We start from the raw sequence: 84,287 nt of genomic DNA on the forward strand, positions 1-84,287 counted from the left end.
CTTCGTCATATTGCTGCTGTTTTTGCCCTTTACGTGGCGGCATAAGAAAATCCCCTCCGGTCAACAGTGTTGATCTCATCATACCATGAGGTCTTTTTTCACTGTCTACCATGAGGGGATAATACCAGACAAAGCAGCGGCGCAAGGGCTTTTGTTCACGCTTTTTTTTGGTCAGCGATCAGCGGCGAGGCAGAGAAGTCCGAGGACCAGGTACTTGTTCTTGCTGTTGGCAATAGCCGGGTTGTTCATCGTAAGGCCTCCTTGATAGCGTTTTCATTGTTGGGTGGGCAAAAGGCGGGACATGACCGTCTCAGGCGACAGGGGAGCGCGTTCCTCCTTTCTGAAAACTATTTTTAGACACTTTATAGACGTTTTTTTGAAAATAACTTTACGCCATCGTTTTGTTTATTGCAAGTCTTTTCGAAATATTTTCAAAGGAGCGTAAATCTCCTATAATGACAAAAGAGTGAAAGGAGGAATCTTGATGATCCGTTTGGGTGCGATCATTGCCCAGCACTCTTTGAAAGAATTGGTATCCGTGCCCATGCGCCTCCAGGACAGTTGCGAGTTGGTCATGCTGCCGTATCATCGCCTGCATGAAACGACGAACCTCTACCGGAAAAACCAGCAGCATGTCGACGGCTTTGTCCTGACCGAGCTTGCGTATGCGTACCTCATGCAAGAATGGGGCAGCTTCCCGATCCCGACATATACCCTCCAGATCAGCGAGCAGGAATTTTATAAAAAGCTGTTCCAGCTTAGCCTGCGCAATCGCGACCTGGATTTTTCCAGAGTGTATATTGATTTTGTTTTTGCGCAAAACAACTTCCTTGGCTTGAAAGAAGTCGTCGGAGCGGACTCGATGCCGTACACGCTCTCACCGGTGGAAGTGAACGACCAGATTTACGAAGCGGTACTGGATGAGCATTTGCGGCTGTGGCAGGCGGGCAAGATCGACTTTTCGATGACGAGGATGAGCAACATCGTGCAGGCGCTGACCGATCGCGGAGTGCCGCATCTGTACGTGTTTCCTTCGCCGGAGTCGGTTGCCGCGCAGTTTGAGCAGATGGCAACGGAGCTTTCCGCGATCAAGCTGGCGGAGAGCCGGATCGCGATCGGACATATTACGATTGGAAACGTCGAGACACAAAAGGAGAGCCTCAACGAGTGGGAGCTGCGGCAAATGCTGCTGCACAAATCGCTGCTGGAGTTCAGCACCGAGAAAAAAGTGCCGTTCATCATCCAGAAATCCGCGTCGAGCTTCGAAATCATCAGCTCGTTCAAAGACTTGAAGCTCTTGACGGACAACCTCACTCATTGTCTTTTGCTCACCTATCTGGAAAAGACGCTGCCGTGTCCGGTGCACATCGGCTGGGGAGTGGGCAACAGCATGTACAAGGCGAGGATGAATGCCCAATCGGCGAACAGCATGTCGGCAGCAGGCAAAACTTCCGGCACGTACGTCGTGACGGACAGCGACCAGGTCATCGGGCCGCTCGGCGAGGAGACGTGCCTGCAATACCGCAACCAGATCACCGACTACATCCAGCGCTGGAGCGAAGAGACGGACTTGTCGACGTTGCAGTTGCAAAAAATTTTGGCCGTGCTCGCCAAAACGGAGAGCAACGAGCTGACGGCGGACGAGCTGGCGTACCATCTGGGACTTACGGTGCGCAGCGCCAACCGCATCCTGAATCGGCTGGAGGAAAAAGGCGTCGCGAAAATTTTGTACAAAAAGCAGGAGAAGCTGCGGGGGCGTCCGACGAAGATTTACCAGATTCAACTGCCAGCGAATACAGACGGCCAAACTGTTTGAGTGTTCAACAATTGGTAGCAAATTCGTCACGATTCGGTCACAGATTCCCAGATTTTGGACAGCTACTTTCCAGTAAGATGGAAGTGTAGAATCAAGTAGAAAGAAGGGGTCATTGTGAACAAGAAGTGGACTCTGTTGGTTTCGGCAGTTGCCTTCTCGGCGATGCTGATGACAGCATGCGGCGGCGAAAAAGAGCAGGCGGCGAATAGCAATTCTACTACAGAGGCTCCAGCAACGGCGACTACTGGCAACGCGATCAACATCGAAGCTAGCAACTGGAAGTTTAACCAGGACACCTATGAAGTAAAAGCAGGCGAAGAGTTTACGATTAACTTCAAGTCGACCGAAGGCTTTCACGGAATCGGGATTGAAGGTTTGGACGTAGATATTCAAAAAGACGGCAGCAAAACGTTGAAAGTCGATCAGCCTGGTGAATATAAAATTTTCTGCAATGTCATCTGCGGGCCGGATCACGGTAAAATGCTCGCGACACTGGTAGTCAAATAAACACGGAACCAAACACTCTGGCTTGCTTTTCGCGGGTCAGGGTGTTTTCTTTTTTTCGCGGGGACATGGGGCATACTACACAGGTAGCACAGCATGATACAACAAGGGAGGGTCCCTCATGTCCAAGCACAACAACAAAGACAAGCGCCCGACAGAAGCGTCGGCAGGCTCGCGCAGCACGCCGCCCAAGACCGGAGAAAATACGGGCCACAATTTGCGCAAGGAAGACAAATAGAAGACCAGACAACCAAAAGCCCCCGTTTGCGCGGAGGGCTTTTTCGTGCGTAGAAGTAGGGTGAGGACTTTGCCATAAGCCCAAAAAGCGTGGCGGGGCCAGGTGTTCTCGCGTGAAAAAGCTAGAAAATGCCGCACAGCGACCAGCTTGCAAAAAGCGCAGTACCGGGCCGCATTGTGACAACGCTGCGAAACGAAAGAGCAGCGACATCGAAGTTCCGCGGCATGAAGGCAACGGTTGACCACCTGTGACCGTCTTGCGCCTCGAAAGAGCAGCGACACCCCCTCTGCTCAGCCCGGACAACACATGTTTTCCGCGCTTTTTGCACAAGGTAAGGAGGAAATGTTTTCAAGCCGGTTTTCGCGAATGGAGATGACATCCTTGGAAAAAAAGAAATATTACGTCACGCTGCAGGCCGGGACGACGGTTGCCGAGATCCGTGATGAAAAAGGCTCCGCCACTTACGATTTTGAAATCGAGGCGACAGATGTGGAAGTCGGGATGATGCGTGACCTGTTCAACAACTGTATGCACGGCGACTTCATGATGTGGATGCATGGACATACGCTCTGGTCCGACATGCCGGACCGGGACAACGACGAGTACGATGACAACTTGCGGGATATTTATCGGCTGATTTACGAGCACGGTACGGAAAAGACGCGGCATGATCTGGAGCAGATGGGATTGGTGAAGCTGTTTGGCCTGAACAGGGCAGGGCTGCGGCCTTTATAGACGGGCAGCGAAAAGAAATTACACATTTTTACATAATTCCACGACAATCCTGCCACAACTGATGGAAAAACTGACGACTAGCAAGGCGAAAAACCAAATACCCCTTGGCGCAACGCAATGCCAAGCCAAGGATGAGCGAAAAGGAGAGAGCAGCATGAACAAGTGGAAAAACAGCATGGTGATTGCAACGATTGCGATGGGGCTGGCCCTGCCGAGCTTCGCACAGGCGGCGGAGCCGGGGCTGCCCGACACAGAGATGACGCCAGCGAGCCGGATGGCGCACGACCATGGCGAGCATGGGCAGATGCACAAAAAAATGCGCCACGGCATGCATGGCAGCGTTCATCAGAAGATGTACATGCTGCTTTTGGCAGAAAAATACACCCCGGACAGCGTGGCCCAGTGGCAAGAGGTGTTCAAGGAGCGGGAGCGGCTGATGAGCGAGTTTGCCGCCCTGCGCGAAGACCCGAAATGGAAGGCGAAGCGCGAGGAGCGCAGGCAGCTCGTCAGCAAGCTGAACGAGCAGGTGAAAAAAGGCGAAATCACCAACGAGCAAATGGAGCAGCAGCTCGCCCAGTGGAAGGAGAAAAACATGGCGATGCCGGGCGCGAAGGAAGATCGCGACGCCAGGAAAGCCCGGATGGAAAAAATGCGCATGACGCACGAAGCCTTTCACGCCGCGATTGAATCGGGAGATGCGGCGAAAATCAAAGAGGTGCTGCCGCAAATGCTGGAACAAATGAAAGCAAAAAATGCGCTCTTGGCCAAAAAGCTGGAGCAAAGGAAAAAGTAGGCAGGAGAAAAGAAAAAGGCGTGCGAACCGGATGAGGGTTCGAGCACGCCTGTTTTTGTTGCGGGGCCAGTTCGGGCAACGTCAAAGTGTCGTCTTTCGGCTGGGTACGGCAACGAAAAGGAGCTGAAACGGCATCCCGCCGCCAAGCAGGAAAGCCAATTGCGGCGACAGCAGCGGCTAATCATGCAACAGCAGCAGCCGATTACGGCGACAGCAGCGGTTAATAGTCATGACAACAGCAGTCAATTACGGCGACAGCACCAGCTAGCCACTCACGACAGCACCAGCCAATACCCCCAACTCCAGCAGTTACTCCAGCTTCAGCATATTCGGTTCCACAGCCTTCGCCATCCAATGCTGATCCGTTTGCACGTGATTTTTGCGCACGAACTTCGCCGCGCTGTATTTGAAATCGGCGTAGGCAAACGAAGAGGTGAGCCGCACGACGTACCCTTCCTGCTCGCCGCCAAACACGGATTGCCGCGTGTAGCACGCCTTCACCTTTTCCTCGTCCCACGGGCCGCGGTAGAGGACAGGCGGCGTTTTCAGACCCAGCAGCTCCGCCCACTCGACGGTATCGTCCCAACCGAGGCAGACGTTCTGGTCATCCCAGACGGAGAACAGGTAGAAGTAGCTCGTCAGCTCCGCGTACCCAATCGAATGTTTGGCAAACACATTTTCCCCGCAGATGCGGTAGCCGGGGGGAAGCAGGTGGGCGATCGAGCCGTGAAGCATTTTGACCCAATGGCGGGAAGGGTGGTCGCGGCTGTCAATCGAGCGGGCGTGCATATAGTCGCGGTACAGGCTGGTGTTTTCTCCGTCCAGCTTTTCCGTCACGACGATTTCTTTGCCGACAAAGTGAGAGGTATCGCGCAAAATCCGATCGTCGTCGGTTTTGCTTCTGGACCAGGGCAGATGAAAGGTGCGCGGATACTTTCGGTAAAAGGTCGTCTGCTTATTTTCCATAGTGATCCGCCTCTTTGAAAAAGTACAGCTTCGTCAGCAGGTCCGCTCCTGCCAGATGGTAAATCTCCGAAGCGCCTTCGTCGCCGCCGTAGGCAATTTTCATGTGCATCTCGATCAGCGCGACAGCCTGGAAGACGAACGCGTCGGCGAAGCCCAGCTCCTTTAAAAAATGCGCGGCGATTTGGCTGGAGACGTACTCGTGCCCGTAGTAGCTATAGTGGCCTTTCGCTTCCTTGAACACTTTTGTGTACAATTTTCCCACGTCATGAAACAGCGCGACGATTTGCAGCAGCAGCTTGTCGTCCTCTTCGTAAAAGGTGTTGACGTACTCGAGGACGTGGTACGTGTGCCGGCAGAGCGTGTGCTGATGATGCGGGTTGTCTTGCGGAAAATCTTTCATTTGCTGAAAAAACGAGACCTTGCCCAAGGCAGCGAACAGCTCGTCGTAGGCAGGCTCGCTTTGCAGCAAGGCGGTAAAAGCTTCTTTGGTCATGCCGTAAGCAGCAGGCTCGTGCACCAGATGAACCGTGGAAAAGCCTTCCCGGTGCAGCGGGAAATGCAGGTTTTTGCGGTACTTTTCCAGCACGCTTGCGTCCAGCTTTCTTTTTCGCGCCTGATTTCGTTGCAGGCAGACGTCAAACGGCGTATTCAAGTAGTAGCATTCCGCGATCGCTGGCGCAAAACGCTCCAGAACCGCTATCCGCTTGTCCCGATCGACATTCGTCGCGTCGAAGACAACGTCGCTTCCCGCAGCAAACGCCTGCCCGATACGGGCGTAAACAGCCTGAAAGACGAGCGGATTTTTGCGCCGCTTCGCTTCGTCGCCAAACAGCTCCAGCCGAACGGCATCCGTGGAGACGAGCACTGCCCGTTCCTTTTTCGCGATCTGCTCTGCCGCACGGGTTTTGCCGCTGCCGGGAATGCCGACCATCATGATTAATTTGTTCATAAAAAGACGCTCCCCTCAAAGGTGATGCCAGGTGACAGGTGCAGGGGGTCGACTGTTTGCGCATTACATGTTGATTCCGTCCTTTAACAAATAATTCCTTATATTATAGCGTGAATTTGGCAAAAGGGAAGAAAAAAATGGGAGAGGGAGCGAGGCAGGAAAAACATCCCGTATCCGTAAGCGGACGGGACGGGATGCTTGCGTGTTTTTCGTTTACTCGTAAAATAGCTTGTCGGGTGTCCATTCCTGCACAGCTACGGTTTGTTCGGCCTGGCAAAAGCTGCACCAGCCTGTGTGCAGGCACTGGTGGTTGCGGCGATCCGGATAGCCGTTGTCCAGCTTGGCGTCGTCGATTTCCCGATAAGGGCTGTAATCGCCGTAGTAGTCGTACAGGCGTCCGGCGTCTGCGAGCAGGGTGCCGCAGCGTTGGCAAGCTTGCGAGAGAGAAGCCAATCCATTGCAAACCGGGCAGAGGTGGTCCATGGTTTTTCCCTCCAGAACATAGGCGCATGCGTATCGCTTTGCTTTTTCTACTGTGTGTCAGAACGCCGTCAGCTATGCGTACACCCGCACGCTTGGCTCGTAGCCGTAACGAAAAAAATCCTTGCGCCGCAACAGCACAGGCAGCACAAGGACGGGGTGATTGTAAAAAAGCAAAGCAGTGTGACCGCCTGCGCGCGGCAAGACGGCCATAACGGTTTGGGACGATCAAGACTTGAAGTTGTCCATGCTGGAGGAATGCCCCGGCTGCAATTTGGCGTCCGGATTGAAGTAGGCCACCGCGTTGTTGACAGCGGTAGGAGCCTCGCCGAAGCCGACGGCAATCAGCTTGACTTTGCCCGGATAGGTGGCGATGTCGCCTGCAGCGAAAATGCCAGGAATGTTCGACTCCATGCGGGAATTGACGACGATCGAGCCTTTTTCCAGCTCAAGCCCCCAGTTTTTGATCGGGCCGAGCGAGGAGATAAAGCCGAAGTTGACGATGACGGCGTCGACTTCCAGATCGCGCTCTTCTTTCGTGGTGCAGTTCGTGAGGGTAATCCGTTCGATTTTTTCTTCGCCGTGAAGGGCGGATATTTCAAAAGGCGTCGTGACGTTTACTTTGGACGCCATGAGCATTTCTACACTGTGCTCATGGGCGCGGAACTTGTCTCTGCGGTGGATGAGGTGGACTTCTTTCGCGATCGGTTCGAGCATCAAAGACCAGTCGAGAGCGGAGTCTCCGCCGCCAACGACGGCGACGCGCTGTCCTTTGAAGGAGTTCAGGTCGGTGACAAAATAGTGCAGATTGGATTTTTCAAATTTGACGGCATCCGGATGTTCCAGTCTGCGGGGTTCGAACGCGCCCACGCCGGCTGTGATGATGACAGACTTGGAGTAGTGTACGCCTTTGTCCGTAGTGATTTCAAATACATCGTCCGCTTTTTTCTCTACGTTTTCCACTTTCTCTTCCAGGCAAACGGTTTGCTGAAAACGCGAAATCTGCTCCTTCAGATTATTGATTAAATCTTGCGCCAAAACCTTCGGGAACCCGGCTACATCGTAAATGTATTTTTCCGGATAGAGAGCAGACAGTTGCCCGCCAAGCTGGGGCATGCTCTCAATGATTTTCACACTTGCCTGCCGCATGCCGCCGTAAAAAGCGGTGAACAAACCGGCAGGACCTCCACCAATGATCGTAATGTCGTAGATTTGCTCGTCCTTTTGCAGAAAATTCAATCGAAAGCACCTCCGAATAGTCGAAAAACGAACTCCCCACCCATTATAACCCAACAAATGAAAGAAAAAAAAGCAGGGAAAATTCGGCTTCTTGGGCAAAAAACCCTTGCAAATCACGGTAGCACCCGATAAGATGAGGGTGACTGTAAAGAAATTGTCACATTTGTTGTTTGCAAGTTTGTGCTTTTTTTCACAGGTTGGATTTTAGGACATAACAGGCAATCATTTTCGATACGTCATTTTTTATTCGTTGGGGCATCTTAGTACGTAACAGCCTACGTGAAATTTCGCACAAACTTCCTCTGGTTACCATTAACAATGAATGGAAGGGATACCGATGAGTACACCCAAAATCCTCATTCTTGGCGCAGGATACGGCGGTTTGCTGACCACGTTGCAGCTTCAAAAAAAGCTGAATTACAACGAGGCGGAAATTACGCTCGTAAACAAGCACAACTATCATTACATCACGACCTGGCTGCACGAGCCGGCTGCGGGCACGGCTTCTGCTGACCATGCGCGCGTCAATCTGGAAAAGCTTTTGAATCAGGACAAAGTGCAGTTTGTCAAAGGCACGGTCCAGTCGATCCAGCCGGAAGAACAGAGCGTCACGCTGGAAAGCGGCGACGTGCTGACGTACGATTACCTCGTGATCGGGCTTGGCAGCGAGCCGGAGACGTTTGGCATCGAAGGGCTGAAAGAGCACGCCTTCAGCATTCGCAGCATCAACGCCGTCCGCCATATTCGCGAGCATATCGAGTACATGTTTTCCAAATATAAAAACGAGCCGCACCGCACTGACTATCTGACTTTCGTGGTCGGGGGCGCTGGCTTTACGGGAATCGAATTTTGCGGAGAGTTGGGCGATCGCCTGCCTGAGCTGTGCCAGGAGTTTGACGTGGACCCTGAGCTGGTCAAGGTGTATTGCATCGAAGCGGCGCCATCTGCGCTGCCGGGCTTCGATCCCGAGCTGGTTCAGTACGCGATGGACGTGCTGGAGCGCAAAGGCATCGAGTTCAAAATCGGCACCCCGATCAAGCAGTGCACGCCGGATGGAGTGCTTTTGGCGACCGGGGAAGAGATCAAATCGAAAACGGTGGTCTGGGCAGCGGGTGTTCGCGGCAACAGCATCGTGGAAAAAGCGGGCTTCGAGGTCATGCGCGGCCGCGTCAAGGTAGACGAATACTTGCGTGCGCCTGGCTATGAAAATGTGTTTGTCGTCGGCGACTGCGCCCTCATTTTCAACGAGGAAGGACGTCCGTATCCGCCGACAGCGCAAATCGCCGTGCAGGAAGGCGAGACGCTCGGAGAAAACCTCGCCGCGCTCATTCGCGGAGAGCTTCCGCAAAAGTTCGTCCCGCATCTGCAAGGCACGCTGGCCTCTCTCGGCAAAGGCGAAGGAATCGGCCAGGTCGGCTCGAAAAAGCTGTTTGGCAGCACAGCAGCGATGATGAAAAAGGCAAGCGACCTGCGCTACCTGTACAAAATCGGCGGCGTCGGCCTTGCGCTGAAAAAGGTGAAGCTGTAAGCGATGCGTCACGCGAGCATTCAAGTCAGAGGGCTGATGACCCGCGACGAAATGGAGCGGTACAATGCGTTGATGGAAGTGGGCGCTTTTTTGGAAGAGCAAGGGCGGCACGACCTGGCATGGCATGTACAGCGTGAGGTAGATATTCTCATCCTGCCTGCCATCGATCGGCTCAAGGAAAAGGGCCGGGAGAGGGATCGGGAAAATCTGCGCTACATGATTGACAATGGGCTTCTGGATGACGACGACGATTGATCTGGTACCCCCGGCGAGCGATTGCCGGGGGTTTCGTGTACAATCAAAAGTGGGACAGAAAGCTTGGAAGAGAAAGGAAGCGAGCAGCATGCGCGAAGGAAAAGTGTGGCTGGGAGCCTGCGGGATCGTCATCCGCGGGGAAGAAGCGCTGGTAGTCAAAAAAGCGTACAGCGGGCTGAAGGGACAATGGTCGTTTCCGGCGGGGTTCGTGCAGGAGGGCGAGACGGTCGACGAGGCAGCGGCGCGCGAGGTTTTGGAAGAAACGGGTGTCAAGGCTGTCGTGCGGCAGATCGCGGGCATCCGCTCGGGCGTCATTCGCGAGTCGATCAGCGACAACATGGTCGTTTTCTGGATGGATTACGTGAGCGGCGAGCCTCGTCCACAGGAGGGCGAAATTGTGGAGGCGCGATTTTTGCCGATTCGCGAGCTGATGGATGACCCGCTTTCTTCTACATACTTGAAAATTATTTTGCCTGGCTATATAAGACGGGAGGAAGGCATGGAGGGGCAATCCTATGAGATTGATCCCGTCTTTCAGTACACCTCCTATAAAATCTTCAAGCAAGGCTGAGAATAGGAAAGCTAAACCGCGATGTTTCCGCTTACATCGCGGTTTTTTCTGCGATATCGGAGAAAAACTGTGTTGTGAAGAACGGTTCTGTTCTGCTATAGTTAGATACATCAAAATAATCTGAAAATACATGCAATTAATAACGGAGCATGTATGGAGAAAGGGGAGCTCATCATGAGACATAACCAAGAACAATGCCCGTACTGCCATGGCCAAGGGTATTTCCAACTGCTCCTGGGTGGCACGGAAAATTGCCCGAACTGTGATGGCGCAGGAAAAGACGTTCATCAGGAAGCAGTATCCACGAACAAATAGCACACACCGTTGTTGCATAGAGCAAGAGCCGTCAGGGGATGATGCCCGGCGGTTCTTTTCGTCTGCGCTCGCGGCGGTTGTTCGTATTGACCTGTATCTGCCATTTTTGCTACACTAAAAGGCGAAAACAGCCCGTCCTCCTTTGATTTGCCGACCGAAAAAAGGCAAAGCCGGAGACGATGGCAGGAGGTCTTGCGGTCGATGAGCTTATTGCAATTTATGGTTTCCATCGTTTTGTTCACCGTGCTCGGTTTTGGCATTGGGTTTATTTTAAACATGATTTTGAAAACGACATGGCTTCCTGTCGTGATCGGAGTCGGCGTGGTCGTAGGGGCGCTGATCTATCAAAAGATCGTTCCCGGCGTCTGGGATGCCGTGATTCTCGGCTGCGGAATGGCAGGGACTGTCGGCAGCGGCTGGACGATTTCCACCCTGCGCAAAAAAGGATACCGGATGTTTTAGCGGATGCAAGACAGGCCTTGTTTGAGGGCCTGTTTTTCTTTTGCCATGAAGAAACATACTGAATCTTTCTGAAACAATCCAAAATTTGTGTATAGTTTTCTCCTCTTCGGGACATGACTAGAACCGAGAGGAGGTTTACCAAGAAATGAATGGGAAGCAGTTCGTAAGTATCCTCGCGCTGTTCATCCTGGTCTTGACGGCGTTTGCAAGGGATGGATACGGCTACAACGTGGTAGGAGACCACAATCTCCAATCCACCTTCGGAATCAAGGAAATCAAAGAGGGGCAACGGGTCGTCAAAAAACGGACAGTATCGGCCAGTTCACTCACTCAAGTCATTGATAAAGCGGATGTAGTTCTCGATCAATACCCAAAAGTTCGCGTCGTCGCGACCGGCTACTACGCCGGGTTCGAGTCGACCGGAAAAAACCCTTCCGACCCGTCCTACGGGATTACGTACTCGGGCGTGAAGGTTCGCCGGGACGACTATTCGACGATTGCCGCCGACTTGCGCATTTTCCCGCTGGGAACGATCCTGTACATACCAGGCTACGGATACGGGGTTGTGGCGGACAAGGGCGGAGCGATTCGCGGACACAAGATCGACCTGTACTTCGAGACGAAGCAAGACGTATTCAACCAATGGGGCAAAAAATCAGTCGATGTATATATCGTCAGACGCGGGGAAGGAAAGCTGACCGAGGCTTTTCTCAACAACCTGAACCAAAAGGGCATCGCCGCGATGGCGGAAGTAGCCAACTAGATGCCCGGACCAAAACAACTGCATAACGAAAGCGAAGACAAAAAATACCGCAACGGCGGTAGGAAAGCAAACAGAAAAAAACGTTCAAGGCGATGGCTTTGAACGTTTTTTGGCTTGGCTGGCAAGTACGCGGATTGGCGGCGCAGCCTTGGCTTATGTATGAATCAGCTTGACGAGCTGCTCCAGCCCGTCGAGAATGCGGGGAGACGGACGGCAGTACAGCCCTTCCTCCAGCAAGTGAACCTGGCCCTGGCGAATCGCTGTCATGTCGCTCCACTCCGGGCGGCTCGTGATCGTTTCCGGCTTGATGCGCCGAAGCTCGATCCCGCACCAGACGACGCATATATGGTCAGGGTCGCGCTCCTGCACCATCTCCCGCGTCGCCTTCACGTTGGCGACGGGAAAGTCGGCGAACACATTGACGGCCCCGGCGATCTCGCTCACGTCTGTCAGCCAGTTTTCCCGGCCCGGGGTGTAGATCGGGTTGGGCCACCATTCCCAGTACAGCTTAGGGCGGCGGGAAAAGGCAGCGGTCTGTTGTCGGATGCTTTCTATTCTTTCGTCAAAGGAAGCCGCAAGCTGCTCGGCTTGCTTGTGAAAGCCTGTCGCTTCGCCGACCAGCCTGATGTCAGCGGCGATTTCGCCGATTCGCGACGGATTCAGCACGATATGCGGGATTCCTCGCTCCCGCAGCGCCTCCACATTTTTTTCCATGCCGGGGACGCTCAGCGAGGCGACGACCAGATCAGGCTGGAGCGCAACTACCCGCTCCATGTCGATGGAGAGGTCGGGGCCGACGCGGGGCAAGTGCTGCCATTCGGGAGGCCAGTCGGAGTGATCGTCCAGCCCCACTACGTGCTCATGCAGACCTAAATAATAGAGGATTTCCGTATTGCTCGGACAGATGGAAACGATACGCATGTGAATCCCCCCTGTGGAAACGTCCTAAAAAAACGGCTGCACCAACAATGCGATCATGACGCCGAGCCATCCGCCAATCAGCACCTCGATCGGCTGATGGCCGAGCAGCTCTTTCAGCTTCTTCGCTTTTTCCTGGTTCGGGCGCACTTTTAACGATTTCATGCCTTCCAGAAGGTGGTTAAATTCGTCCACGAGCTTGTTTAAGACAACGGCTTGCATACCGGCATGACGGCGAACGCCTGCGGCATCGAACATGACGATCACGCCGAGAATGGCGGAGATAGCAAACATGTTGCTGGAAAAGCCTTCCCGCAGCCCAACAGCGGTCGACAGTGCGGTCACGGCAGAGGAGTGGGAGCTGGGCATACCGCCAGTGCTGAGCAACAGCGACCATTGCCATGTTTTCGTTGCAAAAAAATGGAGGGGAATTTTGATAAATTGGGCGATTCCTATGGCAATTAGTGCAGCCCATAAGGGGAAGTTTTCGAGAATATCCGCCACGGAAAATCCATTCCTTTCTACTGTACGCTTCTCTTGATTATTGTAACAGAAGGGCGTTGTCTTAATCCGTGAAGTTTTCGTTTGGATTTTAAGCGTTGCCAATCTGTGGTACCATAAGGAAAGCTCCTGGTTGGAAGGTCAGCCATATACGTGCAGGCGCTTCTTCGCGAGGCAGCTTTTTTGGAAAAAAGCAGGTGTGAAACGGAGGCGTGCATCCATGGAGTATCCCGCGCAGTATTTGCAGTTCATTGAAAAGTTCAATGAAGGGGAGTACTACGAATGCCACGATCTGCTGGAAGACATCTGGATGGAGGACAAATCCGATAAGTTTTTGCAAGGATTGCTGCAACTATCAGTCGGACTGTACCATCTCGAATACGGCAATTTGAAAGGCGCTCGCTGGATGTTTGGCAATGCGCGGAAGTATTTGTCCCGCTACGGACCCGTGCATTGGGGGCTAGACGTAGAGGAAGTGCTTCGTTACATAGAGAAGTGCGAGGCTGTATTGCCGGATCAGGATGCCATTCCGTACGCAGAGGCGAAAGCCATGACGTTTCCATCCTTGCGCTTGTATGTAGACACATCGTGTTAAAAACACAAATGTGCCCATAATTGTATCCTATCACAGCGAAAGAGGGAAGAGTATATGGAAGTAACCGTAGAAAAACGCTCGCAGCTCGTGAGCTACGCATGCGACGAGCTGGTCGTGCCGCTTTGGAAAGGGGAGCAGCTTTCCCAGGTGTACCCGGAGCTGGAAGCGGCTTTTGCCGGAAGCCTCAGCGGTTTGCAGCAAGAAGGAGAGATTACGGGCGAAGCAAAAGAGGTAACGGTGATCCATGGTTTGAACCGGATCGCCGCGAGAAAATTGCTCATCGTCGGCATGGGCGAGCCGGCCAAGTTTGACTTTGTCGCAGCGCGCAATGCGTGGGGACGGGCAGCAAAAACGGTCGCTTCCAAAGGCAAAGCGAAAATCGTCGCGATTGACCTGCCGACAACCGAGCACATGAGCGCGGAGCGTCTGTCCCAGGCCGTGACGGAAGCGTTCGGACTGGCTGAATACAACTACGAAGGCTACCGCCAAAAAGCGAAGCGGGAGTTTCCGCCCATCGCAACCGTGCGGATTCTGGCTGCCGATGACGCCGCAAGCGCCGTGCAAACAGGCGTGCTGCGCGGCAGTGCGCTCGTTTCCGGCACCAACCTGGCGCGCACGCTCGTGAACGAGCCTGCCAACTACTTGACGCCGCGCGCCTTGAAAGATGCGGCAGTCGCCGTAGCGGAGCGCTACGGAATGACGGTGGAGGTGCTGGATAAAGCGAAGCTGGAAGAGCTGGGCATGGGCGGCGTCCTCAGCGTCGCAAAAGGCAGCGAGCTTGCGCCGTACGTGGTAGCGGTCAAATATCAGGGCAGAGAGACATGGGACGACGTCATCGGCCTGATCGGCAAAGGCGTGACATTCGATACAGGCGGCATCTCCATCAAGCCGGTAGCGGGCATGGAAGACATGAAGTCGGATATGGGCGGCGCGGCTGCGATGATCGGCGCACTGGAAGCGCTGGGCCAAATGAAGCCGAAGGTCAACGTGCTCGCCGTCATCGGAACGGTGGAAAACATGCCATCCGGCACGGCATTCCGCCCTGGCGACGTGATTACGACCATGAGCGGAAAAACGGTCGAGATCATCACGACAGATGCGGAAGGCCGCCTCGTTTTGGCTGACTGCATCACGTATGCAAAAGAGCAGGGCGTGTCGTGCATCGTCGACGCCGCTACGTTGACAGGTGGCATCGTCGTCGCTCTCGGACATTACTGCTCCGGGGCAATGACGAACAACCAGGCGCTCATGAACGAGCTGCTTGGCGCAGCAGACACCGCTGGCGAGCGTCTGTGGCAGTTGCCTATGTTTGAAGAGTACCGCAGCCTGAACAAGAGCCGTTTTGCCGACCTGAAAAACTCGGGCGGGCGCTATGGTCACGGCATCATCGGCGGCGTGTTCCTGCAGGAATTCGTCGGCGATACGCCATGGGTGCATCTGGACATCGCCGGTACGGCGTACACCGCTACAGCAGGCGATATGCAGCCTCCTGGCGGCACAGGCGTCATGACCCGCACGATTGCCGAGTTTGTCGCAGGCCGCAGCCAATCCTAAACCGAAAAAGAGAAGGAGTGTTTTGACATGAGCCAAAATCCTAGCAACGAAACCCGTCGTCAACTGCTTGAGGAAGCGAAGACTATCGCCGTGGTAGGACTGTCCAACAAACCGGACCGCACCAGCTACATGGTGGCGCAGGCCATGCAAAATGCCGGCTACCGCATCATCCCGGTCAACCCTGTCATCGCCGGAGAAACCGTTCTGGGCGAAAAAGCCGTCGCCAGCCTGCAAGAGCTGGATCAGCAGGTGGACATCGTGAACGTGTTCCGCAAAAGCGAGGACATTTTGCCTGTCGCCCAGGATGCGCTGAAAATGAAGCACAAGCCAAAGGTGTTCTGGATGCAGCAAGGAATCGCCAACGAAGAGGCGGCGAGCCTTGTCCGCGCGGAAGACATCGAGGTTGTGCAAGATTTGTGCATCAAGGTAGACCACGCGCTGCTGCGTGTGGGGAAATAAGTGTTAGTGGTGGAGTTGTGGAGCTTTGGAAAGGACCCTCGCTGTTTGGCGGGGGTTTTTTTGTTGGCGGCACTTGCAAAAAAGCAGCAACTCGTCTCGGTAGCTGCGTACGATGTGAATGAAACTCATCGAAAAAATAAAGAGGCGGTCTCCCGCCCCTGTAAACCTCAATCAATCCCATGCGAACCTTTGTTCTTTCCAAGGATCACCATACATATGGTATCCATTTTTCTCCCAAAAACCTTGCTTGTCCTTCTCCAAAAACTCGACACCGCGCACCCACTTTGCGCTTTTCCAGAAGTAGAGGTGCGGGAGGACGAAACGCAGCGGCCAGCCGTGTTCAGGTGTCAGGTCCTCGCCATTGTGCTTGGTGGCGAACAGATTGCCGGCTTTCATGAAGTCGGCCAGCGGCATGTTCACCGTCCAGCCGTGCTCGGCGTGCAGCATGACATACTTCGCTTCCGGCTTGACTCTTACCAGCTTCAGCACTTCTTCCACCGGGATGCCTTCCCATTTGTTGTCCAGCTTGCTCCAACCCGTCACGCAATGAATGTCGTTCGTGACTTCGCTTTTTGGCAGAGCCATCATTTGCTCATAGGTGAGCGTGACTTCTTCCTCGACGAGTCCGAACAGGCGGAAGCTCCACTCGGTAGCGAGGTCCGTATATTCGGGAACCTCTCCATAGTGCAATACCGGAAAGCCTGTCGTCTGCTTTTGGTTAGGGGGAATGCGGTCGCGCTTTGTATCTGTCGGTTGGTTGATAAACATAGCTCCACTCCTCGCTGTTCATATCCGCTTGTCCTTCTTTTCTTATCATATCCAGCAAAAGCAATCGCGTGCAAGAAAAACAGCGGCGGAAGTGCAGTTGCAGTCTATGCTATTGTCGTACGCGAACGCCAGAAGCGATACGAGCCGACGGGGTCACGCTGGAGACGACGTCTCTGCTTATTGTCATATACACGAAACGCCAGGGGTGGCGGCGAGCTCATCCGTTTTTGTCTCACTTGTTATTTTTTTCGAAATAAACCCAAAGATAATAGGTTGCCCAAAAAAGGAGTATGACAAGCAGGGTCAGCGGCTTTTGCCTTGGCGGTAAATAAATCGCCAGCAGCACAGCCGTTACCAAAAAGGGAACGACTAGAATCCAATATTTTTTATCACGGAACGTTGACATCAATATCCCTCGCACACAAGTATCTCTTTTTTTGATTATTTTCCCACAATATGTAAAGGTGCGAGCGAGTTCGTCTGCATATTGGTTTATTCGCTAGCAAGGACGGATGTGCAAAAAGAAAATAGGAGAGAACAGCGCCTCTCCTACTCCCATACCTACCTATGCTCAAACAGGTCGATTGCGCCGAGAACGACGTGCCCGAGTCCGAAGCCTACAATGGTGTTTGCAAGCGTCTTGTTCACCTGGTCGTTGTGTTTCAGCGCATAGCCGGTCGCTAAGCGTCACCATTGGCATATGTCTTCGTCGTGTACTGAAATCCTTGGTCGGAGTGCAGGATCGCTTCCCGCTTGCCCAGTTGCTTCACCGTAGCCAGCACAAGGTTGAGATCGTTGCGCTCAGATACTTCCCAAGCGATCGTCTCGTTATTGTGCAGATCGAGCACCACAGACAGATACAGGAATCCATCGACGAGGCGAATGTAGGGAATATCGGTGACCAATTTCCTTCCGGCCTCCTGTGCTTTCCATAATCATCGGGTAGCTCCATTGCTCCTCTACCCGCAGCCGTACAGCTTCCCTCTTTGTTCCTTCGTCATACCGCTGCTGCTTTTGCCCTTTATGTGGTGGCATAAAAAATCCCCTCCGGTCAACAGTGTTCCTCTCATGATACCATGAGGGCTTTTCTCGCTGTCTACCGTAAGGGGATAATACCAAATGCGAGGGCCTTTTTTGTATGCTTGCGTAAGCAGAAGCGAATTAATGCGAAGGAATAGCAGAGACGGAGCTTGAGAACCCGAAAATATTTAGGAAAAAATCCCCAGAACTTTTTTGTATGCCAAAACGTCATAACAGGTGAATATAATAAACGTCGTGAGCCGATAGTGCTCAAACGATTATCAAAGGATGTTTAGCTATCGGTGTTCCATGGGCCAGAAAGGGAACTGTTGGGATAACGCTCCAATGGAGAGCTTTTGGGCAAAGCCAAGCAATAATGGCTTAATGGTAAGCTTTTCAAAATACGCAAATGAAGTGCGTACGGCAGTGTTTTGACATATTGAATCCTGCTATCACCGCAAAAAATGATACGCAGTAAAGAGCCATATGATGTCTGAAGAGATTGTGACACAATCAAAAAATAAACAGGAGTGTGAAATATGAAAAAAATATTATTGGTTTGTATCATGATAATGTCGATGCTAGCATCGGCTTGTGGAAATGTTGAAATGACATCAAATCCAAATACTTCTAGTGAGCCTAAACCTGAAGCGGATGAGTCTATTATTCCAAAAAATACCACTGAATATTGTACTGTAGAACGTATAAATTTGGATAGTGAAACCGAAAAATATTTCTATGGAACGTGGAAAGTTGAGAAGCTTTTAGGATTTGCAAATTCATGGAATGATGCTTCTGAATATCCAACAGGGCAAAAATTTATTGGAGATGAAATTATAATCAAAAAAGACTTTTTTTCATCAAAAGGACTTAAAAACTATAAGAAATATCAATATGAACTAAAAAATCCATTATATGAGATTACAGCGACATGCTATAACTCTCTCTCTTTTTATAGATTATATAAAATAGATATCCCAGACTTAAATGAAAATGATGTAGTAAAAGCAGTAGGTATAAGTGACCCTTCTACAGAACTTAGAATACCTGCAGGTTTAAGTTTTTTGGTTGTTAATAACGATAGGCTTATCTTGTTATCAGAGGCAACTATTTTCGAGCTTAAAAAAATTACTGATTAAATGAATGAAGGTTATGGAACAAGTTCTGTGCTAATCGAACAGAAAATGCCTGTGAATTCATTTTTTAAACAAGAAAGGTCAGCCTAAAGGCTGATCTTTCTTGTTTATGTCGTAAAACGATTAAACTATAGTGTATATACTGGATATTTGTGAGTATATGGCATGCCTTTACAAAATAAAGTTGCTTCTTCATTTCTTCTTTTTTGTAAAGTTCTATCATATGAAAATGCTTTGCTGACTAATTTTGAACAAGTATCACTTTGAGCTGGTGTAAGTGGGCCAATAAAAGGAAATATAAACGCATATTTAAGCATAGCTACTACATCTGGGGTTTCTAGCACCCCAGAACCTCCATTATAAGTGAGCGAAACAAGTGCATCAAACTGCGATTGTGTAAATTGACAACCTGTAGGAAGTTTTAAATCATTTACTGCCTTTACAGCCTTTGCGGTATCATCAGCAAAAAAAGAATTTGCCTTAGACTGAGAGATTGGTGAAGTATAACCTAGATTTAAAGACTTTGATAAAGCATCAGCTTCTGCTTGGGATAGAAGAGAATCATTTGGATTCCCTGTTGTATTTTTTTTGTATACTTTCGTGTCTGTTATCAAGTGTCCCCATCCAACTGTTGGATACCCTTTAGGATCTCCATAAAATTTCAAGGAAAATCCCTCATGTTTTTTGATAAGGTTTGCTCCATCTGTGCCTAAAGAAAATTTTGACATAATAAAACTCCTTTGTATTGTTAGTAGCGACTATTTTGAGCGCTCAATTCATCGCCTTCACCCTTGTAGGTAAAAAAACAAAGTAAACTACAACCGCCTCTTAGAAATTTTTTGCTTTTTGGAAAAAGCCTCAATCACTCGAAAGCCTTTGCACTCAAACGAACGAATTTTTAACAGATAAAAATCTATAATTTTTAGGGATCAAATAACAACAAAAAAAGAATCCGATACAAGATCGGATTCCGAGACTTACGATAAAGTACAGATGCTGGGTCATAGGAATCACCTCCTTCTGCACCTAAACGTAGCAGTGGATCGGTTACACTAAGTTGGACAGAAAAAATAAGGGCTTGTAGAATAAACCTATTAAACTAAGGAGCGGATCTCTACAAAGCCCAAACAACAACGACGTACGTTTGCATCCGAATTCAAAAAACAAATGGTGCAGCTCTATGAAAATGGGAAACCCAGAGCGGCGATTGTGGAGGAATATGACCTCACCGCCTCGGCTTTAGACCGATGGATCAATCATCCGGAACAATCGTGATAAAATACTCGGTATCATCAATGTGCGACGTCCTGCAAATCGCAAGAAGTACGTTCTACTATGAAGCGAAAGAATCACCAAAAGAAGACGAGATCACCGAAGCGATTATGGAGATTTTCCACAAAAACCGCAAAGCTTATGGTACTCGCAAACTCAAATTCAAGTTTCAAGAGCGCGGCTTGGTCGCTACCAGACGTCGAATTGGCCGAATCATGAAAGAGCAGGGGCTGGTCTCCACCTACACCATAGCTCAGTATAAGCCCAATAAAACGGCTTGCAATGAAGCGACGACGAAGAATGTCCTGGATCGTGAGTTTGAGCAAACGGAATCCAAACGCTTCGTCGTTAGTGATCTGACAGTGGTTTCATACGGATCGTGGCAGTGAGTTTAAAAATGAAAAGATGGATGAGCTTCTGGAGACCTTTGAAATCGGTCGATCTCTCAGCATGAAAGGCTGTCCTTATGACAACGCCGTGGCTGAAGCCACTTACAAAATCATGAAAACGGAGTTCATCAACCAGATGAGCTTCCAAAGCCTTCGTCATCTGGAATTGGAGCTATACGATTACGTCAACTGGTTTAACAAGCATCGGATTCACGGAACGCTGGCATACTTGACACCTGTTCAGTATCGCCAGACAGCCCTTAAAAAATAAAACCGGGTTACTAATCCTTTGCAGGGGAGAAGCAAGGAAAGACGTTCTTCTGGGATTGAATATATCTCGCTATAGCCCCCTGTAGTTAAAGAGAAAAAACGATGATCTTTGTTCGGTCGCACTACATATAGGCAGACCGGTCAAAGATAGTCGTTTTTCTGTTTTTTTCAGCCCTTTCGCAATAATTCATATAATACAAATCGGAAAAGTGTGCTAAAATTCAAAATAACACACAAACGATCTGAAAGGGAGTGCTGAGCATGCCAGTAGAAACATTCAAAGCCACCGCCCATTTGCAGGAAGGAATGGTCGTCAAGGCGCGTTCCAGAAATTTTGAGGTCACTGTCGATGAGCCGAAAAGCCTTGGCGGAACGGATACCGCGATGAATCCTGTCGAGCTGGTGCTGTCCGCGCTGGGCGCGTGCCAGTCGATTGTGGCTCGCGTGTATGCGAAAAAGTTTGGGGTTCATCTCGACGATTTTTGGGTGGAGGTCGAAGGCGATCTGGATACGGATGGCTTCATGAACAAATCCGACGTGCGCCGTGGGTATTCCGAGATTCGCTACACCTTTCACATCAAGACCGATGCCGCCAAAGAGCAGGTGGAAGCCTTCATTCAGTTTTTGGAGCGGACATGCCCGGTGGGCGACACGATTGCCAATCCGGTCAACCTCAAGCTAAACGGAATTGTCATAGAAGACGTCTCCGGCAGCAAGCTCAGCTAACTTTCCGTGGCCCAGGAAAAAGAAAAGAGGCAGAACAAGCTCTGCCTCTTTTTCTCTGAGAAAAACTCAGTAAGCCACGGAAGAATAGGTTAGCTTGTAGAGGCGCCTGTAAATTTCGGGCTGCCCCCCCCCGAACGGATCTTCACAGCACAGTAAAACTGTTTCAAAAGGTTTTTCTCCCAGGTAATCCGCAATACTCGCGAATCGGCATGGGCAGCTTGCCGCCGTGCGCGACCGTTTTTTGCGCCAGTTCCTCGAATCGACGTTCCGGTCTTGCACAGCGAGCAGCGAGGCGAAAAAAGCGGCGGTCAGTCGAGTGTTGACTGAGAACGGACTCACTGATGCAACGACTGCTCCGCTTGAACCTCCATCTGCCTCTGCTTCCGTCTCGACCAGATCAGCACCGGGACGAGCAGCAGGGAGAGGAAGCCGCCGCCAAGCGAGAGCGTCGCGTAGCTGGCGCCGGAGACGACCATGCCGGAAAGCGCTCCGCCCGATGCGCCAGCCAGGGCGATCAGGACGTCGACGGTTCCTTGGGTTTTGGCCCGGGTAGCGGGGTGGGTTGCGTCCACGATCAGGGCGGTACCGCTGATGAGGCCAAAATTCCAGCCCAGCCCCAGCAAGGCAAGGGCAACGATGAGCAGCAGCATGGAATCGGCCGGGGCAAGTGCAGCCAGGAGGCCAGCCGCAAGCAAGGTGACACCGGAGGCAAAGGCCATGGCTGTGCGGCCGATTTTGTCCACGAGAACGCCGGTCAGCAGCGAGGGAAGGTACATGGCTCCGATGTGAATGCCGATCACGAGGCCGACCTCGCTCAAGCCGTGCCCGTGGTGCTTCATATGGATGGGCGTCATGGTCATGATCGCGACCATGACGATCTGGGTCAAAATCATGATGGTCGCGCCGACGATGATGCCGCGACTGTCGGCGGCAGGCAGGCTTCCCGGGATGTCCGCAGAGGCTTTCTGTTCCTCTGCTTGCGCTTCGGCGATGGCTTTGGCGACCTGCAGCGGGTCCGGGCGGAGCAGGAATAAAAAGACCAGCCCGGCACAGAGGAAAGCCGCAGCGCCCAAAATAAACGGCCCGGCCAGTGGCGGCACGCCAATCGAGCTGGCGAAGTGGCCCATCGTTTCCACCAGATTCGGTCCGGCTACAGCGCCGAAGGTCGTGGAGACGAGCGCGATGCTGACGGCGGTCGCGCGCTGCCGGGGCTGGGCCAAATCGGTTCCGGCGTAGCGGGCTTGCAGATTGGTGGCCGTTCCGGCGCCATATACGAGCAGCGAGGCAAACAGCAACCAGATATGCTGTGTCACCGCAGCGAGAATGACTCCGACTGCGCCGATGCCTCCTGCGAGGAACCCTGCTGCCAGCCCGAAGCGGCGGCCGAACCGTTGCGAGAGTCGGCCGACAAACAGCGCTGCCAAGGCGGAGCCAAGCGTGAGCAACGCGGCGGGAATGCCTGCGAGACTGTCTGTTCCGAGCATCTCCTGGGCGAGCAGAGCGCCGACGGTGACGCCTGCCGCAAGTCCCGCCCCTCCGAAAATTTGCGAGATGACGACGATGGCCAGCGTTCGTTTATAAAGCTTTTGCTGCTTTTGGGGTGAATCGATGTAACATCGGAAGTGGGCTTGTTGATTTTGGCTGGCCAGCCAATTATGATTAGGTGGGTGTGACATGAAATCCCCTCTTTTTCACGGTTTGTTGGGTCGAATAGTTCGCAATAGGCTGAATGGGATGAATCTTATCTCCAAATTTTAGAAAAGTCAATCTGGATGGACGATCTGAAGGAGGGACAGGCATGGCCGATTGGTGGGGGCGTCCGAAGCTGAACATCGCAAAGACCAAAAGCGAATGGATCTGGGACATTTTGGGAGCGGTCTTTTACATCGGGGGAATCGTTTCTCTCCTGTTGCTGTGGGGCGATCTTCCTGACAAGGTGCCCGCTCATTTTAACGGAGCAGGAGAAGTGGATCGCTGGGGCTCGAAGTGGGAGCTGCTCATTTTGCCAGGGATTGGGGCGTTGCTGTTTGGGTTGATGCAGGCGGTGGAAAAGCATCCGGAAGTTTATAACTATCCGAAGCGGTTCAACGAAGCAAACGCGGAGCAGTTTTACTTGCAAAGCCGAAAAATCGTGAACCAGCTCAAAAATATATGCGTCATTGTGTTTTCTGTCATTTTGCTGGAAGCGATTTCGATTGCGATGGGCTGGGGAAGCTGGTTTGGCATGTGGTTTGTGCCTGTGGTGGTGGGCGGCATCGTGATCCAACTGGTTTATGGCCTGATTACGCTCGGCAAAATCCGCTAGCAAACGACAAAGCGAGCCCAAAGCACTTTGCAAAAACAGAGTGTTTTGGGCTCGCTTTTCTCAAAAGTCTTTGGAGCTAAGCCGGGCAGGCAAAACAGCCCGTTCGGCTTTTTCGTACAGAGCCAGCGCGCTGTGTACGAAGGATAGCCGCGGTACCACCATAAAAACGGTCAAGGCCGAGCCGATGCTGATTAAGGCACCGACGATGACGTCCGCCGGATAGTGCACGCCTACCCAGATGCGGGAAAGCCCTACGCATACTGCCAGCAGCATCCAAAGAATGCCTGCTTTTCTTTTGAACAGCCAGAAGCTCATGCAAAAGGAAAAAAACAAAATCGTATGGTCGCTGGGGAAGGAATTGTCCACCGCTTTTTGCACTAACTGATTCACATTCGCCAGCTCGGCAAACGGCTGGTTGTTGGTGTGCAGGCTGCCTGCGATTTTTCCGAGCAGTTCCGCAAGCGCAAACGTGACCGCGGCGCAAACCACCATCACGCGATTGTGGTAGCTGCGCGTCAGCCAGTACAGAAGCACGCAGACGGCCAGGGCGTACACGGTGTACTCGGCAATGGCGTAAAACGCGGGATTGAGTGCCGGGTACTGCTTACCCAGGTCATTAATCAATCGGAAAGCATGAATATTCATCTCCATGGCGTCCACAAACAGTGATCCTCCTTTTTTATGACAATAGGAAAATCGTAAACAAAGGCGAGAAAAGAAGAAATCGAATTACCTTACACAAAATTACAGGATTGTAAGATAAGGCTTCAGGGCAGGAAACGAGGGCGATCAAGCGGTTCGTTTCCTGCTCTTTTTGCTGGCGAAAACAGGGCAGGCCGGGCCGAGCTGCGCGTTCGAGCCGCTTCGTCACAGGAAAAGAAACAGGGAGAAGAATGTCGAAATGTTTGTTTTGAAATTTTATTTTACGATTACGTTAATATCTTGATATTTTATTTCAAGAGTCTATAATACAGGTATGTAACGAATTGACAGTAAATTCTCGCAAATGAAGCGCGCTTCATACAGGATGAGGGGGGAGTTGTCGTTAGTGCGGGGCGATTGGCTGTCCACGGGCGTGTCGCTAACCAGCAACTGTAGCAACTGGCGGACGGAACGAGACGCCAATACGAAGCCTGGCTCGATCCGCTGCAGCGCGTAAGAGCAGGGCAGAGCAATCATTTTTTGTACAAGTATGCATCTTTTCGAAAATGGGAGGTTTTCCATGAAAAAAAGCAGGTTTCTAGCAGCAGCAGGAATCGCCAGTCTGGCAGCGGCGTTGCTCGTCGGCGGATGTAGCAGCCAATCTTCGACGCAGCAGGGGGACCAGGTGGAATTGTACATGGGTTACACCTCTGATCCGCCTACGAAGAAAAAGATGGAGGGAATTATCGCAAAATTCGAACAGTCGCACCCGCATATCAAAATCAAGACCGTGACGGCTCCTTACGAGGACTTTTACCAGAAGCTGACGACGCAGATTGCCGCAGGAAACGCGCCAGACATCTGGCAAAGCGACGGGACGAAAGTATTCGGCTTTGCGCAGCGCGGGGCGATTCGCGATATAACCGATTACGTCACGAAGGAAGTCAACAAGGACGAGGTGCTCGGCGTGGAGTTCAACAAGGACGCCTCGGGGAAATACTGGGGCGTGCCGCAGGGCATTCAGGTAGGGGCGCTTTTCTACAACAAGGATTTGTTTGACCAGGCCGGAGTCGCGTATCCGACGGCAGACTGGACGTGGGATGACCTGAAGGCGGCGGCCGCCAAGCTGACGCTCGATGCTAACGGGAAAAATGCGGACGACCCCGCCTTTGACAAAAATGCGGTGAAGCAGTACGGCTTTACGTTTTTCGGCAGCTCCCGCGGGGCGTTTAACATCATGAAAGCGTACGGCGGCGGCGTGCTCGATCCGACGATGACACAGTCGATCGTCAATTCTCCGGAAAACAAAAAAGCGGTGGAGTGGATGGCGGACGGCATGAAGCGCAAGCTGTTCCCGAACCCGGCCGAATTGAAGGCGTTCCAGAGCAACTTCAAAGTGTTTTTGAGCGGAGCGACCGCAATGCAGATCGACATTTACGCGGCTACGACCTCGATGAACGGAGCCGGCTTGAACTACGATGTGGCGCCGCTGCCCAAAGGTCCGGATGGCAAACGGTTCGCGCCAGTCATCGCCAACTCGTGGGTCATCAACAAAAAAGCCGAGGAGCAAAAAGTAAAAGCGGCCCAGGAATGGATTACGTACTGGACGACGTCGGACGAGGCGCAAAAACAATGGGCAGAGGTAGGGGAAGCGATTCCGGTGAAAAAATCGGTGGCGAACTCCGAGATGTTTCTGAACCCGAGCATCAAGCCGGACAACAAGCAAGTTTTCCTCGACAGCCTGGAGTTCGCGGGCACGATCGACACTAACGCCGTTTTCGCGGAATGGTTGAAGGTCGTCACGGACAATCTGGCCGAGCTGTTTATGGACAAGATGAGCGTGGACGACTACATCACCAAGACAGACGAGGGCGTGCAAAAAGTTCTGGATGAGTTTTTCAAGAAGCAGTAGCAAACCATCAGGGAGGAAGTGTAGCCAACGATGTTGGAGCTACCAAACAAGCTACAGGCACAGCCTGATGTGAAAACGAAGCAGAAACGAAACTGGCTGGACAGCGAGGGGAGATGGGGGCTGCTGCTCGTCTCCCCCTACCTGGTCCACTTTCTCGTGTTTGTCCTGGGGACTTCGCTTGCCTCGCTCTACTTCAGCTTTTCCGACTACGATATTTTGAATCCGCCGAAGTGGACCGGGCTGGATAACTACGAAAAGCTGTTCGCCGACCCGCTGTTTTACCAGGCGCTGTGGAACACGGTCTACTTCACGCTGTTGTACGTTCCGGCCAAGACGTTTCTGGCGCTTTTGCTGGCAGTCGCGCTGAACCAGAAGCTGAAAGGGCTGAAGCTGTTTCGGATGGCGCACTTTTTGCCCGTGATCTCGTCGTGGACGGTGATCGCGTATGTGGCGGATGCGGTGTTCAACCAGCGGATCGGCTTTGCCAATGCCATCCTCGCCAAATTCGGCATCGCGCCGCAAAACTGGCTGATTGACGAAGTGTGGGTCATCCCGGTGCTCGTGCTCATCGCGATCTGGAAGTCGGTTGGCTACATGATGATTATTTTTTTGGCCGGGCTGCAAGGGATTTCCCATGACATGTACGAGGCAGCGTCGATTGACGGCGCGAACGCCTGGCAAAAATTTTGGCAGGTCACCGTTCCGATGATTTCCGGCACGACGTTTCTCGTCATCATTTTGAACACGATCTACTCGTTTCAAAATTTCGAGCAAATTTTCGTCATGACGGGCGGCTCCACCGAGGCCGGGTCGACGGGCGGCGCGAACAACGCGAGTCTCGTCCTGATGCTGCTCATGTTCCGGCAAGGCTTCAGCTTTTACAAGATGGGCTACGCCTCTGCGATCGCCTGGGTGCTGTTCCTCATTTTGCTGGCGATTACTTTGCTGCAATTCAAGCTGCAAAAGAAATGGGTTCACTATGATTAATTTACGATGGCGTGCGCGGAGGAAAAGGAGGTAGCCATGCAAAAGCGTTTTCCTCTCCATAAAGTTCTGGGATACTTGTTTGTTCTCGTCAGCACCTTGATTATGGTCGTGCCGTTTTTGACGACGGTGTTCAACTCGTTGAAAACGTACAAGCAGTACATGCAATTTCCGCCGGAATGGGTGCCCGATCCTGTGAAGTGGAGCAACTACCCGCAGGTGTGGGAGCAGGCGAACTTCAGCAGCTACACGGTCAACAGCGTGATCGTCGCGGTACTGTCCGTAGTCGGCACGCTACTCTCCAGCTCGATGATCGCCTTTGCCTTTGCCCGGCTGCGCTTTCCGTTTCGCGATACGCTGTTCATGATCGTGCTCGGGACGATGATGATTCCCGGAATCGTGACGATCATCCCGCAGTTTATCATTTTCAAAAACTTAGGGATGCTCGACTCGCTGACGCCGCTGTGGATTTTGGAGTGGCTGGGCCAGCCGTTTGCCATTTTCCTGATGAGGCAGGCTTTCCTGAGCATCCCTAAGGATTATGAGGAAGCGGCCAAGCTGGACGGCTGCAATCCGTTCCAAATATACTGGCGCGTGTTTTTGCCGATGTGCAAGCCGGCGCTCGCGACACTCGCGGTTTTTACGTTCATGGGCAAATGGAACGAAATTCTCGCGCCTGTCATCTATCTCATCTCCGAGGAGCATTTTACGCTGCCGATCGGGATTTTGTCGCTGCGCGGACAGTACAAGACCGACGACCAACTGCTGGTGGCGGGGGCGTTAATCAGCCTGATTCCGATTTTGCTCGTGTTTTTGTTTGCGGAAAAATACTTTGTCGAAGGCTCCAAAACTTCCGGGTTGAAGTAGGGCATTAGGAGGCGGATGAACGCATGTTTTACGTACCATTGGACGCGCTGTACCTGGATGCGCTGTGCGAGCTGTGGAACCGGGAGCTGGGAGAGCGCTTCCCGATGCGTCCCGAGCTGCTCCGCCAGAACAGCCTGGAAGATCGCAATGTGCTGCAGGCAGGCTCCTGGATTGCCATGGATGCGGTTGCGCGGCGTCCCGTAGGATTTGTCGTGGCAAAATGCTGGCAGGAACAGCTCGATGTGCAACTGGGAAAAGGCGTCGGCTGGATTCAGGTGTTGCTCGTGGACCGCAACGATCGCGGCCAAGGAATCGGAAGCGAGCTGCTGGCGCGAGCAGAGCGGGCTTTGCGGCAGCGCGGCGTGCAAAAAATATGGCTCGGCCGCGACCCGTATCATTATTTCCCGGGGATTCCCGTTGAGTCGCCAGAGGTTTCAGCCTGGTTTGCCGCGCGTGGGTACCGCTTGTTGGAGCCGTTGGAAAACGATTTGCTTTGCCGCTATTCCGATCAGGACGATCAGAAATCCGTTCCATTGCCGCAAGTCGCGGACGGGCGCTTCCGCTTGCTTGCGGCGGACGACAAAGACGCGTTCTTGTCCTTTTTGCATCGCTGCTTTCCCGGGCGCTGGGAGTACGAGGCGATTCACTATTTTCAGCGCGGCGGGACTGGGCGCGAGTTCGTCGTGTTGGAGCGGCAGGGGGAAATCGTCGGCTTTTGCCGGATCAATGACGCGAAGTCGCCGTTTATTGCGCAAAACGTCTACTGGGCACCGCTTTTTGCGCGGGAGCTGGGCGGGATCGGACCGCTTGGCATCGACCCGGCGCACAGGGGAAGCGGCCTGGGATTGGCGCTCGTGCAGGCGGGGATTGCCATGCTGCGGCAGCGCGGGATTCAGCAGATCGTGATTGACTGGACGGCGCTCGTCGACTTTTACGCCAAGCTCGGCTATTCAAGCTGGAAGCAGTACGCCAAGTACAGCAAGGAGCTTGTCTAATCATTCGCGTCATTCGCGGCTGCGAGCGTGCGAAAAAAAGGAGGTTCTCCATGCGTGCAAAGCAGATGAGTGTGGAGCAAAAAGTCGGGCAACTGCTCATGATCGGTTACCCGACGCTGGAAGTACCCGGTGAGATGGAGACGTGGATTCGCGAGCGGCAGATTGGCAACGTGATTTTGTTCAGCCGCAACATCGGTTCAGTCGCAGAGACGTTTCGGCGCGTGCGCACGTTGCAACGCTGGGCGAAGGAAGCCGGACAGCCGCATCCGCTGTTGATCGGAACCGATCAGGAAAACGGCGTCGTGGCGAGGCTAATGCGCGGTGCTACCCGGTTTCCCGGAGCGATGGCGCTCGGTGCGACGGGAAGCCCGGAGTGGGCCGGACGGGTTTATGCGGCGACTGGAGAGGAACTGCGGGCCGCGGGCATTACCGTTAATTTTGCCCCTGTCGTCGACGTGAACAACAATCCGGCCAATCCGGTGATCGGAGTGCGCTCGTTCGGCGCGGAGCCGGAAGCGGTCGGGCGTTTTGGCGAGAGCGCCGTGCAAGGGCTGCTTGCAAGCGGCGTCGTTGCTGCGATCAAGCATTTTCCCGGCCACGGCGACACGAGCACAGACTCGCACGAAGCGATTCCGGTGCTGCGGCACGACTGGCAGCGGCTCTCGCAGGTGGAGCTGGTTCCGTTTCGCCGCTGTATCGCGGCAAAAGCCCCGATGGTGATGATCGGACATGTCAGCCTGCCGACCGTCGACGAAAGCGGTGCGCCTGCCTCGATCTCGCGGCGGCTGGTGACGGACGTTTTGCGCGGGCAGCTCGGCTTTCAGGGCGTTGCGATTACCGATTGTCTGGAAATGGCCGCCATCGCCAGCTCCACAGGCGTGCCGGAAGCAGCGGTGCAGGCGATACAGGCGGGCGTGGACATGGTGCTCGTCTCGCATACGCCCGAGGTGCAGCAGAAGACGTATGATCGTCTGGCCGAAGCGATCCGCAGCGGTGAAATTCCCGACTCCCGGGTGCAGGAGGCTGTCGAGCGCATCACGGGACTGAAGCAGCGCTATCTTTCCTGGGAGCAGTGTCTGGCGGCGACAGGTCCCGGTTTTGACCGGACGGCTCACGAGCGGCTGGCCAAAGAAGCGCTCGCGCAGGCTGTGACCTTGGTGAAAAACGACCAGGGGCTTGTCCCTTTGCCGGAGCAGGCGGGGGCGCTTGGCGTGATTTTGCCGGGAGTGGGCCGGTTGACGCAGGCAGAGGATCAGCAGGCGGGCGCGGAGCTTTTGGTAGCGCCGCTGCAAGCGCACAGACAGGTGCATGCCCACTTTCTGTCCGCACTCCAACCTGCGCAGGCGGAGATCGAGCAGGCTGTCGCTGCCGTGGCGCCCTGCGATACGGTGATCGTTTTTACGTACAACGCCCATCTTTACAGCGGTCAGGCGCAACTGGTGCAGCAACTGTCCACGCGAGGCAAAAAGGTGGTGGCAGTGGCGCTCAGAAACCCGTACGACCTGACCGCTTTTCCGGAGGTGGACGCTTTTCTTGCGGTGTACGACCAGAGTGAACGGGCGCTGGGAGTCGTTGCGGACGTTTTGTTCGGCAAGCAAAAGGCAGTCGGTCGCTTGCCTGTCAGTATGTGGAAGCAACAGGGGCACTTTTGATGAAGAAAACGGACGAACTGGAGACTGACGGGGAGGTAGCGGATGAGAAATCAACTGAGCGGTTTGACGACCGAGACGAAAAACAAGCAATCGGAAGACCTGGACTTGCTCTCGACACTCGACATCATCAGGCTCATGAACGAGGAGGACAAAAAAGTCGCCTATTGCGTGGAAAAGGAGCTGCCCGCGATTGCCCGGGCGGTGGACATGATTGCCGAATGCTTGCAAAACGGCGGCAGGCTGTTTTATTTTGGCGCAGGCACCAGCGGCCGCTTAGGACTGCTGGATGCGGCGGAGTGCCCGCCGACCTTTGGCACAGACCCTTCCCTCGTGCAAGGCGTGATCGCCGGGGGAGTGGAAGCGCTCGTCAAAGCGATTGAAGGAGCGGAAGACCTCGCGCATTTGGGCCAGGAGGATGTCTGGGCGCACGGAGTCAGGGCCGGTGACGCTGTAGTGGGAATTGCGGCGAGCGGGCGCACGCCTTATGTAAAAGGCGCACTGGCAGAGGCGAGTCGGCTCAAGGCGAAAATTGTGTCGCTGTCGTGCAATCCGACGGCTGAGATCAATGAAGGCGTGGACGTCTCCATCAACGTCGTGGTCGGCCCGGAAGTCGTCACAGGCTCGACCCGGCTGAAAGCGGCGACGGCGCAGAAGATGGTGCTCAACATGATTACGACCGCATGCATGGTTCGCTTGGGCAAGGTGTACAAAAATTTGATGGTCAACGTGCAGGTGACGAACGAAAAGCTGAAGGAGCGGGCCAAGCAGATCGTCGCGGAAGCGGCCGACGTCTCGCTGGAGGAAGCCGATGAGCTGTTGAACAGGGCGCAAGGCGACGCCAGGCTTGCGATTGTGATGAAAAAAACGGCGCTGTCGCAGGCCGAGTCGCTTCGGTTGCTGGAGCAGCACAAAGGGAATATTCGGCGCATTGTCGAGGGGTATGTCTCGTAGCTTGAGGTGTGTCAAAACAGGCTGCCAGTAAATCGCGCAAAGCAAACAGCCTTTTCCAGAGGGGGAGAAGGCTGTTTGCTTTGCGTTGGCAACAGGAGCCGGGCCAAAATGCTGAACGAAACCGCGTTTTCCCCGCGTCTCTCCGTGAGAAACGACTGGGCTGGGAATGAAAATCAGTAGTATGATCCATAAAATGTTCATTTGAATAAGTGGCAAAAACACCCTATAATTAAATTAATTATTAGATTGTAATTTTTCTATTTTGATAGTGGGGGTGGCTCTTATGAAACACGTGAAGTACGCTGATTATCATCATCTCGATCACGTGAAGGAACAGCAAAAATCGAAGAAAACGTTGTGGATTACACTGATCCTGACTTTGTTTTTTACCATCGTGGAAATCGTCGGCGGCCTGTTGTCCAACTCGCTGGCGCTTCTGTCCGACTCGGCGCACATGATCTCGGACGTCATCGCGCTCGGTTTGAGCATGACCGCGATTTACATGGCGACGCGCAAGCCGACCAAAAAGTACACGTTTGGCTTTTTGCGCTTTGAAATCATCGCTTCGTTTTTGAACGGCCTGGCGCTTGCCGTAATTGCAATCGGCATCGCGATTGAAGGGATTAACCGGATGATTCACCCGCAAGACGTCGACTTGCAACTGATGCTGACGATCGCGTCCATCGGGCTGATCGTGAACATCGTGCTGACGATCGTGCTGTCCAGAAGCACCAAGGAAGAAGACAACCTGAATGTGAAAAGCGCCCTGTGGCACTTCATCGGCGACCTGCTCAGCTCTGTGGGCGTCATCGCTTCTGCCATTCTCATTTACTTCACAGGCTACTACCTCTTCGACCCGCTGATTAGCATGGTGATCGGAGGAATCATCTTTATGGGCGGCTTCAAAATCATCCGCGAATCGCTGGCCGTCCTGATGGAATCCGTGCCGGAGCAGTTTGATCTCGACCAAATCCGGGCAGACCTCGCCAGTGTGGAAGGCGTCTATGACGTGCACGAGCTGCACCTGTGGGCGGTATCGACAGAGCACTACTCGCTGACGGCACACGTGTTTGTGCGCGAGGATATTCAGCCGTACTGTGTGATCCTCGGCATCAATCATCTGCTGAAAACGAAGTACGGCATCGAGCATTCGACGATCCAGATTGAGCATCCGATGATTCTCGATCACGGAGAGTACGGCAAACAGTTTTTGCTGCAAGAGGCGTAAAGGGCTGCTTGAGCTGTACGCACGCGACTATAACCAAAAAAGGCCGAGCGGTTCCAGACGCCCAAGTTCTGGCAGCCTGCCCGGCCTTTTCGGCTTCCTCGCCGCTTTAAAGCGTTTGCGGTTTTATGCGTGTTCTTGCTGTTAATTCTGAATTGACTGTAAAATTCAGGTAGAAGCGCAATGCCATTTATTGATGGGGGAAGACGATGGTGCATACAATCAAATTTTGCCCGTGCAATCTCCAAGGCAGTCTGGAGTGGGTGAGAAACGAGGTCAGGAAATTTCCCGATGTGCAGTTGATCGACGAGCGGTGTGTCAACTATTGCGGCCAATGTCTGGAAAAGCCGTTTGCGCTGTACAACGGCAAAAATATCGTGGGCAGCGACGGGCAAGAACTGCTCGAGCGGCTGGTGGAAAAGCTCTCGGCAGCGAATTAGCGCAAGGCAAAAGCAAGAGCAACAGTAAGAGCAAGAGCGCAGCGCCCGGGTGGCTTGGTGCCCACTGTCCCCTGTCCACAGTCCGCTGTTTTGGCGCGGGCCTGGGGCATGAATAAAAGCAGGAGCGAGTGTATTCGCTTCTGCTTTTTCGTTTTCACGCCTGTCGCTCGCTATTGTGCCGCAAACAGAAAGCGTCCTTTTTCCTGCAAGGGCACTCCGTCGATGTACACATCCGGTTCGTTTACGATTAAATCAATGTGCACGCCCGCCTGAATCGTTCCCCCAAAAGTAGCGTTGCTGCCAAACGCAACGTGGATCGTCCCGAACGCTTTTTCATCTTCCAGTACAACTCCGATAATTCTCGCCTTGTGATTGGTTCCGATCCCAAATTCTGCAAGCATCCGTCCGTCGCCATCCCCGAGCGTGGAGAGCAGGCGGGCAGCCATCGGCCCCTCTGCGTCGACGAGTCTCCCGTCCTTGACGGTGAGCAGCAACGGCGCGTCAATTTTGCCGATTCCGCCGATGGAGCCGTCGACCAAAATCTGGCCGTTCGCCGAACCTTCCACGGGGGCGATGTACGCCTCGCCCGACGGCAGGTTGCCCGACTGGCCCGCTTCCAAATACATCCCAGTGCTGGGAACGCCGTTTCTCGTCTCGATGGAAAATTCGAGCGTGTACCCGCCCTTTTCGATCCGTACCTGTTTGCCTTTGGTCAGGATGTCCGTGACGGTTTCCGTCAGCCGCTTGACCTCCTGATAGTCGGCGGAAATGGCGCCAGCGGTGAACATATCTTCGGTAATGCCGGGCATGGTCGCGACGCGCGTCCCGTTGGCGGCGGCATTTTTGCGCGCCTGCGTATGCGTCAGCGAATACTTCGTGATGCACACGGCGACGTCTGCTTGCTTCATCGCTTCTGCAATCGTCTGCGGCGGCTCCTGGCCTGATTTTTCACGCTCCTGCATGACGAGCAGCATCGTTTCGGCTCCGAGCAGCTTTCCCGCTGCGTAGAGGGCTTCCGCCAAAGGGCGCTTGTCTTCATCCGTGACAATGACCAGCTCTTCTGTTTCTTTTACCCCTAAACAAGTTGCCAGCAAATTGCGGCTAATTTCCACAAGTTGGTTCATCGGTTAGACACTCCTGATTTTTTAGTAGGTGCGAATCTTGAAGAGATTGTACTGAAAGCGAACGCTGTGAATCAAGTCTTAACTTTTTTTGTTTTTCGACTATTTACACTAAAAAAGTCATTTGCTATAATCCAAAACGTAACACATAGTGAATATGTGTTTCGTTATTTGATACAAAAACATTAACTGGGGGAATCGTAGTGAGGAAAATTAGCAAAGCCAAAGCGTTGTTTTCTTCTGTCATGGTCGTGTCAATGTTGGCACTCGCTGCATGTGGAGGACCTGCCCAAGAGTCAAAGGGCGGTGAGCAGCAGGCGGCTGCCGGGCAGCCGAAAGACGGCGGCGTGCTGAAAATCGGTTTGTCGTCTACAGCAAAAACGCTGGACCCGATTGCGTACACCGGAGCTTATGAATCGAACATCATCCGCAGCATTGGCGACACGCTCGTCCGCTACACGAGCGACCTGTCCAAAATCGAGCCGAGCCTGGCTACGGAGTGGAAAGTGTCCGATGACATGAAGGTGTACACGTTCAAGCTGCGTGACAACGTGTACTTCCAGCCTGGCAAATACCAGGACGGGCGCAAAATGACAGCGGAAGACGTGAAGTACAGCCTGGAGCGCTCCGCGAAGCAATCCGCGCTCAAGCGTCTGCGCGGCGTGGAAAAAGTCGAAGTCATCAGCGAAAACGAGGTCGCGATTCACCTCGATGCGCCAAACGCAGCCTTGCTGGCGATGCTGACCGATGGCGGCAACATCATCGTGCCGCGTGAAGAAGTAGAAGGCTGGAAAGATCAGTTCGGCACGCATCTCGTTGGCACCGGGCCGTTCATGATCGACAAGTTCAATCAAGATGATTCTGTAAATTTGAAGCGTTCTGATAAATATTGGGGACCAAAACCGCATCTGGACGGCGTAGAGTTCAAATTCATTACAGATGCAAACATGATGACCAACGCCCTGCGTTCCGGCGACATCGACATGGTGACGGATGTAAAAGGCCAAAACCGCGCGATCATCGAGAAGGATCCAAACCTGAACCTGCAGACCAAGCCGGGCCTGTCCATCGAGTACATGGGCCTGAACCAGATCGAAGGTCCGACCAAAGACAAAAAGGTTCGGGAAGCCATCCGCATGGCGGTTGACGTGGAAGGGCTGGTAAAAGGCGTGTTCAAGTGGGGCGGAGCGGAGAAGTCGTTTCTGCCGCTGCCGAAAGCATCGTGGGGCTATGACGCGTCGCTCGAAGCAGCCGTACCTGCCTTTGACCCGCAAAAAGCAAAACAGCTTCTGGCAGAGGCAGGCTATCCGGACGGCTTCAAAACCGAGCTGTATGTAATCGCTTCCCGCGTGCCGCAGGCGACTATCGCGGCTCAGCAGTTGAAAGACAACCTGAACATTGACGCGGAAATCAAGACAGTAGAGTGGGGAACGTTCAGCGACATCGTCGCCAAAGGAAAAGCGCCGCTCTACATCATGGGCTGGTCCTGGTACCCAGACCCTGACTTCTTCCTCTACCAAATGTTCCACAGCAAGCAAATCGGCTCTCTCGGAAACGGCTACGCTTACAGCAACCCGGAAGTAGACAAGCTCCTGGAGCGCGCGACAGCGGAAACGACAGACGAAGCGAAGCGCAAAGAGCTGTACAGCCAGGCCATGAAGCTCATCAACGACGACAGCGTCCATGTGGAGCTGGGGCTGCTTGACGTGGCAACGGGCATGAAAAAATACGTGCAAGACTACCAGGTGCGCGCGGACGGCTCGATCTTCCTGGTGAACGACGAAACGAACGTCTGGCTGAACAAGTAAACAGCAGGCAAGCTTTTCCCGTCCGAAGAGAGGCCGCCTGGTCCTCTCTTCGGACATGATTCATCAAGAAAGAGTGGTTGAAAGGAGGAGAATGGATTGCTCAAACTGATTTTCAGACGGTTAGTCGACTTGATCCCGACGCTGTTTGTTGTAGCCACGACCGTTTTCATCATCACGCGGCTGATTCCCGGCGATCCGGCGGCGGTACTGCTCGGGCCGCAGGCTTCTCCGGATGAAATCGCCAAAATGCGGGAATCGCTCGGGTTAAACCAGCCATTGTACCTCCAATACGTCGAGTTTCTCGGCAGTCTTTTGCAGGGCGATCTCGGCACTTCGCTCGGCTACAACCAGCCTGTGATGTCGCTCATTATGGAGCGCTTCCCGAACACGCTTTTGCTTTCCGCCTGTGCGCTCGCTCTCTCGCTTTTGATCGGGATTCCGGCTGGCATCATTTCTGCGACCAAGCAGTATTCCGTCTGGGATTACACCGTCATGATCCTCTCGCTCGTCGGCGTGTCGATGCCGATTTTCTGGCTCGGGGTCATGCTCGTCCTGTACTTCAGCGTGCATCTCGGCTGGCTGCCGGCAACGGGAATGGGCTCTTTGTCCGAAGGCTTCGGCAGCGTCGTCACCCACCTGATCTTGCCGAGCATCGCCTTGTCGACCATTCCGATGGCGACTTTTGCCCGGATTACACGCTCCAGCATGCTGGAAGTGATCCGCCAGGACTACATCAAGACGGCTCGTGCCAAAGGGCTGCGCGAATTTTTCGTCGTCTGGAAGCACGCTCTGAAAAACGCGATGACGCCGTTGCTCACGGTGATGGGGATGCAAATATCGTCCATGCTCGGCGGCGCGGTGTTGACGGAGACGATCTTCAGTTGGCCGGGGATGGGACGGCTTGTGGTGGACGCCATCGAAAACCGCGACTTTGTCGTTGTCCAAGGAACCGTGCTGTTCATCGCCGTCATTTTCGTGTTGATTAACTTGCTCGTCGACATTTTGTACACCGTGGTCAATCCGCGCGTGAAACTATCGAACAAAGGGGAGGGCTGATCCGATATGAGCAACCATGCGCAACCGCTATCGCCAGCTCCTGCGACGCTCGCACCGAAGAAAAAAAGCAAGGAAAACAGTGTCTGGAGACGGCTATTGAAAAACAAGCTGGCGATGATCGGCCTGGTCATCATCGCGATCATGGTCATTTTCGCCCTGTTTGCGCCGCTGATCGCCACGCATGGTCCGAATGAGATGGATTTGGCAAATTCGCTGTCCGAGCCTGGCATCGACGGCCATTTGCTCGGGACGGACAACTACGGACGCGATTTGTTCAGCCGGATCGTCTACGGGACGCGAATTTCGCTGATCGTCGGGATTTTTGCCATCGGGCTTGGCGGCATGATCGGCACGTTGCTCGGGCTGCTCGCCGGCTATTACGGCGGCAAATGGGACGCGCTCATCATGCGCCTCATGGACGGCCTGTTCGCCTTTCCGTTCATTCTGTTGTCGATCTCGCTCATGACCGTGCTCGGCGCCGGACTGTTCAACGTCATTCTCGCCATCGGGATCGCCAACATCCCCGGCTTTGCCCGGATTGTCCGCGGCCAGGTGCTGGCGGTCAAGGAAGAGGAGTATATCGAGGTCACGAGATCGCTCGGGGCAAACGATTCCCGGATCATTTTTCACCACATCCTGCCAAACTGTATGGCACCGATCATTGTGTACGCGACGATGCACGTAGCCGGTGCGATCATTTCCGAAGCGGCCTTGAGCTTCCTCGGTCTGGGCGTGCAGCCGCCGACAGCCTCATGGGGCAGCATCCTGAAGGACGGAAAAGACTTCCTCGTCCTGTCCCCGCACATGGCTACCTTCTCCGGGCTGGCGATTTTGCTTTCCGTACTCGGCTTCAACCTGTTCGGTGACGGCTTGCGGGATGCGCTCGACCCGAAAATGAAAGTGTAAGCGACGAAAGCGAAACATAGATTGGGGTGAAGAGGCATTGGCAAAGTCAGATGTACTACTCAGCGTGCAAGATTTGGCCGTTTATTTTTATTCGTCCGGGGTCGTGAAGGCGGTAAACGGTGTGAGCTTTGACTTGAAGCAGGGGGAGACGATCGGGATTGTCGGAGAATCAGGCTCAGGCAAGAGCGTCACCTCGACCGCCATTCTCGGGCTGATTCCGTCTCCCCCTGGAAAAATCGAACGAGGCAGCATTTTGTTTGAGGGGAAAGAGTTGACGAAGCTTTCTCAGGCGGAAATGCGGAAGATTCGCGGAAATGAAATTTCGATGATTTTTCAGGACCCGATGACCTCCCTCAACCCGGTTTTTACCGTGGGGAATCAGATTATGGAAGTGATTCGCCTGCACCAGCAGCTCGACAAAAAAGCCGCCCGTGAGCGCGCCATCGAGATGCTGAAGCTGGTCGGGATCCCGGAGCCGGAAAAGCGTCTGGAGCAGTACCCGCACGAGTTTTCCGGAGGGATGCGCCAGCGCGTCATGATCGCGATTGCGCTGGCCTGCAATCCGAAGCTGTTGATTGCGGACGAGCCGACAACCGCTTTGGACGTGACGGTACAAGCGCAAATTTTGGATTTGATGAAAAAGCTGCAAGACGATTTGCAAACCTCGATCATCATGATTACGCATGACCTGGGCGTCGTGTGGGAGAGCTGCCAAAAAGTTCTCGTCATGTACGCCGGAAACACCGTGGAATACGCGACGGTGGAAGATTTGTACCAAAATCCGCTTCATCCTTATACGTGGGGATTGCTCGATTCGCAAATCAAGTCAGACACCGCAGGCAAGCTGCCATCTATTCCGGGCAATCCTCCTGATCTGCGCGAAGATATCGCGGGCTGCTATTTTGCTCCCCGCTGTCCATATGCCAAAGACAAATGCTTGAGCGAAAGACCGCCGCTGGTAGAAGCAGGCCCGAACCATTTGGTGGCGTGCCATTTCCAGACAGCAGACGAACGTCTCGAACGGAAGGGGGGAGCCGCACATGAGTGAGGCGATTATCCAGATCAACCAGTTGAAAAAGTATTTTCCCGTGAAGGACCAGTCGCTGTTCGCCAAGTCTTCCAAGGTCGTCAAGGCGGTCGATGACGTCAGCTTCGAGGTCAGACGGGGAGAGACGCTCGGCATCGTCGGCGAATCCGGGTGCGGCAAGTCGACGCTGGCCCGGCTGGTGATGCAGTTGATTCGCCCGACAGAAGGCTCGGTCATCTTAAACGGCCAGGATTTGGCCAAGCTGTCGGACAAGGAAATGAAAAAGGCGCGCAAGTCGATCCAGATGATTTTCCAAAACCCGTACGCGTCGCTCGATCCGCGCAAAACGGTCGAACAGCTCATCATGGAGCCGCTCGTCATCCACCAGGTCGGGACCCACCAGGAGCGGGTGAAAAAGGTGAAGGAGCTGCTCGCCGTCGTCGGCCTGTCTGACTACCATGCGACTCGTTATCCGCATGAGTTTTCCGGGGGACAACGACAGCGGATCAACATCGCGAGAGCGCTGGCGCTCAATCCCGAAGTCGTCATTTGCGACGAATCCGTCTCCGCTCTCGACGTTTCGATTCAGGCGCAGGTCATCAACCTGCTCAAAGAGCTGCAGGCGAGCTTCAACCTCACCTACATTTTCATCTCCCACGACCTGAACGTCGTGCGCTACATCAGCGACCGGATTGCAGTCATGTACTTGGGCCGCGTGGTCGAGATGGGAACGTACGAGGAGATTTACCACAACGCGCAGCATCCGTACACGCGCGCCTTGCTGTCCGCCGTGCCGAAGGAAAGCCCCTTGGTGAAAAAGGAGCGGGTCATCCTGACGGGGGACGTGCCAAGCCCGATGAATCCGCCGTCCGGCTGCCATTTTCACAAGCGCTGCCCGTATGCGACCGACCGCTGCCAGACAGAAGCGCCTGCCCTCGCGCTGTACGAAGGGCAGCATATGGTTTCTTGTCATCTTTTAGGAAATCTATCATAATGAAAAGGGGACTTGCTTTATGTCTTTCAAGCATGTAATCGAGATGTACGATCTCATGGATAGCGCTTACGTTACAGGAGACGACCTGAAGCGGTATTTTGAGCAAAGAGGTTTTCGCGACGTAGAAATGTCTACGGTCCATGGACAAAAAGGAAAAACCGACTTCGTCAAAGTATTGATAAAAGGAAAGAACGGCAAAAGCAGCGGCGGCACAGCGCCGACACTGGGCGTCATTGGCCGCCTGGGCGGGATCGGTGCGCGTCCCGAGCAAATCGGCTTCGTATCCGATGGCGACGGCGCTCTCGCGTGCATGGCGGCAGCGGCCAAGCTGGCGGAGATGCAGCAGCGCGGGGACGTTTTGGCGGGCGATATCCTGCTCACCACGCACATTTGCCCGGATGCGCCGACGTTGCCGCACGACCCTGTGCCGTTCATGAACTCTCCTGTCGACATGCAAATCATGAATGCGAACGAAGTGGCGGCGGAGATGGACGCGATTTTGTCCATCGACACGACAAAAGGAAACATGATTCTCAACCATACAGGCTATGCCATTACCCCGACGGTCAAGGAAGGGTACATCTTGCGCATCAGCAACGATCTGTTGGAAGTGATGAAGCAGACGTCCGGCAACATGCCCGTGACGCTGCCGATCACGGTGCAGGACATTACGCCGTACGGCAACAATCTGCATCATATCAACAGCATCATGCAGCCGTGCGTGGTCACGGACAGCCCGGTTGTCGGCATCGCGCTGACGACGCAGGTGCCAGTGGCAGGCTGCGCGACAGGAGCGACTCATCTCGTGCACGTCGAGCAGGTGGTGCGCTTCGTGATCGAGGTAGCCAAGCTGTTTGGCGTTGGCAAATGCGCGTTTTACGACGAAACTGAGTTTGCGCGCCTGACGTCGCTGTACGGCTCGATGAAGCATCTGCTCACATTGGATGGCAAGGTGAGCGGATCATGAGCGCTGCGATCAAAGCGTTAAAAGACCAGGTCATCGCCGCTGTCGAAGAGAACAAGGACGAGCTGATCGAGCTGTGTTGCCGCCTGATTCAGTTCCCGAGCGAAAACCCGCCGGGCGACTCTGGCCCGATCAGCCGCTATATTACCGAATATCTGGAGCGTTTTGGCATCGCGACAGACTGGCACGAAGCAGGGCCGAACATGTACAACCTCATTTCCCGAATCGGCAATCGGGAGAGCGGCAAAAAGCTGATCTACTGCGGGCATACCGACGTGGTGCCTGCGGGCGACCTCTCCAAGTGGGAGTTTGCCCCGTTCAGCGGAGAAGTCAAAGACGGCTGGATTTTGGGCCGTGGCGCCTCCGACATGAAAGGCGGCCTGGCTGGGCTGATTTTTGCCGCGACGATTTTGCAGCGACTGGGGATCGAACTGCCGGGACAACTGATTTTGGCGATCGTGCCCGATGAGGAGACAGGCGGCGCGCTGGGCGTACCGTGGATTTTGGAGCGCAAGCTGGTCGAAGGCGACGGCTGCCTGATTGCCGAGCCGTCCTCGCCGCACAATCCGACTTTGGGGCAAAAGGGCTCCTGCTGGTTCCAGCTTACGGTCAAAGGCAAACCGGCACATGGCAGCCTGGGTCCGATTGCCGGAAAAAACGCGATCATGGACGCGATTCGCGCAATCGAACGGATTCGTACCGTCTGGGATTATCCCGTCGTCATTCCGGATGAAGTCAAGGAACTGGTGAAGGTGTCCAAGGAGTACATGCTCGGCACCGAGCGGGAACCGTACCAGGACGTGCTGGAGCGCGTCTCTTGCAACATCGGGACGATTGAGGGCGGGACAAAAGCGAATGTCGTGCCGGACACTTGCACGGTAGAAGTGGACTGCCGCCTGCCGTTCGGCGTGACGCGAGCGGAAGTCATGGGCTACATCACCAGCCAGTTGGACGAGCTGGACATCGACTATGAAATCGTGCCGATGGGAACGCAAAGCCACGCCAACTACACCTCGCCTGACGACCCGGTCTGCCGGGCGATTGTCGACAACATCACGTACGTGACAGGCGAGCACGCTTTTGGCGTTCAGCAGTGGGCGAGCAGCGATGCCCGACATTTCCGCGCGTACGACATTCCGGTCCTGCAATACGGTCCGGCGTACTTGCCGAGCATCCATAATTTCAACGAAAAAGTGCTGGTGGAGGATGTCATCCGCTGCGCGAAGGTGTACGTAGCGGCTGCCATCGACTTTTTGTACGAGCAAAACTGATGAAAAGCTTTCGCTTGCGAGACAAGTAATCGTGAATAAGGGGAGTCGTCGTGTTAAAAACGTTGGATCAATCACTCAAATTGTTACAGCTTTTCACGAAAGAAAAACCGGAGTGGGGAGCCAGGGAACTCGCCAAGGAAGTCGGTTTGAATCACGCCAATGTATTCCGCGTATTGTCTACGTTCGAAGCCAATCGCTTTCTGGAAAAAGATCCCAAGACCAAAAAATACTCATTAGGCATTCGCTTGTGGGAGCTTGGACTGACAATGAGAGAGTCGTTCCATGTATCACGACTGATTCGGCCTATTTTGCAACGAATGATGGAAGAGTCGGGAGAATCCATTTTCCTGACTTGCCTGGACGAAGATGAGGCACTGACCCTCGATGCGCTGGAGCCGGACAACGTCGTGAAATACTCCGTGTCCGTCGGCAGCCGGGCGCCGCTGTTCGTGGGGGCCTCGTATCGCTCGATCATGGCCTACTTGCCGCAGGAGCAAATCGAGCGAATCATTTTGCAGGGCCTGCGGCAGTACACGAAAAATACGATTGCCGATCCGGACAAACTGCGCGAGGAGCTTGTGCATATTCGCGAAAACGGCTGGGCGATCAGCTCGGGCGAATACACGCCGGACGTTTTGGCCATCGCTTGTCCGCTGTTCCATTACGACGGGCATGTGATGGGCTCGTTGACGATCTCCGGCCCGATTTACCGGATGAGCGAGGAGAAAAAAGCAAAGTGCATGGACATCCTGATGCGGGGCAAACAGGAAATCGACGAGATTGTCCAAAACTACCGAGTGGATCTTTCCCGCTACTATTTGTTTGGCTAGAGCAAGAGCAAAAGCTGTCGCAGATCAACCGCGATCTGTCGGCAGCTTTTTTTGCTCTGGCGGACAGTTGCGGGCAGGGCAAGGCCGTTTGTTTGCGGCAGCGTGCGAAAACATGGCCGAAGAGTGGAGGCGCAGCCCCCATCCATTCAACAGCGGGAGGCGCCAGGACTACAGGGACGCGACCTCCAGGCGAAAGCAGGTCGTCTTGTTCCGCCCTGTAGCTTTGGAGTGGTACAATGCCTGATCGGCACAGGTGATGATGTCGACCGCCCAGGTGCCGTGCAGCGGATAGCTGGCAATCCCCAGCGAGATCGTTACAGGCTGTCCGGTCGGATTGTCCATCGCTTCCACAGTCTGGCGCAAGCGCTCCGCGATCTGATAGGCAAACAGGTGGCGGCGTCCTTGCAGCAAAATCCCGAACTCTTCTCCCCCGTACCGGAAGCAGAAGTCATCCTCCCGGGTGGAAGCCTGCATCGTCCGGGCGACCAGCTTCAACACCTCATCTCCCGTGAGATGGCCGAAGTCGTCATTGATTTTTTTGAACCGATCCACATCGAGCAAAATGAGCGAAAACGGAATCTCGCTTTGCATCGTGTGCTGCAGGTAGGCATCGAACGTTTTGCGGTTGGCGAGCCCTGTCAGCCCGTCTGTCTCCACTTCGCTTTGCAGTTGCCGCAGTCGACGGTTCATCTGGCGGATTGCCAGACGCGTGCTTTGATACAGCTTTTGAATCTCGTAAATTTTGGAGGTGGTGGTAATGACGGCAGGGCTGTCGATGTGGCCGCTTTCATCGGAAAGATGGGCCAGTCTGGACAGCGCGGTACTTATATTTTTCGCGATCAGCCAGACGATGCCGAGCGTCAGCAGCAAAAAAGGCAGGGAGGTGACGAGCAGGTTGTTGAGCAACTTGCGGTTCGACTCGTCAATGACAGAGGTGGGCGTCTGGGAGACGATGACCCAGCCGCTGACGCTCTCGACCGTGAATCCGGCAAAAAACGATTGGCCCTTGCTGTTGACGATCTGCCTGTAGCCGCTGTTGCCTGCGAGAGCCTGATGGATCGCAGGGTTCATCCGGACGGTTTCGCCCAGCCGTTTGGTGTCGGGGTGGAAAATCAGCCGCCCTTGCTGGTCGACGACATACACGTAAGACCCGTCGCGGTAAAAGTGCTCCTTGAGGATGCGGTTGAGGACATTGGAATCCTCGAGGTAAATCGTTCCGCCTGCAAAGCCTTTGTACACGCCCCGGGAATCAAAAATCGGGGAGGAAATCAGCAAAATGAGCCTTCCCGATACGCCATGGTACGGCTCTGAGATCAGCGGCTTTTTGGTGGACAGGGCGAGTCGGGCGGCATGGGAGGTCAGCAAGGTGCCTGCCGTGACACCTGATGCGGCCGGGCTGACCGCCTGGATGTGGCCAGTCGCATCTGCTATGAGCAGCGAGTGGAAATACTGCCGATTGGCCATGTACCACGCTTGCAGGTCGGTGTTTTTGAGCGGCTTGTCGCCAGCTTGTTTGGCAATCGCGTCGATGTTGTTTTGCAGCGCCGTCAATATGTCTGTTGTATTTTTCGCCAGCTTTTTGGCGTAATGATAGTTGTTTTCCAAATAGTTGCTGGAGAGTGAGGTTCGGTTGACATGAAGAGAAGAAATGACCTCAATCAAGATCGTTGCGAGCACAGAAAAAACAACAAGCATTTCCAAAATAAAGCGAAGCGTATAGGTTCTTCTTTTCTTCATCCAAACCCCTTCTTGCTGGCAGACTGTAGCGATCTGCTCGCGTGCCGGATTCCCTGTCCTTTGCACGCGAGCAGGCGTTTGTATTCTATACCCGGAATAAGCGAAGTCTAATCCCGTTCTTGCGCGAGAAAAGCACATTCCGCTTCCGCAAAAACAGGCTGCCCAACGCCTGGACAGCCTGCTTGTCGCTTTTATTTTTGAAAAGGGGCGTCTAGCCGTTGAGAAAGCTCAAGGCGACACCGATGGAGTACGGAATCAGCCAAAGAATCCAGACAAACAGGCTGAATTTGTGAAACTGCTTACGCTGGCTGTCTTGCTTTTTCCACAGGACGAAGCCTGCCCAGGCGGTGTGCAAAAACATCAGGATGAGCGCAGCTAATCCGGTGATGCCGTGCAAATTCAAAGGGGCGCCGTCAGCCAAAAGCTTCATGAAGGCCGTCCCGACCGTGTCGAACACAAGTCCCAGACAGAAAAAGGCGAAGTGCCCCCAGGCAAGCTCCCTGGAGCGGCGTTCCGCCCAGACGCCGATCGTGTACGTAACCAGTGCCAGATTGATGAAGAGTACAGCCCATACCAGCAAAAAATCATCTCCCATTCGCTTCGTGATTGTCTACAAGAAGGAGTGTAGTAGAAGAAGATGAACAAGAGATGAACAGCGGGCGAGAACGATGTTGCGCTTATCAGGCGGGGCGGTTTTTTCGCAGCAGCAGCCAAATAATCGGCGGAGGTGGCGGCAGACTTCCGCGCTTTTGTCCAAAAGCGGTACGGCTGTGGCGAGAGAGCTTGGCAAGCGGCTGCCCGTCACGAGAGCAGGAATCAGCAAAAGCCAGCGCGTATTATTATTCCATCAAGCTCGAAGGGAGCCTTATGAGATGAAGCCAATTCGCTATGAGCGCAGAACATATACGCCAGGACCGACGCCGATCGAGCGTCTGGACAGGCTGTCGCAGGAGCTGGGCGGACCGACGATTTCGGTCAAGCGCGACGATTTGCTCGGCTTGACCGCTGGCGGCAACAAGACGCGCAAGCTGGAATATTTGGTCGCCGACGCGATCAGGCAGGGAGCGGACACGCTGATTACGTGCGGAGCCGTCCAATCGAACCATTGCCGCCTGACATTGGCCGCGGCGGTTCGCGAAGGATTGCGCTGCCAGCTTGTTTTGTCCGCGCCCGAGACAGGCGATTACAATCCGCAGGCGAGCGGAAACCACCTGCTGTTCCATTTGCTGGGCGCTGAAAAAATCGAAGTCGTTCCCGCAGACAAAGATTTGCTGGCAGAGATGGACGTGCTCGCCGAAAGCTTGCGAAAAGCGGGGAGAAAGCCGTACCTGATTCCGGTTGGCGGCTCCAACGAGGTCGGCTCGCTCGGCTACATGGCGTGCGCGGAGGAAATCGAGCAGCAGGCGTGGGAGAGCTGCACGCCATACGATTACGTCGTGACGGCGACAGGCAGCGGCGGGACGCAGGCAGGGCTGATTGTCGGGTTCGCAGCGAGGCAGTCTGGCACGAAGGTGATTGGCGTCAACGTCAGCCGCGACCGTGCCGCCCAAGAGGCGAAGGTGCTGGAGCTTTTGCAGCGCACAGCCGCGACCGTCGGCCTCACGGGGCAGATTCAGCCGGAGTGGGTGCAGTGCGAGGACAGGTTTGTCGGGCCAGGCTACGCGATTCCGACAGAGGAAATGGTCGAGGCTGTACAGCTTGTCGCCCGGACGGAAGGGATTTTGCTCGACCCGGTCTACACGGGCAAAGCGATGGCCGGCCTGATCGGGCTTGTCCGCGAAGGGCGCTTTGGCCGGGACGATCACGTGCTGTTCCTGCACACAGGCGGCTCTCCCGCGCTGTACACGGCGCCGGAGCTGTTTTTGCCGAAGAAGTGAACGCTTTGCCTGTTGCCTTGACGGCCTGGCTAGGTTGATTTCAGAGCAAGAAAAGGAGAGAGAACCATGCCCGATGTAGTTGCCTGCGGCGAGTTGTTGATTGATTTCACGCCGATGCCCCATCCCGAGCCGGGAAAAGCGGCATATGAGCAAAATCCAGGCGGGGCGGTGGCAAACGTGCTTGCTGCCTTGTCCCGCTTTCACAAAAAGACGGCGTTTCTCGGCGCAGTCGGAAATGACCCGTTCGGCCGCTTTCTCCGGCAGACGCTGGTCGAGCTGGGGATTGGAACGGACGGGCTTGTTCTGACCGAGGCGGCCCCGACCACGCTTGCCTTTGTGCATATTGACGGCAGCGGGGAGCGCTCGTTTTCGTTTTACCGGAGTCCGGGAGCCGATACGCAACTGCGCGAGGAGGATATTGACGAGGGGACGATCGCCCAAGCGCGGCTGTTTCACTTCGGCTCGCTGTCCTTGACGCATGAGCCGGCGCGGTCGGCGACCTGGAAGGCGGTGGAGATCGCCAGGCGGCACAAGCGATTGGTATCGTTTGATCCGAACATCAGGGAGAGCTTGTGGCCGAGCATGGAAGAAGCGAAGGCAATGGCGCTCCGCGGCATTCGCCAGGCCGACGTGGTCAAGCTGTCGGAGGAGGAGCTGGCTCTGCTCGCGCCGATGGCCGACTTGGCGGAGGCGGCACAATGGCTGCTCGCGGAATGCGGCAATCAGGCCATTTTTGTCACGCTGGGCAAACAAGGCTGCTATTACCGAACGCGCGAGCACGCGGGGATCGTGCCGGGCTTCGCGGTAAAGACGGTAGATACGACCGGAGCGGGAGACGCCTTTTGGGGCGGCCTGCTCAGCCAATTGCTGGATGCGGCTGAACCGTTGGCCGCCATGACGGATGCGAGGCTAAGGGACATGGTCCGCTTTGCCAACGCCGCAGGTGCGCTTACGACGACGCGGACGGGCGCGATTCCCGCGCTGCCTGTTTTGGCAGAGGTAGAACGTTTTTTGCAACAAGCAAAATAGTGGCTCGGCCGTCCAGCCGTCTTCCTGGAAACAGGGAGACGGCTTTTTGGCGAGGGGATCGGCTTTTTTCGGGAAAAAATCCCGGTGAGCTTCATAAAAGGAAATGAAACCGTTTGCGGCCGATAAAACGGTCATGAATGTTTTGTGAATTTTGCTATACTATTCTTAATTCAAGACTCGAATACAGAAGTGGGGATGGACCATGATTTTCCTCGAAGTCATCTTGCCTGTTTTGCTCATTTTTTTATCGGGGTACATTCTCCAACGCAAGTTTCAAATGGATTTGAAGCCGATTTCTTCGCTGGCGATTTACATTTTGACTACGGCGCTTGTCTTTCGCACGTTTTACAAGACAGAGCTTGATCTGCAATTGTTTTACATCGTCATCATCTCGTTATTGCTGCTGGGCGCGCTGATCGTGCTCACGCAGTTGACGGCGCGGCTGTTTAGGTACGACAAGTCGCAGGAGAGCGCCCTGATGCTCTCCACCGCCTTCATGAACAGCGGGAACTACGGAACGCCGATCATTTTGTTCGCATACGGGGATGCCGGGTTCACGTACGCGGTCCAGATCATGGTGTTTCACTCGATCATCATGGGGGTGTTCGGCGTCTACTTCGCTTCGCGCGGCGGGGGTGGCGTGGGCACGGCGATTCGGGCGATTTTCAAGCAGCCTTCCAACTACGCGGTCGTCCTGGCGATTTTATTGCAGCAGCTCAACATCGTCATTCCCGAGAGCTACTATCAGGCGATCGACCTCGTGGCGCAGGCGGCGATTCCGGTCGTCATGCTCATCCTGGGGATGCAGCTTGCCAACGTGTCGTCCAAAGCGCTGGAGTGGCAAGGGCTCAGCGCCGCCAGCGTAATTCGGCTGATCGCTTCGCCTGTCCTGGCCTATGTGATCTGCCTGTTTTTCCCGATTGACCCGCTGCTGCAAAAGGTGCTGGTCATCCTCGCCGCGATGCCTTCTGCGGCGACTACGGCGATTTACGCCATCCAGTTCAACATGCGCCCGCAATTCGTTTCCAGCAGCGTGCTGGTTACGACGCTTTTCAGCGTAGGGACGCTGACGATTTTGTTAAACATTTTGCATTAATCGATGCATGTGCCAAGGCAATCATTCGTGGCGAAAAGGTTGCCAAGGCCATGCTTTTTTCTTTATGATGAGAACAAGAATCGTTTTCAGCAAAGAATAAATATTAATAACAGGGAGATTGCCATGCATTCCACATCCATACATTCCATCTACGACAGTTACATTGACGCGCTGCCGAACGTTCGGCTCGATGACATCGGCACAGAGTTGGCGGGGGATGAGTTGTCCGGCTGGAACGGATACATCAACAGAATGATGCCTCGCCCTGGTTTGGAGATTGTCGATTCCTTTCACCGTTTTCCGGATGACCACGCCATGCATTTTCGCTCGGAGGCGGCCATGGTCGAGCTGAGCTTTTGCCTCCAAGGGACGGGAGAGGTGGCTGTCTCGGGCAGTTCCCAGCACGACCTGGTGCCGGACAGTTGCTCGCTGCAATTGATGCGCGACTTTCAGGCGGATTTTTGCTATTTGGCCGAAGCGCCGTTTCGTTCGGTGGCGATCGGCATCTCGGTGGAGCTGTTCAACGAATGGCTCGCGCAGATGGACGAAGGGACGCCCTATACATTTGAGGGGCTGCTCGGCGGCCGTTCTTTCCGGATGTTTCGCATGCCGCTACGGCCGGATATGACGATGCGGCTTCGGCAGTTGATCGCGCCGCCAGCATCCCAGCCCAAACTGCGCAAGCTGCATGCGGAAGGCAAGACGCTGGAGATCGCCGCGCATGCGTTCGACACTTTGTTGTTCGGGCGGGAACCGGAGGGCAACAAGCCCGTCATGTCGCGCAGCGACCGGGAGAAGATTCACAACGCCAGGGAAATTTTGCTCGCGCACATGGAGGCGCCGCCTTCTCTGGTCGAGCTGGCGCGCATGGCCCAACTGAACGAATACAAGCTGAAAGTCGGGTTCAAAGAGGAGTTCGGCACGAGCGTGTTCGCCTATTTGCGGGAAAAGCGGCTGGAAAAAGCGCTGGAGCTGCTGCGCGCAGGCGAGCTGAACGTCAGCCAGGTGGCGCTGACTGTGGGCTTTTCCAACTTCAGCCACTTTTCCGAGGCGTTCCGCAAGCAGTACGGGCTTAACCCGTCCGACGTGAAGCGGGGAAGGCACGTGCTGCCGTATGCATCAGGCGGGAGATAATTCTCCCGCTTTTTTTACTGAATCGGAAAGGATCAAACTTCGAGAGCAAACTACCCGATTCAGCGAGAACAACCTTCCGCCGAAACGCAGTCGCTCGTCATTGGGGAGGCTTCGCTACAGGTTTTCTTATCCCGCCAACCGTATTTTTCGCCATCATCGGGTAGTTGCAAACGGCTTGCAAGAGTACGATCAAGCATAGTTGTTTGAGAATCATTATCACAATGGTTGGGGATGACGGAACGTATGGCAAACAGAAAGAACGGCTGGATCGCAGGACTGCTCGGTCTGGCATTGCTCGTAGGCGGCTGCAGCCAAGCGGCGGAAAACAACGGTCAAGCAGGACAAACAGGCCAGGCGGACAAGCCGGCGGCGCAAGCGCCAAAGACACGGACGGTCAAGGACGCGGCCGGAGAGGTGACGATCCCGGCCAACCCGCTGCGAATCGCGGACGTGTCCGGGGCGACAGAGGAGCTGTTGGCGCTTGGAATTCGCCCGGTGCTGACGGGGAACAGCCAGTATCAGAGCCCGACAGAGCTGACGCCGATCCTGCAAAAAGAGCTGGGTACAGACGTCGCCGTAGCGGGCTGGTTTCAAAACGAAGTAAGCGTCGAGGCGATTGCGGCGGCGAATCCGGACCTGATTTTCGCCGGGCCGAGCCAAAACAAGATATACGAACAACTGAACAAAATCGCCCCGACTGTGCGCGTGCCCTACGGCTTCAACGCGTTTCGCGAACGGTTTGACTTCATCGCGGAAACGTTGGGGAAAAAGCCGCAAATGGAGGAATGGCTAAAGGCGTATGACGACCGGGCGAAGGAGTTGCACGACCAGATCGCGGCGGCGACGGGCGAGGAAACGTTTGCGGTCATCGAAGCCACCCAGAAGGGCATTCGCATCTACGCGAAAACGGGGCTGGCGGACATGATCTACACCGACCTGAAGCTGCCGAAAGCGGCCGGGATTCCCGATCCGGACCCGTGGGGCGGCAAGGAGACGAGCCTGGAGGGGCTGTCGACGCTCGACCCTGACCACATCGTGCTGCTCGCCGATTCCGAGCAAAACGTGCTGGAAGACACGGCGATCTGGAGCAATATGCGCGCGAACAAAAACGGCAAGGTGTACCGCGTAACCACGAAGCAAAACTACGACGAAGCGTTTTTCGCGCTCGGGAAAAAGGCGATGATCGAGCAGATAGCTGCGGACATTTTGCAGAAAAATCAAAAGTAGGGCATTGGTAATTAAGGCAGGGGAAATAGCCCCTCCTTATTTTTTTAGAGCAGAGAAACGCACGTGGGCCTGAATTTTCCGAGAAACAAATTGCGCAAACGCTCGTCTATTATGTAAGGAAAGTTTGGAAGTAAATGTAATCAGGAGGAAACGTGAAGAAAATCGTATGGTTACACCTGCTAGTAGCACTGATCGCAGGCGGCTGTTCCCATCCAAATGCCGCCGACCTGAATCATTCTCCCCAGGCACAAAGCGAAGCTGTACAACCGCACGCTGATGCGCAAAAGGGTCCGTCGCTTCCCAAGCCGCTTGAACAGGAGACTGTTTTTTCGCCACAAAAACAAGCGGAAATCGCAAGCGACATGACCAAAAAGGAAGTTCTGACGAAGTTGCTGAATACGGTTGATTATTTTGAGACAGCGGTCGGCAAGTTTGAGCTCTTGCGAAAAGGGAAAAAGTCGCTTGTTGAGTATCAGCTCAGCCTGAGCGAAATGGAGGGAGGATACAGTAAAGTCACTGACTATGATGCCGATTCCAAGCCTTCAAGAGTATGGCTGACTTATTACAAAAACGGTACGTTATGGCGTACGGAAGACGGTTCCTCGGCAACATTGGACGCAAAGAAGTACAAATTCAACCGCTCGGGAGCGACGCTTATTCCTGAAGAAGCTTTCCGTACCGATTCTCAGGGAATGACAGTGACAACCTACCGTGAGCGACCTCCCATTGGCATCGCGCAAAGCTCCTTGTTTCCATATGAAATCGCCTCAAACTTTACGCGCGACTACAACGACTGGGAGATTGAAAAACAGGATGAACGGTTGCTAGATCACCATACGATCGTTTTAACAGGCAAGATTAAGAATAGCGACAAACATGGCGCGCAGACCTTTCGCTTTTGGGTCGACAAAGATTCGGGGATTCTCGCTAAATACGAATTATACGATGGAAACAGCAACGTTGTTAGCTATTTGAAACCAGTAGAACTTCACGTGAACGTCCCGGTTGAAACGAAAATGTTTGAGCCTCCCCATCAAAATAAAAAATAAACACATGAGGTCGCTGGCGGCGCATTCAGGGTGTACCATCTCCAACGCTCGCCTTGGCCAAGCCCCAGCCAGGGCGGGCGAAACTCGCTATGGGATGGGAGGCGGAGAGGAAGCCGCGTCCGGCCTGTTTGATTCGTTGCAATTTTTTGCATCTTATTATCGCTTTGTGATCGCAAATATCATAAATCTATCAGATCGCTGCTATTTTTCCCGACTCTCTTTTGTATTATCGTGGGGACAAAGGGGAGAGAACCATCATGGAGAAAATAAACATCGCGCAACAGTTTTCATTGTTACAGGAGTCTTGGAGCTCAATGGTCGTGGGCGAGTTGAACGATTCGGCGATCAAGCTGGAGCAGCTTTCGGGAGAGTATCCCTGGCAACAAAACGACCAGCAGGACGAGATGCTTCTGGTCGTCAACGGAAGATTGCTGATGATGTCCCATGAGCGCAATATTTGGATCGAGGCGGGAGAGCTGCTGGTTGTGCCAAAAGGAATGGCGTACAAGCTGTTCGTCCCGAACGGGGTATGCCACCTGCTGACGATCGAGCCAAAAAAGCTGGCGGCACTCAAGCGCTGTTCATGAGTTCCTCGCAAGCGAAAGAGCACGGACGTTCATACTTCAGGCAAAACAAAAAGGAACGAGCATAGCTGTCGTTGTCAGGCGCTTTCGGAAGCCGAAGATGATGGCGGCTTTTCTGTATAGGGAAAAAAGGGTTGACTTTCCGGCAGTTTGGTATGTAATTAAATACGGATAGCTGCAACTCTTTTTTGAGGTGATGAACGTTGGAAGACGGCGTCTATGTCCTTATCAAAAAAGGCGATCCGGAGCTTGTGCAAAAGCGCCAGTTCCTGCGCAGGGACGAGTACACGATTGGACGGCGAGGGAGCCAGCTTGCACCTGACATCGCTTTTTCCAGCCCATATGTATCGAGAAGACATGCCGTGATTCGCAAAATCGGCAATCGCTATACAATATCCGACCTGGAGAGCAAGCACGGAACAGAGGTGAACGGGACACCGATCCGCCAAACGCCGCAGCCGCTGTTTCACGGCGATCTCATCAGTCTCGCCAAAGGAGTCGTCGAGCTGGTCTTTTTTGCGGAAGGCAGCGAGCTGGATGTCACCAGAGAATTTTCTTTTCCGCTGCTGCAGTCAACCGTTCCGGTTGCCGTGTCCTCCGGTCTGGTCATCAATCTGGAGCGTCGGGAAATCCGGCTGGACGGCGCGCGGATTCCTTTGACGGGAAAAGATATGGACTTGCTTACGCTTTTGTATCAACGGGCCAATCAGGCCGTCAGCTATGAGGAAATCATGGTGTCGATCTGGCCGGAGCGAATGGTTCACGCCGAAACCAGCGTCCCGGATGTCGGGCGCGCCGAAATCAATGCGCTTGTCTACCGTTTGCGCAAGCGGCTGGGCAAGTACGGGAAAAAAATAACGACCATTCCCCGATTCGGCTACATGTGGGAAGAGTGAAAAAGGGAGACGAGCCAGCGGTCTTCCTTTTTGTACAGATAAGAAGGGATAAGATTCTTGTCCAGTATAAGGGCAACTAAGGCTGCACCAAAGGCTTGGCGCAGCCAAGTTTTGTAAATGGCTGAAAATGGGAGCGGCTGTTTTGGCTAATCTGGCTAATTTGGCTGTACGCGAAACACGGCTGCGCCAAAAAACGGGGCCAGCAAATGAACGAGCGGCCTGCGAAGAGAATTGTCTGACACTTAACATCTGTTTGTGAGCAAAATATCATCGTTTCATCAGCTTTCTTCCATATATTCTCTGTTTCCGCTGGTTTATCGTGTGAAAAGGAAGGTGAGGAACTGGTGAAAAAGGCATGGTTTTGCTTCTGGAGTGTCTTTCTCGTCATTTTGTCGGGATTTTTCTTCCTCATCTGGGACTATTGGCAGCAGGGGCCGAAGCAAGAGGGAGAAATGGCAAAGGCGGCTTTTACCGCCTATACGGCGAAATGGAAGCAGCAGCAGTTCAGCGACATGTACGAGCAGCTCTCGCTGGATGCGAAAGCAAAGGTGAGCAAAGAAGAGTTTGTCTCGCGCTATGAAAACATCTACAGCGGGATCGAGGCTACGCATATCAGCGTGGAACCGCTGTACAACGAAGACGTCGTCCCGGGCGAAGACGGGAAAATCAGCTTTCACTACCGGCTCAGCGTGCAGACGTTTGGCGAGCCGATTTCTTTTACAGGCAAAGCCATTTTGGTTAAAGAAACGCAAAACGACAAGCAAGATTGGTACATCAACTGGAACCCGTCCTTCCTGCTGCCCGAGCTGGAGCACGGGGACAAGCTGCGGGTGAATACGTTTCGTCCGAAGCGGGGAGAGGTACTGGACCGGGCAGGGCGGAGAGTGGCGGTCACATCCCGGAAAGCCGCAGCCAATCAAGGCTTGTAAGCAAAAAACGATACTTCCCCGGACGGGAGTATCGTTTTTTTCTCGGGAAGAAATTAGTGGGGAGAAAGGGGGAGCGCGCCGTTTTGGTAATAGGCGTAAATTCCGATGAACGTGCTGTCTTCTTTAAGCCCGATCGCTATCAAGTGGAGATCACCTCTCAGACGAGCAAAACGAACGGAGTTTTTCACTGCGGGACGGCAGGCTGCCTTTTAAACTGCCATCCGGCGGTTCTGCCCGACAGCGGAGAAGGGACGGTCAAATTTTTGCAGCGAGCCGCTGCGATGCGAACCGTTTCCGGATAAACGCAAAGCCTCGTCTCGCTAAAAAAAGCTGCGAGACGGGGCTTTTGCTTGCGGCGGCGGAAATCAGCGCTTGTCCGCCTTGCGCAAAAATTCGCGGACGGTCTGCACGTACTCGGCCGTTTCTTCCAAATAGCCCATATGGGAGCTGTTTTCCAGGACGTGAAACTCGGCGCCCGGCACGAGCGACTGGTAGTAGCGCGTCGACTCGGGCGTCGCTTCGTCGTGGCGGCCGCAGACGAACAGGGCAGGGATGTCGAGCTGATGCAGCTTCGGCGTGTAGTCGAACGTTTTCAGGTTGCCTGTCGGACAAAACTCGGACGGCCCCCACATCGTCATGTACACGTCTTTGTTCGCTTTCGGGCGGCTTTCGGCGAGAACTTCCGGCAATGGCTCCAGGCGGCACACGTATCGCGCGTAGTACTCCTTCATCGCGTCCTGATACTCCTCCGAGTCGGTCGTTCCTTGTTCTTCGTGCTGCGCAATCGTCTGCTGAACCTCTTTTGGCAGGCGGGCGATCAGGCGGTCTGCGTCTTCCTTCCAGCGCTGGGCGCTCAGGCACGGGCTGGAAAAAATCACGCTCGACACGCCAGCAGGCTTGGTGTCAAGCAAGTACGCCGCCGCCAGCATCGTTCCCCACGAATGGCCGAGGATGTGCGCTTGCGCCAATCCGAGCGCTTGCCGGATGCAGGCCAGCTCTTCCACGAACCGCTCCGTTTTCCACAAGGACGCATCGGTCGGCCTGTCGGAGTTGCCCGAGCCGAGCTGGTCGTAAAAAATGACGGGGCGCTCGTCGCCCAATACGTGCAGTGTTGACTTGAGCGGAGCGTGCGTATTGCCGGGTCCGCCGTGCAACACGATCAGCGGTGTCTGTTCGCCTGTGCCGACGCGGGTGTACCACACTCTGCCGCCAGGAACCTCTATGTAGCCTTCCTGCTTGTTCATCGTTTCCAACCTCGCTTTTCGTCCATTCTTGTAAAGTTATTTTTACCAATATACCATGTCTGGAAGATTTGTGCGCCGCAGATGCGCTGTGGGCACGCGCCTGTTTTTACACTTTTTTTAGAATTGGTTTAGAGCGCGTTTAGACCTCGCCTTTATCATCGCAGGTAGAGAAAGTGAAGCAGTCGCTTTCGAACTGAACTGGAGGGATGAGGAATGCGAAAAAAATGGCTGGCAATCGGACTGGCTGTCGGGATCGGCGGAGCGATGGCGTGGGGAATCGGCGTATCCGCGAATGCGGACAGCACGGGCTTTGCGGTGTACCAATCGGCTCTGCGCCAGACGAAAGAAGCGGGGAGCATGACCGCGCACGCGCAGCTTGAGCTGACGGACAACAAAACGACGCTGCTCGCAGTCGACGGGGTGGCAAAAGTCGACCACGAACAGCGGCTGGGCAGCGTGAACGGGACTTTTTCCGGCGCGAACGGCGAGGGTAGCTTTCAGGTGTTTCGCAAGCAGGATCAGGTTGTTTTTAAGCAAGGGGATCGCGACGTGTATCGCGTCATGGAAGCAATGGATTGGGGACGCGAGGGTCGGCGAGACGCTCATGGGGAGCCGAGTGCGATGATGAGCCAGTTGCACAACGCCTTGTTCGGCGAGATTGGCAGAGAGGCGACCGTCGAGAATTTGCCGAACGGAGGCAAGCAGGTCACCTTGCAGCTCTCCCGGGAGCAACTGCCGATGTTCGCCAAATTCGCCGGGCCGATGATCTATGCGAAGATCGCCGAGCGCAGTCAGGAAGCGGCGGCTCGCGAGCACGGGCCAGCCGTGAAGCTGCCGCTTCTGCAAGAAGACGTCCAGCTTGCGCAAGTCGTGCTGAACGCGACGATGAACGAAAAGAACCAGATCGAGCGGCAAACCGCCGAGGTAGAGCTGGTGGGCACAGACGCGGCAGGTACTGAGCACACGCTGCGCCTGTCTGTGGACATCCGCCTGTCCGACCTGGCCGCAACTGTGCCTGAGCAGATTGACTTGACGGGAAAACAGGTGGAGAAGGTCACCCGCGAGGAGCTGCGAAGCCACTGGAAACAAGGCGGCTGGGGACAGCACGAGGCGCAGTAAGCCTTTTGCAAACGACTGTAGTATAATGGCAGCAATCATACGCGCGGGAGGGGAACGGCCATGTCGATCAAAACGAGACTGCTGCTATCATATATCGCCATGATTGTCGTTCCCGTCGTCTGCTTCGCACTGGTGGCCTCGTTGCTGGGCGCTTTTTTTCTGGGGGAGTCGTTCCCGCACGGAACAGGAAAAGAGCCGGGGAAGCCCTTGTTCCGGCAGACGCAAGAACGGCGGGACGAGCTGTTCGCCGGGCTTGCTTTTCTGGCCCGCTACGACGCGGAGCGGCTTTTGCAGCAGGACGTGCTGGCCGAGACAGACGAAGAGTTGCGGCGTCTTGGCGGAGCGCTGATGTTAGCTAAAAACGGGGCGGTGCTGTTCGCTTCCCCTTCGCTTGAGCAGGCGGACTGGGCGAAGTATATGCAGCCGCCTGCGCACGATGAGCGCACGCGCCGCTTGCCGCCGTGGAGCAGCAAAGACTACGCCGTCGAGATGCATTCGTTTGCCTTTGCGGACAAAAGCGAGGGCACGCTCTATTTTCTTCGCGATGACAGCCCTGCGTTTACGTCAGGCGTTTCTTTCTTTGCGGCCATGGTCGTCAGTTTCCTCGCCATTGTCGGGCTGACGAACGGCGTGTTGACCTACCTCGTCTCGCGCAGCATCATCCGCCCGCTGTACGCGCTCAAGCAGGCGGCGCACGAGATCAAGGAAGGCAACCTGGAACGTCCTGTTCTGCTCGGGCGAAAAGACGAACTGGGCGAGCTGGGCGAAGCGTTCGAAGAAATGCGCGTTCGCCTGCACGATTCGATCCGGCTGCAACTGCAATACGAGGAAAACCGCAAAGAGCTGATCTCCAGCATCTCGCACGATTTGAAAACGCCGATTACGGGGATCAAGGCGTGCGTGGAAGCGGTGCTGGACGGAATTGCCGACACAGAGGCCAAGCGCGAAAAATATATGCGGATGATCGCGGGCAAATCTGTGCAGATGGATCGCTTGATCGACGAGCTGCTGCTGTATTCCCGGCTGGATTTGAACAAGCTGCCGTTTCATCTGGAGCCGGTCGACATTCGCGCCTATGTGGCAGACTGCGTGCAGGAGCTGCGTCTGGAGCCGCGGCTGTCCGGCGTGCACATCAGCGCGGCAGGGACGGCGGGCGAGCCGCTTATCGTCATGGCGGACCGCGAAAAGCTGCACCGGGTGTTAATGAACATCGTCGACAACAGCCTGAAATACATGGAGCAGGAAAACAGGCGGCTTTCGATACAACTGGAAGCGACAGCCGACGAGGCGATCGTGACGGTTGCCGACAACGGGACGGGGATCAGCGAGGAAGCGATGCCTTACATCTTCGACCGCTTTTACCGCGCGGACCGTGCCCGCACTACCGCTACAGGCGGCAGCGGGCTCGGGCTTGCCATCGTCAGGCAACTGGTGGAAGGACACGGCGGACGGGTCTGGGCGCACAGCGAGGTCGGTCGCGGGACGAGCATTCATGTTTCCTTGCCGCTGCAAAAAGGGACAGGGGGTGAAGCGGATGAAGCACATTCTCATTATTGAAGACGATACAGTGATCGCCGAGGTGGAAAAAGATTATTTGGAAGCGAACGGCTATGCGGTCGAAGTCGCGCACTCCGGCGAGGTCGGCTTGCAAAAGGCGCTGGCGGAGGATTACGACCTCATCATCCTGGACTTGATGCTGCCCGTGGTAGACGGATTTGCCATTTTGCGCGAGGTGCGCGCGGCGAAAAACATTCCGATCCTGCTCGTCTCCGCGAAAAAGGAAGACGTAGACAAAATTCGCGGGCTGGGCCTGGGCGCAGACGACCATATCAGCAAGCCGTTCAGCCTGGGCGAGCTGGTGGCGAGGGTGAAAGCACATCTGGCGCGCTACGACCGCCTCGTGTCCGAAGCGGCGCAGCGCGCGCCGAAGGACGAGCTGCGCATTCGCGGCATCCGGATCGACAAGCTCGCGCGCAAAGTGTACGTCAATGGCGGGGAAGTTCCGCTGACCTCGAAGGAGTATGAGCTGCTGCTTTTTTTGGCGATGCATCCGAACTGGGTGTTCAGCAAAAACGAGCTGTTTGAAAAAATATGGGGACTGGATTCCCTTGGCGACATTGCGACTGTGACCGTGCACATCAGCAAGCTGCGCGAAAAAATCGAAAGCGATCCATCCAAGCCGCAGTACATCGAAACGGTCTGGGGAGTCGGGTACCGTTTTCAACTGTAGCGGTGGGGCGCGCACAGAGGTGAAACCATGGCCAGAATCGGTTTGAACCAGAAAAAATGGCTGCTGCTTTTGCACTTGCTCTTTTCCGCGATCATGCTGGGCGGAGCCGTCATCTTTCTCGTGTTGAGCATCGTGGCGGCGAATACGGACGATGCGGGCATTTTTACTGCCTGTTACACCGCCATGCATGCGCTGGCGAAAACGAGTGTGCGGGCGTCGACGATCGGGACGATTGTGACCGGAGTGCTTTTGTCTGTCTGGACGCACTGGGGACTGTTTCGCTACTACTGGATAATCGCCAAGGAAGTGCTCACGCTGGTCGCTGTACTGCTCGGGCCCATCGGCATGTATGTGTGGACGCTGCAGGCGGCGACGATTTCCCGGGCAGAAGGGCTTGCGGCGGCGGAAAACTCGGCTTTTCTCGTCAACAGCGGGCAGCTCTGGACGGGCATTGTCTTGCAGGTGCTCTCGCTTTTCCTGTTATTTCTTTTATCTGTTTTCAAGCCGTGGGGGAAACGAAAAAGCTAGCACAAACGTCTTTGTTGGAGACTACCTTTTGCGTACAGGCGAAAGGTAGTTTTTTGCTTTTGAGAAATAATCCCACAAGCTGCCATTCTTTTTCGTAAAATGGATAAAAGTGACGGCATACAGTGTGAGAGACATCAAAACCGAGGGAGAGCCAGATGATGGAGAGAAGAATCAAGTTGTTGGGCACCGGGAAGTACCTGCCTGCGCGGCAAGTGACGGCAGCCGAGCTGGATGAGCGGCTGGGGCTTGCCGCCGGATGGACGGAAAAGAAATCCGGGGTTCGCGTCAGACATTATGTGACGGGGGAAACTGCGGCACAGATGGGCGCGATTGCGGCGCGACAGGCAGTCGCGGCGGCGGGCATCGCGCTTTCAGAGCTCGACTGCATCGTGTGCGCGAGCGGTACGGCCCAGCAGGAGATTCCGTGCACGGCGGCGCTGATTCAGGAAGAGCTGGGGCTTGCAGGGACGGGGATCGCCTGCTTTGACATCAATTCCACCTGCCTGAGCTTTGTAACGGCACTGGATGTCATGTCCTGTACGATGGCGCTCGGCGTGTATGAGCGCGTGCTGATCGTTTCGACGGAGATCGCCTCGGCGGGACTGAACTGGAAGCAAAAAGAAAGCTGCGTGCTGTTCGGAGACGGCGCGGCGGCTGTGGTCGTCGGCCGGACGCCGGATCACGAGGCGTCCCGCATCCTTGGCTCGGCGATGAAAACGTATAGCGAAGGGGTCCACTACTCGGAAATTCGCGGCGGCGGAACGATGCTGCACCCGCGCGAGTACGTGAACGGGTACGAGGACGACTTTGCTTTTGACATGGATGGGCGCAAAATTTTTCGGCTGACCTCGCAGTTGATTACCGGGTTTGTGGACAGCTTGCTCGCCAGTGCGGCTGTCGGCAAAAAACAGCTTCGGGCCGTGATCCCTCACCAGGCGAGCGGCATGGCGCTGCGCATCATGCAAGGCAAGCTGGGCTTTTCCGCCGAGCAGATGGTCAACATCATGGAAGACCACGGCAATGTGATTGCGGCTTCCATCCCGATGGCGCTGCACGAGGCGATCAGCCGACAGCGGGTGGCGCGGGGAGACTACATGCTGCTCTTGGGCACGTCCGCTGGCTTGTCGCTCGGGGGCATCGTCCTTGAATATTGAGCGGACGGTTTTGTTGACCGGAGGCAGGGCGCCTGCCACGCTGGAGCTGGCCCGTTTGCTGCGTGCAGCGGGACAGCGCGTGATTGTGGCCGAGAGCGCGGCCCGGCATTTGTGCGCGCATTCCCGCTACGTGCAGCGCTCGTATCGCGTCCCGCCGCCCAGGACGCAGCCAGAGGCGTACATCGACGAGCTGTGCCAGATCATGCGCAAGGAACGGGTCGACCTGCTCATTCCGACGTGCGAGGAAATTTTTTACGTCGCGCACGGCCGCGAGCGTCTGCTTGCGCATGGCGATGTGCTGGTGGAGCCGCTTGCCGTGCTGCGGACGCTGCATGACAAATGGGAGTTCGGGAAGCTGGCGCGAGGCGCGGGGGCGCTCGTTCCGCATACGGTTCGGGCGGAATCGGCAGATGAGCGGGATGCGGCGATTCGCCAGGCGACAGGCCCGATCGTGCTAAAGCCCGTCTACTCCAGATTCGCTGCCCACGTCCAGATCATCTCCGAGCCGTCCCGGGCCAGGCTGTCTGCGCTGCCCGTCCCTTCCGCCCGTCAGCCGTGGCTCGTCCAGCGGTTTATCGCGGGGCGCCAGTTGTGCAGCTACGCGGTCGCGCGCGAAGGGGAGCTTGCGCTGTACGCGGACTACGAGACGGTGCATACGGCGGGGCAGGGGGCGACGATTCATTTCGCCTATGCCGCGCACGCAGGCGTCAAAGATTTTGTCACCCGCTTTGTGCGCAGGCACCGGCTTAGCGGGCAAATCGCTTTTGACTTCATCGAGAGCAAGACAGGCGAGCTGTACGTGATCGAGTGCAACCCGAGGCTGACGAGCGGCATCCATCTGTTTGCGGGACAAACAGCCGCAGCGGACGCTTTTTTGGCGGGCAAATCGCAGGGCGGAGCGGAAGGCAGGGCGGAAGCGGTCGTCCCGCAGGCGGGCCAGACCTGCATGCTGACGATGGCGATGCTGACCTACGGACTGGCGAACGTCAAAGACTGGCGCGGCTGGACGAGCTGGGTCCGCGACCTGTGCAACGCAAGAGACGTGCTGTTTCGCGCGGAGGACCCGCGGCCGTTTTTCGACCAGTTTATGATGCTCGGCGATCTGGCCTGGCAGAGCTTGCGGACGAAGACGAGCATGCTCGCTTGCAGTACGAGCGATATCGAATGGAACGGAGAAACGCCGCAGTAACGGCCAAAAGCGGATTTTTTCTACCGGAAAGGAAGGGAAAGGCAGATGAAAAAACGCGTGCTCGTTACAGGGGGCACAGGCTTCCTTGGGCAAAAGCTGGTGCAGCGGCTGCACGAAGAGGGGCATGAGGTGACCGCGCTGGGGCGGGATGAAACGATCGGGCGCAAGCTGCAGGAGCGCGGCATCCGCTTTGTCCGCGCCGACATCCGGGACAGGCAGGCTGTAGCGGACGCCTGCCGCGGCCAGGAGATTGTCCAGCACGTTGCCGCGTTTTCCTCGCCATGGGGAAAGTACGGGGACATGTACGAGACGAATGTGAGCGGCACCGTTCACGTCATCGAAGGCTGCAAGCAGCACGGGATCGAGCGGCTCGTTCACGTATCCAGCCCGAGCATTTACTTTGCGTTTGCCGATGCGTACAGCATCCAGGAAGAGCAGCCGTTGCCGCGCCGATTCGCCAATACATATGCAGAGACGAAGCACCTGGCAGAGCTTGCGGTGGCCAAGGCGTACCGCGAAGGGCTGCCGACGATTACGATTCGGCCGCGCGCGCTGTTCGGGCCGGGAGACAATGCGATCCTGCCGCGGCTGATTCGCGCCAACGAGCAGAAGTACGTCCCGCTGATCGGCGGGGGAAAAGCGCTGATCGACTTGACGTATGTGGACAATGTCGTCGACGCGCTGCTGTTGTGCATGGACTCGCCCGGCAGCACGTTTGGGCAAGCTTACAACATTACGAACGGAGAGCCTGTCACGCTCGTTGACGTGCTGACAGACGTGTTCAGGCGGCTGGACATGCCGCTGCGGGCAAAGGAAGTGCCCTACTGGAAAGCCTACGCGGCCGCATGGGTGCTGGAGAGCCTCTCGCGCACCGTCCTGGGCTACCGCGAGCCTGTGCTGACGCGCTACTCGGTCGGGGTGCTCGCCAAATCGCAGACGCTGGACATTTCCAAGGCGCGGCGGGAGCTTGGCTACAAGCCGCGCGTGAGCATCGCGGAAGGGATCGACACTTTTGCAGCATGGTGGAGGACGGAGCATGGACGTTAAACTGACATGGCTGGATACGGGCTACTGCCGCCAGTTGGAGCTGTTTTCGCGCCAAGGCGGGAAGTTGAAAATGATCCGCTTCCATGCGCTCGCCGGGCTGATCGAGCACCCGGAGCACGGCCTGTGGCTGTTTGACACGGGCTACTCGCCGCGGTTTTTCGAGGCGACGAGCGCGTTTCCGTATTCGCTCTACAGCAAAATCACGCCTGTCGTCACACAGGCCGAGCAAAGCGTCCGGGCGCAGCTTGCGCGGCACGGAATCGCGGCGGACGCGGTGCAGGGCATTTTGCTCTCGCATTTTCACGCCGACCATATCGGCGGCTTGCGCGATTTTCCGCGCGCCCGGCTGTATTGCTTCGAGAGCGCCTATTTGCACGTCAAGGGCAAAACAGGCTTGGCGGCCGTGCGCGAAGCGTATTTGCCGGACCTCATGCCGGATGATTTCGAAGAGCGCGCGACGTTTGTTGACCGCATGGCGCCGACTGCTTTGCCGCAAAAGTACGCGCCCTATACGACAGGGTACGACCTGTTTGCGGACGGGAGCCTGCTCGCAGTCGACCTCCCCGGCCATGCCAAAGGGCAATTCGGGCTGTTCCTGCGCGACCGCGATCACGGCGAGCTGTTTTTATGCGCAGATGCGGCCTGGTCGAGCGAGGCGTACCGGGGCAATTTGCTGCCGCATCCGCTGGCCAGGCTCATCATGTCCGATCGCCAGGCATACCGGGATGAGCTGCACAGGTTGCACCTGTTGTCGCGCCAGTGCGCGGACGTGCGGATCATGCCGACCCATTGCGGGGAAGTGTGGGAGACGACGAGAGAGGGCGGAGATTTTTCATGGAGATCATGACGCTGCTTGGGCAATACATACGGACGAAATGGCTTGCGCGGCGCTTTTCCACGCGCGAGCAACTGGAAAAATGGCAGGATCGCCAAGTACAGACGCTGCTTGCCCGTGTGCTGCCGGCCTCTCCCTTTTACCTGAAACGGATGGGGACGCTGCGGCTCGACGAGTGGCGCAAGCTTGCGCCGATTGACAAAAAGCTGATGATGGAGCATTTTGACGAACTGAACACGCGGCGCATCGCTAAAGAAGAGGCGTTTCGCATCGCGCTTGCGGCGGAGAACACGCGCGACTTCACGCCGCAGATCAAAGGGATTACGGTCGGCCTGTCGTCGGGCACGTCCGGCAATCGCGGGCTGTTTCTCGTCGGGCCACAGGAACAGGCGAAGTGGGCCGGAACGATTCTCGCCAAAGCGCTGCCAGGGCAGCTCTGGTCCGAGCAGCGGATTGCCTTTTTCCTGCGGGCCAACAGCAATTTGTACGAGGCGGTCGACAGGCGGCGCATTCAGTTCGCCTTTTTCGACTTGCAGCATGCGCTGGCCGAACATCTGGAGCGGCTGAATCGCTATCAGCCGACTGTTCTGGTGGCCCCGGCGTCCATGCTGCGCATGCTGGCAAAAGCGCAGCGGCAAGGAAGCCTGCGGGTGTCACCTGTGAAAGTGATCTCGGTGGCGGAGGTGCTCGACCCGCTGGACGAGGCGTACATCGAGGCGAGCTTCGATCAGCGGGTTCACCAGATTTATCAATGCACGGAAGGGCTTTTGGCGGTCAGTTGCGCGCACGGGACGCTGCACGTAAACGAAGACATTTTGGTGATGGAAAAAGAGTACCTCGATGAGCGAAAAGAGCGGTTTTTCCCGATCCTGACCGATTTTTCCCGCGAGACGCAGCCGATCATCCGCTACCGTCTGAATGACATTTTGACGGAAAGGCGCACGCCGTGCCCGTGCGGTTCAATCTTCATGGCGCTGGAGTCGGTCGAGGGCCGCTCGGATGATCTGTTTTGGTTTTGGCATGAAACCGAGAACCGCCCCGTCTCGATCTTCCCGGACTTCATCCGGCGGGCGGTGATCGCCGCGTCTGCCGAGATCGAGGAATATACGGTTCGTCAACTGAGCATGGAGCAGGTGGAAGTCGCGCTGCTCGTGAACGGCGCACAGGCGGCGGACGCAAAGCGGCAAGTGCGGCAAAGTCTCGCGGCGGTCATTCGCTCGCATGGGGGAAAAGTGCCAGCGATTGACTTTGTTCCGTACCAGCTTCACTCGGGCACGAAAAAACTGCGGCGCGTGGAGAGGGTGTTTGCGTTCGATGAGCAGCAAGGACGAAATTAGGCTTTGCGAGGCACAAGAGCTGGCTCGCATGGATTGGGGGCAGCTTGAGGACGGGGAGTACGCTCGCGACTATTTGACGGCGCTTCTGGCAGATACGCCGACGCGCCACGTCCACAACGTGCGCACGCAGTTGCTCGGGCTGCTGGCAGGAGGGCGAGTCATGCCTGTGACGGTCAATGACGCGGAGTACGACAACTCGTATGTGTGCTCGCCGTACACGCACTTTGTCGCCTATGCGCGCGAGGAACTGGACATGCTGGATTCCCGGCTGTTGAAGAGGCTGTTTACCCCCGTTCTGGCAGGACTTGGACTATGGATGAAAAGAAGCCGCTGCAATCAGATTGCGATCGTGAACAACTGGTTGTTGTCGACGAATTTGTACCACGCCTGGACGGCGGAGCAGGCCGGGGAGATTGCGCGCTTTTGCGCCAAAAAGTTCCCGCGCCACGTCATTGCTTTTCGCTCTGTTTGCCAGCGGCTGTGCCCGGAGCTGTACAGCGGTTTGAAGCAAGCGGGCTGCATTATGGTGCCGAGCCGCTACGTCTACCTGTTCCACCCGGATTGGCCGGGCGAGGGCACGTGGCGGGTGCGCAATACGCTGTCCCGCGACCGCAAACTGCTGGCGAAATCGGGCTACCGCGTCCTGCGCCACGATGAGCTGGCGGAAGGGCAGGCAGAGCGGATCGTCGAGCTGTACAACGCTTTGTACCTGGACAAATACTCGCGGCTAAACCCGCAGTTTAGCGCAGAGTTCGTCCGGCTGGCGATGCGCAGGCGGACTTTGACTTTGATCGGACTGGAAAAGGACGGGCGGCTGGACGGGATTCTCGGCTACTTCGTGCGCAACGGAGTCATGACCACGCCTTTGTTCGGCTACGATACGGGACTGCCGAGAGAGACGGGGCTGTACCGGATGCTGTCAAGCCTGTTGGTGCAGGAGGCGGAGCGGGAAGGACTGCTGCTGCATCAGAGCGCGGGAGTCGGCGCCTTCAAGGCGGACAGGGGCGCGATCGGCGAGCCGGAGTACACCGCGGTCTACGTCAGGCATCTGCCGCCCTATCGGCGCTGGATATGGCAGGCGCTGGCCTTTTTGCTGGAGCGAATCGGGATCAGGCTGGTGGAAAAATACGAGCTGTAGCGACGGCGAACTTATACACTTCGATCCGCATCGTAACTTCCTTTGTGTACACTGACGGTATCACTTGCTACCTGTTTGCAAGAAGGAGGAAACGAGATGAATCGGTTGTGGTTCGGAATGCTCGTGGTGGTCACGACGTCGCTGATGGGCTCGTCGTTTGCGGTAGGAAAAATCGGCTTGGCCTACTTCTCGCCGCTTTTGCTCGTCGGTCTGCGCTTTACGCTCGCCGGGCTGTTGCTGGCGCTGTGGGTACGGAAAAAACCGCTCCCGAGATCGGGGCGTGAGTGGGGGCAGCTTGGTTTGATCGGCTTTTTGCAGACGGCGGCGGTCATGGGCTGTATCTTTTTGAGCCTGCGCACGATTACGGCGGGCGAGTCTTCGATCTTGACGTTCCTAAATCCGCTGCTCGTCGTCATCTGGGGGACGTTGTTTCTCAGAGTCACCTACCGGCTCTCGCAATGGCTCGGGGTGCTGATCGGGCTGTGCGGCGTGTTCATCACGCTCGGCTTTCATTTGCAGTGGGAGTCGGGGACGTTGTTCGGGCTAGGTTCGGCACTCGCCTGGTCGATTGCCACGATCCTCGTCAAACGGTGGGGCGTCCGCTTTAACGTCTGGGTGATGACGGCCTATCAAATGCTGTTCGGCGGCCTGCTGCTTCTGCTCATGGGCGTGACGCTGGAGACGCCCAAGCTGATCGTGACCACTGCTTCGCTGTTGATCGTGCTGTGGCTTGCGATCATGGCTTCCATCGTGCAGTTCGCCACCTGGTTTTACTTGCTCAGTCAGGGAGATCCGGGCCGCACCAGCGCTTTTCTGTTTCTCGCCCCGTTTTTCGGCGTGCTCTCGGGCTGGGTGCTGCTGGGGGAGGTCGTCATGTGGCACGTGTACGCCGGGGGCCTGTTGATTTTTGCGGGCATTTTTCTCGTCAACTGGACGTTTGGCCCCCAAAAACAGTTGCTTGCTTCCTCGCATGCGGCAAAGGCGAAAGCGTAAGGCCTCAGGAAAGCTCGCCTAGACGCGTTCCTTGCCGATTTTGACTTCCAAGCCAAATTCAGCGAGAAATCCGGCCGCGCCGTCCGGCGTGACGCGTACAGCCCGGCCGCCGGGAATTCTTTCGATCCAGCCTAGCTCAAACAAGCGGTTGGTCAGAGAAGCGCCGAGGCTGCCTGCGAGATGATGGCGGCGTTCGCTCCAGTCCAGGCATTGGCGGGCAAAGCGCCGTCTGCTTTTCGGGCGGGCGTCCACCTCGACGCCGAGTGATTGCAGCTTAACTTTGCCAGCTTCATTCAGCACAAAGTCTTGGCCGGATGCTTCCAAAAGCCGCAGCTCTATCATTTTTTGCGTCAGGGCGACGCCGACTTCTCCTGCGAGATGGTCATAGCACGTGCGCGCATAGCGCAACACCCGCAGTTGGTCGGACTCGCGCAACGAACGCACAGGCGCCGGGTTCGCAATCGTCAAAAGCGCCTCCATGGCGTGAGCGACCTCGGGGCTTGCCAGTCGGTAGTAGCGGTGTCTGCCGTGGGATTCGCTTTGCAAAAGCCCCCCTTCGACCAGCTTGGCCAGATGGGTGCTGGCTGTTTGCGGGGTGATCTTGGCGAGGCGGGCAAGCTCGCTAGCCGGAAGCGCTTTGCCGCCCATCAGGCTGACCAGCATGGAGACGCGGGACGGCTCGCCGATCAGGGAGGCAATTTCCGCAATATTCGGGCTAGTGTTCATTTGGCGACACACTCCTTTCATTCATGATTCGATCATAAACGAAGTGTGTGTGCGAAGACAACGGCGAAAAAATGCCCGAGGCATTGGCTGCGCAATGATATTACACAACAGACGTATCGGCATCCTGCAATAATGTACTATATCGCCATTCATTTTAAGGTGTAAATTACATGAGAATCCTGAAAGGAGTTTTTCTCATGAATATTACATCTTTGCTAATTTACTGTTTTATTGTTACGTTTACACCAGGACCTACTAACATCGTCATATTGTCCACAGTGAATCATTTTGGGACAAAAAAGGCAATGGAATATACGTATGGAGCAACGATTGCTTTTGGAATCTTACTTGCTGTTTCTGCTACGTTGAATACGATGCTGGCGACGATCATCCCCCAAATTTTCATTATCATGCAGATAATCGGAACCGTTTATATGTTCTATCTCGCTTACCAAATTTACAAAATGGATTCATCAGACCGAACTGTAAACCAGACCGGCACCTTTCTGACCGGCTTCCTTATGCAGTTTTTAAATGTTTTTCGCAGCTATATCATGCCCTACTACAACGCTATGCCTGCGGTGACTCTCAGTGTGATCGCGATAACGATGATTACCTGGATTGTTTTCGGTACAATCTTCAGGCAGTTTTTACAGAAGCATAAAAAGACAGTGAATGTAATCATGGCGTTATTTTTGGTTTATGCTGCCATAATGATATGGGTGTAGGGAAGCGAAGGAAGAGGTGAACCGGGATGGACAAATTTATCTATAAAAAATCGGCAGGTATTACTGCCCTAGCGGCAAGTATTACGGAGTTTACGTATAAAAAGCATTCCCACAAGGAATATGCAATCGGTGTCACATTGCGGGGGATTCAACATTATACGTTGGATGGCAGTTTGCAATTATCGTATCAAAATGGTGTGATGCTTTTTCATCCGGAACAGGCGCATACCGGAATTTCACCATACCAGTACTTTCTTAATTGCAAGATAGAACGTGCCAAACAACTCATAGAAAAAAAAGAGAGATATTTATTCAGCAGTCGCCGAATGTGGTTTTGTTGATTTGGCGCATGTAAATAAACACTTTAAAAGCGTGTATGGAACAACTGCCTTTGAATATTTGTCGCATGTGAATGGCGGAGGACGCAGGCAATGTAGATGATTGAGCGAAGTTATCTGGACGAGCGCGATCAGTCGGCATTCGAAAATAAGGGAGGAGATTCCTGTGTCATTAAAAGTGGGAGAGGTTATCACGTTTGAACGAACTTTTACGGCAGAAGACGTGAAAGGGTTTACGAAAATTTCCGGTGATGAAGGAGTTCATCATGTTACCCCGGACGAACAGGGAAGGCTGGTCGTCCAAGGGTTATTAACTGCTACCTTGCCAACCAAAGTAGGGGGAGATTACAACGTACTCGCCCGCACGATGAATTTTGAGTTTATCAGGCCGGTATTTACGGGAGATACAATCATTTGTGAGGTCACCATTGAGCGATTTGAAAAGCAAGCGAATCGAACGGCTATTTGTGCATCCTTTTTATGTAAAAATCAGCATGAGAAAGAAGTTTTGAAAGGGAATTTTTCAGGCGTAATCTTGTAAACGGTGTCTGTTTTTTTAACAACGAAAGGCATTCACAGCGTCACAAAGCGTATGCAGGACCGGAAAACCGATCCAGCAGGAGGGGGGAAATGGGCATGAAAAAGGGAATGGAAGGAATGGCTCTGCTGGGGACGTTTTATTTGCTGACCCTTTGGCTTGCTTTTCTGCTGTATTCCGTTTTCTATCATGAACCTTTCGATCACGATTGGGACGCGTCAGGGACTTTTATCGGGCTGTTTATGGTCGCCGTTCCGTACGGGGTGTTTGCTTGGGTGTCCGCCTCCGTTTTCCGCATTCCGCCCAAGATTGTCCTGCTCAGCAGCGCCGCGTTTGCGATTTTGGAGAGGGCAGCTATTTTTCTGATTGGCCTCAAGTACGCGCAAAGCGGCTTCGGAGCGGAGAACGCCATCCAGTTGATCCGCGGCGAGGCCCTTCCGTACTTCAGCCCGCTTTACATGGCGAGGGTTCAAGCCGCGCTCTCACTGGATGCGGATGGATTTGCTCAAAAACAAGCCTTTACCGAACTTTTTTCAAATTGGCGAGCTAGCTGAACTCCCCGTTGCTGTGATCGGTCACGACCACATTTTCGGCGGGCTGCGTCTCGTTCATCGTGCCTGCGGGTACATTGTCGACGATATCGTTCACGACACGGACGACGGTTCCGCTCTGCGGCGGTGCCAGAGGAACAGGCTACACCTTGAACTGCTTGACCAACTCTTGCAGCTCTTCCGCCATCTTTGACAAGGCGGCAGCAGAGGAGGAGATTTCCTCCATCGAAGCCAACTGCTCTTCGGCGGCGGAGGACACATTTTGCGTGCCAAAAGCAGTGGACTCCGCTGTTTTGGCAATGGCTTCGATGGCTTGGACGATTTGCGAAGCGCCTTCCGACATGTGCTGGGTAGCGCTGGAGACTTCCCGGATTTGCTGTGCGACCTCATGGGTTCCCGACAAGATGCCGTGGAAGGCTTCGCCTGCGCCGTTGACCACTTCGATTCCGGCTGCCACCTCGAACGTCGTCGACTCTATCGCCTGTACGGCGTTGTTCGTTTCGACCTGAATCGCGGCGATCAACTCCTTGATCTGCTGCGTAGATTTTGCAGACTGCTCCGCGAGAATTCGCACCTCGTTCGCGACAACGGCAAAGCCTCGACCGTTTTCGACTGCTCTTCTGTCCCTACCGCCATTTCTTGCATGGTCACGGCGATTTGCTCGGTCGCCCTGCTCGTCTGCTCGGCACTGGCCGTCAGTTGCTCGGAGGTGGAAGCGACCTGTTCCGAGCCGAGGTGTACGCGCGAGATCAGTTGGCGCAGATGGTCCGTCATCAGTGTGAAGGCTTCGGCGAGCTGGCCGATTTCATCCCGGTTTTTCACCTCGATTTTTGCTCCTGTCAGGTCGCCCTCTGCCACTTGCTTCGCACGTTGTGCCATCTGCATAATCGGTTTGGAAATATGCAGGGAGGAAAACCAGGAGACGACAAAGCCGATCAAAAGGAAAATGCCGAGTGTAATCAGGAGGTCGTACAACACTTTGTTGGCTGGACCGTTGAAGTCATCCATGTAAGTGCTCGCACTCACAATCCAGCCCCAGTGAGGATCGAATTTGGAGTAGGCGATCTTGGGGTACAAAACATTGGGGTTAGTAGGCTTGTTCCATTGATAGTAGGTAAAACCGCCGCCTGCCAGTCCATGCTTAATCATTTCCTGGGCAAAGTAGGTGCCGTCGGGATCTCGCGTCTCCCATTGGTTTTGCCCTTCGATGGTGGGCGAGGCGACCATGTTCCCTTTTTCGTCCAGTACAAACATGTAGCCGCTCGCACCGGAGTCGATGTTCGGGTTGATCGTTCGTGTTCCGTCCGCTTGCTTCGGACCGAGGATGTGCTGCTTCACTTGCTCTTGTGCATCTTCTATGCTGATTTTGCCTGCGTCGACTTGTTTTTGCAGGACTTCGATCATCTCTATCGTCAGATGCACGTTGTTTTTCAGGATGCGCGAACCTAGTTCGCTCAGTCCAGCGCTGGCAGAGTTGTAGCCTTGAAAGCCGATGATAAGGTTGGGGATTGCCAGCAGCAGCAGACACATCATCACGAGCTTGGTACGCAATGATACGGATTGGGAATGCTGGACTGCTTTCATAAAACTGAACACCTCACTGCTTCATAAGATTTCGGATGAATGAAACACCAAGATGATCTCCACGGGCCGACCATTTTTCATAGACGCACAGTAGGGAAAAAGATTCGTCTAGGTTTAGTCTAAAATACCTATGTATAGTTATCGACAAAAGCTAGAAATAGATTTAGTCTAATTCAGCAGAAAATTTCGAATTTTTCCGAACGATATGTAGCAAGTCTGCCTGGCAATGTCCAGGAATGGAGAAAAGGCGATCTTGCAGTGTTTGCCAGCGAGTCGTGGTATGATAGAAGAGAGAGAACGAATTGGGATGGAGGCTGCGTGATGAAATTCATAGATAACCAAGGCATTACAGACCCCCGCATCAATCTGGCTATTGAGGAATACGCGCTGAAACATTTGCCCGCAAGCGAAGATTACTTGTTGTTTTACATAAATGAACCTTCGATCATCATCGGAAAAAATCAGAACACGATCGAAGAAATCAATGCCGCCTACGTCGAGGAAAACAACATCCATGTCGTGCGCAGGCTGTCTGGCGGCGGAGCCGTCTACCACGACCTCGGCAACCTCAACTTCAGCTTCATCACCAACGACGACGGCGAGTCTTTTCACAACTTCCGCAAATTCACCGAGCCGGTCGTCCAGGCGCTGAAAAAGCTGGGCGTCGAGGCGGAGCTGACCGGACGCAACGACATTCAGGTCGGAGAGCGGAAAATTTCCGGCAATGCGCAGTATTCGACCAAAGGCCGGATGTTCAGCCACGGCACGCTGCTGTTTGACTCCGAAATGGAAAACGTGGTGTCTGCCCTGAAAGTAAACGCCGCGAAAATCCAGTCGAAGGGCATCAAGTCCATTCGCAGCCGCGTCGCCAACATCTCCGAGTTTTTGCCGCAGCCGATGACGATTGAAGAGTTTCGCCTGGCGATTCTCCATTCCATTTTCGGGGAGGGCCAGGTCGAGGAATACAAGCTGACCGACGAAGACTGGGCGAAGATTCACGAGCTGTCCAAAGCCCGCTACCAGAGCTGGGACTGGAACTACGGCAAATCGCCGAAGAGCAACTACCGCCAGACGAAGCGGTTTGAGAACATTGGCAGCATTGAGGTGCAGCTCGATATCGAGAAGGGAAAAATCAAGGAAGCGAAAATATACGGAGACTTCTTCGGCGTGCGAGACGTAGCCGAGTTGGAGGAACTGCTGCGCGATACGCCGTATGATCGCGCGTCTGTCAGCGAGCGGCTCGCCGGCGTCAACCTGCAGGAGTTTTTCGGCAACCTCGACCGGGAAGCGTTCGTCTCCTTGCTGATCGCATAAAACACGCATCGTCCGAAGCGGATTCGCGGACCGCCGCCAGTCTGTTGTTTTTTGGCACAGGCAAAGCCAGGCACGGCAAAAAACAAACGGACGTGACGGTTTCGCTGATCGCAAGCGGTTGTTGCCGCTTCGCCGGAAAACGGCGAGCCGCCTGTCACAAAAAAAGGTGGTAGCAGACGATGAGAAGTGAACGAGAAATGATGGAGCTGGTGCTGGACTTCGCGCGCGCAGACGAACGGATTCGCGCCGTGACGCTGGAAGGCTCGCGGACCAACCCGCGCGCTCCGAAAGATATGTTTCAGGATTACGACATCAGCTATCTTGTCACAGACATGCAATCGTTTTTGGATGACCCTGACTGGATTGATGTGTTTGGCGAGCGAATCATTTTGCAAACGCCCGAAGATATGGCGATGTTTCCGCCAGACCTGGGCAGACGCTTTTCCTACCTGATGCTGTTTACGGACGGCAACCGGATCGACCTGACCTTGATTCCGCTGGACGAAAAGGACGAGTACTTCCGGGAGGACAAGCTGCTGCGCGTGTTGCTGGACAAAGATCAATGCTTGCCGGAGGTGCCGCCGTCGACGGACGAGGACTACTGGGTGAAGCGGCCTTCCGCGGAATACTTCCGCGACTGCTGCAACGAATTTTGGTGGGTCTCGACGTACGTGGCAAAAGGCTTGTGGCGACGGGAAATTTTGTTTGCCATCGAGCATCTGGAGCGCTACGTCCGGCCGATGTTGATGAAAATGGTCGAGTGGCGGGTAGGCATTCAAACCGATTTTTCCGTGAGCATCGGGAAGGGCGGCAAATATTTGGAGGCACATCTGACTGCCGAGCGGTGGCAAAAGCTTTTGTCCACCTATCCCGGCGGCAGCTACGAAGGCGTCTGGGCGGCACTGTTTGCGATGGGGGAGCTGTTCCGCGAGGTCGCAAACGAGGTGGCGGCTGCCTTGGGCTACGCGTACCCGCAGGGGGATGACGAGCGGGTGACGCACTATTTGCAGCGTGTTTCCCGGCTTGCGCCCGATGCCACGGAAATTTTTTGACCACACGAGCAGGGGAGGGTCCTAGCCCTAGCAGGTAGCCAGGACGCGGATCGCACAGTGGCTGCTCGGTTGGCTCGGGAGCAAGCGTTATCATGGTGATCCCCGTGACCGTGATACGGCCGGGCAGACGTGATCGTTTGCACCAAGTTAAAAGGTAACGTTTCAAAATGAAAAGGAGGCTGTCCCAATCGTCGCAAGACAACGGGACGGCCTCTTTTTTGATTTTATATGCACGACGCAAATAAAAATCATTGACATAAGCGTTCGAATATGTGATTATCTACTCTGCAACTGATAATGAGAATTATTATCATAAAAATAGTTTACACCAAACACCATGGAGCAAGGAGAAATGAACGCATGAAAAAAACAGCACGAATCGCACTGGCCTGCTTGGTTGCCGTAGCCGTAGCCGTATTGGCGGGTTGTGGCACAAGCCAAACCGCATCGGAAGCAGATACGCAGCCAAAGACACGCGTCGTCAAGCATCTGATGGGGGAAGTGACGATTCCGGCGGAGCCGAAACGGATTGCAGACGTGTCGGGGGCAGCCGAGGAACTTTTGATTTTGGGACACAAGCCGGTGGCAACGGCGAATACATACAAAACAAAGATTATGTCCCACATAGCGGACAAGCTGACAGATGTAAAACCGGTTGGCTGGATGTGGGATGACTCCATCAATCTGGAGGCGGTAGTGGAAACAAAGCCAGACCTGATTATTATGAACAACCGCCAGCAAAAGCTGTACGAGCAAATGTCCAAAATCGCGCCAACGGTCGTGCTGGAAACAGACATGGACAAATGGCGGGACAAGTTTAAAGAAATCGGCCGCCTGTTCGGACAGGAAGAAGATGTGAACAAATGGCTGGCTGGCTACGACGAGAAGACGAAAACAATGCGCGAGCAGCTCAAGCAGACATACGGTGACAGAGCTTCATGTTCCTCGCTGTAACGCCGAAACTGTTCCGTGTGTACGGAAACTACGGCTATGCGGACATCCTGTTCTCGGATCTCGGCTTAAAGCCGGCAGCGGGAACACCTGCCGATAAAACAATGGAAATGGTCGAGCTGGAAGGACTGTCGAAGTTTCAGCCGGACCATCTGTTCCTCGTCAACTTCGGCGGCAAAGCGGATGAGGTTTACGCAGAGCTGAAAAAGAGCTCGGTTTGGAACAGCAACAAAGCCGTTCAACAAGGCCATCTTTATGAAGTGACGAACGAAACGTTCAACATCAAAGCGTTTGGCCCAATCGGCAAGGAAATGCTGCTTGGGGAGATCGGGGCGATGTTGCTGAAAAAGCAATAACCATGCGCTCGGCACAGTAGAAGCGGGAAAGAAACGCAATGTTTCTTCCGGCTTCTTTTTTTGGGGAAGACTGTTGGACAGACGAGCGTTTCCTTTTTTAAAATATTCCTTTACGAGAATATTCCCTATCGCGTATATTATGGATAACAGACAGATGACTGGAGTGGCAATGGAGATGAGAAAATACCGAGAAATCATCATGTAATGAGGTGAATGACATGTCAGGGAACAATCCGGACATGGGCATGACAACGCTGGGCGCTTTGGCTGAACCGAATCGTCTGCAGATCGTAGAGCTTTTGCGCGACGGTCCTTTGACTGTGGGCGAGATTGCCGATCGGCTCGGACTTCGCCAGCCCCAAGCCTCGAAGCACTTGAAGGTGTTGAGCGACAACGGCATTGTGGAAGCCAAAGCCGAGGCGAACCGCCGGATTTACCGACTGCGGCCGGAACCGTTCCAGGCGCTCGATGCCTGGGTAAAATCATTCCAGCGCATCATGGAACAAAGGTACGACAATCTGGAAGACTACTTGCGGGAATTGCAGAACAAGGAAAAATTCTAGAGTGTACAAAAACGAGGAGGAATCGTCATGTCCAGAAACGCAATGGTGTCGAGAGTAGAAGGAGATCGCGTACTGGTGCTGGAGCGTGTTTTCGACGCACCGCGCGAGCTTGTGTTCCAGATGTTTAAAGAGTCGGAGCATCTCAAGCGCTGGTGGGGACCGAGAGGCTGGGAGGTTCCGGTTTGCCACATTGATTTTCGCCCGGAAGGCGTCTGGCATTACTGCATGAAGTGTGCCGATCAGAGCCAGGGCGAGTATTACGGCATGGAATCGTGGGGCAAAGGCGTGTACAAGGAGATCGACGAGCCGAACAAGATCGTCTACGTCGACTACTTCTCCGATGCAGAAGGAAACGTGGACGAGTCGCTGCCGTCGACAGAGGTCACGCTGGAATTTATCGACGTGGACGGCAAAACGAAGCTGGTCAACCGGGCGGAATACGCGTCCGCAGAGGCGCTCAAGACGGTCATGGACATGGGCATGCTGCAAGGCATCACGGAGACGTGGGACCGTTTGGAAGAGCGCTTGAACGAAATATAATAAGAGATCGAGCAAGGCCGCCTGGCTGTGGAGCTGGCGGCTTTTTCTTTTTTTGCGCAAAAAATGTAAGCAAATTTTATTTTTTCGTCTAATCAATAAGAACAACGTTAGATGAAGGAGCGAAGCAATGGAGCCGGATGACAGAATCGAGCAATGGTTTCTACGATACGGCAACGATGTGTACCAGTACCTGGCCTATTTTACAGGCCGAAGAGACGTGGAGGATTTGGTTCAGGAAGTATTCACGAAGGCGCTGAAAGCCTTGTCCGGCTATGAAGGCAGGGCGCAGCCCAGGACGTGGCTGCTTGCGATCGCGCGGCACACGGCGATCGATCATCTGCGCAAGCAAAAAATGATCGACTGGTTCCCGGAGTCGATCCTCCGGTTTCTCCGTTCCAGGGAGCGCACGCCGGAGAAAGCATTGGTGTTAAAGGAGCAGCTACAAGAGGTGTACCAGACGATGAACCAGCTCAAAAGGACGTATCGCGAAGTTTTGATCTTGAGCCTGATCGAAGGCGTATCGACGGAGGAGACAGCCGAAATTTTGGGGTGGAGCGAAGCAAAAGTGAGCACCACGCTGCACCGGGCAGTCAAAGAGCTGCAAAAACGAATGCGCAATCGCGGCAAGGAGGTCCAGCTACATGACGTCATCTTCTGAAGAAAAAGAGATTAGCAGGCTGCTGCAATCATTTCCGAGGCTCAGCATGGAGGAGGACAAGCAGCGCGACATCATTCGTCAGCTTCGCCAGGACAAGGCGCTGCTCGAAAAGCGGAAAGGACGGACAACGTCCCGCAAAGCTATCGGAGGGATCGCCGCTTTTTTGGCAGCGGTGTGGCTCGCTTCTCCGTTTCTGCCCCCGTCACAAGCTCCATCCCCTCCCGGTAGCCAGAAGACAGAGGGCGAGAGTCGGCCGGCTGCGGGAGCGGCGGAGACGGACCTTGTGCTGACGATCGACTCGCAAATCCAGTCGTATGTGGAAAAGGCGCTCGCGCAGACGCACGAAGCTGTTCGTCCGAAAAGCGTGACAGTCATCGTCGCCGACCCGAACAGCGGCGAGATTTTGGGGATAGGCAGTCGGGGGAAGGATGAAAGCGAAAGTCGTTTTGACGGCGCGGTAAAAGCAATGCCTGACCCCGGCGCGGCCTATCAGATTGTGACGCTGGCGGCAGCGATACAGGAAGGCAAGTTTGATCCGCGCGAAATTTACGAATCCGGGACGTACACCGATATTCCGGGCGAACCGATCAAAGATTTCAACAACGGCATCGGCTGGGGGAAAATCACCTATCTGGAAGGAGTTCTTCGTTCCTCGAATGTGGCATTCGCCAAGCTTGCCCACGAACGATTGCAGCGGGAGACGATGCAACAATATTTGCAGCGATTTGGCTTCGGGCAAAAAACTGGGGCAGGGGTGGCAGATGAAGAGGCGGGGCAGCTTCCCAAGCTGGACGAGCCGCGCCAGGTAGCTTTGGCGGCCACGGGGCTGGGCGGTGCGGTTACTCCTCTGCAACAGGTTGCTGCGGTGGGGGCGATCGCCAATGGCGGAAAACTGATGCAGCCGCATCTGTTTAAACAGGCGGGAGTGGGGGAGAACAGCCGTTACATGATCCGCCAGGTCGTCTCGGAGGAAACGGCGGAAAAAGTTCGCGACATATTGGACTCTGTGGTCAACCGCGTTCACGGCTCCGGAGTTGGCCTTCGTCTTGCGCAGGAAGATTATTCGGTAGCGGGAAAGCCTAGTGTGATAGAGAAGACCGATCAGCAGGGGAACGCAACCGGAAAGTACGTTGTTTCCGTGATCGGATTTGCGCCCAGTGACGATCCGAAAGTTTTGGTGTATATCGGGGTGGACGAGCCGCAAAGGGAGTGGCCAGAAGTGCTCAGTTGGAGAAAAATCGTCGCTGAGCCATTCCAGCAGGTCTTGCAAAACAGCTTGCAGCATATACAGAAGCAATGAGCGGCGGCGAGGCGAAAACAGGATAGCTGATTGGCAGAAACAGGGATTCGCGAAGGGCAGGGCATGCTCTCGCGAATCCCGTTGTTTTTTCGGCTGATCGTCTCGATCGATGAATCACGCAGTCGGCCCCCCGGCCCGCTTGGTTTTTTCCGGCCTTTTCCCGTATCGGAGCTGTTTTCGCTGAAAATGGTTGTTGCGGATCAGGGCAAAAATGACCAGCAACGTGCCGTAAAACTCGAACATGCTGATTTCGTAGCCTTGAAGCGCCATCAAGGCAAACGTCGTGACCGGAACCAGATTGATGAACAAGATCCCGTTGAGCGGAGTGAGCCTTTTTATCCCTTCATTCCAGCTTAACAGGGCGACTAGTCCCGGCAGCAGGACCATGAAGGCCATTTCATAGCGGATCGAGCTGATGCTTTCCCAGCTCGGGGCGGGTATCCATTGAAGCAGAGTGGCAGTCGCGACCACGCCAAAAGAGGCGCCTGTGCCGAGCAAGCACGTCAATGTCGAGTAGCGCAGCGTCGACCAGCCGCCAAAACGCGCGCTCCCCATCGAGTAGACGCCCCAGCCGACGACGCCTGTGAAGATGAGCAGCAGCGGGAAAAGCTGGTCGCTTGCCGTGACGAAGAAGGCCAGGCTCCCGTTTGTAATGACCAAGAGCGCCCCGGCCAAAGCGATGGCAATGCTCGTGATCGCATAAGCCGGCGGCCATTTTCTGGTATGCAGGGCAAGCAGCGCGATGGGGATCATCGGCATGAGCACTTCCATGATGGAGGCAGCGATCGTGCCTGTTTCTCCCATAAGCTTTTTCGCGCGATATTTTGGCGAAAATGGAGGATATGCACCGATTTTTTCATCAGACGTCCGTGCCGTCCGGCGTGCTTTCCATCGGCATGGTCGAGACGATCAATCGGCTTCCTGACCTGTTGTCGGCCTATTGCAGCCGGTATCCGCAGGTCGATCTCTCGCTTACGGCTGGCGTAACCGAGCGTCTGCTCCAGCACGTACTCGATGTGGAGCTGGACGGGGCGTTCGTGACGGGGCCGATCAGCCATCCGTTGATCGAGCAGGTGCAGGTTTTTACCGAGGAGCTGGTGCTCGTTACCAAAGGAAGCTCCTTTGCGCTTGAGGAGGTTACGGGAAAAGGCGCTGCTTTTGTACAACAAAGGCTGCGGGTTCCGCGAGCGGCTGGAGAGCTGGATGAAGCTGGAAGGCTTGATTCCGAAAAAGGTCATGGAGTTTGGAACGTATGAAACGATCATCGGCGGTGTCGCAGCAGGCATCGGCATGACGATTTTGCCCAGGTCGGCGGTACGGCACATGGCTGAAAGCGGGCAAGTTCATCTGCATGCGGTGCCGAAGCTGTACCGGGACGTGACGACGGTTTTCATCCGCCGAAAAGACGCCGTCATCACGAGCACGATGCAGTCAACCTCTGCCACTTTCCCGTTTGGCCAGTCATGTTGCCTACAGCCAATACCATTTTGCGCGTATTTTCATGGAAAGGATCGGCCTGTCTCCGCTGTACTACGTCTCCTCGATGCGCTTGCAGAAGGCGAAGGATTTGCTGCTGCGCACGAACATGAGCGTTCGCGATATCGGCCGGGAAATCGGGCAGCAGAGCCTTGGGACGTTTTCCAGCCGATTTGCCGAAAAAGTGGGCGTATCGCCGAGCGAATTTCGCGAGTCTGCACAGCGGGCTGACGACCAACTGCGCTCTTTGCGGTTGCTTTCCGACTGGAGGCAGTTTTATTGATCTTGGCATCATAGCAATCGAAAAGAAATCACAAGCTATGGGTCATGGTAGGATAGGATGGGTTACCGATTTAGAGAAGAGATGAAGTGAGTGCGCATACTCGCAATTGGACGATCGAAAGGAGAAACCAAGTGGAAAATCATCAAGATGCAAAGCAGAGCGGAGGGACGTTCGGGAGCAGGAGCAACTTCCTCGTCGTCATGGTCATGATCCTCGGCGTTTTTGTAGCCATTCTCAACGAGACGCTCCTGAACGTGGCCTTGTCGAAAATTATGGATGACATCGGCATTTCTCCTAGCAAGGCGCAATGGCTGGCAACGGGCTATTTGCTGGTGATTGGCGTATTGATCCCGATTACCGCCTTTCTCATTCAACGGTTTACAACGCGGGCGTTGTTTTTGTCTGCGATGGGGCTGTTCGCGCTGGGGACGCTCGCGGCGGCGATTGCGCCGGGATTCGGCCTGCTTTTGGTCGGCAGGGTGCTGCAAGCTGCGGGAACGGGGCTGTTGTTCCCTTTGCTGACGAATGTGGTGCTGTCCGTCGTCGCGATTGAAAAACGCGGTTCCGCGATGGGAACGATCGGGATTGTCATTACGTTTGCACCGGCGATCGGACCGACGCTGTCCGGCATCGTCGTCGAACATTTCAGTTGGCGCGCGCTCTTTTACGGCGTATTGCCGATTGCTTTGTTCGTGATCGCTTTCGCCTATTTCCGACTGAAAAACGTGACGGAAACTTCTCGCCCGCGCGTTGACGTGCTTTCGCTGCTGTTGTCTACCTGTGGCTTCGGGGGCATCGTGTTTGGCTTCAGCAGCGCGGGAGAAGGTTCTGGCGGCTGGGGGAGCAACGAGGTGCTTTGGCCGATCGCCATCGGGGTTGTCGCCCTCATCCTGTTCACCTGGCGGCAGTTGCGCCTGGCCGAGCCGCTGCTTGATCTGCGCACTTTTACGTATAAAGTATTTCGGATGTCGACTGTCATCATGATGATCGTCATGATGGCGATGTTTTCCGCAATGATGCTATTGCCGATCTTCCTCCAGAACGCACTGGGCTACAGCCCGTTTGAGGCAGGACTCGTCATGCTGCCGGGCGGGATCGTCATGGGGATCATGTCGCCGATTACCGGGCGCCTGTTCGACAAGTTCGGGGCCAAATGGCTGGCTGTCATCGGCCTGGCGCTCGTCGGCAACACGCTGTGGCAATTCGCTTTTATTACCTTGTCTACTTCGTATGCGACCATCATGATCTTGAACACGCTGTTGATGCTGGGCATCTCGATGCTGATGATGCCGGTCATGACCAACGCCTTGAACGAGCTGCCGCCGCAGCTTTATCCGCACGGCACCGCCATTATCAGCACGCTGCAGCAAGTGTCGGGAGCAGTCGGGACGGCTCTGCTGGTCACGATCATGACAAACGGCACCAACCGTTACTTGGAGCAGGTCGGGGGAGCAGAAGCAGATGCCACCCAAAAGGTGCTCGCCATGATGGCAGGAATGAAAAGCGCATTCCTGCTCGCTTTCGCGCTTGTCGTGCTTGCCTGGCTCATTTCGTTGTTTATCAAGCGGGCGGTCCCGCCGAAAAAAGAAGGATGGGAAGGCCAGGGCGCGTCTGCGCATTGATCGTTTTTGCAGGTCAGAACAAGTGACGTTGTTCTGGCTTGTTTTTTTCCTCTCCACCTCAGTAATAGCCCCAAAGACCTTCGCTTGTTTCTCCTGTTTCCTCTGAGGGGCCGGGGAGCTTGGCTCGATTGGGTTTTTAAAAGAAAGGGAGTTGATCGTTGCTGTAGCGGAGAGGAAACAGGAGAAACCGCTCAAGGTCGGCCTTTGTTAAACTGACATGAAAAGCAAACGCCAGAGGGAAGTAGCGTCGATTTTTGCAAATGAACCAGACTGCATGATTCGTTTGTGAAAAAGACACCAAGCACCCACGAAATTGCATCCTCACCCAAGCTTTTAAAGTTTTTTTAACCCCCGCCCACCCCCGCAAGCCCCTGACGAGGAAAGAGAAGAAATAAGCGAAAGCTCTTTGGGAACCCAACCGAGGTGGAGGGGAAAAAGCGAAACACGCTTTTAAGCGTCCACTCTGAGCTACATCCTCGAAAGGACCACTTTGGACGCGGTTTCGCTTTTTCCCCGGAGCCGGGCAGTGAAGCTTCCGCGCAGGGAGCCCAAGAAGCTACAGCGATTTCTTCTCTTTCCTCGCCACCACTATGGCCGCGATAAAGGGCTTTTAGTAACCACTTTCAACGATTCAAAATAACTAATAAACCCTGGCTAAACTTCTTCCCCCACATCAAAAAAACTAATGACTTCCCACCCAAAGGGAAAAACTAGCTGCAAATCGTCGAACTTTTATTTGCGGGCAGGAAAAACGAACGACACGCGAAATGTTTACAAGGCGTGAATGCGCGCAAACGAAAAGAAAGCAGGGAAAACAAATGTCAGCACCTTACAAAAAAGTGTTTTGGGCAGCCGGCTTTGGCTGGATGTTCGACGCGATGGATGTTGCCCTTTTATCATTTATTATGGTTGCACTCAGGCAAGAATGGGGATTGTCTCCGGAAGAAGCCGGCCTCTTGGGGACCGGCAACCTCGTAGGCATGGCTATCGGGGCGATTGCAGGCGGCTACATGGCAGACCGGATCGGGCGAAAGCCAGTCTTTCTCCTCACACTCCTGCTGTTTGGCGCGGCCAGCTTCGCCAGCGCTTTTGCCACAGGCTTTCTCACCATGCTGCTCTTCCGCTTTTTTATGGGCTTGGGCCTGGGCGCAGAGCTGCCTGTTGCCTCCACGCTCGTCAACGAGTTCGCGCCCCCGGAAAAACGCGGGAGTACCGTCGTGCTGCTGGAAAGCTTTTGGGCCGTTGGCTGGATCGCGGCAGCGGTGATCTCGTACTTCATCATCCCGGAGTACGGCTGGCGAGTGGCGGTCATCATCGGGGCCTTGCCGATTGTGTACGCGTGGTACGCGCGCAGGGCCATTCCCGAATCGCCCCAGTTCCAGCAGCGCGCCGAGCAGGTGCCGCTGCAGAAGCTGCTCACCTCGCACAAGCGGGAAACGATCGCCTTGTGGGCGGTCTGGTTCGCCATCGCCTTTTCCTACTACGGCATGTTTTTGTGGATGCCGTCCGTGCTCGTGGACAAAGGCTTTACGATGATTAAAAGCTTTCAGTACGTCCTCATTATGACCTTGGCGCAGTTGCCGGGCTACTTCGCCGCAGCGTACCTCGTGGAAAACTGGGGCCGCAAAAAGACGCTGGCAACCTTTTTGTTGATGACCGCCGTGATGGCGTTCGCCTTCGGGCAGAGCAGCGGGACGACCGAGCTGCTGGTCACAGGCGCGTTGCTCTCCTTTTTCAATCTCGGCGCTTGGGGCGCTTTGTACGCCTACACGCCGGAAAACTACCCGACGCCTCTGCGCGCGACAGGCTCTGGCGTCGCTTCCGGCATCGGGCGGATTGGCAGCATTATCGCGCCTTATCTCGTCGGCTACTATTCGGCCTTGCACTACAGCTATACGTTCATTTTCAGCGTGTTTACGATCGTGCTGTTCGTCGGCACAACCGTCCTGCTCGTGTACGGAAAAGAAACGCGGCCGTCTGACGCCGCGAGCGTAAGCTAAGCGGCGGTCAGGCAAGCGGAAGGCCGAGCGAACAGGCAAGCGGAAGGCCGAGCGAACAGGCAAGCGGAAGGCCGAGCGAACAGGCAAGCGGAAGGCCGAGCGAACAGGCAAGCGGAAGGCCGAGCGAACAGGCAAGCGGAAGGCCGAGCGAACAGGCAAGCGG

At 54.8% G+C, this 84,287-nt stretch carries 81 protein-coding genes and 7 pseudogenes; 68 read left to right on the forward strand and 20 right to left on the reverse strand.

Annotated elements, in window-relative coordinates:
* Positions 1–484: 484 nt before the first annotated feature.
* The 4 genes from AC27IT_RS20430 (at position 485) to AC27IT_RS20445 (ending at position 4,086) form a co-directional block, all read left to right on the forward strand.
* Complete coding sequence (locus tag AC27IT_RS20430; protein WP_283858192.1) at positions 485–1,816, forward strand: helix-turn-helix domain-containing protein; 1,332 nt, start codon at positions 485–487, stop codon at positions 1,814–1,816.
* 114 nt (positions 1,817–1,930) lie between these two features.
* Positions 1,931–2,323, forward strand: a complete 393-nt coding sequence (locus AC27IT_RS20435) for a cupredoxin domain-containing protein (protein WP_005836423.1) — start codon at positions 1,931–1,933, stop codon at positions 2,321–2,323.
* Positions 2,324–2,930: 607 nt separating this feature from the next.
* The gene (locus tag AC27IT_RS20440; RefSeq protein WP_035317468.1) at positions 2,931–3,293 is read left to right on the forward strand and encodes a hypothetical protein; all 363 of its coding nucleotides are present in this window, start codon (positions 2,931–2,933) and stop codon (positions 3,291–3,293) included.
* A gap of 154 nt (positions 3,294–3,447) precedes the next feature.
* The gene (locus AC27IT_RS20445) at positions 3,448–4,086 is read left to right on the forward strand and encodes a hypothetical protein (RefSeq protein ID WP_007785720.1); all 639 of its coding nucleotides are present in this window, start codon (positions 3,448–3,450) and stop codon (positions 4,084–4,086) included.
* Between the two features lie 309 nt (positions 4,087–4,395).
* On the opposite strand, the gene AC27IT_RS20450 is transcribed toward AC27IT_RS20445, so the two are convergent.
* The 4 genes from AC27IT_RS20450 to AC27IT_RS20465 all read right to left on the reverse strand — a co-directional run bounded on the left by AC27IT_RS20450 (position 4,396) and on the right by AC27IT_RS20465 (position 7,720).
* Positions 4,396–5,052 (reverse strand): RNA ligase family protein, encoded by a 657-nt coding sequence (locus tag AC27IT_RS20450; RefSeq protein ID WP_197187124.1) that lies wholly within the window; start codon positions 5,050–5,052, stop codon positions 4,396–4,398.
* Positions 5,042–6,001, reverse strand: a complete 960-nt coding sequence (locus AC27IT_RS20455) for an AAA family ATPase (protein ID WP_197187125.1) — start codon at positions 5,999–6,001, stop codon at positions 5,042–5,044. Before AC27IT_RS20455 ends, AC27IT_RS20450 begins: the two co-directional genes overlap by 11 nt.
* A gap of 213 nt (positions 6,002–6,214) precedes the next feature.
* Positions 6,215–6,484, reverse strand: a complete 270-nt coding sequence (locus AC27IT_RS20460; RefSeq protein ID WP_005836432.1) for a hypothetical protein — start codon at positions 6,482–6,484, stop codon at positions 6,215–6,217.
* Between the two features lie 225 nt (positions 6,485–6,709).
* On the reverse strand, positions 6,710–7,720 hold the full coding sequence (locus AC27IT_RS20465; protein ID WP_005836434.1) for an NAD(P)/FAD-dependent oxidoreductase: 1,011 nt from the start codon (positions 7,718–7,720) through the stop codon (positions 6,710–6,712).
* Between the two features lie 337 nt (positions 7,721–8,057).
* Here AC27IT_RS20465 and AC27IT_RS20470 point away from each other — a divergent pair, with 337 nt between their 5' ends.
* The 6 genes from AC27IT_RS20470 (at position 8,058) to AC27IT_RS20495 (ending at position 11,614) form a co-directional block, all read left to right on the forward strand.
* Complete coding sequence (locus AC27IT_RS20470) at positions 8,058–9,248, forward strand: NAD(P)/FAD-dependent oxidoreductase (RefSeq protein ID WP_005836436.1); 1,191 nt, start codon at positions 8,058–8,060, stop codon at positions 9,246–9,248.
* Positions 9,249–9,251: 3 nt separating this feature from the next.
* Entirely contained in the window at positions 9,252–9,503 is a 252-nt protein-coding gene (locus AC27IT_RS20475) for a hypothetical protein (RefSeq protein WP_007785712.1), read from the forward strand.
* Positions 9,504–9,591: 88 nt separating this feature from the next.
* Positions 9,592–10,074: an NUDIX domain-containing protein gene (locus AC27IT_RS20480; RefSeq protein WP_283858190.1), complete on the forward strand. Its 483-nt coding sequence runs from the start codon at positions 9,592–9,594 to the stop codon at positions 10,072–10,074.
* 153 nt (positions 10,075–10,227) lie between these two features.
* Positions 10,228–10,389 carry a YuiA family protein gene (locus tag AC27IT_RS20485; protein ID WP_005836443.1) on the forward strand — a complete coding sequence of 54 codons (162 nt, stop codon included), beginning with the start codon at positions 10,228–10,230 and terminating at the stop codon, positions 10,387–10,389.
* Positions 10,390–10,590: 201 nt separating this feature from the next.
* Positions 10,591–10,851: a YuiB family protein gene (locus tag AC27IT_RS20490; protein WP_005836445.1), complete on the forward strand. Its 261-nt coding sequence runs from the start codon at positions 10,591–10,593 to the stop codon at positions 10,849–10,851.
* A 145-nt stretch (positions 10,852–10,996) separates the two neighbouring features.
* The gene (locus tag AC27IT_RS20495) at positions 10,997–11,614 is read left to right on the forward strand and encodes a 3D domain-containing protein (RefSeq protein WP_283858189.1); all 618 of its coding nucleotides are present in this window, start codon (positions 10,997–10,999) and stop codon (positions 11,612–11,614) included.
* Between the two features lie 153 nt (positions 11,615–11,767).
* Here the strand turns inward: AC27IT_RS20495 and AC27IT_RS20500 are convergent, their stop codons facing one another.
* Positions 11,768–12,535 (reverse strand): cobalamin-binding protein, encoded by a 768-nt coding sequence (locus AC27IT_RS20500; RefSeq protein WP_007785710.1) that lies wholly within the window; start codon positions 12,533–12,535, stop codon positions 11,768–11,770.
* Positions 12,536–12,559: 24 nt separating this feature from the next.
* Positions 12,560–13,036, reverse strand: coding sequence for a divergent PAP2 family protein (locus AC27IT_RS20505; protein WP_025845312.1), 477 nt, complete (start codon positions 13,034–13,036; stop codon positions 12,560–12,562).
* Between the two features lie 217 nt (positions 13,037–13,253).
* Between AC27IT_RS20505 and AC27IT_RS20510 the strand changes: the two genes are divergently transcribed.
* The 3 genes from AC27IT_RS20510 to AC27IT_RS20520 are packed head-to-tail and all read left to right on the forward strand — an operon-like array spanning position 13,254 to position 15,641.
* Positions 13,254–13,628, forward strand: coding sequence for a DUF309 domain-containing protein (locus AC27IT_RS20510; protein ID WP_005836454.1), 375 nt, complete (start codon positions 13,254–13,256; stop codon positions 13,626–13,628).
* Between the two features lie 54 nt (positions 13,629–13,682).
* Positions 13,683–15,182, forward strand: coding sequence for a leucyl aminopeptidase (locus AC27IT_RS20515; protein ID WP_283858188.1), 1,500 nt, complete (start codon positions 13,683–13,685; stop codon positions 15,180–15,182).
* Positions 15,183–15,209: 27 nt separating this feature from the next.
* Positions 15,210–15,641 (forward strand): CoA-binding protein, encoded by a 432-nt coding sequence (locus AC27IT_RS20520; protein ID WP_005836458.1) that lies wholly within the window; start codon positions 15,210–15,212, stop codon positions 15,639–15,641.
* A gap of 171 nt (positions 15,642–15,812) precedes the next feature.
* Here the strand turns inward: AC27IT_RS20520 and AC27IT_RS20525 are convergent, their stop codons facing one another.
* The 3 genes and pseudogenes from AC27IT_RS20525 to AC27IT_RS20535 all read right to left on the reverse strand — a co-directional run.
* Positions 15,813–16,409, reverse strand: a complete 597-nt coding sequence (locus AC27IT_RS20525) for a sulfite oxidase-like oxidoreductase (protein WP_005836460.1) — start codon at positions 16,407–16,409, stop codon at positions 15,813–15,815.
* Between the two features lie 232 nt (positions 16,410–16,641).
* A complete protein-coding gene (locus AC27IT_RS20530; protein ID WP_167333247.1) occupies positions 16,642–16,815 on the reverse strand; it encodes a hypothetical protein in 174 nt (57 codons plus the stop codon).
* 286 nt (positions 16,816–17,101) lie between these two features.
* Positions 17,102–17,335: pseudogene (locus AC27IT_RS20535) on the reverse strand (DDE-type integrase/transposase/recombinase); the annotation flags it as partial.
* Positions 17,336–17,968: 633 nt separating this feature from the next.
* Between AC27IT_RS20535 and AC27IT_RS20540 the strand changes: the two are divergent.
* A complete protein-coding gene (locus AC27IT_RS20540; RefSeq protein ID WP_221842249.1) occupies positions 17,969–18,568 on the forward strand; it encodes a hypothetical protein in 600 nt (199 codons plus the stop codon).
* Between the two features lie 125 nt (positions 18,569–18,693).
* On the opposite strand, the gene AC27IT_RS20545 is transcribed toward AC27IT_RS20540, so the two are convergent.
* Positions 18,694–19,293 carry a lysozyme gene (locus AC27IT_RS20545; protein WP_487092069.1) on the reverse strand — a complete coding sequence of 200 codons (600 nt, stop codon included), beginning with the start codon at positions 19,291–19,293 and terminating at the stop codon, positions 18,694–18,696.
* Positions 19,294–19,732: 439 nt separating this feature from the next.
* Here AC27IT_RS20545 and AC27IT_RS20550 point away from each other — a divergent pair.
* Together AC27IT_RS20550 and AC27IT_RS20555 are read left to right on the forward strand one after the other, a co-directional pair.
* A pseudogene (locus tag AC27IT_RS20550) lies at positions 19,733–20,497 on the forward strand (IS3 family transposase).
* A gap of 260 nt (positions 20,498–20,757) precedes the next feature.
* On the forward strand, positions 20,758–21,222 hold the full coding sequence (locus AC27IT_RS20555; protein WP_025849121.1) for an OsmC family protein: 465 nt from the start codon (positions 20,758–20,760) through the stop codon (positions 21,220–21,222).
* A 335-nt stretch (positions 21,223–21,557) separates the two neighbouring features.
* On the opposite strand, the gene AC27IT_RS20560 is transcribed toward AC27IT_RS20555, so the two are convergent.
* Positions 21,558–22,898, reverse strand: coding sequence for an MFS transporter (locus AC27IT_RS20560; RefSeq protein WP_340673013.1), 1,341 nt, complete (start codon positions 22,896–22,898; stop codon positions 21,558–21,560).
* Between the two features lie 122 nt (positions 22,899–23,020).
* Between AC27IT_RS20560 and AC27IT_RS20565 the strand changes: the two genes are divergently transcribed.
* Positions 23,021–23,527: a DUF1648 domain-containing protein gene (locus AC27IT_RS20565; RefSeq protein WP_283858186.1), complete on the forward strand. Its 507-nt coding sequence runs from the start codon at positions 23,021–23,023 to the stop codon at positions 23,525–23,527.
* 60 nt (positions 23,528–23,587) lie between these two features.
* On the opposite strand, the gene AC27IT_RS20570 is transcribed toward AC27IT_RS20565, so the two are convergent.
* Entirely contained in the window at positions 23,588–24,187 is a 600-nt protein-coding gene (locus AC27IT_RS20570; RefSeq protein ID WP_007780514.1) for an undecaprenyl-diphosphatase, read from the reverse strand.
* Between the two features lie 562 nt (positions 24,188–24,749).
* Between AC27IT_RS20570 and AC27IT_RS20575 the strand changes: the two genes are divergently transcribed.
* From AC27IT_RS20575 to AC27IT_RS20610, 8 genes are all read left to right on the forward strand, one after another.
* Entirely contained in the window at positions 24,750–26,081 is a 1,332-nt protein-coding gene (locus AC27IT_RS20575; RefSeq protein ID WP_487092070.1) for an ABC transporter substrate-binding protein, read from the forward strand.
* Between the two features lie 30 nt (positions 26,082–26,111).
* Entirely contained in the window at positions 26,112–27,068 is a 957-nt protein-coding gene (locus AC27IT_RS20580) for a carbohydrate ABC transporter permease (protein WP_005832620.1), read from the forward strand.
* Positions 27,069–27,104: 36 nt separating this feature from the next.
* Positions 27,105–27,932 (forward strand): carbohydrate ABC transporter permease, encoded by an 828-nt coding sequence (locus tag AC27IT_RS20585; RefSeq protein ID WP_005832618.1) that lies wholly within the window; start codon positions 27,105–27,107, stop codon positions 27,930–27,932.
* Positions 27,933–27,955: 23 nt separating this feature from the next.
* The gene (locus AC27IT_RS20590) at positions 27,956–28,927 is read left to right on the forward strand and encodes a GNAT family N-acetyltransferase (RefSeq protein ID WP_007784521.1); all 972 of its coding nucleotides are present in this window, start codon (positions 27,956–27,958) and stop codon (positions 28,925–28,927) included.
* A gap of 50 nt (positions 28,928–28,977) precedes the next feature.
* A complete protein-coding gene (locus tag AC27IT_RS20595) occupies positions 28,978–30,579 on the forward strand; it encodes a glycoside hydrolase family 3 protein (RefSeq protein WP_007784519.1) in 1,602 nt (533 codons plus the stop codon).
* 42 nt (positions 30,580–30,621) lie between these two features.
* Entirely contained in the window at positions 30,622–31,530 is a 909-nt protein-coding gene (murQ, locus tag AC27IT_RS20600; RefSeq protein WP_007784517.1) for an N-acetylmuramic acid 6-phosphate etherase, read from the forward strand.
* Positions 31,531–31,822: 292 nt separating this feature from the next.
* Positions 31,823–32,758 carry a cation diffusion facilitator family transporter gene (locus AC27IT_RS20605; protein WP_025849111.1) on the forward strand — a complete coding sequence of 312 codons (936 nt, stop codon included), beginning with the start codon at positions 31,823–31,825 and terminating at the stop codon, positions 32,756–32,758.
* Positions 32,759–32,964: 206 nt separating this feature from the next.
* Entirely contained in the window at positions 32,965–33,195 is a 231-nt protein-coding gene (locus AC27IT_RS20610; RefSeq protein WP_005832609.1) for a DUF1450 domain-containing protein, read from the forward strand.
* A 170-nt stretch (positions 33,196–33,365) separates the two neighbouring features.
* Here the strand turns inward: AC27IT_RS20610 and AC27IT_RS20615 are convergent, their stop codons facing one another.
* Positions 33,366–34,319: an aminopeptidase gene (locus tag AC27IT_RS20615; RefSeq protein WP_005832608.1), complete on the reverse strand. Its 954-nt coding sequence runs from the start codon at positions 34,317–34,319 to the stop codon at positions 33,366–33,368.
* Between the two features lie 200 nt (positions 34,320–34,519).
* Between AC27IT_RS20615 and AC27IT_RS20620 the strand changes: the two genes are divergently transcribed.
* The 8 genes from AC27IT_RS20620 to AC27IT_RS20655 all read left to right on the forward strand — a co-directional run bounded on the left by AC27IT_RS20620 (position 34,520) and on the right by AC27IT_RS20655 (position 43,172).
* On the forward strand, positions 34,520–36,124 hold the full coding sequence (locus AC27IT_RS20620) for an ABC transporter substrate-binding protein (RefSeq protein WP_487092071.1): 1,605 nt from the start codon (positions 34,520–34,522) through the stop codon (positions 36,122–36,124).
* A gap of 96 nt (positions 36,125–36,220) precedes the next feature.
* A complete protein-coding gene (locus tag AC27IT_RS20625) occupies positions 36,221–37,180 on the forward strand; it encodes an ABC transporter permease (RefSeq protein ID WP_007784510.1) in 960 nt (319 codons plus the stop codon).
* A 6-nt stretch (positions 37,181–37,186) separates the two neighbouring features.
* The gene (locus tag AC27IT_RS20630; RefSeq protein ID WP_007784508.1) at positions 37,187–38,086 is read left to right on the forward strand and encodes an ABC transporter permease; all 900 of its coding nucleotides are present in this window, start codon (positions 37,187–37,189) and stop codon (positions 38,084–38,086) included.
* Between the two features lie 37 nt (positions 38,087–38,123).
* Positions 38,124–39,134, forward strand: coding sequence for an ABC transporter ATP-binding protein (locus AC27IT_RS20635; protein ID WP_026558134.1), 1,011 nt, complete (start codon positions 38,124–38,126; stop codon positions 39,132–39,134).
* On the forward strand, positions 39,127–40,107 hold the full coding sequence (locus tag AC27IT_RS20640; protein WP_005832598.1) for an ABC transporter ATP-binding protein: 981 nt from the start codon (positions 39,127–39,129) through the stop codon (positions 40,105–40,107). Before AC27IT_RS20635 ends, AC27IT_RS20640 begins: the two co-directional genes overlap by 8 nt.
* Before the next feature lie 19 nt (positions 40,108–40,126).
* Positions 40,127–41,074 (forward strand): DUF1177 domain-containing protein, encoded by a 948-nt coding sequence (locus AC27IT_RS20645; RefSeq protein WP_487092072.1) that lies wholly within the window; start codon positions 40,127–40,129, stop codon positions 41,072–41,074.
* A complete protein-coding gene (locus AC27IT_RS20650) occupies positions 41,071–42,342 on the forward strand; it encodes a M20 family metallopeptidase (RefSeq protein ID WP_005832594.1) in 1,272 nt (423 codons plus the stop codon). The genes AC27IT_RS20645 and AC27IT_RS20650 overlap by 4 nt, the downstream gene beginning before the upstream one ends.
* 50 nt (positions 42,343–42,392) lie before the next feature.
* Positions 42,393–43,172 carry an IclR family transcriptional regulator gene (locus tag AC27IT_RS20655; protein ID WP_429776114.1) on the forward strand — a complete coding sequence of 260 codons (780 nt, stop codon included), beginning with the start codon at positions 42,393–42,395 and terminating at the stop codon, positions 43,170–43,172.
* A 168-nt stretch (positions 43,173–43,340) separates the two neighbouring features.
* Here AC27IT_RS20655 and AC27IT_RS20660 read toward each other — a convergent pair whose 3' ends face one another.
* Positions 43,341–44,909 carry a sensor domain-containing diguanylate cyclase gene (locus AC27IT_RS20660; RefSeq protein ID WP_429776743.1) on the reverse strand — a complete coding sequence of 523 codons (1,569 nt, stop codon included), beginning with the start codon at positions 44,907–44,909 and terminating at the stop codon, positions 43,341–43,343.
* A 211-nt stretch (positions 44,910–45,120) separates the two neighbouring features.
* Complete coding sequence (locus AC27IT_RS20665; protein ID WP_007784503.1) at positions 45,121–45,489, reverse strand: HsmA family protein; 369 nt, start codon at positions 45,487–45,489, stop codon at positions 45,121–45,123.
* A gap of 292 nt (positions 45,490–45,781) precedes the next feature.
* On the opposite strand from AC27IT_RS20665, the gene cuyA reads away from it, so the two are divergent.
* The 9 genes from cuyA to AC27IT_RS20710 all read left to right on the forward strand — a co-directional run bounded on the left by cuyA (position 45,782) and on the right by AC27IT_RS20710 (position 54,730).
* Positions 45,782–46,786: a D-cysteate sulfo-lyase gene (gene cuyA / locus AC27IT_RS20670; RefSeq protein ID WP_283859309.1), complete on the forward strand. Its 1,005-nt coding sequence runs from the start codon at positions 45,782–45,784 to the stop codon at positions 46,784–46,786.
* Between the two features lie 66 nt (positions 46,787–46,852).
* Positions 46,853–47,815 carry a carbohydrate kinase family protein gene (locus AC27IT_RS20675; protein WP_025849095.1) on the forward strand — a complete coding sequence of 321 codons (963 nt, stop codon included), beginning with the start codon at positions 46,853–46,855 and terminating at the stop codon, positions 47,813–47,815.
* 202 nt (positions 47,816–48,017) lie between these two features.
* The gene (locus tag AC27IT_RS20680; protein ID WP_005832580.1) at positions 48,018–48,911 is read left to right on the forward strand and encodes an AEC family transporter; all 894 of its coding nucleotides are present in this window, start codon (positions 48,018–48,020) and stop codon (positions 48,909–48,911) included.
* A gap of 123 nt (positions 48,912–49,034) precedes the next feature.
* The gene (locus tag AC27IT_RS20685) at positions 49,035–50,045 is read left to right on the forward strand and encodes a helix-turn-helix transcriptional regulator (protein ID WP_197187134.1); all 1,011 of its coding nucleotides are present in this window, start codon (positions 49,035–49,037) and stop codon (positions 50,043–50,045) included.
* A gap of 243 nt (positions 50,046–50,288) precedes the next feature.
* The gene (locus tag AC27IT_RS20690) at positions 50,289–51,272 is read left to right on the forward strand and encodes an ABC transporter substrate-binding protein (RefSeq protein ID WP_283858179.1); all 984 of its coding nucleotides are present in this window, start codon (positions 50,289–50,291) and stop codon (positions 51,270–51,272) included.
* Between the two features lie 152 nt (positions 51,273–51,424).
* Positions 51,425–52,321 (forward strand): LolA-like protein, encoded by an 897-nt coding sequence (locus AC27IT_RS20695; RefSeq protein ID WP_025849093.1) that lies wholly within the window; start codon positions 51,425–51,427, stop codon positions 52,319–52,321.
* Positions 52,322–52,578: 257 nt separating this feature from the next.
* Positions 52,579–52,908 carry a cupin domain-containing protein gene (locus tag AC27IT_RS20700; protein WP_007780244.1) on the forward strand — a complete coding sequence of 110 codons (330 nt, stop codon included), beginning with the start codon at positions 52,579–52,581 and terminating at the stop codon, positions 52,906–52,908.
* A 200-nt stretch (positions 52,909–53,108) separates the two neighbouring features.
* On the forward strand, positions 53,109–53,801 hold the full coding sequence (locus AC27IT_RS20705; RefSeq protein ID WP_327944475.1) for an FHA domain-containing protein: 693 nt from the start codon (positions 53,109–53,111) through the stop codon (positions 53,799–53,801).
* 344 nt (positions 53,802–54,145) lie between these two features.
* Positions 54,146–54,730 (forward strand): NTF2-like N-terminal transpeptidase domain-containing protein, encoded by a 585-nt coding sequence (locus AC27IT_RS20710; RefSeq protein ID WP_340673017.1) that lies wholly within the window; start codon positions 54,146–54,148, stop codon positions 54,728–54,730.
* 365 nt (positions 54,731–55,095) lie between these two features.
* Here the strand turns inward: AC27IT_RS20710 and AC27IT_RS20715 are convergent, their stop codons facing one another.
* Positions 55,096–55,974, reverse strand: a complete 879-nt coding sequence (locus AC27IT_RS20715; RefSeq protein ID WP_005827466.1) for a proline iminopeptidase-family hydrolase — start codon at positions 55,972–55,974, stop codon at positions 55,096–55,098.
* 213 nt (positions 55,975–56,187) lie between these two features.
* Between AC27IT_RS20715 and AC27IT_RS20720 the strand changes: the two genes are divergently transcribed.
* From AC27IT_RS20720 to AC27IT_RS20770, 11 genes are all read left to right on the forward strand, one after another.
* A complete protein-coding gene (locus AC27IT_RS20720) occupies positions 56,188–57,093 on the forward strand; it encodes a hypothetical protein (RefSeq protein WP_340673018.1) in 906 nt (301 codons plus the stop codon).
* A 60-nt stretch (positions 57,094–57,153) separates the two neighbouring features.
* Entirely contained in the window at positions 57,154–58,650 is a 1,497-nt protein-coding gene (locus tag AC27IT_RS20725; RefSeq protein ID WP_290426813.1) for a sensor histidine kinase, read from the forward strand.
* Positions 58,628–59,323, forward strand: a complete 696-nt coding sequence (locus tag AC27IT_RS20730) for a response regulator transcription factor (RefSeq protein WP_429776741.1) — start codon at positions 58,628–58,630, stop codon at positions 59,321–59,323. Before AC27IT_RS20725 ends, AC27IT_RS20730 begins: the two co-directional genes overlap by 23 nt.
* 27 nt (positions 59,324–59,350) lie before the next feature.
* The gene (locus tag AC27IT_RS20735; protein WP_340673019.1) at positions 59,351–59,851 is read left to right on the forward strand and encodes a hypothetical protein; all 501 of its coding nucleotides are present in this window, start codon (positions 59,351–59,353) and stop codon (positions 59,849–59,851) included.
* Between the two features lie 158 nt (positions 59,852–60,009).
* On the forward strand, positions 60,010–61,005 hold the full coding sequence (locus AC27IT_RS20740) for a beta-ketoacyl-ACP synthase III (RefSeq protein ID WP_340673038.1): 996 nt from the start codon (positions 60,010–60,012) through the stop codon (positions 61,003–61,005).
* Complete coding sequence (locus tag AC27IT_RS20745) at positions 60,995–62,194, forward strand: ATP-grasp domain-containing protein (RefSeq protein ID WP_431809721.1); 1,200 nt, start codon at positions 60,995–60,997, stop codon at positions 62,192–62,194. Before AC27IT_RS20740 ends, AC27IT_RS20745 begins: the two co-directional genes overlap by 11 nt.
* 45 nt (positions 62,195–62,239) lie before the next feature.
* Entirely contained in the window at positions 62,240–63,241 is a 1,002-nt protein-coding gene (locus AC27IT_RS20750; protein ID WP_283858174.1) for an NAD-dependent epimerase/dehydratase family protein, read from the forward strand.
* Complete coding sequence (locus AC27IT_RS20755) at positions 63,231–64,088, forward strand: MBL fold metallo-hydrolase (RefSeq protein WP_005827454.1); 858 nt, start codon at positions 63,231–63,233, stop codon at positions 64,086–64,088. The genes AC27IT_RS20750 and AC27IT_RS20755 overlap by 11 nt, the downstream gene beginning before the upstream one ends.
* Positions 64,076–65,413, forward strand: coding sequence for a F390 synthetase-related protein (locus tag AC27IT_RS20760; RefSeq protein ID WP_026558139.1), 1,338 nt, complete (start codon positions 64,076–64,078; stop codon positions 65,411–65,413). The genes AC27IT_RS20755 and AC27IT_RS20760 overlap by 13 nt, the downstream gene beginning before the upstream one ends.
* Positions 65,391–66,551, forward strand: a complete 1,161-nt coding sequence (locus AC27IT_RS20765) for a GNAT family N-acetyltransferase (RefSeq protein WP_283858172.1) — start codon at positions 65,391–65,393, stop codon at positions 66,549–66,551. The genes AC27IT_RS20760 and AC27IT_RS20765 overlap by 23 nt, the downstream gene beginning before the upstream one ends.
* Positions 66,552–66,647: 96 nt before the next feature.
* A complete protein-coding gene (locus AC27IT_RS20770; RefSeq protein ID WP_007780273.1) occupies positions 66,648–67,544 on the forward strand; it encodes a DMT family transporter in 897 nt (298 codons plus the stop codon).
* An 18-nt stretch (positions 67,545–67,562) separates the two neighbouring features.
* Here AC27IT_RS20770 and AC27IT_RS20775 read toward each other — a convergent pair whose 3' ends face one another.
* The gene (locus AC27IT_RS20775; RefSeq protein ID WP_487092073.1) at positions 67,563–68,270 is read right to left on the reverse strand and encodes an ArsR/SmtB family transcription factor; all 708 of its coding nucleotides are present in this window, start codon (positions 68,268–68,270) and stop codon (positions 67,563–67,565) included.
* Between the two features lie 197 nt (positions 68,271–68,467).
* On the opposite strand from AC27IT_RS20775, the gene AC27IT_RS20780 reads away from it, so the two are divergent.
* The 4 genes and pseudogenes from AC27IT_RS20780 (at position 68,468) to AC27IT_RS20795 (ending at position 70,428) form a co-directional block, all read left to right on the forward strand.
* The gene (locus tag AC27IT_RS20780) at positions 68,468–68,998 is read left to right on the forward strand and encodes a LysE family translocator (RefSeq protein WP_283858170.1); all 531 of its coding nucleotides are present in this window, start codon (positions 68,468–68,470) and stop codon (positions 68,996–68,998) included.
* Positions 68,999–69,024: 26 nt separating this feature from the next.
* Positions 69,025–69,439 (forward strand): annotated as a pseudogene (locus tag AC27IT_RS20785) (AraC family transcriptional regulator).
* A gap of 63 nt (positions 69,440–69,502) precedes the next feature.
* Positions 69,503–69,877: a hotdog domain-containing protein gene (locus AC27IT_RS20790; protein WP_025849067.1), complete on the forward strand. Its 375-nt coding sequence runs from the start codon at positions 69,503–69,505 to the stop codon at positions 69,875–69,877.
* Between the two features lie 95 nt (positions 69,878–69,972).
* Positions 69,973–70,428 (forward strand): hypothetical protein, encoded by a 456-nt coding sequence (locus tag AC27IT_RS20795; protein WP_309479027.1) that lies wholly within the window; start codon positions 69,973–69,975, stop codon positions 70,426–70,428.
* A gap of 139 nt (positions 70,429–70,567) precedes the next feature.
* On the opposite strand, the gene AC27IT_RS20800 is transcribed toward AC27IT_RS20795, so the two are convergent.
* Positions 70,568–70,999 (reverse strand): methyl-accepting chemotaxis protein, encoded by a 432-nt coding sequence (locus AC27IT_RS20800; RefSeq protein ID WP_235694788.1) that lies wholly within the window; start codon positions 70,997–70,999, stop codon positions 70,568–70,570.
* Complete coding sequence (locus AC27IT_RS20805) at positions 70,945–72,009, reverse strand: methyl-accepting chemotaxis protein (RefSeq protein WP_327945216.1); 1,065 nt, start codon at positions 72,007–72,009, stop codon at positions 70,945–70,947. Before AC27IT_RS20805 ends, AC27IT_RS20800 begins: the two co-directional genes overlap by 55 nt.
* A gap of 321 nt (positions 72,010–72,330) precedes the next feature.
* On the opposite strand from AC27IT_RS20805, the gene lplA reads away from it, so the two are divergent.
* From lplA to AC27IT_RS20840, 7 genes and pseudogenes are all read left to right on the forward strand, one after another.
* Positions 72,331–73,323: a lipoate--protein ligase gene (gene lplA, locus AC27IT_RS20810; protein WP_007781102.1), complete on the forward strand. Its 993-nt coding sequence runs from the start codon at positions 72,331–72,333 to the stop codon at positions 73,321–73,323.
* A gap of 179 nt (positions 73,324–73,502) precedes the next feature.
* Positions 73,503–74,375: an aminoglycoside 6-adenylyltransferase gene (locus AC27IT_RS20815; protein ID WP_238504327.1), complete on the forward strand. Its 873-nt coding sequence runs from the start codon at positions 73,503–73,505 to the stop codon at positions 74,373–74,375.
* A gap of 360 nt (positions 74,376–74,735) precedes the next feature.
* Positions 74,736–75,682 (forward strand): annotated as a pseudogene (locus tag AC27IT_RS20820) (ABC transporter substrate-binding protein).
* Positions 75,683–75,900: 218 nt separating this feature from the next.
* Positions 75,901–76,245, forward strand: coding sequence for an ArsR/SmtB family transcription factor (locus AC27IT_RS20825; protein WP_026558143.1), 345 nt, complete (start codon positions 75,901–75,903; stop codon positions 76,243–76,245).
* Positions 76,246–76,272: 27 nt separating this feature from the next.
* Positions 76,273–76,785, forward strand: coding sequence for an SRPBCC domain-containing protein (locus AC27IT_RS20830; RefSeq protein WP_327945213.1), 513 nt, complete (start codon positions 76,273–76,275; stop codon positions 76,783–76,785).
* A 127-nt stretch (positions 76,786–76,912) separates the two neighbouring features.
* Entirely contained in the window at positions 76,913–77,443 is a 531-nt protein-coding gene (locus AC27IT_RS20835; RefSeq protein WP_327945212.1) for an RNA polymerase sigma factor, read from the forward strand.
* A complete protein-coding gene (locus AC27IT_RS20840; protein WP_327945211.1) occupies positions 77,427–78,743 on the forward strand; it encodes a penicillin-binding transpeptidase domain-containing protein in 1,317 nt (438 codons plus the stop codon). Before AC27IT_RS20835 ends, AC27IT_RS20840 begins: the two co-directional genes overlap by 17 nt.
* A gap of 114 nt (positions 78,744–78,857) precedes the next feature.
* On the opposite strand, the pseudogene AC27IT_RS20845 reads toward AC27IT_RS20840, so the two are convergent.
* A pseudogene (locus tag AC27IT_RS20845) lies at positions 78,858–79,553 on the reverse strand (EamA family transporter); the annotation flags it as partial.
* A gap of 86 nt (positions 79,554–79,639) precedes the next feature.
* On the opposite strand from AC27IT_RS20845, the pseudogene AC27IT_RS20850 reads away from it, so the two are divergent.
* The 4 genes and pseudogenes from AC27IT_RS20850 to AC27IT_RS20865 all read left to right on the forward strand — a co-directional run.
* Positions 79,640–80,114 (forward strand): annotated as a pseudogene (locus AC27IT_RS20850) (LysR substrate-binding domain-containing protein); the annotation flags it as partial.
* 61 nt (positions 80,115–80,175) lie between these two features.
* Positions 80,176–80,499: pseudogene (locus AC27IT_RS20855) on the forward strand (helix-turn-helix transcriptional regulator); the annotation flags it as partial.
* A 134-nt stretch (positions 80,500–80,633) separates the two neighbouring features.
* Positions 80,634–82,124, forward strand: a complete 1,491-nt coding sequence (locus AC27IT_RS20860; protein WP_025849055.1) for an MDR family MFS transporter — start codon at positions 80,634–80,636, stop codon at positions 82,122–82,124.
* A gap of 818 nt (positions 82,125–82,942) precedes the next feature.
* Complete coding sequence (locus AC27IT_RS20865; RefSeq protein WP_340673023.1) at positions 82,943–84,124, forward strand: MFS transporter; 1,182 nt, start codon at positions 82,943–82,945, stop codon at positions 84,122–84,124.
* Positions 84,125–84,287 lie beyond the last annotated feature (163 nt).

The organism is Brevibacillus sp. YAE8 (genome assembly GCF_057543335.1).

Bases quoted from the DNA above. Each gene is read 5' to 3' on its own strand.
- AC27IT_RS20440 (WP_035317468.1), top strand. From the start codon at position 2,931: ATGACATCCTTGGAAAAAAAGAAATATTACGTCACGCTGCAGGCCGGG.
- AC27IT_RS20560 (WP_340673013.1), bottom strand. From the start codon at position 22,898: ATGTCACACCCACCTAATCATAATTGGCTGGCCAGCCAAAATCAACAA.
- AC27IT_RS20450 (WP_197187124.1), bottom strand. From the start codon at position 5,052: ATGGAAAATAAGCAGACGACCTTTTACCGAAAGTATCCGCGCACCTTT.
- AC27IT_RS20805 (WP_327945216.1), bottom strand. From the start codon at position 72,009: ATGAAAGCAGTCCAGCATTCCCAATCCGTATCATTGCGTACCAAGCTC.
- AC27IT_RS20590 (WP_007784521.1), top strand. From the start codon at position 27,956: ATGTTTTACGTACCATTGGACGCGCTGTACCTGGATGCGCTGTGCGAG.
- AC27IT_RS20610 (WP_005832609.1), top strand. From the start codon at position 32,965: ATGGTGCATACAATCAAATTTTGCCCGTGCAATCTCCAAGGCAGTCTG.
- AC27IT_RS20735 (WP_340673019.1), top strand. From the start codon at position 59,351: ATGGCCAGAATCGGTTTGAACCAGAAAAAATGGCTGCTGCTTTTGCAC.
- AC27IT_RS20495 (WP_283858189.1), top strand. From the start codon at position 10,997: ATGAATGGGAAGCAGTTCGTAAGTATCCTCGCGCTGTTCATCCTGGTC.
- murQ (WP_007784517.1), top strand. From the start codon at position 30,622: ATGAGAAATCAACTGAGCGGTTTGACGACCGAGACGAAAAACAAGCAA.
- AC27IT_RS20595 (WP_007784519.1), top strand. From the start codon at position 28,978: ATGCGTGCAAAGCAGATGAGTGTGGAGCAAAAAGTCGGGCAACTGCTC.
- AC27IT_RS20650 (WP_005832594.1), top strand. From the start codon at position 41,071: ATGAGCGCTGCGATCAAAGCGTTAAAAGACCAGGTCATCGCCGCTGTC.
- AC27IT_RS20460 (WP_005836432.1), bottom strand. From the start codon at position 6,484: ATGGACCACCTCTGCCCGGTTTGCAATGGATTGGCTTCTCTCTCGCAA.
- AC27IT_RS20470 (WP_005836436.1), top strand. From the start codon at position 8,058: ATGAGTACACCCAAAATCCTCATTCTTGGCGCAGGATACGGCGGTTTG.
- AC27IT_RS20770 (WP_007780273.1), top strand. From the start codon at position 66,648: ATGAATCGGTTGTGGTTCGGAATGCTCGTGGTGGTCACGACGTCGCTG.
- AC27IT_RS20485 (WP_005836443.1), top strand. From the start codon at position 10,228: ATGGAGAAAGGGGAGCTCATCATGAGACATAACCAAGAACAATGCCCG.
- AC27IT_RS20540 (WP_221842249.1), top strand. From the start codon at position 17,969: ATGAAAAAAATATTATTGGTTTGTATCATGATAATGTCGATGCTAGCA.
- AC27IT_RS20675 (WP_025849095.1), top strand. From the start codon at position 46,853: ATGCCCGATGTAGTTGCCTGCGGCGAGTTGTTGATTGATTTCACGCCG.
- AC27IT_RS20565 (WP_283858186.1), top strand. From the start codon at position 23,021: ATGGCCGATTGGTGGGGGCGTCCGAAGCTGAACATCGCAAAGACCAAA.
- AC27IT_RS20840 (WP_327945211.1), top strand. From the start codon at position 77,427: ATGACGTCATCTTCTGAAGAAAAAGAGATTAGCAGGCTGCTGCAATCA.
- AC27IT_RS20835 (WP_327945212.1), top strand. From the start codon at position 76,913: ATGGAGCCGGATGACAGAATCGAGCAATGGTTTCTACGATACGGCAAC.
- AC27IT_RS20720 (WP_340673018.1), top strand. From the start codon at position 56,188: ATGCGAAAAAAATGGCTGGCAATCGGACTGGCTGTCGGGATCGGCGGA.
- AC27IT_RS20525 (WP_005836460.1), bottom strand. From the start codon at position 16,409: ATGTTTATCAACCAACCGACAGATACAAAGCGCGACCGCATTCCCCCT.
- AC27IT_RS20730 (WP_429776741.1), top strand. From the start codon at position 58,628: ATGAAGCACATTCTCATTATTGAAGACGATACAGTGATCGCCGAGGTG.
- AC27IT_RS20750 (WP_283858174.1), top strand. From the start codon at position 62,240: ATGAAAAAACGCGTGCTCGTTACAGGGGGCACAGGCTTCCTTGGGCAA.
- AC27IT_RS20765 (WP_283858172.1), top strand. From the start codon at position 65,391: ATGAGCAGCAAGGACGAAATTAGGCTTTGCGAGGCACAAGAGCTGGCT.
- AC27IT_RS20660 (WP_429776743.1), bottom strand. From the start codon at position 44,909: ATGAAGAAAAGAAGAACCTATACGCTTCGCTTTATTTTGGAAATGCTT.
- AC27IT_RS20475 (WP_007785712.1), top strand. From the start codon at position 9,252: ATGCGTCACGCGAGCATTCAAGTCAGAGGGCTGATGACCCGCGACGAA.
- AC27IT_RS20480 (WP_283858190.1), top strand. From the start codon at position 9,592: ATGCGCGAAGGAAAAGTGTGGCTGGGAGCCTGCGGGATCGTCATCCGC.
- AC27IT_RS20795 (WP_309479027.1), top strand. From the start codon at position 69,973: ATGAAAAAGGGAATGGAAGGAATGGCTCTGCTGGGGACGTTTTATTTG.
- AC27IT_RS20445 (WP_007785720.1), top strand. From the start codon at position 3,448: ATGAACAAGTGGAAAAACAGCATGGTGATTGCAACGATTGCGATGGGG.
- AC27IT_RS20825 (WP_026558143.1), top strand. From the start codon at position 75,901: ATGTCAGGGAACAATCCGGACATGGGCATGACAACGCTGGGCGCTTTG.
- cuyA (WP_283859309.1), top strand. From the start codon at position 45,782: ATGAAGCCAATTCGCTATGAGCGCAGAACATATACGCCAGGACCGACG.
- AC27IT_RS20430 (WP_283858192.1), top strand. From the start codon at position 485: ATGATCCGTTTGGGTGCGATCATTGCCCAGCACTCTTTGAAAGAATTG.
- AC27IT_RS20500 (WP_007785710.1), bottom strand. From the start codon at position 12,535: ATGCGTATCGTTTCCATCTGTCCGAGCAATACGGAAATCCTCTATTAT.
- AC27IT_RS20700 (WP_007780244.1), top strand. From the start codon at position 52,579: ATGGAGAAAATAAACATCGCGCAACAGTTTTCATTGTTACAGGAGTCT.
- AC27IT_RS20755 (WP_005827454.1), top strand. From the start codon at position 63,231: ATGGACGTTAAACTGACATGGCTGGATACGGGCTACTGCCGCCAGTTG.
- AC27IT_RS20830 (WP_327945213.1), top strand. From the start codon at position 76,273: ATGTCCAGAAACGCAATGGTGTCGAGAGTAGAAGGAGATCGCGTACTG.
- AC27IT_RS20775 (WP_487092073.1), bottom strand. From the start codon at position 68,270: ATGAACACTAGCCCGAATATTGCGGAAATTGCCTCCCTGATCGGCGAG.
- AC27IT_RS20530 (WP_167333247.1), bottom strand. From the start codon at position 16,815: ATGTCAACGTTCCGTGATAAAAAATATTGGATTCTAGTCGTTCCCTTT.
- AC27IT_RS20515 (WP_283858188.1), top strand. From the start codon at position 13,683: ATGGAAGTAACCGTAGAAAAACGCTCGCAGCTCGTGAGCTACGCATGC.
- AC27IT_RS20580 (WP_005832620.1), top strand. From the start codon at position 26,112: ATGTTGGAGCTACCAAACAAGCTACAGGCACAGCCTGATGTGAAAACG.
- AC27IT_RS20760 (WP_026558139.1), top strand. From the start codon at position 64,076: ATGGAGATCATGACGCTGCTTGGGCAATACATACGGACGAAATGGCTT.
- AC27IT_RS20615 (WP_005832608.1), bottom strand. From the start codon at position 34,319: ATGAACCAACTTGTGGAAATTAGCCGCAATTTGCTGGCAACTTGTTTA.
- AC27IT_RS20690 (WP_283858179.1), top strand. From the start codon at position 50,289: ATGGCAAACAGAAAGAACGGCTGGATCGCAGGACTGCTCGGTCTGGCA.
- AC27IT_RS20510 (WP_005836454.1), top strand. From the start codon at position 13,254: ATGGAGTATCCCGCGCAGTATTTGCAGTTCATTGAAAAGTTCAATGAA.
- AC27IT_RS20490 (WP_005836445.1), top strand. From the start codon at position 10,591: ATGAGCTTATTGCAATTTATGGTTTCCATCGTTTTGTTCACCGTGCTC.
- AC27IT_RS20725 (WP_290426813.1), top strand. From the start codon at position 57,154: ATGTCGATCAAAACGAGACTGCTGCTATCATATATCGCCATGATTGTC.
- AC27IT_RS20685 (WP_197187134.1), top strand. From the start codon at position 49,035: ATGCATTCCACATCCATACATTCCATCTACGACAGTTACATTGACGCG.
- AC27IT_RS20645 (WP_487092072.1), top strand. From the start codon at position 40,127: ATGTCTTTCAAGCATGTAATCGAGATGTACGATCTCATGGATAGCGCT.
- AC27IT_RS20455 (WP_197187125.1), bottom strand. From the start codon at position 6,001: ATGAACAAATTAATCATGATGGTCGGCATTCCCGGCAGCGGCAAAACC.
- AC27IT_RS20780 (WP_283858170.1), top strand. From the start codon at position 68,468: ATGAATATTACATCTTTGCTAATTTACTGTTTTATTGTTACGTTTACA.
- AC27IT_RS20545 (WP_487092069.1), bottom strand. From the start codon at position 19,293: ATGTCAAAATTTTCTTTAGGCACAGATGGAGCAAACCTTATCAAAAAA.
- AC27IT_RS20865 (WP_340673023.1), top strand. From the start codon at position 82,943: ATGTCAGCACCTTACAAAAAAGTGTTTTGGGCAGCCGGCTTTGGCTGG.
- AC27IT_RS20555 (WP_025849121.1), top strand. From the start codon at position 20,758: ATGCCAGTAGAAACATTCAAAGCCACCGCCCATTTGCAGGAAGGAATG.
- AC27IT_RS20630 (WP_007784508.1), top strand. From the start codon at position 37,187: ATGAGCAACCATGCGCAACCGCTATCGCCAGCTCCTGCGACGCTCGCA.
- AC27IT_RS20715 (WP_005827466.1), bottom strand. From the start codon at position 55,974: ATGAACAAGCAGGAAGGCTACATAGAGGTTCCTGGCGGCAGAGTGTGG.
- AC27IT_RS20575 (WP_487092070.1), top strand. From the start codon at position 24,750: ATGAAAAAAAGCAGGTTTCTAGCAGCAGCAGGAATCGCCAGTCTGGCA.
- AC27IT_RS20585 (WP_005832618.1), top strand. From the start codon at position 27,105: ATGCAAAAGCGTTTTCCTCTCCATAAAGTTCTGGGATACTTGTTTGTT.
- AC27IT_RS20520 (WP_005836458.1), top strand. From the start codon at position 15,210: ATGAGCCAAAATCCTAGCAACGAAACCCGTCGTCAACTGCTTGAGGAA.
- AC27IT_RS20815 (WP_238504327.1), top strand. From the start codon at position 73,503: ATGAGAAGTGAACGAGAAATGATGGAGCTGGTGCTGGACTTCGCGCGC.
- AC27IT_RS20680 (WP_005832580.1), top strand. From the start codon at position 48,018: ATGATTTTCCTCGAAGTCATCTTGCCTGTTTTGCTCATTTTTTTATCG.
- AC27IT_RS20640 (WP_005832598.1), top strand. From the start codon at position 39,127: ATGAGTGAGGCGATTATCCAGATCAACCAGTTGAAAAAGTATTTTCCC.
- AC27IT_RS20740 (WP_340673038.1), top strand. From the start codon at position 60,010: ATGGAGAGAAGAATCAAGTTGTTGGGCACCGGGAAGTACCTGCCTGCG.
- lplA (WP_007781102.1), top strand. From the start codon at position 72,331: ATGAAATTCATAGATAACCAAGGCATTACAGACCCCCGCATCAATCTG.